Annotated in this window: 107 protein-coding genes and 2 pseudogenes (2 of these 109 cut by a window edge); 34 read left to right on the top strand and 75 right to left on the bottom strand. The window is 33.7% G+C overall.

Translation table 11 applies throughout. From position 1 onward, the window contains the following. From FN795_RS06020 to FN795_RS05995, 6 genes are all read right to left on the bottom strand, one after another. Positions 1-396, bottom strand: the 5' portion of a protein-coding gene (locus FN795_RS06020) for a glycoside hydrolase family 3 protein (protein ID WP_142449818.1). Its footprint begins 1,218 nt before the window's first position; only the first 396 of its 1,614 coding nucleotides appear in the window; the start codon lies at positions 394-396; its stop codon lies beyond the left edge, outside the window. Positions 397-398: 2 nt separating this feature from the next. Next, complete coding sequence (locus tag FN795_RS06015; RefSeq protein WP_142449817.1) at positions 399-848, bottom strand: GNAT family N-acetyltransferase; 450 nt, start codon at positions 846-848, stop codon at positions 399-401. A 23-nt stretch (positions 849-871) separates the two neighbouring features. Continuing rightward, a complete protein-coding gene (locus FN795_RS06010) occupies positions 872-1,213 on the bottom strand; it encodes a hypothetical protein (RefSeq protein WP_142449816.1) in 342 nt (113 codons plus the stop codon). A gap of 21 nt (positions 1,214-1,234) precedes the next feature. Next, on the bottom strand, positions 1,235-2,776 hold the full coding sequence (locus tag FN795_RS06005; RefSeq protein WP_142449815.1) for an MFS transporter: 1,542 nt from the start codon (positions 2,774-2,776) through the stop codon (positions 1,235-1,237). Next, on the bottom strand, positions 2,763-4,334 hold the full coding sequence (locus FN795_RS06000) for a glycoside hydrolase family 10 protein (RefSeq protein ID WP_142449814.1): 1,572 nt from the start codon (positions 4,332-4,334) through the stop codon (positions 2,763-2,765). Before FN795_RS06000 ends, FN795_RS06005 begins: the two co-directional genes overlap by 14 nt. A 165-nt stretch (positions 4,335-4,499) precedes the next feature. Next, complete coding sequence (locus FN795_RS05995) at positions 4,500-5,708, bottom strand: anhydro-N-acetylmuramic acid kinase (RefSeq protein ID WP_142449813.1); 1,209 nt, start codon at positions 5,706-5,708, stop codon at positions 4,500-4,502. Between the two features lie 267 nt (positions 5,709-5,975). Between FN795_RS05995 and FN795_RS05990 the strand changes: the two genes are divergently transcribed. From FN795_RS05990 to FN795_RS05975, 4 genes are all read left to right on the top strand, one after another. Continuing rightward, entirely contained in the window at positions 5,976-6,530 is a 555-nt protein-coding gene (locus FN795_RS05990; protein WP_142449812.1) for a LemA family protein, read from the top strand. Then, a complete protein-coding gene (locus FN795_RS05985; protein WP_142449811.1) occupies positions 6,530-7,486 on the top strand; it encodes a DUF3137 domain-containing protein in 957 nt (318 codons plus the stop codon). The genes FN795_RS05990 and FN795_RS05985 overlap by 1 nt, the downstream gene beginning before the upstream one ends. Positions 7,487-7,909: 423 nt before the next feature. Beyond that, positions 7,910-8,200, top strand: coding sequence for a hypothetical protein (locus FN795_RS05980; RefSeq protein ID WP_142449810.1), 291 nt, complete (start codon positions 7,910-7,912; stop codon positions 8,198-8,200). Between the two features lie 126 nt (positions 8,201-8,326). After that, positions 8,327-11,233, top strand: a complete 2,907-nt coding sequence (locus tag FN795_RS05975) for an FAD-binding and (Fe-S)-binding domain-containing protein (protein ID WP_142449809.1) — start codon at positions 8,327-8,329, stop codon at positions 11,231-11,233. Positions 11,234-11,390: 157 nt separating this feature from the next. On the opposite strand, the gene FN795_RS05970 is transcribed toward FN795_RS05975, so the two are convergent. Continuing rightward, positions 11,391-12,548: a Gfo/Idh/MocA family protein gene (locus FN795_RS05970; protein ID WP_142449808.1), complete on the bottom strand. Its 1,158-nt coding sequence runs from the start codon at positions 12,546-12,548 to the stop codon at positions 11,391-11,393. 337 nt (positions 12,549-12,885) lie between these two features. On the opposite strand from FN795_RS05970, the gene FN795_RS05965 reads away from it, so the two are divergent. Further along, positions 12,886-14,820, top strand: coding sequence for an amino acid permease (locus FN795_RS05965; RefSeq protein ID WP_142449807.1), 1,935 nt, complete (start codon positions 12,886-12,888; stop codon positions 14,818-14,820). A 189-nt stretch (positions 14,821-15,009) separates the two neighbouring features. Here FN795_RS05965 and FN795_RS05960 read toward each other — a convergent pair whose 3' ends face one another. Next, positions 15,010-16,242, bottom strand: coding sequence for an aminotransferase class I/II-fold pyridoxal phosphate-dependent enzyme (locus FN795_RS05960; protein ID WP_142449806.1), 1,233 nt, complete (start codon positions 16,240-16,242; stop codon positions 15,010-15,012). A gap of 337 nt (positions 16,243-16,579) precedes the next feature. Between FN795_RS05960 and FN795_RS05955 the strand changes: the two genes are divergently transcribed. Both FN795_RS05955 and lpdA read left to right on the top strand, forming a co-directional pair. After that, positions 16,580-17,038 (top strand): Lrp/AsnC family transcriptional regulator, encoded by a 459-nt coding sequence (locus FN795_RS05955; protein WP_035649236.1) that lies wholly within the window; start codon positions 16,580-16,582, stop codon positions 17,036-17,038. A gap of 380 nt (positions 17,039-17,418) precedes the next feature. Beyond that, a complete protein-coding gene (gene lpdA / locus FN795_RS05950) occupies positions 17,419-18,822 on the top strand; it encodes a dihydrolipoyl dehydrogenase (RefSeq protein WP_035649234.1) in 1,404 nt (467 codons plus the stop codon). A gap of 55 nt (positions 18,823-18,877) precedes the next feature. Here the strand turns inward: lpdA and FN795_RS05945 are convergent, their stop codons facing one another. Continuing rightward, positions 18,878-19,531: a hypothetical protein gene (locus tag FN795_RS05945; protein ID WP_142449805.1), complete on the bottom strand. Its 654-nt coding sequence runs from the start codon at positions 19,529-19,531 to the stop codon at positions 18,878-18,880. 185 nt (positions 19,532-19,716) lie between these two features. Here FN795_RS05945 and FN795_RS05940 point away from each other — a divergent pair, with 185 nt between their 5' ends. Then, positions 19,717-20,259, top strand: a complete 543-nt coding sequence (locus FN795_RS05940; RefSeq protein ID WP_142449804.1) for a lipocalin family protein — start codon at positions 19,717-19,719, stop codon at positions 20,257-20,259. Between the two features lie 54 nt (positions 20,260-20,313). On the opposite strand, the gene FN795_RS05935 is transcribed toward FN795_RS05940, so the two are convergent. After that, positions 20,314-20,691, bottom strand: coding sequence for a DoxX family membrane protein (locus FN795_RS05935; protein WP_026728810.1), 378 nt, complete (start codon positions 20,689-20,691; stop codon positions 20,314-20,316). Between the two features lie 209 nt (positions 20,692-20,900). Next, on the bottom strand, positions 20,901-21,794 hold the full coding sequence (locus FN795_RS05930; protein ID WP_142449803.1) for a DUF4349 domain-containing protein: 894 nt from the start codon (positions 21,792-21,794) through the stop codon (positions 20,901-20,903). Between the two features lie 210 nt (positions 21,795-22,004). Here FN795_RS05930 and FN795_RS05925 point away from each other — a divergent pair, with 210 nt between their 5' ends. The 3 genes from FN795_RS05925 to FN795_RS05915 all read left to right on the top strand — a co-directional run bounded on the left by FN795_RS05925 (position 22,005) and on the right by FN795_RS05915 (position 26,803). Next, the gene (locus FN795_RS05925) at positions 22,005-23,291 is read left to right on the top strand and encodes an anthranilate synthase component I family protein (RefSeq protein ID WP_142449802.1); all 1,287 of its coding nucleotides are present in this window, start codon (positions 22,005-22,007) and stop codon (positions 23,289-23,291) included. Between the two features lie 102 nt (positions 23,292-23,393). Continuing rightward, a complete protein-coding gene (tilS, locus tag FN795_RS05920; protein ID WP_142449801.1) occupies positions 23,394-24,704 on the top strand; it encodes a tRNA lysidine(34) synthetase TilS in 1,311 nt (436 codons plus the stop codon). Beyond that, complete coding sequence (locus FN795_RS05915; protein ID WP_142449800.1) at positions 24,704-26,803, top strand: protein-disulfide reductase DsbD family protein; 2,100 nt, start codon at positions 24,704-24,706, stop codon at positions 26,801-26,803. Before tilS ends, FN795_RS05915 begins: the two co-directional genes overlap by 1 nt. A 201-nt stretch (positions 26,804-27,004) precedes the next feature. On the opposite strand, the gene FN795_RS05910 is transcribed toward FN795_RS05915, so the two are convergent. From FN795_RS05910 to FN795_RS05900, 3 genes are all read right to left on the bottom strand, one after another. Continuing rightward, a complete protein-coding gene (locus FN795_RS05910) occupies positions 27,005-28,330 on the bottom strand; it encodes an ammonium transporter (protein WP_035649219.1) in 1,326 nt (441 codons plus the stop codon). Between the two features lie 339 nt (positions 28,331-28,669). Then, on the bottom strand, positions 28,670-29,977 hold the full coding sequence (locus FN795_RS05905; protein ID WP_142449799.1) for an amidohydrolase family protein: 1,308 nt from the start codon (positions 29,975-29,977) through the stop codon (positions 28,670-28,672). A gap of 37 nt (positions 29,978-30,014) precedes the next feature. Continuing rightward, the gene (locus tag FN795_RS05900; RefSeq protein WP_142449798.1) at positions 30,015-33,014 is read right to left on the bottom strand and encodes an amidohydrolase family protein; all 3,000 of its coding nucleotides are present in this window, start codon (positions 33,012-33,014) and stop codon (positions 30,015-30,017) included. Between the two features lie 131 nt (positions 33,015-33,145). Here FN795_RS05900 and FN795_RS05895 point away from each other — a divergent pair, with 131 nt between their 5' ends. The 3 genes from FN795_RS05895 (at position 33,146) to FN795_RS05885 (ending at position 36,195) form a co-directional block, all read left to right on the top strand. Further along, positions 33,146-34,123: a Gfo/Idh/MocA family protein gene (locus tag FN795_RS05895; RefSeq protein ID WP_142449797.1), complete on the top strand. Its 978-nt coding sequence runs from the start codon at positions 33,146-33,148 to the stop codon at positions 34,121-34,123. 75 nt (positions 34,124-34,198) lie between these two features. Continuing rightward, positions 34,199-34,561 (top strand): hypothetical protein, encoded by a 363-nt coding sequence (locus tag FN795_RS05890; RefSeq protein ID WP_142449796.1) that lies wholly within the window; start codon positions 34,199-34,201, stop codon positions 34,559-34,561. A gap of 98 nt (positions 34,562-34,659) precedes the next feature. Continuing rightward, the gene (locus FN795_RS05885; RefSeq protein WP_142449795.1) at positions 34,660-36,195 is read left to right on the top strand and encodes a YifB family Mg chelatase-like AAA ATPase; all 1,536 of its coding nucleotides are present in this window, start codon (positions 34,660-34,662) and stop codon (positions 36,193-36,195) included. A gap of 118 nt (positions 36,196-36,313) precedes the next feature. Here FN795_RS05885 and FN795_RS05880 read toward each other — a convergent pair whose 3' ends face one another. The 13 genes and pseudogenes from FN795_RS05880 to FN795_RS05820 form a co-directional block, all read right to left on the bottom strand. Continuing rightward, positions 36,314-36,685, bottom strand: a complete 372-nt coding sequence (locus FN795_RS05880; protein WP_142449794.1) for a hypothetical protein — start codon at positions 36,683-36,685, stop codon at positions 36,314-36,316. A 39-nt stretch (positions 36,686-36,724) separates the two neighbouring features. Further along, entirely contained in the window at positions 36,725-37,234 is a 510-nt protein-coding gene (locus FN795_RS05875) for a hypothetical protein (protein ID WP_142449793.1), read from the bottom strand. Between the two features lie 132 nt (positions 37,235-37,366). Next, positions 37,367-37,867: an SRPBCC family protein gene (locus FN795_RS05870; RefSeq protein ID WP_142449792.1), complete on the bottom strand. Its 501-nt coding sequence runs from the start codon at positions 37,865-37,867 to the stop codon at positions 37,367-37,369. Positions 37,868-37,913: 46 nt separating this feature from the next. Next, positions 37,914-38,414: an SRPBCC family protein gene (locus FN795_RS05865; protein ID WP_142449791.1), complete on the bottom strand. Its 501-nt coding sequence runs from the start codon at positions 38,412-38,414 to the stop codon at positions 37,914-37,916. Continuing rightward, positions 38,404-38,730 (bottom strand): ArsR/SmtB family transcription factor, encoded by a 327-nt coding sequence (locus tag FN795_RS05860; RefSeq protein WP_035649207.1) that lies wholly within the window; start codon positions 38,728-38,730, stop codon positions 38,404-38,406. The genes FN795_RS05865 and FN795_RS05860 overlap by 11 nt, the downstream gene beginning before the upstream one ends. Before the next feature lie 152 nt (positions 38,731-38,882). Then, positions 38,883-40,069: pseudogene (locus FN795_RS05855) on the bottom strand (hypothetical protein). A gap of 202 nt (positions 40,070-40,271) precedes the next feature. Then, complete coding sequence (locus FN795_RS05850) at positions 40,272-40,637, bottom strand: hypothetical protein (RefSeq protein WP_142449790.1); 366 nt, start codon at positions 40,635-40,637, stop codon at positions 40,272-40,274. A gap of 82 nt (positions 40,638-40,719) precedes the next feature. Then, positions 40,720-41,187 (bottom strand): DUF1572 domain-containing protein, encoded by a 468-nt coding sequence (locus FN795_RS05845; RefSeq protein WP_142449789.1) that lies wholly within the window; start codon positions 41,185-41,187, stop codon positions 40,720-40,722. Positions 41,188-41,310: 123 nt separating this feature from the next. Then, complete coding sequence (locus tag FN795_RS05840; protein WP_142449788.1) at positions 41,311-41,928, bottom strand: hypothetical protein; 618 nt, start codon at positions 41,926-41,928, stop codon at positions 41,311-41,313. Positions 41,929-41,997: 69 nt separating this feature from the next. Further along, entirely contained in the window at positions 41,998-42,363 is a 366-nt protein-coding gene (locus FN795_RS05835; RefSeq protein WP_142449787.1) for a hypothetical protein, read from the bottom strand. 98 nt (positions 42,364-42,461) lie between these two features. Beyond that, on the bottom strand, positions 42,462-42,911 hold the full coding sequence (locus FN795_RS05830) for a hypothetical protein (protein ID WP_142449786.1): 450 nt from the start codon (positions 42,909-42,911) through the stop codon (positions 42,462-42,464). Positions 42,912-42,988: 77 nt separating this feature from the next. After that, entirely contained in the window at positions 42,989-43,348 is a 360-nt protein-coding gene (locus tag FN795_RS05825) for a hypothetical protein (RefSeq protein ID WP_142449785.1), read from the bottom strand. A gap of 82 nt (positions 43,349-43,430) precedes the next feature. Continuing rightward, positions 43,431-44,249, bottom strand: a complete 819-nt coding sequence (locus FN795_RS05820) for an AraC family transcriptional regulator (protein WP_142449784.1) — start codon at positions 44,247-44,249, stop codon at positions 43,431-43,433. A gap of 100 nt (positions 44,250-44,349) precedes the next feature. On the opposite strand from FN795_RS05820, the gene FN795_RS05815 reads away from it, so the two are divergent. Further along, positions 44,350-45,558, top strand: coding sequence for an MFS transporter (locus FN795_RS05815; RefSeq protein ID WP_142449783.1), 1,209 nt, complete (start codon positions 44,350-44,352; stop codon positions 45,556-45,558). Positions 45,559-45,801: 243 nt separating this feature from the next. Here the strand turns inward: FN795_RS05815 and FN795_RS05810 are convergent, their stop codons facing one another. The 4 genes and pseudogenes from FN795_RS05810 to gltB all read right to left on the bottom strand — a co-directional run bounded on the left by FN795_RS05810 (position 45,802) and on the right by gltB (position 54,358). After that, positions 45,802-46,242, bottom strand: a complete 441-nt coding sequence (locus tag FN795_RS05810) for a c-type cytochrome (protein WP_142449782.1) — start codon at positions 46,240-46,242, stop codon at positions 45,802-45,804. A 288-nt stretch (positions 46,243-46,530) separates the two neighbouring features. Continuing rightward, positions 46,531-47,757: pseudogene (lysA, locus tag FN795_RS05805) on the bottom strand (diaminopimelate decarboxylase); the annotation flags it as partial. A 529-nt stretch (positions 47,758-48,286) separates the two neighbouring features. Further along, positions 48,287-49,741, bottom strand: a complete 1,455-nt coding sequence (locus tag FN795_RS05800; RefSeq protein ID WP_142449780.1) for a glutamate synthase subunit beta — start codon at positions 49,739-49,741, stop codon at positions 48,287-48,289. 99 nt (positions 49,742-49,840) lie between these two features. Continuing rightward, the gene (gene gltB / locus FN795_RS05795; protein ID WP_142449848.1) at positions 49,841-54,358 is read right to left on the bottom strand and encodes a glutamate synthase large subunit; all 4,518 of its coding nucleotides are present in this window, start codon (positions 54,356-54,358) and stop codon (positions 49,841-49,843) included. Between the two features lie 416 nt (positions 54,359-54,774). Here gltB and sucC point away from each other — a divergent pair, with 416 nt between their 5' ends. After that, positions 54,775-55,968, top strand: a complete 1,194-nt coding sequence (sucC, locus tag FN795_RS05790; protein ID WP_142449779.1) for an ADP-forming succinate--CoA ligase subunit beta — start codon at positions 54,775-54,777, stop codon at positions 55,966-55,968. 208 nt (positions 55,969-56,176) lie between these two features. On the opposite strand, the gene FN795_RS05785 is transcribed toward sucC, so the two are convergent. The 4 genes from FN795_RS05785 to FN795_RS05770 are packed head-to-tail and all read right to left on the bottom strand — an operon-like array spanning position 56,177 to position 59,556. Next, the gene (locus tag FN795_RS05785) at positions 56,177-56,641 is read right to left on the bottom strand and encodes a DUF1456 family protein (RefSeq protein ID WP_142449778.1); all 465 of its coding nucleotides are present in this window, start codon (positions 56,639-56,641) and stop codon (positions 56,177-56,179) included. 36 nt (positions 56,642-56,677) lie between these two features. Next, the gene (locus FN795_RS05780) at positions 56,678-57,712 is read right to left on the bottom strand and encodes an aminotransferase class I/II-fold pyridoxal phosphate-dependent enzyme (protein ID WP_142449777.1); all 1,035 of its coding nucleotides are present in this window, start codon (positions 57,710-57,712) and stop codon (positions 56,678-56,680) included. 1 nt (position 57,713) lies between these two features. Further along, a complete protein-coding gene (locus FN795_RS05775) occupies positions 57,714-58,724 on the bottom strand; it encodes a dipeptide epimerase (RefSeq protein WP_142449776.1) in 1,011 nt (336 codons plus the stop codon). A 28-nt stretch (positions 58,725-58,752) separates the two neighbouring features. After that, complete coding sequence (locus FN795_RS05770) at positions 58,753-59,556, bottom strand: alpha/beta hydrolase (RefSeq protein WP_142449775.1); 804 nt, start codon at positions 59,554-59,556, stop codon at positions 58,753-58,755. Between the two features lie 53 nt (positions 59,557-59,609). Here FN795_RS05770 and FN795_RS05765 point away from each other — a divergent pair, with 53 nt between their 5' ends. Continuing rightward, positions 59,610-60,011, top strand: a complete 402-nt coding sequence (locus FN795_RS05765; RefSeq protein ID WP_142449774.1) for a TerB family tellurite resistance protein — start codon at positions 59,610-59,612, stop codon at positions 60,009-60,011. Here the strand turns inward: FN795_RS05765 and uvrB are convergent. From uvrB to trmD, 16 genes are all read right to left on the bottom strand, one after another. After that, positions 60,008-61,999: an excinuclease ABC subunit UvrB gene (uvrB, locus tag FN795_RS05760; protein ID WP_142449773.1), complete on the bottom strand. Its 1,992-nt coding sequence runs from the start codon at positions 61,997-61,999 to the stop codon at positions 60,008-60,010. The genes FN795_RS05765 and uvrB overlap by 4 nt on opposite strands. Before the next feature lie 17 nt (positions 62,000-62,016). After that, the gene (locus tag FN795_RS05755) at positions 62,017-62,991 is read right to left on the bottom strand and encodes an alpha/beta fold hydrolase (protein ID WP_142449772.1); all 975 of its coding nucleotides are present in this window, start codon (positions 62,989-62,991) and stop codon (positions 62,017-62,019) included. Between the two features lie 77 nt (positions 62,992-63,068). Continuing rightward, a complete protein-coding gene (locus FN795_RS05750) occupies positions 63,069-63,305 on the bottom strand; it encodes a hypothetical protein (RefSeq protein ID WP_008462143.1) in 237 nt (78 codons plus the stop codon). 80 nt (positions 63,306-63,385) lie between these two features. Further along, positions 63,386-64,330 (bottom strand): 23S rRNA (adenine(1618)-N(6))-methyltransferase RlmF, encoded by a 945-nt coding sequence (rlmF, locus tag FN795_RS05745; protein WP_142449771.1) that lies wholly within the window; start codon positions 64,328-64,330, stop codon positions 63,386-63,388. Positions 64,331-64,444: 114 nt separating this feature from the next. Then, a complete protein-coding gene (locus tag FN795_RS05740; RefSeq protein WP_142449770.1) occupies positions 64,445-65,017 on the bottom strand; it encodes a hypothetical protein in 573 nt (190 codons plus the stop codon). Between the two features lie 197 nt (positions 65,018-65,214). Next, positions 65,215-65,688 (bottom strand): hypothetical protein, encoded by a 474-nt coding sequence (locus tag FN795_RS05735; RefSeq protein ID WP_142449769.1) that lies wholly within the window; start codon positions 65,686-65,688, stop codon positions 65,215-65,217. Positions 65,689-65,883: 195 nt separating this feature from the next. Beyond that, on the bottom strand, positions 65,884-66,627 hold the full coding sequence (locus tag FN795_RS05730; protein WP_142449768.1) for a potassium channel family protein: 744 nt from the start codon (positions 66,625-66,627) through the stop codon (positions 65,884-65,886). A gap of 139 nt (positions 66,628-66,766) precedes the next feature. Further along, on the bottom strand, positions 66,767-67,663 hold the full coding sequence (locus tag FN795_RS05725; RefSeq protein WP_142449767.1) for a restriction endonuclease: 897 nt from the start codon (positions 67,661-67,663) through the stop codon (positions 66,767-66,769). A gap of 195 nt (positions 67,664-67,858) precedes the next feature. Further along, a complete protein-coding gene (locus FN795_RS05720; RefSeq protein ID WP_142449766.1) occupies positions 67,859-68,521 on the bottom strand; it encodes a thiamine diphosphokinase in 663 nt (220 codons plus the stop codon). 54 nt (positions 68,522-68,575) lie between these two features. Continuing rightward, complete coding sequence (locus tag FN795_RS05715) at positions 68,576-69,022, bottom strand: DinB family protein (RefSeq protein WP_142449765.1); 447 nt, start codon at positions 69,020-69,022, stop codon at positions 68,576-68,578. A 28-nt stretch (positions 69,023-69,050) separates the two neighbouring features. Then, positions 69,051-69,533 (bottom strand): GyrI-like domain-containing protein, encoded by a 483-nt coding sequence (locus tag FN795_RS05710; RefSeq protein WP_142449764.1) that lies wholly within the window; start codon positions 69,531-69,533, stop codon positions 69,051-69,053. Next, positions 69,534-70,364 (bottom strand): DUF4249 domain-containing protein, encoded by an 831-nt coding sequence (locus tag FN795_RS05705; protein ID WP_142449763.1) that lies wholly within the window; start codon positions 70,362-70,364, stop codon positions 69,534-69,536. It abuts the gene before it with no gap. A gap of 27 nt (positions 70,365-70,391) precedes the next feature. Continuing rightward, positions 70,392-72,776, bottom strand: a complete 2,385-nt coding sequence (locus tag FN795_RS05700; RefSeq protein WP_142449762.1) for a TonB-dependent receptor — start codon at positions 72,774-72,776, stop codon at positions 70,392-70,394. A gap of 152 nt (positions 72,777-72,928) precedes the next feature. Next, entirely contained in the window at positions 72,929-75,151 is a 2,223-nt protein-coding gene (locus FN795_RS05695; RefSeq protein WP_142449761.1) for an NADP-dependent isocitrate dehydrogenase, read from the bottom strand. Positions 75,152-75,434: 283 nt separating this feature from the next. Further along, entirely contained in the window at positions 75,435-75,785 is a 351-nt protein-coding gene (rplS, locus tag FN795_RS05690) for a 50S ribosomal protein L19 (RefSeq protein WP_057124480.1), read from the bottom strand. A gap of 219 nt (positions 75,786-76,004) precedes the next feature. Beyond that, positions 76,005-76,685: a tRNA (guanosine(37)-N1)-methyltransferase TrmD gene (trmD, locus tag FN795_RS05685; RefSeq protein WP_035649164.1), complete on the bottom strand. Its 681-nt coding sequence runs from the start codon at positions 76,683-76,685 to the stop codon at positions 76,005-76,007. A gap of 273 nt (positions 76,686-76,958) precedes the next feature. Between trmD and FN795_RS05680 the strand changes: the two genes are divergently transcribed. The 8 genes from FN795_RS05680 (at position 76,959) to FN795_RS05645 (ending at position 82,826) form a co-directional block, all read left to right on the top strand. Then, positions 76,959-77,318: a hypothetical protein gene (locus FN795_RS05680; RefSeq protein ID WP_142449760.1), complete on the top strand. Its 360-nt coding sequence runs from the start codon at positions 76,959-76,961 to the stop codon at positions 77,316-77,318. A gap of 91 nt (positions 77,319-77,409) precedes the next feature. Beyond that, complete coding sequence (locus FN795_RS05675; protein ID WP_142449759.1) at positions 77,410-77,949, top strand: NADPH-dependent FMN reductase; 540 nt, start codon at positions 77,410-77,412, stop codon at positions 77,947-77,949. Between the two features lie 58 nt (positions 77,950-78,007). After that, complete coding sequence (locus FN795_RS05670) at positions 78,008-78,880, top strand: sugar phosphate isomerase/epimerase family protein (protein WP_142449758.1); 873 nt, start codon at positions 78,008-78,010, stop codon at positions 78,878-78,880. A gap of 14 nt (positions 78,881-78,894) precedes the next feature. Next, positions 78,895-79,803 (top strand): archaemetzincin family Zn-dependent metalloprotease, encoded by a 909-nt coding sequence (locus tag FN795_RS05665; RefSeq protein WP_142449757.1) that lies wholly within the window; start codon positions 78,895-78,897, stop codon positions 79,801-79,803. A gap of 10 nt (positions 79,804-79,813) precedes the next feature. Further along, positions 79,814-80,155, top strand: coding sequence for a cupin domain-containing protein (locus FN795_RS05660; RefSeq protein WP_142449756.1), 342 nt, complete (start codon positions 79,814-79,816; stop codon positions 80,153-80,155). 134 nt (positions 80,156-80,289) lie between these two features. Beyond that, complete coding sequence (locus FN795_RS05655; RefSeq protein WP_244289945.1) at positions 80,290-81,432, top strand: MFS transporter; 1,143 nt, start codon at positions 80,290-80,292, stop codon at positions 81,430-81,432. 48 nt (positions 81,433-81,480) lie between these two features. Beyond that, the gene (locus tag FN795_RS05650) at positions 81,481-82,413 is read left to right on the top strand and encodes a peptidylprolyl isomerase (RefSeq protein ID WP_142449754.1); all 933 of its coding nucleotides are present in this window, start codon (positions 81,481-81,483) and stop codon (positions 82,411-82,413) included. 101 nt (positions 82,414-82,514) lie between these two features. Then, entirely contained in the window at positions 82,515-82,826 is a 312-nt protein-coding gene (locus FN795_RS05645) for a cytochrome c (RefSeq protein WP_142449753.1), read from the top strand. A gap of 107 nt (positions 82,827-82,933) precedes the next feature. On the opposite strand, the gene FN795_RS05640 is transcribed toward FN795_RS05645, so the two are convergent. After that, positions 82,934-83,329: a GreA/GreB family elongation factor gene (locus tag FN795_RS05640; RefSeq protein WP_142449752.1), complete on the bottom strand. Its 396-nt coding sequence runs from the start codon at positions 83,327-83,329 to the stop codon at positions 82,934-82,936. 452 nt (positions 83,330-83,781) lie between these two features. Continuing rightward, positions 83,782-84,675, bottom strand: coding sequence for an alpha/beta fold hydrolase (locus FN795_RS05635; protein WP_142449751.1), 894 nt, complete (start codon positions 84,673-84,675; stop codon positions 83,782-83,784). A gap of 131 nt (positions 84,676-84,806) precedes the next feature. Between FN795_RS05635 and FN795_RS05630 the strand changes: the two genes are divergently transcribed. After that, positions 84,807-85,142 carry a tRNA-binding protein gene (locus FN795_RS05630; RefSeq protein WP_142449750.1) on the top strand — a complete coding sequence of 112 codons (336 nt, stop codon included), beginning with the start codon at positions 84,807-84,809 and terminating at the stop codon, positions 85,140-85,142. Positions 85,143-85,188: 46 nt separating this feature from the next. Here FN795_RS05630 and FN795_RS05625 read toward each other — a convergent pair whose 3' ends face one another. The 5 genes from FN795_RS05625 to FN795_RS05605 all read right to left on the bottom strand — a co-directional run bounded on the left by FN795_RS05625 (position 85,189) and on the right by FN795_RS05605 (position 89,587). Beyond that, positions 85,189-85,710, bottom strand: coding sequence for a hypothetical protein (locus FN795_RS05625; RefSeq protein WP_142449749.1), 522 nt, complete (start codon positions 85,708-85,710; stop codon positions 85,189-85,191). Between the two features lie 95 nt (positions 85,711-85,805). Continuing rightward, a complete protein-coding gene (locus FN795_RS05620; protein WP_142449748.1) occupies positions 85,806-86,354 on the bottom strand; it encodes an RBBP9/YdeN family alpha/beta hydrolase in 549 nt (182 codons plus the stop codon). 20 nt (positions 86,355-86,374) lie between these two features. Beyond that, a complete protein-coding gene (locus FN795_RS05615; RefSeq protein ID WP_142449747.1) occupies positions 86,375-87,205 on the bottom strand; it encodes an alpha/beta hydrolase in 831 nt (276 codons plus the stop codon). 165 nt (positions 87,206-87,370) lie between these two features. Next, the gene (locus FN795_RS05610; protein WP_026728980.1) at positions 87,371-87,739 is read right to left on the bottom strand and encodes a PUR family DNA/RNA-binding protein; all 369 of its coding nucleotides are present in this window, start codon (positions 87,737-87,739) and stop codon (positions 87,371-87,373) included. A gap of 69 nt (positions 87,740-87,808) precedes the next feature. Beyond that, a complete protein-coding gene (locus FN795_RS05605) occupies positions 87,809-89,587 on the bottom strand; it encodes an ABC transporter ATP-binding protein (RefSeq protein ID WP_142449746.1) in 1,779 nt (592 codons plus the stop codon). A gap of 203 nt (positions 89,588-89,790) precedes the next feature. On the opposite strand from FN795_RS05605, the gene FN795_RS05600 reads away from it, so the two are divergent. The 3 genes from FN795_RS05600 (at position 89,791) to yajC (ending at position 92,350) form a co-directional block, all read left to right on the top strand. Beyond that, a complete protein-coding gene (locus tag FN795_RS05600) occupies positions 89,791-90,897 on the top strand; it encodes a Glu/Leu/Phe/Val family dehydrogenase (RefSeq protein ID WP_142449745.1) in 1,107 nt (368 codons plus the stop codon). Positions 90,898-91,091: 194 nt separating this feature from the next. After that, a complete protein-coding gene (nusB, locus tag FN795_RS05595; protein ID WP_142449744.1) occupies positions 91,092-92,003 on the top strand; it encodes a transcription antitermination factor NusB in 912 nt (303 codons plus the stop codon). A gap of 71 nt (positions 92,004-92,074) precedes the next feature. Further along, the gene (yajC, locus tag FN795_RS05590; RefSeq protein ID WP_142449743.1) at positions 92,075-92,350 is read left to right on the top strand and encodes a preprotein translocase subunit YajC; all 276 of its coding nucleotides are present in this window, start codon (positions 92,075-92,077) and stop codon (positions 92,348-92,350) included. 172 nt (positions 92,351-92,522) lie between these two features. Here yajC and FN795_RS05585 read toward each other — a convergent pair whose 3' ends face one another. The 7 genes from FN795_RS05585 to FN795_RS05555 form a co-directional block, all read right to left on the bottom strand. Next, entirely contained in the window at positions 92,523-93,110 is a 588-nt protein-coding gene (locus FN795_RS05585; protein WP_244289944.1) for a YdeI/OmpD-associated family protein, read from the bottom strand. 5 nt (positions 93,111-93,115) lie between these two features. Next, the gene (gene pepT / locus FN795_RS05580; protein WP_142449742.1) at positions 93,116-94,387 is read right to left on the bottom strand and encodes a peptidase T; all 1,272 of its coding nucleotides are present in this window, start codon (positions 94,385-94,387) and stop codon (positions 93,116-93,118) included. A gap of 119 nt (positions 94,388-94,506) precedes the next feature. Continuing rightward, complete coding sequence (locus tag FN795_RS05575) at positions 94,507-95,646, bottom strand: formylglycine-generating enzyme family protein (RefSeq protein ID WP_142449741.1); 1,140 nt, start codon at positions 95,644-95,646, stop codon at positions 94,507-94,509. A 104-nt stretch (positions 95,647-95,750) separates the two neighbouring features. After that, a complete protein-coding gene (locus FN795_RS05570) occupies positions 95,751-96,734 on the bottom strand; it encodes a DUF6515 family protein (RefSeq protein WP_142449740.1) in 984 nt (327 codons plus the stop codon). Positions 96,735-96,820: 86 nt separating this feature from the next. Further along, entirely contained in the window at positions 96,821-98,053 is a 1,233-nt protein-coding gene (locus FN795_RS05565) for an OprO/OprP family phosphate-selective porin (RefSeq protein ID WP_142449739.1), read from the bottom strand. Between the two features lie 18 nt (positions 98,054-98,071). Continuing rightward, positions 98,072-98,668: a hypothetical protein gene (locus FN795_RS05560; RefSeq protein ID WP_142449738.1), complete on the bottom strand. Its 597-nt coding sequence runs from the start codon at positions 98,666-98,668 to the stop codon at positions 98,072-98,074. Positions 98,669-98,776: 108 nt separating this feature from the next. Next, entirely contained in the window at positions 98,777-101,149 is a 2,373-nt protein-coding gene (locus FN795_RS05555; RefSeq protein ID WP_142449737.1) for an arylsulfatase, read from the bottom strand. A 378-nt stretch (positions 101,150-101,527) separates the two neighbouring features. Here FN795_RS05555 and FN795_RS05550 point away from each other — a divergent pair, with 378 nt between their 5' ends. Beyond that, positions 101,528-102,562, top strand: coding sequence for a quinone-dependent dihydroorotate dehydrogenase (locus FN795_RS05550; protein WP_142449736.1), 1,035 nt, complete (start codon positions 101,528-101,530; stop codon positions 102,560-102,562). On the opposite strand, the gene FN795_RS05545 is transcribed toward FN795_RS05550, so the two are convergent. Further along, positions 102,548-103,264 (bottom strand): DUF3307 domain-containing protein, encoded by a 717-nt coding sequence (locus FN795_RS05545; RefSeq protein WP_142449735.1) that lies wholly within the window; start codon positions 103,262-103,264, stop codon positions 102,548-102,550. The genes FN795_RS05550 and FN795_RS05545 overlap by 15 nt on opposite strands. Beyond that, positions 103,261-103,872, bottom strand: coding sequence for a hypothetical protein (locus tag FN795_RS05540; protein WP_142449734.1), 612 nt, complete (start codon positions 103,870-103,872; stop codon positions 103,261-103,263). Before FN795_RS05540 ends, FN795_RS05545 begins: the two co-directional genes overlap by 4 nt. 308 nt (positions 103,873-104,180) lie before the next feature. Between FN795_RS05540 and FN795_RS05535 the strand changes: the two genes are divergently transcribed. The 4 genes from FN795_RS05535 (at position 104,181) to guaB (ending at position 108,745) form a co-directional block, all read left to right on the top strand. Continuing rightward, positions 104,181-105,047, top strand: coding sequence for a beta/alpha barrel domain-containing protein (locus FN795_RS05535; RefSeq protein WP_142449733.1), 867 nt, complete (start codon positions 104,181-104,183; stop codon positions 105,045-105,047). Positions 105,048-105,131: 84 nt separating this feature from the next. Continuing rightward, positions 105,132-105,689 carry a hypothetical protein gene (locus tag FN795_RS05530; RefSeq protein ID WP_142449732.1) on the top strand — a complete coding sequence of 186 codons (558 nt, stop codon included), beginning with the start codon at positions 105,132-105,134 and terminating at the stop codon, positions 105,687-105,689. After that, positions 105,686-107,086, top strand: a complete 1,401-nt coding sequence (locus FN795_RS05525) for a DUF5723 family protein (RefSeq protein WP_142449731.1) — start codon at positions 105,686-105,688, stop codon at positions 107,084-107,086. The genes FN795_RS05530 and FN795_RS05525 overlap by 4 nt, the downstream gene beginning before the upstream one ends. Positions 107,087-107,272: 186 nt before the next feature. Further along, entirely contained in the window at positions 107,273-108,745 is a 1,473-nt protein-coding gene (guaB, locus tag FN795_RS05520) for an IMP dehydrogenase (protein WP_035649109.1), read from the top strand. Between the two features lie 76 nt (positions 108,746-108,821). On the opposite strand, the gene FN795_RS05515 is transcribed toward guaB, so the two are convergent. The 8 genes from FN795_RS05515 to FN795_RS05480 all read right to left on the bottom strand — a co-directional run. Next, positions 108,822-109,967, bottom strand: coding sequence for an FAD-dependent oxidoreductase (locus tag FN795_RS05515; RefSeq protein ID WP_142449730.1), 1,146 nt, complete (start codon positions 109,965-109,967; stop codon positions 108,822-108,824). A gap of 43 nt (positions 109,968-110,010) precedes the next feature. Next, positions 110,011-110,601, bottom strand: coding sequence for a TetR/AcrR family transcriptional regulator (locus tag FN795_RS05510; RefSeq protein WP_142449729.1), 591 nt, complete (start codon positions 110,599-110,601; stop codon positions 110,011-110,013). Between the two features lie 187 nt (positions 110,602-110,788). After that, entirely contained in the window at positions 110,789-111,673 is an 885-nt protein-coding gene (locus FN795_RS05505) for a L,D-transpeptidase (RefSeq protein ID WP_142449728.1), read from the bottom strand. Between the two features lie 139 nt (positions 111,674-111,812). Continuing rightward, a complete protein-coding gene (locus FN795_RS05500; RefSeq protein WP_142449727.1) occupies positions 111,813-112,055 on the bottom strand; it encodes a hexameric tyrosine-coordinated heme protein in 243 nt (80 codons plus the stop codon). 213 nt (positions 112,056-112,268) lie between these two features. Then, positions 112,269-113,174 (bottom strand): amidohydrolase family protein, encoded by a 906-nt coding sequence (locus tag FN795_RS05495; RefSeq protein ID WP_142449726.1) that lies wholly within the window; start codon positions 113,172-113,174, stop codon positions 112,269-112,271. A 76-nt stretch (positions 113,175-113,250) separates the two neighbouring features. After that, a complete protein-coding gene (locus tag FN795_RS05490) occupies positions 113,251-113,832 on the bottom strand; it encodes an NUDIX domain-containing protein (RefSeq protein ID WP_142449725.1) in 582 nt (193 codons plus the stop codon). 56 nt (positions 113,833-113,888) lie between these two features. Continuing rightward, positions 113,889-115,160, bottom strand: a complete 1,272-nt coding sequence (locus tag FN795_RS05485) for an adenylosuccinate synthase (RefSeq protein ID WP_035649096.1) — start codon at positions 115,158-115,160, stop codon at positions 113,889-113,891. A gap of 98 nt (positions 115,161-115,258) precedes the next feature. After that, positions 115,259-115,343 carry the 3' portion of a Fur family transcriptional regulator gene (locus FN795_RS05480; protein WP_035649453.1) on the bottom strand. 371 nt of this gene lie beyond the right edge of the window, so only the last 85 of its 456 coding nucleotides appear in the window; its start codon lies beyond the right edge, outside the window; the stop codon is at positions 115,259-115,261.

The following is a 115,343-nucleotide window of genomic DNA, read 5'->3' as shown; positions in this document are numbered from 1 at the left end:
AATTTGTTTTCCAACTTCGTAAACTAAATCCGATTTGTTTTCTGGCAAAGCGCCAAGTGTGATCGCGTATGGATATTGCGGTGTTTTTTCGATTCGCATTGCCAAACCCCATTCCGCATCAATACTAATTAAAAGTGGAGTAGAAGCGGCTTTTTGATAACGAACAATTAAGGCTTTGATTTTTTCGTAGCTGTCATCGTTAAAAACAACTTTTTTCTTGCTTTCATAATTGGTTGCAGCGCTCGCACGACTGTGAAAAAAGGTCAATCCGCCAATGTTATGTTCTTTGATTAAACGTTCGGTTTCCTGAATATTTTCTTCGGTATCGTTTATAAAAACAGCAGGAAAAAAGAATTGTCCCACTTTTTGGCGTAATGCTTCGGCAGTAATTTTCATTATTATAAAGTCTTTTTCATACAGACACTATTATCCATTTTTTCATAAGGTGGATAATTTGGAATTATGGTATAATTTAATTTTTGATATAAGTTGATGGCTTCGGGCTGGTTTTTTCCGGTTTCCAGAATAGTATAAGTATAGCCCACTTCTTTGGCCCAGATTTCTAATTCGACTAAAATTTTTGAGGCAATTCCTTTATTTCGAAAATCAGGATGAACATACATTCTTTTGATTTCGGTTTTATCGCTTTCTTTTTCGCGAAAAGCGCCACAACCAACAGGAATGTCATTTTCGTAATAAACAATCGTATGTTTTATTTTATCAGTTTTGTTAAACTGATTATAAAACGCATGATCGTCTCCGTCTCTAATTGCCAGATCTTTATCTAATAAAGCAACGAGATTTATAAAATCGATATCATCTGAATTGGTTCGTTTTAAATTACTCATCTTATAGCAGTTTAAAAAGTATTTTATTTCAGTTTAGCCTTTTTCTGCTTAGCCAATTGTTTTTTAGTTTCAAGTGCTTTTTCCAATCGGTTTTTAAAGCGGAAAAGTTTTGGCAATCCTTCCAATCTATCTACGAGTGTAATTTCCTCGTAAACGATAATTGCTTTTTCTAAAATCCTGATTTCATTTTCAAGATCAAGCTGATTTTTGTAGATCGTAGCTAATCGATCGTAAGGATGGTTTCCTTTAAAGCTTTCTGCGACATTTTCCTCATACAATTCAATTGCTTTTTCAAGATTTCCGTTTTTTTCGAACTCAGCACCTTTAAGGTTTCGTTCGGCCTGCAAATTTTCATTGATTTCCATAGGTAAAAGTTTGATTTGGGGTTAAACTTCTTCTGATTTTTTCCCAAAATCTTTTGGGAAAGTTAAAAAACGTGATAAAATAAGACCTGGTATTGTAGCTAATAGAACCCAAATGAAGAAGTTGCCATAGCCTAAATATTCTTGAATATAACCGCTTACCATTCCCGGTAACATCATTCCCATTGCCATAAATCCGGTTGCTAATGCATAATGAGCTGTTTTTGATTCTCCTTCGGCAACATGAATTAAATACATCATAAATGCAGCAAATCCAAACCCGTAACCAAATTGCTCAATTATAACAACGGCATAAATATAGTAAATTGATGAAGGATGAAAATAAGCTAATAAGATAAAACCAATAATTGGCAGGTGCATCGTTAGAATCATTGGAAGCATCCATTTGGTTAATCCTTGTTTTGAAATTGCAATTCCTCCAAGAATTCCTCCTAATGTTAATGCAATCAGACCGCAGGTTCCGTAGATTATACCAATAGTTTTGGTAGTAAGTCCCATTCCACCAACTTGAATATCTTTTTGGACTCCTTTAGAAGCAATTAATTCGTTTACAAAATTAATTCGAGCTTTATTTGCTTTTTCGTATTCTATTTTGTCTTTATTTTCTACTTCTTCTAATAGTTTTCCTTCATCTCTCATTTGCACTAAAATCGGAAGCTTAGAATACAATAATTGTAATTCAGATTCAGATAATTTTTCTCCTTTTATAACTTTTGAATTGTATAATTCTAATGCTTTTGCCTGATTATCATCTGTTCCTTTTTCTACTAACTCATATCTTAAAGGATCTATTAAAAAAGGAGTCAACATTTTAATTAATTGAGATTCTCCTAATCGGAACAATAAAATAAAGGAAAGGATAAGAACAATTTGTTTTTTCTTGAAAAAGCTCACAAATACAGAACCGAAACTTTGATTATGAACCACTTTTTTATTTTCAACTGTATTGATTTCATTTTTTGGAGTAAAAATGAAATTATAAATGGTGATAAAAGTCATTAATAAACCAACGCCAATCATAGTATACGACCAAGCTTTAGTATTATCGCCGTATTTTTCTTCTAAATTTCCTGCGAAAAGCACCACTAATCCATTTCCTGCAAGCATAGAAAGTCTGTAAAAAGTGCTTCTAATCCCGATAAAAAAAGATTGTTTGTCTTCTGGTAATACCAATAAATAAAAGCCATCGCTTGCAATATCATTTGAAGCAGATGCAAAAGCGGCAACCCAGAATAAAGCTAATGTAGTATAAAGAAAACCGTTGGTAGGAATCGCAAATCCGACAATTAAAAAAAAGATTGAAATGGCTAACTGCATCGTGATGAACCAATCTCTTTTAGTTCCGATTAATTCAATAAGTGGACTCCAAAGTGGTTTTATAACCCATGGCAGATATAATAAACTTGTCCAAAGACCAATATCTTTATTTGAAACTCCCAGATCTTTATACATAATTACCGAAACGGAAATAATTATAGCATAAGGCAGTCCAGAAGCAAAATTAAGAAGCGGAATCCAGAACCAAGGTTTATTATCTGTTTTCATTAGGTTGATTTGGTGTATAGTTTTTAAATGGCTTTTTTAAATCTAATGCAGTTGGCGTGCTTTCGTTGGCAAAATAATCAATAAAAGTGAAAGCACAGGCTTTAAAAAGATTTAGTTTTCCTCCAGCAATCGAAAAAGTGATTTTTCCATCAACTTCTTTTACAGTAACTTTTTCAACGATTTTTGTAGCATCATTAATATCGATTTTTGAAACATGATCGCCACCATAAAGCACCATATAACGCACTTTTGTATTTAGCGCACTTTTGATTGTAAAAGTATATTTTATGCTGTCTTTTGTATATTCAAGAACTTGAGGCGTGTCAATAATAACACGTTTTAAATTTGGAACAGCTGCAGGAAGAGCAGGATATTTATATTGATTTTCCTCAAGATGACGAACTACATCAAAATTTTTATTCATGAACCATTTTGAGCTGAAGTAAGCACTTCCGGAAACATTTTTAAAGGTTCTCAAAAAGTCAATTTGAGTTGGAATTTCCTGCATAAAATTCCAGCTTTTGTCGCCATCGCCTCTAATTTTATAAGAAGCATGACCAATGTAAATTGCAGTATTATTGGAGTTTTCAGACCACCATTTTACTAATTTAGAATAAGAAGCTCTCGGATTATTCATGCTCCAATATAATTGTGGCAGAATATAATCAATCCATTTTTGATCCATCCATAATATTGGATCCGCATACAAATCATCATAATTTGAAGTCGATTGTGTTTCAGAACCTCTAGGATCCTGAGATTTATTTCGCCAAACTCCAAACGGACTAATTCCGAATTGAACCCACGGTTTGCTTGCTTTTATAGTTGTAGAAATGGTATGCACAAAATTGCTCACATTTGCACGGCGCCAGTCAGAAAGACTAAAGCCTGCTCCGTATTTTTTGTATGAAGCAGAATCATTAAAAACTTTTCCAGGAACGGCGTATGGATAAAAATAATCATCGAAATGAATCGCGTCAATGTCGTATTTGTCTACGACTTCTTTTACGACTTTCGTCAAATGTTCCTGAACTTGAGGTAGAGCAGGGTCATAGTAGTATTTTCCACCGTATTCGATCATCCATTCTGGATGTTTGAAAAGATCATGTCCTGGGCTTAAAAGGTTTTTATTCAAATCGAAAGTTGCTCGATATGGATTTAGCCAAGCGTGAAATTCAAATCCACGGTTGTGTGCCTGCTCGATCATCCATGCCAAAGCATCGTAATAAGGATTTGGAGCCAAACCTTCTTTTCCTGTCAAAAATCGCGACCAAGGCGCCAATTCAGAAGGATAAATTGCGTCGCCCACGCTTCGAACCTGAACAATAACGGCGTTATAATTTAGTTTTTTATACGTTTCTAGAATTTCAAGATAATCAGCTTTTTCCTTTTCAACGTTGTCATTGGCAGTTTTAGGCCAGTCAATATTAACAACCGTAGCAATCCATACACCTCTGAATTCGTTTTTAGGATGCAGTATTTTTTCCTGTGCAGCGGATTTCCATCCAAAGAAAAACAAAAATATGATAGAGTATAGTAAGTGCTGATTTTTATGCATTTCAATCTTTAATTTAACAAAAACCAAAAATAGGTTTAATTTTTTTTCCGCCACGAATTCACGAATTTTATTTTTAAAATCATAATGCAATTAACATAATTCGTTTAATTAATCACGTTTTTTTCGCATAGATTATAAACAAATTCGTGAATTTGTGGCTATCTTTTAATCAGGGAGCGAAATTTTTCCCATTGTTACCGATGGAATTCCTTTTTTTGAACCAAAATTATAATTTCCTCCAGCAACAGTTTCATTCGCCAAAACAGCAAACAAAACAGCTTCTTTTGCATCGCCTGAAATTCCGAGAACGTCGCTTTTTTCAAATTTACAAGATAATAATTCCTGTAACCAACTCACCAATAACGGATTTCGTGCGCCACCGCCCGACATATAAACTGTAAACTCTTCGATTGGTGTTTTAGTATTTTCTACTACAAACAAAACCGCTTCTGCAATCGTCTCGGCACTAAGGCGCGTTAAAGTAGCCAGCAAATCTGGTGCCGAAATGTTTTGTAAGCCTAATTTTACTAAAGCCGAGTTCACAAAATCATGGTTGAATAATTCCTGACCAATTGTTTTTGGGAAACTTTTTTGGAAGAATGCGTCGCTTTTTAATTCGTTTAAAAGTACTTTATTTACAATTCCGGTTTTAGCGATTTCAGCATCTTTATCGAAACTTTTTTCAGAGAAAAACTGTTTAGTGAAAATATCAATTAAAGTATTTGCCGTTCCGGTATCGGTTACAAAAACGTCGCCGGCGTTTTGTGAAGCTGGCAAATAAGTGAAATTTGCTATTCCGCCCATATTCAGCATAATTCGGTTTTCACCTTTTTTGCTAAATAACAAATAATCGCCATATACCGCCAAAGGTGCGCCTTCACCGCCTGCTGCAACGTGTTTTTGTCTAAAATCTGATAATGTTATAATTCCGGTTTTTACGGCAATATGATCGCCGTCGCCAATTTGCAAAGTTGCATTTGGAAATTTTTCCTGCTGATGCAAAAACTTTGGCGCATGCAAAACCGTTTGTCCGTGTGAAGCGATTAAATCAACTTCGCTAGCGGGAATATTCCATTTTGAAAGACAATCGTTGATCATTCCGGCGTGCAAATCGGCAATCCATTCGTTTAGCAAAACCAAATGCTGAAAATCGATTGTTTTTTTAGCAAAGACTTTTCTGATTTCGTTTTTAATGTCTTCGCTGTAATCGATGGTTTCAAATTGCTCGATTTTTACAACCGTGTTTTCGCCTTCGCCGGAAACTTCACAAAGCGCCAAGTCAAGTCCGTCAAGCGAAGTTCCTGACATTAAACCGATTATTTTTCGGGTTTCTTTTTGGGCGATTTCGTAAAGAGCTTTTATATTTTTATTCATTTCGAGTAATCTTAAAAATGCATTTAATTTGGAAACGCTAAAATGGGATTTTTTACATATAAATATAAGTAAACTTAGAGATTTATTTTAAAACGTTATTTGTAATTGTTTTTAAACACATAGCTATGCGTGAAATCTTGATTTATTTGATTCTTTTATTGAGTTCCGAAATTATGTTTCTATCTGTTTAAATAAAAACGCAATGGGTCAAATAAAACTTACATCGCTTTTTATATATTTGTTTCTAAACCAATTAAATTTTAAACCATGATTTATATCATTATCCCTTTTGTTTTTCTACTAATCGGAGTATTCGCTTACAATTCCCTAATCGAAAAAAGAAATAATGTTACGAATGCTTTTTCGGCAATTGATGTAATGCTGAAAAAGCGTTTTGATTTGATTCCGAATCTAGTTGAAGTAGTAAAACAATACACCAATTACGAACAAAGTACCTTAACTAAAATTGTAGAACTTCGTGCAAAAGCAACTTCAGGTTCTTTGACTGAAGCCGAAAAAGCGAGTTTAGATACCGAATTGAGTACAGCCGTAAAAGGTTTAATGGTTACAGTTGAAAATTATCCGGACTTAAAGGCTAATACAAATTTCCTAAACTTACAAAGTACCTGGACAGAAAGCGAAGAACAAATTGCTGCTGCCAGAAGAACTTATAATGCTTCAGTTACGAGTTATAATAACGCAATTATGATGTTCCCTGGAAATCTAATTTCTGGAATGCTGAATTTTACCAAAATTGATGTTTTGGAAACTGCAGAAGAAGAGCGTAAAAATATTAGTGCAAAAGAACTTTTCAATAATTAATGGATTCAGAAATTAACACCAATACAGCCTTGCAAGAGGTTTTGAATACATTAGAAATTGACCGAAAAAAGATTGCCGAAACTTACAAGACCTGTTATATTTTATTTGGACTTGCTTTTGTGCTTCTGATAGTTGGTTTTTTTATTCGAATTCCGATTATTGGTTTTCTGGGATTTGCAGCTTCTGGTATTACTGGTATTGTAATGTATTTTCAAATAGAAGATACTGCTGTAAAATACAAAGTTGCTTACAAAACTAATGTAGTGGCAAAGGCATTGAAAAACATCAATGAAAGTTTGATATTAACGCCACAAAGCGGACTTCCGGAATATGAGTTTATAAGTTCTGAGCTTTTTACAACAAAGCCGGATCGTTATAAAACACAGGATTTAATAAGCGGAACAAATGATAAAACTTCTTTTTGGTTTGCCGAAGTTCACGCTGAATATAAAACAGAAACCCGCGATAAAAACGGAACTAAAACGCATTGGCATACGATTTTTAAAGGAATTGTTTTTGTAGCCGATTTCAATAAAAACTTTGAAGTTTCGACGGTTGTACGTCCAAAAGGTTATGGAGAAGCTTTTAGTTCGTGGTTTTCTAAAAACGTTTTTAGTTTTGGAAACAGCGAAGTAGTGGAATTAGAAAACACGGAATTTGATAATAAATTTGCAACCTATTCCAGAAACCAAATTGAGGCGCGATATATTTTAACGCCAGCAATGATGGAAAGAATTTTGGATTTAAATAGTAAATGCGATGAAACAATTTCGGTCTCGTTTATAAGTTCGAAAATGTATATTGCTTTTCCGTTGTCTCACAATTATTTTGAAGCGCCTATTCATTCGACGCTTTTAGATCCTGATTTGCTTACCAATGATATTTCGATTGTAAAATTCATGCATGATATTGTTCATGAACTAGATTTGAATACTAGGATTTGGGGGAAGGCGTAGATTTTTTTTATATAAAATATTTTAGACCGTTTAATAGATTTTGATTTATTAAACGGTTTTTTATTTTTAAGATAATCCTTTGATGTTCACGAGTAAGATAATCACGAAGCAATAGAGGCTAAAGTCGGGAATGTTTTTATATAAATGGGTAATATAATTACAAAAATTACCCGATAGCGCGGATTTGCAATCCGTGCCCGCAATGGTTGAACGCAAGAAAAGCTAAAAAAAATACACTCTGCTGTCAGTTCAGGATATTTCAAAATTTTGTTATACTCGCTAATTTTTTTTAAATTTGAGTAAATGAATTACTCAAAATAGAAAGTCACACACTCATGTTGTCCGTTAGACTTATTCGGGAAATTATCCCTACAGGATTTTCAAACAGATGACAAAATGTTGCAATACATAAATCATTAAGACATGAGTTACGAAAAAATCAAAGAAGAATTTATTAAAAGTGCGGAAGCGTATATAAACGCAAAGCGCCAACCTTTTGAAAAGTTATCAGGTATGGAACTAATAGATGCAAAATCTCATTATCTGGATAATTTTCAAGATTACATTATGCACCTAAATTTTACATTGAATGCATTGATTGAAGAGCATTCGATAGCTTTTCAAACACTTGAAGAGGCAAATGCTTTTCAAACTTATATCAAGCCAACTTTTGGAATTCTTGCTGTAAAGTTTACAGAAGGACTTCTGGATTAAATTTCAAAAAGAAAAACCTAAATTCCAACTCCAAAAAACAATCACAAAAAAACCTTAGAACCTTAGCATCTTAGAACCTCAGAACCTAAAAAAATAAGTATTTTTGTGAAATCATATTCAGAAAAAATGTCAATACTTAAGGATTTAGAGCAATTAGCCGGCGAAATTGAAGGCACACTTTTATACGATGATCTTCATAAAACACTTTATTCGACAGATGCATCGGTGTACCGGATTCGGCCAAATGCGGTGGCTTTACCTAAATCTGTGGCAGATATCAGCAGATTAATTCGCTTTGCGGGCGAACATAATATTTCGGTTACGCCAAGAACGGCCGGAACTTCACTTGCGGGGCAAGCTGTTGGCGACGGACTTGTGATTGATGTTTCGAAGCATTTCACCAAAATATTAGGTTATGATGCCGAGAAAAAAACGGTTACGGTTCAGCCCGGCGTTATTCGCGATGAACTGAATTTGTTTTTAAAACCTCATGGCGTTTTCTTTGCGCCCATCACATCTACTTCAAACCGTGCCATGATTGGCGGAATGGTAGGAAATAATTCATCTGGAACAACTTCAATTCGTTATGGTGTTACGCGCGATAAAATTGTTGAGGTAAAAGCGATTTTGAGCGATGGATCGGAAGTGGCTTTTGGCGAATTGACTTCGGCGGAATTTATCGAGAAAACCAAAGGCGATTCTTTAGAAAATAAAATCTATAAAAGCGTTTACGACGAACTTTCGGTAAAAGAAAATCAGGAAGAAATTATAAAAGAGTTTCCGAAACCGGAAATTCATAGACGAAATACAGGTTATGCAGTTGATATTCTGTTAAGATCAGAATTATTTGGCGGAACAGAACCGACAATAAACCTAGGGAAATTACTTTGCGGAAGCGAAGGAACTTTGGCTTTTACAACCGAAATTACTTTAAAAGTCGACGATTTACCGCCAGCGCATAGTATTATGGTCGTTGGACATTATCATACGATTCAGGAATCTTTAGAATCTGTTGTCGTGGCGATGAAACATCATTTGTACACTTGCGAAATGATTGATGACACGATTTTGGATTGTACGAAAACGAATCGTGAACACATTAAAAACCGTTTCTTTTTGGTTGGAGAACCAAAAGCGATTATGCTTTTTGAAGTCGCATCGCATACTTTAGAAGATGCAGAAAATCAAGCCAACGCTTTAATTGCTGATTTAGAAAAACATAATTTCGGTTACGCGCTCGTAAAAATTTACGGTCCTGATATTGATAAAGCCAACGAACTGAGAAAAGCCGGACTCGGACTTTTAGGAAGTATTGTGGGCGACAACAAAGCAGCAGATTCTATTGAAGATACAGCTGTAGAATTAAGTGATTTACCGGCTTATATTGCAGAGTTTTCGGCGATGATGTTAAGTCACGGACAGGAAGCGATTTATTACGCACACGCCGGTGCGGGAGAATTGCATTTGCGTCCGGTTTTGAATTTAAAGAAAACGGAAGATCTAAAATTATTCAGAACCATTGCGACCGATGTGGCTCATTTGGTAAAAAAATACCGAGGTTCGTTAAGCGGTGAACACGGTGATGGAATCGTGCGCGGAGAATTTATTCCGTTTATGATTGGCGATAAGAATTACGAATTGCTGAAAAGAATCAAATTAGCTTTTGACCCGAATTCGGTTTTAAATATCGGGAAGATTGTCAACGCCTTGAAAATGGATGAAAATCATCGTGTAGTTTCGGGTAGAGTAGAACCGGATATTAAAACGTTTCAGGATTTTTCAGATAGTTTAGGAATTTTGCGAGCAGCCGAAAAATGTAACGGTTCTGGCGATTGCCGAAAAATGCCATCGGCAGGAGGAGCGATGTGTCCGAGTTATCGTGCGACGCGAAACGAGAAAGAAACCACGCGCGCTAGAGCAAATGCTTTACGCGAATATTTGACCTATTCTGAAAAAGAAAACAAATTTGACCAAAAGGAATTATACGAAGTTTTTGAGTTGTGTGTAAGCTGTAAAGCTTGCGCAAGCGAATGTCCAAGTAATGTTGACGTTGCGACTTTGAAAGCCGAATTTTTATACCAATACCAAAAAGCAAACGGATTTTCGACCAGAAACAAGATTTTTGCCAACAACGCAAAATTGAACAAAATGGGAAGCAAATTCCCGTCGATTACGAATTTTATTTCGAATCAGTCATTGGTGAAAAAAACAATGGGAATTGCGCCCGAAAGACAAGTGCCGCTTTTAGCGAAAAAGACTTTCAGAAAATGGTATGAAAATAACAAACCTAAAAATGTCGATTTTCCAAACGGACAATTGTATTTGTTTGTAGATGAATTTACCAATTATTATGACGTAAATATCGGGATTGACGCTTTCGAATTATTGACGAAATTAGGTTACGAAGTTGTAATCGTAAATCATGAAGAAAGTGGAAGAACTTATTTATCAAAAGGATTTTTGGAAGAAGCAAAAAAGATTACCGATATCAATATCAATATTTTTAAAGATTTGATTTCCGCGAAAGCGCCCTTAATCGGAATTGAACCTTCGACAATTTTGACTTTTAGAGATGAGTATTTACGATTGGCATCGGATAAAGAAAGCGCGGAAAGAATTTCGCAAAATGCTTTTACAATCGAAGAATTCTTCAAAAAAGAAATCATCGACGGAAAAATAACACCAGATTCTTTCTCTGAGGAAACTAAAGAAATCAAGATTCACGGACATTGTCATCAAAAATCGTTAAGTTCTGTTGAAGCGACTTTTGTGATGCTGAATCTTCCAAAAAATAATACGGTTACGATTTATAATTCAGGTTGCTGCGGAATGGCGGGATCTTTTGGTTATGAAAAAGAACATTATAAAGTGAGTATGCAAATGGGTGAGGATACGCTTTTCCCAAAAGTTAGAAATACTGCCGAAAATGTGAAAATTGCTGCTGCAGGAACAAGTTGCCGTCATCAAATTTATGATGGAACAAAACGTGAAGCACAGCATCCGGTTAGTATTTTGAGAAGTTGTTTAAAGTAAAGTTTAACCGCAAAGTTCACAAAGCTTTACGCAGAGAACGCAAAGATTTTTTCTCCCACAGATTTAGCAGATATAGCGGATTTTGCTTAAATCAATTAAAGATTTACGCAGATTTAAAAATAAAATCTGTACAATCGGCCAAATCTGCGGGAGAAATTTATAGTATCGCAATCTTCTTCCCAGTTTCAGCAGCTTTATAAATTGCGTTGATCACTTTAATATCTTTAAGACCTTCTTCGCCAGTAATATGATTAGGCAGTTTTTTGTTCTCTAATAATAGTTTAGCTATTTCATCCATTTGTGTTTGTTGTTGATTGATTACCGGGAATTTTAGCGGACTTTTAGATGTTTTTCCCTCAAACGGACCATAACTCAAAGCCGGACTTAATTCAAACGAACCTTCATCTGCGGAAGCATAAAATCGGTCAACATCATAAGCTACAGTTGTGTTGCAATTTGCAGTTGCACCGCTTGGAAATTCCATTTGCCAGGAAATACTTTCCTCAGTTTCAGAAAAAATTTGTTTGTTATATACTTTTCCAAATTGCGCTGTAACTGCAATTGGTTCTTCGCCTAAAACATAGCGACTTGCCTGAATGCAATAAACTCCTAAATCCATTAACGGACCACCTCCAGATAATTTTTTGTTAAGTCTCCATTCGTTTCGGTCACTAAAATTGACGGTACTTTTTGTATCAAGCGGATCATGAATTTTATAACCAAGAGAAGCTTCAATATAACGAACCTGCCCAAAAACTTTCTCTTGTCCTAAACGTTTTATTTCAAGATGAGTTGGTTCATAATGCAAACGATACCCAATTGCCAATTGTACATTATTGTCATTGCAGGCTTTTATCATTTCTTCACAATCTTTTACTGAAATTGCCATCGGTTTTTCGGTAATGACATGTTTTCCGGCTTTTGCAGCGCGAATTGTAAATTCTTTATGTAGACCGTTTGGTGTTATAACATATATTAAATCAATGTCTTTGTTTTTTGCAATTTCATCGAAGTTTTGATAATTGTAGATGTTTTTTTCTGGAATATTATATTGACTTTTCCATTTTGTAGCTTTTTCAGGCGTACCGGTTATTATTCCGGCCAGAGTGCAGTATTCAGAAGCGAGAATTCCTTGTGCCACTCTCGAGGCATAATTTCCTAAACCGCATAACGCGACATTTAATTTTTTGCCGGTATAAGAATGTTGGTTGTTTTCTGCTGCGGTTAAAAAAGACGGAAGTGAAGTCATGACAACCGAAGCACCAACTCCCATTCCAAATTTATTTACAAAAGAACGTCTTGAAATTTTTTCCATAAATTTACCTTTAGATTAAATTGTTTAAAATGATAAGTGTGCTATCTTCTTAAAATGTTACATTTTATGATGTTACAGATATATTTTTGTTGTTTAATTTTTGAAATAAATGTTAAAAATATGATGAGTTGTTCCTCGATGATTATCGGAAATTTACAAGATTAAAAATCCTAAAAAGAAATTAGAATAAATTTCTTTAATCTGCGAAATCTATCAGCAAAATATATTGAGAAAAAACAAAATGGTTTTATATATTTGAAATCAGGATAATTTTTGCATTATTTGCAAAATAAAACCACAAAGACCGATATAAATTAATTTAAAAGCAAAACCACATATGGCGTTATCAGGTTTATTCCGAAAAAAAACGGTACAAGATATTCTGAAGCAAGTTGCAAAGAATGAAGCAGATGGACATGAGGCATTGGGGAAACACCTTACAACCAAAGATTTAACTGCTTTTGGAATTGCAGCAATTGTGGGAGCTGGTATTTTTAGTACGATCGGAAAAGCAAGTGCAGATGGTGGACCAGCCGTTATTTTCTTGTTTTTGTTTACAGCTTTGGCTTGTAGTTTTGCCGCTTTTGCTTACGCCGAATTTGCTTCGATGGTTCCGGTTTCAGGAAGTGCTTATACGTATTCTTATGTTGCTTTTGGAGAAATAATTGCTTGGATTATCGGTTGGGCTTTAATCATGGAATATGCCGTCGGAAATATAACGGTAGCGATATCATGGAGCGATTATTTTACAGGACTGCTCCAGAGTGGCGGAATTCATTTGCCGCAATGGATTCAGATGGATTATCTAACCGCTTCAAACGGATTTAATGATGCAGAAGCTTTAATGCGAGGCGGAAAATCATTCGAAAATTTAAGTACAGCTTTACAACAGGCGCATACAGCATGGACAACAGCACCAACAATTGGTTCTTTTCATTTTGTGACTGATATTCCTGCTTTATTCATTATTATTTTGATTACCGCTTTGGTTTATAGAGGAATGAAAGAATCTCGTAACGCTAGTAACCTAATGGTTGTAATAAAACTTTGCGTAGTTCTTTTAGTAATTGGAGTTGGAGTATTTTATGTAGATACAGCAAACTGGGATCCATTTGCACCAAATGGAGTTGGAGGAGTTCTAAAAGGAGTGTCAGCAGTTTTCTTTGCTTATATTGGTTTTGACGCGATTTCGACAACTGCCGAAGAATGTAAAAATCCACAACGTGATTTGCCTCGCGGGATGATGTGGGCGATTATTATTTGTACTATTCTATATATTGCTATTGCCTTAGTTTTAACCGGAATGGTAAAATATCACGAATTAAATGTTGGAGATCCTTTGGCATTTGTTTTCGATAAATTAAACCTAAAATGGATGTCGGGAATTATTGCAGTTAGTGCAGTAGTGGCAATGGCGAGTGTTTTATTGGTTTTCCAAATGGGACAACCTCGTATCTGGATGAGTATGAGCCGTGATGGTTTATTGCCAAAGAAATTCTCTACTGTTCACCCAAGATTTAAAACACCTTCTTTTGCAACAATTGTAACAGGTTTTGTAGTAGCAGTTCCTGCATTATTTTTAAACCTGACAATGGTAACCGATTTATGCAGTATCGGAACTTTATTTGCCTTTGTATTAGTTTGTGCCGGAGTTTTAGTGTTACAAAACAAACCTGAAATTCCGAGAGGAAAATTCAAAACGCCTTATATCAATTCAAAATATATTCTGCCAGTTTTAATTATTGTAGGATTGTATTATGCTTTTGTGATCAATAACAAAGCGACAATGGAATTTGTAAATAATGAAGCGCAAATAAACGATGCAACAACAATTGTTACTTCATTAAATAAAGAAGAATCAGCAAAAGTTTTCAATTATTTAGAAAGTATTGAGGTTAATAATAAAACAGCCGAAACTTCAGATTTAGAGCATTTATTAAGCCAATATCAAGATGATGAGGTTAAGTATGCTGAAGTTGTAAAAGGACTTCCAATCAACGATTCATTAAAATATGAATCAGGTTTTCAATTGTTCAAACACAAAATTCCAATGTGGATTTTCCTTTTTGTTTTAGTTGGATTAGCCGTTTGGGCTTTTAGAAAAAACCTATCTTTAATTCCGCTTTTGGGATTAATCTGCTGTCTTTATATGATGGCTGAATTAAGCGTTTGGAACTGGATTTATTTTACAGTTTGGTTGTTAATCGGATTATTGATTTACTTTACTTACAGTAGAAAAAATAGTAAATTAAATACTCAAGTTGTGAGTTAGAAGTAAAAAGTTAAATGTGAAAAGCCGTTCTGATTATTTCAGAACGGCTTTTTTCATATAAAATTCACTCAAATTTTCTCGCGCAGATTGTGCAGATCTAGCAGATTTTTTTATAGATTCCTACAATAATCAGCATAATCAGCCAAATCTGCGAGAGAGAAATCTTAGCGAACCTCTGCGTAAACTTCTTTACGTCCCGATAGCTATCGGGATTGCCGAATTCAAAATCCCAAGCTCAACCATACAAGCTTTCATCATTTTGTAAGTACGATCAATATCATTATCCAAACCAATAGAAAAACGAATCAAACCATCTGTTAGTCCCATTTCTTTCTGTTCTTCTAACGGAATTTCACTAGAAGTTGAGGTTCCTGGCGCGCTAAATAAAGTTTTATAAAAGCCTAAACTTACAGCCAAATATCCTAGATTTCTTTCCTGCATTAATTCCATTAATTCATTGGCTTTTTCCAAAGTTCCAACGTCGATTGTCAACATTCCTCCAAAACCATATTCAGGATTAATCATCGTTTTGTACAATTCATGACTCGGGTGGCTTTTCAATCCCGGATAAACCGTTTTTAAACCATCTTTTTCGAATTGATCAGCCAGGTAATGTGCATTATGACTGTGCTGTTTAATTCGGATATGAAGCGTACGTAAATTTTTCATCACACTTGCCGAACGCAAACTATCCATTGTTGGTCCTAAAAGCATACTTGCTCCTGAATTTACATTTTTCAGTGAATTAATAAATTCTTTCGATGCACAAGTTACACCGCCAACTGTGTCGCTACTTCCGTTGATGTATTTGGTCAAACTATGAATCACAATATCAGCGCCCAATTTTGCTGGAGAAACCGATAAAGGTGAAAACGTATTATCAACAACCAATTTCAGATTATGCTTTTTTGCGATTTTAGCCAAACCACTAATATCAGCAACTTCCAATAATGGATTACTAACTGTTTCACAATACAAAACTTTCGTTTTTGGTGTAATTGCAGCTTCAACAACATCCAGTTTGGTAATGTCAACAAAGCTAGTTTCAATCCCGAATCTTGGAGTAAAGTTTTTTAGGAAAGCGTAAGTTCCACCATAAATAGTTCGGCTTGAAACGATGTGATCGCCAGCGCCACACAATTGTAATAGAGTAGGCGTAATCGCTCCCATTCCCGAAGCCGAAACGTTTGCTGTTTCTGTTCCTTCCATTGCAGCCAAAGCCTGATCCAAATACAAATTACTTGGCGACGAATGACGCGAATACAAATAACAGCCTTCCATATTTCCTTCAAAAGTGTCAAACATAGTTTTCGCCGAAAGAAAAGTATAAGTCGAAGAATCTGAAATCGACGGATTCACACCGCCAAATTCACCAAAGTATTGCAAATCCTGAATTTTATCTGCTGGGTTGAAGTTTTTCATATAGATAGTTTTTGTTTGTTTTGTTTAAAGTTTCAGGTTTCAAGTTGATTGAAACTAGTTTTAATTACTAGGAGCTAATCCTGATAGAAGTGGAAATCCTTTTGTGTCTCGTTAAAAAAACGAGACACAAAAGGATTTCCACTTCTATCAGGGCTAGGGCACTCATTTTCAAGAGAAATCTTGTTCAAAATAAGATCTAATTAGAAAATTAATCAACTATAAAGTGAGTAATTAGATTTTAAAACTATAAATATGTTTTTATAATGATTTTTAATCTAAATTTGAATTAATAAAACCCAATCAATAGATTTTCTTTCATCTCTTAAAACCAACGAAAATGATTTTAGACGCTACAGATAAAAAACTCTTGGTTTTACTTCAAACCGATAGTAAAAAAACAACCAAAGAATTATCCTTAAAACTTGATCTTTCGGTTACAGCTGTATACGAACGAATTAAAAAATTAGAAAGAGAAGGAATAATTAAAAATTACGTCGCCCTAGTCGATAAATCTAAAATCGAAAAAGGATTCGTTGTTTTCTGCCATTTAAAACTCATTCAGCACACTAAAGAATTCCTAACGAAATTTGAAAGTGAAGTCATTAAACTCAACGAAGTTTTAGAATGTCATCATGTAAGTGGTGATTATGATTATATTCTGAAAGTATTAGTAAAAGATATGGAAGCTTACAGGGAATTTTTAGTAACCAAACTGACTTCACTCCAACATATTGGAAGTACGCAAAGTATGTTTATGATTAGTGAAGTAAAGAACTCAACGGTGATTTCTTTTTAAAAAGGCACAAAGGTTCAGAGGAGCAAAGGGCCAAAGGTTTTTCTGTAGATACGCCCATCAATGCGCCTAACGCTCAGTATGTTATTTCGACTGAAAGGAGAAATCACACATGAAACTCCGCAAAGTATATCTCCAATCTTTGTCGACTCACTAGTGTGATTTCTCCTTTCAGTCGAAATGACAATATTTAGTATCAAAACTTTGCGACTCTGCGTCTTTGCGAGATTAAAAACAAAAAACTTAGCGACCTTCGCGTAATTCTTAGCGCTCTTTGCGGTAAAACCCCAACCCAAAATTTCACGCAAAAAACATTGAAAATTAAACTTCAAACAGAACTTTATTCCTTAATTTTGTAACCGCTAAAATAAAAACAAATTACTATGAGTTCATTTGACGTAGTCATTATAGGTTCAGGTCCTGGAGGATATGTATCAGCAATTCGTTGCGCACAATTAGGTTTCAAAACTGCAATTGTAGAAAAATATAATTCATTGGGCGGAACTTGCCTTAACGTAGGTTGTATTCCTTCAAAAGCATTATTATCTTCTTCTCATCATTATGCTGAAATTGCTCATTTTGCAGATCACGGAATTGAAGTTTCTGGAGATGTAAAAATCAATTTAGAGAAAATGATCGCGCGCAAACAAGCCGTTGTAGATCAAACTGTAGGTGGTATCAACTACTTAATGGATAAAAATAAAATCACTGTTTTCAATGGTTTAGGTTCTTTCGTAGATGCAACACACATTGCAGTTGCAAAAGCTGACGGAACTTCAGAAACTATCGAAGCAAAATATACTGTAATCGCTACAGGATCAAAACCATCTTCTTTACCATTCATCAAAATTGATAAAGAAAGAATCATTACTTCTACTGAAGCTTTAGCTTTAAAAGAAGTTCCAAAACACTTAGTAATCATTGGTGGTGGTGTTATCGGAATCGAGCTTGGACAAGTTTACCTTCGTTTAGGAGCTCAGGTTTCTGTAGTTGAATTCATGGACAGAATCATTCCTGGAATGGACGGTTCTCTTTCTAAAGAATTGACTAAAGTGTTGAAAAAACAAGGAATGAAATTCTATGTTTCTCACAAAGTAAAATCAGTTGAAAGAAACGGTGATGCTGTTACAGTTCAGGCTGAAAATGCAAAAGGAGAAACAATCACTCTTGAAGGAGATTATTCATTAGTTTCTGTTGGTCGTCGTCCTTACACAGACGGATTAAACGCTGACAAAGCTGGAGTTAAAATTTCAGACAGAGGACAAGTTGAAGTAAACGATCATTTACAAACTAACGTTCCAAATATCTATGCAATTGGTGACGTTGTTCGTGGAGCAATGTTAGCACACAAAGCAGAAGAAGAAGGAACTATGGTTGCTGAAATCTTAGCAGGTCAAAAACCACATATCGATTATAATTTAATTCCTGGTGTCGTTTACACTTGGCCAGAAGTTGCTGCAGTTGGACAAACTGAAGAGCAATTGAAAGCGGCAGGAGTTGCTTACAAATCTGGAAGTTTTCCTTTCAAAGCTTTAGGACGTGCAAGAGCAAGTGCTGACTTAGACGGATTCGTAAAAATCCTTGCTGACGAAAAAACAGATGAGGTTTTAGGAGTTCACATGATTGGAGCGCGTACAGCAGATTTAATTGCAGAAGCGGTTACAGCAATGGAATTCAAAGCTTCTGCTGAAGATATTTCAAGAATGAGCCATGCGCACCCAACTTTCGCGGAAGCGGTAAAAGAAGCGGCATTAGCAGCTACTGAAAATAGAGCAATACACGTATAATTTGTTATGTAAATCATATTTAAAAAAAACGTCAGAAACTTTTCTGACGTTTTTTTTATTGCTTTATTATCTTAAAAATATAATAAGTTTCTTTGTTTTTTAAATAGACACTATAAGTCTCATTTTCTTCATTAAATATCTTATAAAGATATTTTTCACCCTTCACACTTAGGTTCCCTCTCGAAACGTTATTACTTTCAATAAATTCTAATTCAAATTGACAATTGTTTTTTTTTCTAAAATACAATTTTGAATAAGTATTGTCTTCAAATTTTTCAACCCATAAATTATCACTTAAAGTTACTTCTACTTTTTTGCCACCTCCTTCAATATAATAGTATTTTGAAATTTTGTCAAAATGATTGCATTGTTCTTTAGATATATTAATTATTGGTTCTTTATTTTGTTCGGAATAATCATTTGAGAATGGTTGAGCAGGAAAAAGAGTTTTAAATTCATCACAATTTTTTAGTAATCTATAATAAATCTGAGTAAATAATTTTTTTTGAATTATTGTGTCATTAAATCTCAATAAGTATGGGTATATATGAGATTTTTCTATTGTATTCATTCTTATTTCATTGTCCAAATTCTTATTTTGAACTAATGATTTGCATATTTCAATATTTAAAGAATCAACTGCCTGGACAGATTGTGATCTGGAAAAAGAAGAACAAAACAGGAAAATTAGCAATAAATTTATTTTCATTTTTAAGGGCTAAATTGATTCTCCAAATTTAGCTTTTTGAACACATTATCCTAAAATACGTGTGATTTTTTTTCTTTTTATCCACATTATTTTTAATAGCTAAAAAATATAAAGTTTCAGAAAAATTTTGTAAATTAGATGTGTATTTCAGATGCTATCTTTATGATAATTAAAAAGATAACATTATGAAAAATAAATATATCGCTCCAATTCTTCTTGGAGCTGGAATTGCAGCTGTACTTTATTCCTGCGGTTCTACTATTCCTAAAAAAGCTGTTGCTGTCACCAACTTTGACAAGGCAAAATATTTAGGAAAATGGTACGAAATTGCAAGGTTAGATTATAAATGGGAAAAAGATTTAATAAATGTTACCGCCGAATATTCGCTGAATGATAATGGTACTATAAAGGTAGATAACAGGGGCTATGATGTCAAAAAAGACAAGTGGGAAGAAAGCATCGGGAAAGCCAAGTTTGTCAAAAAAGACAATATTGGTATGCTTAGGGTCTCATTTTTTGGTCCTTTTTATGCTGGGTACAATGTTATCGCAATCGATCAGGATTATAAATATGCTCTTGTTGTAGGCGAAAGTTTAAAATACATGTGGATACTTTCCAGAGAAACAACTATTCCTGAAAGCATAAAAGCTGATTTTCTGATTAAAGCCCAAGAGATTGGATATAAAATTTCAGATCTTATCTGGGTAAAACATGACAAAACAAATTAAAAGAAAACCCAGCACTTTAAAAGGTGCTGGGTTTTTATTTTAAAATGAAATAATTTAGGCTGTAAAAACACTTTTGTAGTTATCCCAATATCTGTAAATCAAAAATAAGTTGCCTAAAAATAACAGTCCGGCAATCGGAAGACCTTCTGGCGTCAGGAAATAATTGATGAACAAGATATTTACCGTAATTGGCAAGATCAAAATATTAGCTAATGTTACATAACGTCCTGTTACAAATGCAATTCCGCAAAGCAATTCAATTGATTTAGCCAAGGGCATTAAATAAGTAGAAGCCATTAAACCTGTGTTGAAGGCTTTAAAATCATTATTGGTTGCTGGTTCTGCAGGCATTAAGTGAAAGAAAAAACTAATAGAAGCAAAAAGAAGCAAAAGACCAATTAAAACACGGACAATAATAGTAGCAATTTTCATAATACTTAGGATTTTTAAATAAGTTAAAAAATATAAATAATGTGCTTGGAAATCGTCTAATATAAATTTCTCATAAACAGAATTGCTATTTTAATTCTGTTTTATTGAGGATTTTTCAATTGATCTGACCATGTTTTGGGATTAATTGAAAGCTATATCAAATATAACGATTTTTTCATTATTAAATTGCTGTTTTATTAACACTTTTCTTATTTCTTGAGATATTTTTTATAAAGAAAAAAGCCTCCAATACTTATTAAAATAATCGGCCAAAGATTGATAAAGAAAATCAAGATAGACTCTAAAATGTACCAACCGCTTTTTAAAGCATCAATTGTTTGGATTCCTAAATTTGGTTTGTAAGCAGCGTTGTCTTTTTCACTTGCCGTAATTTCCTGTTTTATTGTTTCATTTTGATAAAGTTGTAAAGTAATAGTACTGAAGTTAACTTGGTCCTGCAAAGACAAGTTTTCGATAATGCGATTGTCTTTTTCTTCTTTTTTATTTGCGAGTGTATTTTCTGCTTCTACAATATCATTGATTTTTTTTCCTTTTGAATCAATTGCATTTTCGACTCTTTTTTCAGTAACGCTATTTCTTTTTTGCGAAAGCTGATTGGCTAACATTTTTAACGATACATCATCAACTTTAATGACTCTGAAATCTAAAAAATCGATTTGTTTGGCAATCGATTTTATTACCGTATCCAGCTGTGTGTTAGGAATACGAATTGTGATATTATTTTCTACTGAATATTTTGTGGTTTCTAAAGTGCTGTCCAGACTAATCTTAGTTTTGATCTGATCATGAATATTGCTTTGAAGGTTGGTATAAGTTACAAATCCGCCAAATTTTTGAACAGCATTTTCAATTGCATAAGTAGATTTGACGACATTTTTAACCTTAAACTTGATATCAGCGGTTCGAATAAATTTCTGTTTGCTGTCCTTTTTTTCGACAGCCGCCGATGATGAAATTGCTGTACTGTCCATTGTTACAGTATCTGCCGAAGTTTCGGCTGTAGCATAATCTGCTTTTTTGCAGGAAAATAATACTAGAATAAGAATTAAGGTGGTCAAACCTAATTTTGCAGTTGTTTTCATAAAATTTTTAAAATTTGATTAATAAATAAAATATTTACACAATGTAAATACGATTTCTTGTTAAAATTTGAGAGTAGTTTTTAATCAAATGGCGAATTTTATGAATTAGTGTTAAAATCGATATACTAAAAAGTGTGCCAATATTTTTTAGGTTTATTTTATTGAAGGATTTTTTTTGTCGTAATTTTGAAGCTTAAAATTTATACTTCTTTGAGAGTTTCTATTCATAAACATATTTCCAATTCAGAACAATTCAAACAGCAACTTTTAACTTGGTCGCAACAGTTTCGTGAGATTGTTTTTCTGGACAGCAATTCATATCCTCAGGAATATTCAAGTTTTGACTGTCTGCTGGCTGTTGATGCTTTTACATCTGTAAAAACTGATTTCCAAAATGCTTTTGAAGATTTAAAACAATATCAGCAAACCACAAAAGATTGGCTTTTTGGATATCTTTCGTATGATTTAAAAAATGATATTGAAGATTTAAAATCGGATAATTCAGACGGACTTGGTTTTCCTGATTTATTTTTCTTTCAGCCAAAAAAGATATTTTTATTGAAAGAAAATCAACTCGAAATTCAGTATTTATTGCTTTGTGATGACGAGCTTGAAGATGATTTTAGTGAAATAGTCGAAAGTCAAAAGTCAAAAGTCGAAAGTCTGGAAAATATAACAATTCAGCAGCGAATCTCAAAAGATTTGTATGTTGAAAAAGTGACAAAAATGCTGAAACACATTCATAAAGGCGATATGTATGAAGCTAATTTTTGTATGGAATTTTTTGCTGAAAACGCGACTATAAATCCGTTAGAAAAATTTCAAAAATTGAATGCTATTTCACAAGCGCCATTTTCAGTTTTCTTTAAAAATAACAAACAATATTTGCTTTCGGCTTCACCTGAACGTTATTTGAAGAAAGTTGGAGAAACTATTATTTCTCAACCGATAAAAGGAACTTCAAAACGCTTTTTGGATTCTGCAGAAGATGAAAAATCAAAATATTTTTTAGAAAACGATGCAAAAGAACGCGCCGAAAATATCATGATAACCGATTTGGTTAGGAACGACCTTTCGCACACAGCGCAAAAAGGTTCAGTTGAGGTTACAGAACTTTGTAAAATCTATTCGTTTTTGCAGGTGCATCAAATGATTTCAACAATCACTTCAAAATTAGACAATCAATATTCGCCAGTTGATGTTTTAAAAACAACTTTCCCAATGGGAAGCATGACAGGTGCGCCAAAGATTTCGGTAATGAAAATCATTGAAAATTTGGAAGAAACTAAACGCGGTTTATACAGCGGCGCCGTCGGATATTTTACGCCCGAAGGTGATTTTGATTTTAATGTAGTGATCAGAAGTATTTTGTATAATCAGGAAAATAAATATGTTTCATTTTCTGTCGGAAGTGCCATAACATCGCTTTCTGTTCCTGAAAAAGAGTATGAAGAATGTTTGCTGAAAGCTAAGGCAATGCATGAAGTTTTACAATAAAATTTTATTTAGCTATAAATCCATAAATACTTGGCAAAAAATAATACTACGCTTAACATTTCATTTAAAAATAGATAAAGTTTAATTCTTTACATTTATCAAATGTTTTCAAACTTTCAAAATCATATTGTTTCCAGATTTCCATTTTTAGCAGAAAAAAAGCTTTTTCTGGCTGTTAGTGGCGGATTGGACAGTATGGTTTTACTGCATTTATTGAAAAAACTGCCTTATGAAATTGCTGTATTGCATTGTAATTTTCAGCTTCGCGGTTTAGAAAGTTTTGGCGATCAGGAATTTATTAAAAATTACTGCAAGCAAAATAACATTCCGTTTTTTACCACACAATTTGATACCAAAGCTTTTGCCGAAGATTATAAATTATCGACACAAGTTGCTGCGAGAGAACTTCGCTATAGTTGGTTTTATGAGCTTTTGGAAGAAGAAAATTTCGATTATATTTTAACGGCGCATCATGCCGATGATAATCTGGAAACCTTCATTATCAATTTAACACGCGGCACTGGATTAGAAGGTTTAACTGGAATTCCGGAACAAAATGACAAAATAATTCGTCCGCTTTTGCCTTTTTCAAGAGAAGAAATTTTGAAATACGCCGAAGAAAATAATATTGAATGGCGCGAGGACAGCAGTAATGCTTCGAATAAATATTTGCGAAATAAAATTCGCCACGATTTAGTTCCTATTCTAAAAGAAATCAATCCGAACTTTTTGAATGCTTTTCAAAAGACACAATCGTATTTGCAGGAATCGCAGGAAATGACTGAAGATGCATCAATTATGGTTTATCAGCAGGTTGCGAAAGAAGATGGAGAAGATATTCATTTCGATTTAAATCAGCTGAAAAAATTACCAAATTATAAATCGTATTTGTACCAATGGCTAAATGAATTTGGTTTCACGGCATGGAATGATATTTACGATTTGGTAAACGGACAATCTGGAAAACAAGTGCTTTCGGAAGAATTCAGATTGCTTAAAAACAGAGAAACCTTGATTTTGAGTCCAATTTCGTATGAGCCTAATGACGAAGAATTTGAAATTAATAAAGAAGACACAGAAGTTAATTTTCCCTTAAATTTGAAGCTTTGTCAAGTAGATGACATTACAATAGATTCAAATAAAGCTATCTTTGTGGACGCCGAAAAAATCCAGTTTCCTTTGATTTTACGTAGATGGAATGAAGGAGATGTTTTTCAGCCTTTTGGAATGCAGGGAAAATCAAAAAAAGTAAGCAAGCTTTTTAAAGATGAAAAATTATCTCTAATTGAAAAAGAAAAAACATGGATTTTGTGCTCAGATAACCAAATTGTATGGGTTGTTGGAATCAGGCAAGACGAACGTTTTAAAATTGAAAATACCACAAATAATATACTTAAAATAGAACTACAATAATGAACTTTAATCAATACCGCCAAGCGATAATGTCAAAAAACTACTGGAGCAAATCTCTTTTATTTTTACTGTTTTTTATTTTTTCTTTTGCAAAAAGTAATGCTCAGGTTTTAGAGCCAGTAAAATGGACTTCGAAAATTGAAAAAAAATCCGGAAACAATGCCGTGTTAATTTTTGACGGAACAATTGAAAAAGACTGGCATATGTACTCGCAATTTACACCAGAAGGCGGACCGCTTGCGCTGGAAATTGCATTCAAAAATCAAAAAGGAAATTACGAATTAGTTGGAAAAGCAAAGGAGGGAAAAAACAGAACAGCTTTTAATGATGTTTTTGGTGTAAATGAAACTTTCTTTGAAGGAAAAGCACATATCGAACAGGAAATCAAGATTGTCAACCCAAATTTAAAAACGGTTGATGTGGAATTTGATTTTCAGGTTTGTAAAGAAGTTTGTATCAATTCTAATAAAAAATTCTCAATTGCGATTCCGTCGACTTTCAATATGGACGCAGTTCCGGCAATAACAGAAGCGAAAAAGGACGAGACGAAAGTAACTGGAATTGCGGTGGATACAATCGCAAAAGCAGCAGATACTGCAAAAGTTCAGGTGGTAAAATCTAATGTGGAAGAACCAATTTCGAAAGAAGATATGCCTGCACCGGCACCGTCTAGAAGTTTGTGGTCTATCTTTTTCTTGGCTTTTTTAGGTGGTTTTGCAGCCTTATTTACGCCTTGTGTTTTCCCGATGATTCCTATGACGGTAAGTTTCTTTACTAAACAAAGTAAAAGCAGAGCAAAAGGAATTAGAAATGCTATAATTTACGGATTATCAATCATAGCAATTTATGTGATTTTAGGATTGATTGTAACTAAAATATTCGGTGCTGATGCTTTAAATGCTTTATCGACAGATGTTTGGTTCAATCTTATTTTCTTTGTGATTTTAGTCGTTTTTGCTGTTTCATTTTTAGGAGCATTCGAAATTATGCTTCCAAATTCATGGGCAAACAAAGCCGATCAACAAGCAGACAAAGGAGGTTTGGTTGGAATATTATTTATGGCTTTGGCATTGGCAATTGTATCATTTTCATGTACAGGACCAATTGTAGGAACTTTGTTGGTTGAGGCTGCTTCAAATGGAGGAATTGCTCCAATCGTTGGAATGTTAGGTTTCTCTTCAGCATTAGCACTTCCGTTTATGTTATTTGCGTTGTTCCCGGGCTGGTTGAATTCATTACCAAAATCTGGAGGATGGTTAAACACTGTAAAAGTTGTTTTAGGATTTTTAGAATTGGCTTTAGCATTCAAATTCTTATCAAATGCTGATTTGGTTTTACAATTGCATTTCTTAGAAAGAGAAGTTTTCTTAGCGATTTGGATTGCTATTTTTGGAACTCTTGCATTGTATTTATTCGGAAAAATCACTTTGCCACACGATAGCCCGACACATCATATTTCGGTTGGAAGGTTATCATTAGGATTACTTGTTTTAAGTTTTACAATTTATATGATTCCGGGACTTTGGGGAGCGCCTTTAAAATTAATTAGCGCTTTTCCGCCGCCACCACAATATAGCGAAAGTCCATTTGGCGTTGGAGGTTCAGGGAATTCAACAGGAAGCACAGAATCAATAAAAGGACTTCCTGAAGGCGCAGAATTAGGCCCACACGGAATAATGGTTTTTCATGATTATGAAGATGGTTTAGCATATGCGAAAGAAATCAACAAGCCAATAATGCTTGATTTTACAGGTTATGCGTGTGTAAACTGCAGAAAAATGGAAAACAATGTTTGGTCAGATCCTTCGGTTCTTCCAATTTTAAAAAATGATGTTGTTTTAATTTCGTTATACGTTGATGATAAACGAGAGCTTCCAAAAAATGAACAACATGTTACGAAAGCAGGAGATGAAATTATTACCGTAGGAGATAAATGGACTGATTTTATGATTTCAAAATATAAAACCAATACGCAGCCTTTGTATGTTATCACGGATTTAGAAGGCAATAACCTGCATAGTTCTAAACCAACAATTAGTTACGTAAGTACCGCAGAATATTTGCAATGGCTGAAAGAAGGAATTGCGAATTTCAAATAAGATTTTTTAGTTCTTAGTGTTATAACCCTTGTTTTTTTCTTTATAATTTTATGGAGTTAAATGGTTAAACTAAAGAAAGTGAATAATCACTAAGAGCTAATTACTAAGAACTAATAAAGTTGATATTAATTCAAACAAAAATCCCTCTAAGCTAAACTTAGAGGGATTTTTTATAAAGGCAAAAAGAGGAAATTCTTTTTATTATAAGTATTCTCCGTGTTGAGAGATGTCTAATCCTAATTCTTCTTTTTCTTCAGTAACTCTTAAAGGAGTAATTTTGTTTACAATGAAGAACAAAGCATAAGAAGCAGCAAAAGCAAAGATTGACACGATAACTAATGCTTTTAATTGTATTAAGAATAAAGTAGCATCACCGAAAATTAATCCTTGGTTTTTTCCAACTATAGAGTTTACGCTATTAGAAGCAAAAACACCAGTCAATAACATTCCTACCATACCACCAACACCGTGACAAGCAAATACGTCAAGTGCATCGTCGATTTTTCCTTTAGGGAATTTGCTAACTACAATATTACTGATTACCGCAGCGATAATACCAATTGCTAATGCATGAGGAATGCTTACAAAACCAGCAGCAGGAGTAATCGCAACTAAACCTACTACAGCACCAATACAAGCTCCCATTGCAGATAATTTGTGTCCTAATATTTTATCAAGGAAAACCCAAGCCATAGCAGCAGAAGCAGCAGCGATTGTAGTTGTTCCTAAAGCTTGAGCAGCAAGACTTCCAGCTCCAACTGCAGAACCTGCGTTGAAACCAAACCATCCGAACCATAATAAACCTGTACCTAATAATACATAAGTGATTCTTGCAGGGTTAACTTTTTGAACTTTACGTTTTCCTAAGAAGATTGCTCCAGCCAAAGCAGCCCATCCAGCACTCATGTGTACTACAGTACCACCAGCGAAGTCAAGAACTCCCCATCCAAAGAACAATCCATCAGGATGCCAAGTCATGTGACATAATGGAGCGTATACGAATAATATAAATAAAACCATGAATAATAAGTAAGCCCAGAAACGTACACGTTCTGCAAAAGCTCCTGTAATTAATGCTGGAGTAATGATTGCGAATTTTGCCTGGAATAAAGCAAAAAGAATCATAGGAATTGTTGGTGCTAATTCCCAAGCGGTGTTTGCGCTTACGCCCTGGAAAAATATATTTGAAGAAGGATCTCCAATGAAACCGCCTATAGATGGACCAAAACATAATCCGAATCCAATTACTACCCAAAGAACTGTAACAATTACCATTGCCATGAAACTTTGAAGCATTGTACTGATTACGTTTTTCTTGCCTACCATACCGCCATAGAAAAATCCTAATCCCGGAGTCATTAATAATACAAATGCCGTTGCAACAACCATCCATGCTGTATCACCCGTGTCTAGTTTTAATTCAACAACATGAGCGCCTAATGTTTTTGATTCAGTAACAAATGAGATAGAAAAAATAGATAGTAACAAAATCGTGATGAGGATCACACTTAAAATAATTTTTCGCATAGTTATTTAGTTTTAAATTTTTTATAAAAGTATAAAATCATTCGACACCCCTATAAAAAATAGAGTCTATTGTTTAATTTTTGTTAATTTTAAAATTTGACCCCCTAAATTTTGCGTGTATATCTTAAAAAAGACTTAAATTTTACAATTTATTAATCTTGAAATGGGTAAAAGTTGTCATTTGTGCAGTTTCTGATGAAAAAAAGATACTATTATTCTTAAAATAATGATTTTTTATATTCAAATTATTTAATGTACTGTTCAGATTGTTTTGTTTTAAATAAAAAAGGCATCAAATGAATATTTCAAATGATGCCTTTTTGTATTAGAAAAATCTAATTATTTCTGACCGAACTTTTCTTTGAATTTTCTGTTCAGTTTGTTTTGAAAAGTATCCAAATTGATGTTTCTGCCCTGAATAAAAGCAGTTGTCAATTTATTTGTTCTCATATCTAAAGCATCTCCTTCAGATATAAATAAAGTAGCATCTTTACCTGTTTCCAAAGTTCCGCAAGTTGCATCAACTCCTAATAATTTTGCTGTATTTAGCGTAATCAACTGCACGGCAACTTCTTTGTCTAAACCAAAAGCGGCACAAGTTCCAGCTAAGAAAGGTAAATTTCTCACACTCATACGCTCATGATCACCGCTGTTTTCTAAACCAACAACAATACCTTTATCAGTAAGTATTTTTGCCATTTTATAAGGCAGGTTTACATCTTGATCAGCGCTTGTTGGCATATCGTGAACACGTCTTAAAAGAACACCAACATTGTATTTTGATAATTGCGCCGTTGCTTTGTAAGCTTCAAATCCACCAACGATTACAACTTTTTTGATTTGATTGTCGGCAGCCAATTGAATTGCATCTACAATTTGCTTTTCTTCATCCGCATGAATGTAAAGAGTTTGAGTTCCGTCAAACAAGCCTTTTGTAGCTTCCAGAACAATGTTTCTTTCTTTTGGCGTTGTTTGATTATACGCTTTTGCATTGATTAAAAAAGCGTTGATTTCTTCCGCTTGTTTCGGATAATCTTTGTTTGGCTCAATAACACCAGGCTCAAACCAAGATCCAGATCTTTTAAAACTAGATGGAAAATTCAAATGAATTCCGTCATTTTCTTTTAAAATAGCATCTTTCCAACTCCATGCATCTAATTGTACAATTGATGAAGTTCCAGAAATCGTTCCGCCACGCGGCGTAACCTGAGCTACTAAAACACCATTTGGACGAACCGTTTCAACTACTTTCGATTCAGAGTTATAAGCAATAATACTTCTGACATTTGGGTTAAAAGTCCCAATTTCTTCTTGATCGTCAGATGATTTTACGGCATCAATTTCAACTAATCCTAAAGTTGTATTGGCAGCAATAAATCCTGGATACACATGTTTTCCCGAAGCATCAATAGTAGTTTCATAAGCATCAGCGGCAAGTCTGATTGTTGTTGCATCGGCAACTAAAGTAATTTTTCCGTCTTTAAAACCAATGGCACTGTTTTGAATCACTTTTCCGTTACCTAAGTGCGCAGTCGCATTTAAAATCAAAATCGATTTTGATTGCTTTGGTGCCGGAATTTGCTGAGCATTTATTTGTACAGAAGCACAAAATAATAACAGCAATTTATATATGTTTTTATTTATCATGTTGTCTCTTTTTATCATTATGAATTTTCTAAAGCTTTTATAACTGTTCTAAAGTATCACAGTGATATTCTCTTTTCTCTTTTCTTGTTGGAGCCTGAGTGCTGTTTCCTTTGTTTTTTTCCTGCAGCATTTGTCCAATCAATTCATTTCTTTCTTTAGTGATGGCCAATTGTTTTTGAGCATCTTTTTCGATATCAAAATAAACTACACCTTCAATAATTGTTTTTTCAGCTTTAGCATAAATAGACAATGGATTTTCGCTCCATAAAACAACATCGGCATCTTTGCCTACTTTTAAACTTCCTACTTTATCGTCGATATGTAATAATTTTGCAGGATTTAAAGTGACAAATTTCCAGGCATCTTCTTCAGATACATTTCCGTATTTTACAGCTTTTGCAGCTTCCTGGTTTAATCTTCGAGACATTTCAGCATCATCAGAATTGTAAGCAACAACTACACCTTCGTTGTGCATAATTGGTCCGTTGTACGGAATTGCGTCATTTACCTCAAATTTATAAGCCCACCAGTCAGAGAATGTTGAAGCACCAACGCCGTGCTCTTTCATTTTGTCAGCTACTTTATAACCTTCTAAAATATGAGTGAAAGTATTTACTCTGAAGTTGAATTTCTCAGCAACATTCATCAAATTTAAAATTTCAGACTCTACATAAGAGTGGCAAGTAATGAAACGCTCTTTGTTTAAAATTTCAGCAAGAGTCTGTAATTCTAAATCTACTCTTGGTGCTTTTCCTTTTTTATTTCCAGCGTTGAATTTTTTCCAGTTTTCGTCATATTCTTTAGCCAATTGGAAATAATCTGTAAAAACTTGTTCAACTCCCATTCTTGTTTGTGGGAAACGAGTTGGATTGTCAATTCCCCAGTTTGCTTGTTTTACGTTTTCACCTAAAGCAAATTTGATAAATTTAGGCTGATTTTTGTACAACATTTCATCTGCAGCAGAACCCCATTTCCATTTTACAATCGCAGAACGACCGCCAATTGGATTTGCAGATCCGTGCAATAATTGAGAAATTGTAACACCTCCGGCTAAATCTCTATAAATATTAATATCTTCAGAGTTTACAACATCCTGAATTGTTACTTCGGCAGTTGAGTTATGTCCGCTTTCGTTTACACCTTTAGAAATCGCGATATGCGAATGCTCATCAATAATACCGCTTGTAATGTGTTTTCCTTTGGCATCAATTACAGTTGCCGATGCGTCAGAAAGATTTTTGCCTACAGCAGCAATTTTTCCGTTTTTGATCAAAACGTCAGCTTCTGTCAAAATTCCTTCTTTTTCATTCGTCCAAACTGTAGCGTTTTTGAATAATAAAGTTTGAGCAGTTTGTTTTTTAGTATCACCAAAAGCAACGTTTGGATACGTTACAGGCATTACATGATTTGGTTTTTCTGGTTTTAAAGTATCTTTAACCGCAACAAACGGACTTGTTTTTACTGCATTCCAAACCAATTCATCTCCATTTGATAAAACTGCTTTTCCAGATAAAGCATCTGCTTTTTCAACAAATCCTGTTAAACGAGCAAAGTTTGATTTAATAGTATCAGCAGGTTTGATTACAAGAGAAACCCAATTTTTTGCGATAGAAAAAGTACTTTTTACTTTTTTAGCATCAACAGTTGTGATTTCCGATTTTTGAGCATCGGCAGTTCCATCAATTTTCCATTTGTAAGTATCCTTTCCAACAGTCAAGTCATAATTTCCGCGAATATCTTTCGCATTGATATCATTCACAACAAATTTGCTTCCTTGAACCCAGTTTTCATATAAAACCGTTTTCTCGTCAAAAACTTCTCCAGAAGTAATAATGAAGTTTGCATAACTTCCAGTTTTCAAACTTCCAACTTCGTCGCTTTTTCCTAAAATCGCTGCAGGAATAGTAGTTAACGCTTCTAAAGCTTTTGTTTTGTCAAAACCATATTTTATTGCTTTTAATAAATTAGGTTTGAAATCTTCGATCTTTTTTAATTTATCAGTCGTCAAGGCGAAAACAATTCCGTTATCCGAAAGCACTTTTAGGTTCGTTGGTGCCTGATTCCAGAAACGCATATCAGCTAATTCAATTTGGTTTGATAAATACGGATTCGAAACATCATAAGCATCAGGAAAACTTATCGGAATAATAAATTTTGCATTCGTATTTTTGATTTCTTCAATTCTTTCGAATTCATTTCCGCTTCCTTTCAAAACGTAATTTAAACCAAATTCTTTTGCAATTTTTGAAGCTCTTAAGCTATTTAATTTGTCTTCTGTTGCAAAAATCTGAACCAGTTTTTCATTGCTTGCCAAAGCTTCTAATGATAAATCTTTAGTTTCAGAATTGCCTTTTTTGTACCAATCTAAATCTAAATACATTTGACGAAGCAAAGCCATCATACCCATTAGAGAACTTGGATATTGCTGATTTGTCAAAGCGCTTTTTGTAAAAGCAAAGTGATTTGTTAATTTGTTTGAAATGATTTGTTTTGAGTTGTTTTCATTGTTTAAAGCAACAAGAGCTCCAGATCCCTGAGCAATTCCGTCAGGTACGTGAGTTCCAACAACACCAAAACCAGCTTTCAAAAACTCATCAGCTTTTGGCTGATCGTATTTAAAAGTTTCGTAACCGTTTACTTCAGGTCTTACACTTTCGTTCCAGTAAAAACCAGTTCTTTTTGTATCGTAAAGTGGATTACGGCTGCGTCCTGGAGTCATGTTTCCTTTTGGTTTTTCGATTCCAAAACTGGTATAAATATCAATAAATGATGGGTAAATTGTTTTTCCTGTCAGATCAATTGTGATGCTGTTTTTAGGAATTGCAATATTGGTTCCAACAGAAACTACTTTTCCGTCTTGGATAAGCAACGTTCCTTTTTCAATTTTTTGAGTTGGACTTACATAAATAGTGGCATTCGTAAAAACAGTGTAATTTTTACTTTTGTTGTGCACACTTTCATTAACAGGGAAGTAGTCTTGAGCATACGTTTTTGTTAAAAAAACGCTCAAAAAGAGTAGTAGTAGGGCTTTTTTCATATGGTATTTGCTAATTTGTTGCTAAAAATATGAAAATATGTTAGATAAGTTTTAATTTTCCAAAATGTTTTTTCTCTATTTTAGATGAAAATTTAGGTAAATCGTTGATGGATAGTGTATATAGGACATTTATGAAAAATTCACAAAAAATAAAATGGGGAATAATTGGTTTAGGAAATATAGCCAATCAATTTGCGACCGATTTAATGTTGTTGGAAGATGCTGAATTGACGGCGGTTGCTTCGAGAGATTTAGAAAAAGCAAAAGATTTTGCTCAAAAATACAATTGTTCTAAAGCTTACAATTCTTACGATGCGATTTTTGCCGATGAAGAAATCGAAATTATTTACATAGCCACACCACACGATTCGCACGCTGAATTATCGATTAAAGCTTTAGAAAACGGAAAACATGTTTTATGCGAAAAACCTTTGGCGCTTTCTTATTCTGATGCTGTTCGAATGATTGAAGCTTCAAAAAAGAATAATAAGTTTTTCATGGAAGCTTTTTGGACGCGATTTATTCCGTCAATAAAAGAAGTTTTGCAGAAAGTTGAAAACGGAGAAATTGGTGAAGTAAAATATATAAAAGCTGATTTTGCTTTCCGCGGAAGCGAAACTGAAAATCTTAGACTTTTTGATAAAGAACGGGGAGGAGGCGCATTATTTGACATTGGCGTTTATCCATTATTTCTTTCTTATATATTATTAGGTAAACCAAAGGAGATTATCGCCAAAGCAATAAAACATAAAAATGATATTGATTTGCAGACTTCCATGATTTTGCAATATGAATCGGCACAATCGATTTTGCACGCTTCAATTGTTTCTGATTCAGATATGAACGCAATTATCGCCGGAAGTAAAGGACGAATCGAACTGAATTCGCCTTGGTTTGTTGCCGATGGATATTCTTTATTTATAAACGATGAAAAAGAAGCTGTTATCAGTTTACCAGTTTTAGGAAAAGGTTATTCGCATGAAATTATGGAATGTCATGATTGTATTCGAAATGGCCAAATTGAAAGTAAATTTTGGTCACATCAGAATTGTTTGGATTTGAGTAGGATTGTGGAGGAAATTAAAACTCAGATTGGTCTGAAGTTTTAAAAATCTTAATGCAGTAAAAGATGCGATTTTGCCGTTCATTTAAATCAATTCCAAAAATTACTAAAACCTAATTGAATGAATAAAAACTTTAATAGAATTAAATTTGGTATTCTAATATTTATAGGCGGCATAATTTTGTTACTTATAAATGACTATTTTAAATCGAGAACTGTACATTTTAAGAAATACGATTTTGTAGTTACAAAAGTTGAAAACACACCTACTGGTGGTGTTACACCGTTTCATAATGACATTGAAATAGATATGTGGCAATATGATTTTTTCCCTTATAACTGTGTTAAAGTGGGTGATTCAATCCATAAAGGAGCAGAACAAAAATATTTATATATTTTCCGAAGAGATGAAACGCAAAAATTTATTTTGATTGATAGTATTCAGCCAACTGGAATTTATTCTTGGCCTTATAAGAATGAGTGAAACCAACTTATTCTTCTAGAATTTATAATTTGAAATAAAAAACTTACAAATTAATATTTTTTTCATTAGTTTTAAAAGCAATTAATGAAAGAATAATTATGTTAGTAAAAGTTTATGGAAGTGCCGTTTTTGGAGTAGAGGCAACCACAATTACGATGGAAGTTCATATGGACAAAGGAATTGGTTATCATTTAGTTGGGCTTCCAGATAATGCGATAAAAGAAAGCAGTTACCGAATTGCAGCCGCTTTAAAGAACAACGGATTGATGCTTCCGGGCAAAAAAATAACCATCAATATGGCGCCCGCCGACCTCAGAAAAGAAGGTTCAGCATACGATTTACCACTCGCAATGGGAATATTAATTGGTTCCGACCAAATAAAAGCTCCCGAAATCGAACAATATATTATTATGGGCGAACTTTCATTAGACGGAAGTTTGCAACCTATTCGTGGCGCTTTGCCAATTGCTATAAAAGCAAAAGAAGAAGGTTATAAAGGATTTTTTCTCCCAATTCAAAATGTAAAAGAAGCCGCAATTGTAGCTGGATTAGATGTTTACGGTGTTTCGAATTTGCAGGAAATAATAGATTTTTTTGCCGGAAAAGATACGCTTCAACCAACAGTGATTGATACTCGTGCGGAATTTTATAAAAGTCTGGATTTCCCTGAATTTGATTTTTCAGATGTACGCGGACAAGAAAGTATTAAACGTTGTATGGAAATTGCTGCCGCGGGCGGTCATAATATTATTTTGATTGGTCCGCCCGGTGCAGGAAAAACAATGTTGGCAAAACGTGTTCCGAGTATTTTGCCTCCAATGACTTTGCGCGAAGCACTTGAAACAACTAAAATTCACAGTGTTGCCGGAAAATTGAAAGAAGTCGGTTTGATGAATCAACGTCCGTTTCGAAGCCCGCATCACACGATTTCTAATGTCGCACTTGTTGGAGGAGGAAGTTATCCGCAACCGGGCGAAATTTCAATGGCGCATAATGGTGTTTTGTTTTTGGATGAATTGCCAGAATTTAAGCGCGATGTTTTAGAAGTGATGCGTCAGCCATTGGAAGATCGTGAAGTAACTATTTCTAGAGCCAAATTTACGGTCACTTATCCGTCGTCATTTATGTTGGTGGCGAGCATGAATCCGAGTCCGAGTGGATTTTTTAATGATCCGAGTATGCCTAATACGTCTTCGCCACATGAAATGCAGCGTTATATGAGCAAAATTTCCGGACCGCTTTTAGACCGAATTGATATTCATATAGAAGTAACTCCTGTTCCTTTCGAGAAATTAGCGGACGACCGAAAAGCCGAAAGCAGTGTCGAAATCAGAAAACGCGTTACCGCTGCCAGAGAAATTCAAACCAAAAGATTTCAGGAAATAGAAAACATACATTACAATGCTCAAATGAGCAGTAAATTAATTCGGGAGTTTTGCGCTTTAGACGCACAATCAAAAGAGTTGCTGAAAACTGCAATGGAGCGCTTGAATCTTTCCGCTCGAGCCTATGACAGGATTCTGAAAGTAGCCAGAACAATTGCTGATTTAGATAATGCTCCGTCTATAATTTCGCAACACATCGCCGAAGCAATTCAATACAGAAGTTTGGATCGTGAAGGTTGGTTGGGGTAATTAATTGTGAATTGTAAAAACTTTTGTCATCCTGAGAGAAGTCGAAGGGAGTTCCTATTGAAGCGAGGACTTCGACTTCGCTCAGCTTGACAATCTTGAGTGAAACCTGAACTAAAAATTAATTTTCTTTCATTTCTTTTACCTCTGGTACACGTTTTTGAAAACTACTTCTGTTTGTGGTAACAATCAAAACGCCGGCTTCTCCATAAGTTCCATAAATGCTGATTCCTTTTTGTTTGTCCATAGCGATAATTTTGGAAATTTCCATTTTAGACAAAACAAGTTTCTCTTTTTCTAAGTCCTGAAAACGATGTGGTATTCCGTCAACAACAACAATTGGTTGAACTGTAATTTTACCAGTTTTAGCTAAATTTGAAATAGAATCAGAAAGATAGAATTTGTCTTTTCCTTTATCAGAAAGTTCATATCTGCTTTGAGAGAATGCTGAAATAGTGGCAAACAAAAGAGCGGTGGTAATGAATTTTATCATAATGTTTTGGTTAGAATTTTGGTTTTTTAAAGGTAGTTTTTAATAGTTATCTAGTTTCTTTAAATAAAATCTCGCTTTATTTTTTGATCCTTGGCATCTGCGAATAATTTTGTCACTTACAAAATTATAGACAAGTAGCTTATTATGTTTTATCTTGAATTTAAGATGATATGGAATCCCATTTTCAGATTTTAAATCGTATCCATGTGAATCTCGATATTCAGATGTATCAATAGGAATCATTGATAATTCATTAATTGACACAGTGTCTTTTGATGAATCATGTTTTAGTTTATTAAATTTTAGATATAAAGTATTTTTCGAAATTTTATATTTTCCGTTTAGTTTTTCACCCAATACATCTCCCCATTTTTGAAATACAGCTGTACTGTCCTCATTCAGTTTAACTTCGGTTACAAAAAAGCCATATTGCGCAAAATTTGATCTGTAAATTCCAGAGATTTTTTTGCTTGAATTGCATGAACTGATTAATAACAGTAAAGTAAAAAGTAGGTACGTATTTTTAAGTTTTGTAAAAAGATGGATCATTTAAGTTTTTTTGACTCTAGTTTTCAGGTTGAAAATACAAATTAAACTCAAATTATAGCAATTAAAATATAAGTAAAAAAAATACCGCTTCTATAACAAAGCGGTATTTTTGAATTGCGAATATATTTTTTACTAGGATTGATTTGCAAAAATTACATCCAAACCTTCCATTGCAATAGTAAAGCCTTCTTTGAATCCCATCTGAATAATCATTTCCAAATCAGAAAGTTTTTCATGTTTAATCGCAATATCAACAAAAGTCGAACCATCTTGTTCAGAAAAATTGACATCCCAGTCAGAACGAGGGAATTCTTTGTTTAAATTTCCTTCGCTGTCACTGAAAGCATCTAAATATTTAAAATTTGTCTTCGGACTGATTGAAGTAAAATCGGCAATTGCCCAATGTTCTTCACCTTCAGGACCAACCATTGCATACAGTCGGCGTCCGCCTTCTTTAAATTCCATGCTTTTAGTTCGTGCCTTCCACGGAGCTGGCGCCCACCATTGATCCAGAATTTCAGCTTCTGTCCACGCTGACCAAACAGCTGACAATGATGCATTAAATTCACGTTTTACATTTACGGTACTCGTTTCTTTATCTACAGTAAAATTCATTAAAAGATTTGATTTCATAATATTGATTTTAAATGTATTAGTATTTGATTTTATTCAAAGCATTTTATTTGCCTGCTTCAAGAATTTTGTCCAAGATTTTAAGCGTGCTTGTAAATCCTTCTTTGAATCCCATTTCTACAACTTTTTCTAATTCGGCCAGACTATCGCGTTTTATTACAATATCAACAACAGTCAAATCGCCTTCTTCAGAAAATGTAACATCCCAATAAGAACTTCCCATATTTGGATCTGGATTTGCATCAGCATCGCAAAAAGTAGAAGAGTGTTTGAAATTTGTTTTTGGAGAAATAGAAGAATAATCAAAAAAACTCCAACGTTCCTGACCATCTGGCCCAACCATGGCGTACAATCTGCGCCCGCCTTCCTTGAATTCCATGCTTTTTGTTTTGGATTTGAAGGGAGCCGGCGCCCACCATTGATCTAATATCTCAACCTCTGTCCAGGCTGCCCAAACGTTTGACAATGACGCATTGAATTCGCGTTTTATAATTACGGCTATATTTTCCTTATCTATGGAAAAATTCATTGTAAGTTCAGATTTCATTTTCTTTAGATTTTAAATTTAATAATACTTGATCCAATTGGCTGAAACGGCTTTCCCAGATTTTCTTGAATTGTTCCATCCATTGATCTACTTCTTTCATTTTGTCAATTTTGAGCTGATAATAAATTTCTCTGCCCAGTTTTTTTTCTTCCAATAAATCACATTCGTTTAAAACTTTAATGTGTTTAGAAACTGCTTGTCTCGTTGTTTTAAATTGTTCTGCAATTGCATTTGGGGTTAATGCTGTTGAAGAAATTAAAACTAAAATTGCTCTTCGCGTCGGATCGGCGATTGCCTGAAAAATATCTCGTTTCATTTTTAAAATAGAATTACGCAACTAATCAGTTGCAAATATATGCAACTTTTTGGTTGCGCAATTCAAAAAAGCATTTTTTTTTTAAGAAAAGAACCTAAACAAAAAAAGACGCATTAAAAATGCGCCTTTTTCTTTATAATCGTGTTATATAATTACCGTCTAAATTTATTCTTTACAATGATGTCTTTTAGTTTGGCTTTCAAGTCTTCGCCCGTGTCATAAACCATTTGTTCGTTATTCGGAAACAAAACCGCACGTTTATTGAAGTTGCCAAGATAATTGTCATCGCATGCATTTTTATCGCCTTTATAAGTCGAATATATATTCTCAAAAACAAATTCACTGCTAATTGGAAATGTTTGAACCAGTTGATTCGATTTCAAATCTACGTAGTCAACTTTTGCAGTAACCTGGCACGATTTAAATTGTCTAAATTCGTAGACAGTTGCGCGAAGAATTTTAAAATTATCTACTTTAACTTCTTTCCCCAGACTGTCTTTTACAGGTTTTCCTCGGCTGTCCAAAAGTGTTTTTACGCCATCTTTTACCTGTCTTTCTTTAGTAAATTCCTTTTCTTTGATTTGCTCTGGCGAAATATAAATATCTCTAAAATTAATAATCAGACTGTAATCGTAGTTTATATTTTTTTGTCTTGCACTATGATAAACCGTCCATTTGTCGTTTAATCCATAAGTTTTAAAATCCAATAAATCATCCTGAAGCATTTTCGGAATCACCATATTGGTTTCATTTTTGGCATAAACATCCACAAAATCAGTTCCTTTAAACTGAGCATCATCCATTAGTTTTTTTGCATTTTTATAATTCGGATTTAAACTTTCCAAATAGGCAAAATCATCGTAAGCTTTTCTGAAATCCATTTTGTTATTTGATTTCAAAAGAGCAGAAGCGTTCTCATACAGATATTTTGAAAGTGCGTTTTTGCTGTTTACAATTTCATTCGAATAATTATCAAACGGAAAAAGTGCGTTTCTTCCCTGTTTTAATAATTTCAAAGGCAAAATAGGCCTAATTTTTTCCTGACGGTTGTTTAGCTGTACATAAGTATTGTAGATACGTTCAGTATTTGCAGGATTATTTTCTTTGTTGAGCATTTCAAGATTACGTAAGTCTCTATCTTTCGCTTTAGCAAAGCCTCTTCGAGCAGATATACATAATCCTGTTTTCCTTTTGAATCTTTATTCGTTCTTAAAGCTTCAACCGCACGGTCAATTGCGCCGTCATAATTCCCATCGCTTATTAACGCTTGAGTTGTTTTTACACCGCACGAAGAAAAGGCCAAAAATAATATAGAAAATAGAAAAGTAATTTTTTGCATGTTGTATTTTTTGAAGGTGTAAATATATCTTTTTTAACTTTCAACAACTATGCCTTTTTTTAGATTTTTTAAGGAGCAGAAACCTATGTTTTCATAAGAATGTTCAGTCCCGCTTTCGCCTTTATCTCTGCGAGGATATCGGCTCTATCGGGGCTAGATGAGAAGTTTTGTTTTTTTTGAGTAATAAAAAAACGATCGGGATTTAGTCACTTACTTTTTTATACTCAAAAGTGCCCACTTCAGGGTTTGAGATACTACGTTTTTCTCTGTCAAAAGAATTAATTTTAAATACAACTGGCAAAATAACAGAAACGATCGTCAACTGAGAATTGTCGCTTGATAATTTCCATTTTGCTTTATGAGATTCATCGCCAATTACACTTTCGAAATCGCCATTTTCTTTAAATACCTGAAAAACCTGATCTGTTTTAAAACGTTTCTGAATATCTTTTTCTTTACCGTTTTTGGTCCATTTTACTAATTGCCATTTTCCTATCAATTCTTTAGAAGTTTGAGCATTAGCAGATAAACCAATTAACAAAACAAATAATAAAAGTATTTTCTTCATTTTTAAATTTTTAGAATTGAAAATTAAATTTACGAATTTTACTATTTTGAAAAAAAAGTTAAGGTTAAGCTTTATTATTTTTTCAGTTTTGCAAGAGTTTTTTAATCAATACAATTTGGCCTAAATGATAATAACTGTGTTCAATCATACAGTCGATATTTCTTCTGTAAGTGCCATATTTTACATCAACAAAACCTTCATCTAGTTTTTCATCAGGCATTTGTTCCACCAAAGAAGCAAATTCTTCAGCTGCATTCCAAAATTTGTTTAGAAAAATTTCCCATTCTTGTTGCGACTGAATAGGAGGAAAGTCAAAACTGAATTTATCTTTTATATCCAATGTTCCGCCTTTAAAAACCTGATTTATTCCGTTAATGTAGTAATGAATATGTTGCGCGAGAATTGCAATTGTATTTAAGTTTTGAAGTGGAGCAACGGCAATTTTCCAATCCAGATTTTCGAGCTGATCTTTGTAATTGGTATTGGCAACCCAGGTTCCGTTTAAAATAATCTCTCTAAACCGATTTGCAATTTCTGAAGTATTTTTCATAGCCAAATAAAATTTTCATTAGAAATGTTTATAAGCTAATTTAAGAAATTACGTTTGTAAAATGCTGTTGTCGAGGTAGATTTATATTCTGAATTGTAGTATGTATTTTAAATGAGCAGATTTTTATCTGATTTCAATCCAATCCGTTTTTATATCGATTCTTTTTGGTTCTGAAGGTATTTCGAGTTCGGAGTATTCTCCAATTTGGTTATTTTCACTGGTCATAAATATAAATTGCAGATTGTTTTTTTCGTCTTGCATAAATTCCCAATCCATCATTATATCTTGATTAACTTTAATATCCGGATATTTTTGTCGTATTTCAGCAACAGTAGATTCTGGATGCAAACCATTGTTCATTTTTAGGTTTTTACTTAAAGCAGCGATTGCTAAAATTTCATCCGAATCTCTTTTCGGAATTAACGCTATAACAGGTTGGTTTTTTAAAGAATAAATATAGGCAAATCCGCCTCCGTCAAAACCAAAATCGTAAGCTTCAGCTTTTGTTTTAGTCAATTGGTTTAAGAATTTTTCAGCATCATTAATATGCATTCCTATTTTTATTTCTCCAATTTTCCCTTTTGAGATTATAAACTTTTGAAAATCAAAAACATTACTCTTTTTTGTTTGAATTTTGAATTCCTGAACTCGTTTATTCCATGTTTCAACTTGCTTTTCTTTTTTGTCTTTACATGAAAATTGAAACAGGGTTAGCAATATTAAGAGCGATTTTAGTTTCATTATTTACTTTTTTATTGGAAAGTGAATTTTAAAAAATATAAAAAGTGAAGCTAGAGCGAATTGAAAAAATTATTTTTTCATTCTAATTTTCACCTGATAAACAATCTCCCAAAAAATAACAGCAAAAACAGCATTAGCAAGTATAGCCGTTTTTACCTGATACGGATCGTATTCGAAAAGCAAATGCAAATTTGTAAACTTCAAAGCGAGAAATAACGCTAATGATGCAATCGCTATAGCGTAGATTACATTCAATAAAGGTTTCCATTTTAAAGCTATAAAAGCGTAAATAATATTGAAGACCGCATAACCGAATCCTAAAGTTAGAAAAGGATCCGTTTTTAGTTTTTCACCTATTTTTAAAATAATCGGTGTTGAAATTAGATATAAAAAGAAAAGTATTGAATAAGAAAGAATTCGTATTTGTGGTTTCATTTTTTATTATTTAAGATGAAGTGTTGCACTTGCAAAAGTAATTCGAAAAGATGAATTCTAAATGAAGTTAATTTACTCTTTAAATGTTCTTCGATGTTTTACGGCAACAGTTTTTCTATTTTTTCTTCGGATTTTTCCTTTAAAGCACTATCAGGACGGAAACTCCAAATGATTAGAAATTTTCCTTTTACAACATATTCTTCCGGATGTTCGTCTGTTGGCTGGCCGTCTTTTCCCCAAAGTAATCCTTGCAGAAATCTGTCACCTTTAAAAACATGTTCAAATTCAAAATACATAATAGAACCACGATCGCCTTTGCTTCTAAAATTCTGAATCGCTTTGCTTTTTACTGTTCCAACAATATTGCTGTAGGTTTCAATGTCGTTGTAAAAAGTACAGGCTTGAGGCGTAATGCAAATATTACCGTCGTTGAAGGTATAGGCTTTTGGAATTTCTTTTGATTTTAACTTTAAATCCGCGATAGTTTGACTGAACAAATTGGTTGATAGCAATAGAAATAAAGCTGACAGAGAAATCGTAATTTTCATAGTTTTGGGGTTTTGATTTGGTAAGCTAAAATAGTTTTTTAAAGAATTAAACTTTAATTTGATATGGATAAAAAATATTATTTTTTATCTTCAAACTCATAATCTGAAAATTCAATAATTCTTTTCCCAACAGTTGTAGTAATTTCAAATTTTCGCCGGATAAATTTTACTTCCAAATTATCTGGTGGAGTGATCACTATTTTATGAAATTCACCAAGATCATTTATATTACATATTTGTGGAATCCTGCCTAAAGGAATAATTATTTCTTCGACCTGATAGAAAATGACATTGTTGAACTTTAAATATCTTTCTTCAAACAAATTATTTGCAAAATCATAAGGAAACATTAAATTAAAAATGATTGTTTGTTTTTGCGAATTCTCTATGACTTCTTCAATTGTGCTAGCCATTAATCTGTTGCCTATTATGTCCATTTTTTAATTTGTTTTTATTCCTACTTTAAAGTTATATGAATGAGCGGTTATTTTTTAGCAAAGTTGTTTAAATATGTATGCTTTACGCCGATATTTTATCCGAATCATTTTCATCTTCTAAAATATAATTAGAAGGCGTTTTACCTAAATGTTTTTTGAACATAAAAATAAAAGCGCTGGCTGTTTCATAGCCTAAATCCAAAGCGATTTCTTTTATGGATTGTTTTTCGCCTAATCTTTTTATGGCTTCAAGCAATTTAAGACGCGTACGCCAATCGCTGAAATTCATTCCCAATTCTTTTATGAATAAACGCGATAAAGTTCTGCTGCTCATAAATGAAAGTTCTGCATAATGATCAATCGTGTGTTTGCTTGCAACATCGCTCATTAAAAGTTCAACGACTTTTTGCAATCTTTCATTATTTGTAGTTGGTAAAAATGTGGCGCTTGGGACAATTTGTGCTAGTTCATCAAGAAAAACAGCAATGATTCTTAGTTGCGAATCGGTTAGATTTCCGTTTGTTCCAAAAGAGATTATTTTGAAAACCAGTTGTTTTAAGAACATCGGAATATCAAAAGAAAAACTGTTCGTTGGCAATCCCTTAGTTGCAGAAGGATCGATAAAAACGCTATAATAATTAACGTCTTTCTGAAAAGTAACCTGATGTTCGACACCGCTCGGAAGCCACAATCCCTGCAACGGATTTACAACCCAAATATGATTACCAACCACAACATGCATTACACCGCGCGTAGCATAAATAAGTTGCGCTCTCGGATGCGAATGCGAGATGCACATTTCGTTATTTACCATTTCGGTATAACCAATTACAGGAATTGATGGATTGATTTGGTATCCATAATCCTGCGCCATTCTATATGTCCGAATCTGATTATTCATTGTCCAAATATAGCAATTTTGACATTGTAATTTATTTCAATTTTGTAAAAAAATAATGCAGCTGTTATTTTTAAAATGAAGATTAACCTAAAAACAACTCATGGAAACCGTTAAAGTACAACCAGAAGTAATTAAAAAAACAACGTATTCAATACTTTTTATAATCAGCTTTTCGCATTTAATTAATGACCTTTTACAAGCTGTAGTTCCGTCAATTTATCCGCTCATTAAAGAAAATTTCGGACTGAGTTTTACCCAAATCGGAATTATCACTTTTACCTATCAAATCGTCGCTTCGATCTTGCAGCCTTTTGTGGGAATGTATACTGATAAAAATTCAAAACCGTATTCGCTTATTATTGGAATGTGTTTTACAATGACCGGATTATTTTTGGTTTCTATTGCGTCTAGTTTTACTTTTCTATTGTTATCAGTAAGTTTAATCGGAATTGGATCTTCGATTTTTCATCCGGAATCTTCAAGAGTCGCGCATTTGGCTTCGGGCGGTAAAAAAGGATTGGCACAATCAATTTTTCAATTGGGAGGAAATGCAGGAAGCGCCATCGGACCTTTATTAGCGGCGTTTATTATCATTCCGCACGGACAAAGTTATGTGGCTTGGTTTTGTATTATCGCTTTAATAGGAATTTTTGCTTTGTATAAAATTGCGCTTTGGTACACGGAACATTTGTCTGAAAGAAATGCTAATAAAGCCGCGCTTAAAATCGAAACGCATCATTTATCAAAAAACAGAGTTATTGGTTCGCTGATTATTTTATTGGTTTTGATTTTCTCTAAATACTTTTACATGAGCAGTATTACGAGTTATTATACGTTCTTTTTAATTGATAAATTTCATATTTCAATTCAGCAATCTCAGGTTTATTTATTCTTGTTTTCTGGAGCTGTTGCAGCGGGAACTTTGATTGGAGGACCAATTGGCGACCGCATTGGAAGAAAATATGTAATCTGGGTTTCGATTCTTGGAGTTGCGCCATTTACGTTGATGTTGCCTTATGTGGATTTATTTTGGGTCGGAACTTTATCTGTAATTATAGGATTGATTCTTTCTTCGGCGTTTTCTGCAATTCTAGTTTACGCCACCGAATTATTACCAGGAAAAGTAGGTTTGGTAGCTGGTCTTTTCTTCGGTTTCGCCTTCGGAATGGGAGGTTTAGGCTCTGCAGTTCTAGGAAAAATCGCCGATGCAACAAGTATAGAATATGTTTTTAAGATTTGTGCGTTTTTGCCTTTGATTGGGATTATTACTGGTTTCTTACCGAATATTGAAGGGAGGAAGAAGGTTTAATTGCGTCCAGCTTTAGCTGGATGAAAAAATAATAAAGAAGCTTAAGGGCTTTAGCCAAATTATCTACAATTTGGCTAAAGCCTTTTCTAATTTGTGATATATTCCTTCAGTTAAAATTGGAAGTAACTTATAAAAGATTTTTGTTCTTTTTTTGTTTGTTAGTGCAAGTGTCTCGAGCCAGCGAAAGACTAAATGCAATTATTTTTTTCTCCGCTATGCAGACTTCAAATCATCTTTATTTATTTATTTTTCAACAGGAATTCCTTTTTTTGTCATTTCGTATCTTTTCTCAACAAAATAATAAATGGCATCCAGATCAGAGTCTGTAAGATTCGGAAATGAGGTCATTAAGCCCCAACTTTTTTTTGATCTGATTTCTTTTGCGATTTTATCGCCTTGCTCATACATTTGATATGAATTTCGGGTATATTTATACAGCCAGTCTTTTTTTCGCAATTTAGTAATACCGCCCAAAGGTGGAGCAGTTCCTAATAGATCCATTCCGATATAATGACAGGCTGCGCAATCCCTTTTGAAAATATTCCGTCCTTTTGTGTAAAGAGGATCGGTTTTATCAATTTTAATGTAGTTTTCTTGTAAATAGATTTTATTATCCGACAGTTTTTTTTCAGTATTAGAACTCAGAAAGAATGCAAGTGCAACAATAAAAAATAATTTATTCATGAGTTTTTAAGATATATTAGTTTTTCTTTCGTTTGATTTTTGTCAGTTTTATACTGTCTGCTGTATTTCTAAAACTATGAAGATAATCATTTTTGATTTTGTATTTTTTATTTCGAAGACAAATAATTGTTTTAGAGTTTTTCTTTCTTTTTAAATATGAATTTGATACTCTTTGTGAAATTTCTTGCGAAGATTTTTCCTTCGTCGAAATGATAAAATTGTGCAAAAAAAATCCCGTTTACCTTTCGGGAACGGGATTTCAATAATTGATATTCTCTTTTTTTTATTTTAAACTGTTGCAGCAATTTCTTGTGGCAACGGAATTTGATTTTTAAGTAAATCTTCAAATGTTTCAGCTTGACGAATTAAAATTCCTTGACCGTTCATCCATAAAACTTCGGCTGGTTTGTATCTTGAGTTGTAGTTCGAAGACATTGAGAAACAATATGCTCCAGCGTTTCTGAAAGATAAAATATCGCCTTCAGTAATTTCTTGAATTCTGCGGTTGTTTGCAAAAGTATCTGTTTCGCAAATGTATCCTACAACTGAGTAAAAACGCTCTTTTCCTTTTGGGTTAGAGATGTTTTCAATATGGTGTGAAGATCCGTACAACATTGGACGAATTAAATGGTTGAAACCACTGTCAACTCCAGCGAAAACTGTTGAGGTTGTTTGTTTTACTACGTTTACTTTTACTAAGAAATGACCTGCTTCACTCACCAAGAATTTTCCTGGTTCGAAAATTAAGGTTAAATCTCTGCCATATTCTGTACAGAAAGCGTTGAATCTTTTAGATAATTTTTTACCTAATTCTTCGATGTCTGTTTCGATATCGTCTTTTTTGTAAGGAACTTTGAATCCGCTTCCGAAATCTAAGAATTGTAAATCTTTGAAATGTTTAGCAGTATCAAATAAGATTTCAGCAGCATACAAGAATACCTCGATATCTAAAATATCAGATCCTGTGTGCATGTGAATTCCAACAATACTCATTTTTGTATTTTCAACAATTCGCAAGATATGTGGAATCTGGTGAACAGAAATTCCGAATTTACTATCGATATGTCCAACAGAAATATTAGCATTTCCACCCGCCATTACGTGTGGATTGATACGAATACACACCGGAATATGTGGATGTTTTGTTCCGAATTGCTCTAAAATAGATAAATTGTCGATATTGATTTGTACACCCATTGCGGCAACTTCTTCAATTTCTTCTAAAGAAACTCCGTTTGGTGTAAAGAAAATTTTCTCAGGATCATAGCCAGCATGAAGTCCTAACTGAACTTCCTGAATAGATACAGTATCTAAGCCAGACCCCATGTTCTTTAATAACTGAAGAATCGCAATGTTTGACAATGCCTTCATGGCATAATTAACTCTTAAGTTTTCTACCTTAGAGAAAGCTTTAGTTAATCTGTTGTACTGAGATTGGATTTTTTCGGCATCATAAACATATAATGGACTTCCAAATTGGTCTGCTAACTGCAGTAAATCTTTTGCTTGCATTTTTAAATCATTTTGGGCAAAGTTATTACACTTTTGAGTAACTGCAAATTAATTGTAGAAAAATAACAAATTGTAACAAATTGTTTGTTTTTAAACAAAAAGTTGCTGTTTTTGGAATTTTGTAACCTTTTTTAAGGGGCTATCCCGATAGCGATCGGGATTAAGATGCTAAGATACTAAGTTTTTTTGCCACGAATTAACGAATTTAACTTATTCTTAAACGCTGTTGAAATTGTTTTCGCTATGAATTACACTAATTAAATGCATTTCTTTTTATTCCAATTTTTAAAAGAAGCCAAATGTTTGAATTTAGTCCCGATTGAGGCGGTATCCTCGCAGTGCAACGGAGAGATATAGCCGAAAGCGGGAACTATGTTTATTAAAAAGCCAATTGTGATGCTTCAAAAAAACAAAACCCCTGAATTATTAATTCAAGGGTTTGTTAGTAGTTATGTTGTTTATCGGAAAAGATTAATAAAATGCTTAGAGAAAAACTTAGAACCTTAGCATCTCAGTATCTTAGTACCTAAAATTATAGACTAGGAAGATCTCCTTTTCCTTTAGTAGGCAAGTTCGTAGATCCCATTAAGAATAAATCTACCTCTCTTGCAGCTTCGCGACCTTCTGAAATAGCCCACACGATTAATGATTGTCCTCTTCTCATATCACCAGCAGTGAAAATGTGAGGTACGTTTGTCTGATAGTTATGCGCTTTATAGTTGCTTCTCATATCAGTTTCGATTCCTAATTGCTCGCTTAAAGTTTTCTCTGGACCTGTAAATCCAAGAGCCAATAAAGCTAAATCGCAAGGCCAGATTTTCTCAGAACCTTCTTTTTCGATTAATTCAGGACGCTGACCTGGAGTCATTTTCCATTGCACTTCAACCGTTTTTAATCCCGTTAATTCACCTTTATCGTTAGAAATGAATTCTTTAGTGTTGATCAACCAGTTTCTGTCACAACCTTCTTCGTGAGAAGAAGATGTTTTTAATTGCAACGGCCAGAAAGGCCAAGGAGTTGATTCGCTTCTTCCAACTGGAGGTTTTGGTAAAATCTCAAAGTTAGTAACCGATTTTGCTCCGTGTCTGTTTGAAGTTCCAATACAGTCAGAACCCGTGTCTCCACCACCAATAACGATTACATCTTTACCAGTTGCTTTAACTTGATCCGGAATTGATTCTCCAAATAAAACTTTAGTCTGTTGTGTCAAGAAATCCATTGCCTGAACAACGCCTTTGCTTTCGATTCCTTTAGTTGGCAAGCTTCTTCTTTCAGTTGCTCCTCCGCATAAAACGATAGAATCGAATGCGTTTAATTCTTCTACGCTGAAGTTAACTCCAACATTTACGTTAGTTTTGAAAGTGATTCCTTCTGCTTCAAGAACAACTACACGTCTGTCGATAATTCCCTTTTCTAATTTGAAATTCGGAATTCCGTAACGTAATAAACCTCCAATTGCGTTGTCTCTTTCAAAAACAGTAACCGTGTGACCCGCTCTGTTTAATTGTTGAGCAGCCGCTAATCCTGCAGGTCCAGAACCAATAACGGCAACTGTTTTTCCAGTTCTTGTTTTTGGTGGTTGAGGTTTGATCCATCCTTCAGCGAAACCTCTTTCGATAATGCTTTTTTCGATGTTTTCGATAGAAACCGGATCTTTGATGATTCCTAATACACATGATTTCTCACATGGAGCAGGGCATAAGCGTCCTGTAAATTCAGGGAAGTTATTAGTCGATTGTAAAATCTCCAATGCACTTTGCCATTCTTCCTGATGTACCATGTCGTTGAAGTCAGGAATTAAATTTCCTAACGGACAACCACTGTGGCAAAAAGGAATTCCACAGTCCATACATCTTGATCCTTGTTCTTTTAATTTATCTTTTGGTACCGGAATAGTAAATTCGTTGTAGTTAGAAACACGTTCTGCTACTGCTAAATTACTTTCATCGGCTCTGTTATATTCTTTAAATCCGCCTATTTTACCCATGACTTTTTAATTAGATTTAGTTGTGAGATGTGAGATGTAAGAAGTGAGTTGAAAACTCAAAACTTAGTACCTCAGAAACTTAGTACCTCAGAACCTTTTTTAATCAGCTATTAATTCTTCTATTTTTTTCTCTTCTGCAATTCTTTGTAATGCTTTTTTGTAATCAGTTGGCATTACTTTTACGAAGTGCTGTTGTTGGTTTTCCCAGTCTGCTAAAATTCTTTTTGCTAATGGACTGCTTGTGTACAATGAATGATTTTTGATCAGTTTTCTTAGTTTTGTAAGATCTTCTTCTTCCATTGGGTCGAATGCAACCATTTCCATGTTACAAACTGTAGAATCGAATTTCTTATTTGGATCGTAAACATAAGCTACACCACCGCTCATACCAGCTGCGAAGTTTCTTCCTGTTTTTCCTAAAACTACTACTGTACCACCGGTCATGTACTCGCAACCGTGATCTCCAATTCCTTCAACAACTGCTGTTGCTCCAGAATTTCTAACACAGAAACGCTCTCCGGCCATTCCATTAATATAAGCCTCTCCGGTAATAGCTCCGTAAAGGGCAACGTTTCCAATAATGATATTGTCTTCAGGTTTGAAAGTCGCAGTAGGAGGTACTTTTACAATTAATTTTCCTCCAGAAAGACCTTTTCCTAAATAATCATTACAGTTTCCGTGAATTTTAAATGACAATCCGTTTGTTGCAAAAGCACCAAAACTTTGTCCAGCAGAACCTTCAAAATCAACTAAAATAGTATCATCAGGTAATCCTTGTGCGCCGTAGATTTTTGAGATTTCGTTACTCAAAATAGCACCTACAGAACGGTCTGTATTTTTAATTTTAAAGGTTACTCTTGTTTTCTCTTTTCTATAGATAGACGGAATCGCTTCTTTGATGATATCAAAATCCAATACATTTTCAAGTTGGTGATCTTGAGTAGTTGTATTATGATTTGGCTCTGTTTTCGCTTTTTCCGGTTTGTATAGAATTGATGACAAGTCTAAACCATTTGCTTTATAATGTTTGATGGCTTTGTTCACATTTAATTTTTGTGATTGACCTACCATTTCTTTTAAAGTTCTGAAACCTAACTGCGCCATGATTTCTCTTAACTCTTCAGCAATGAAATACATGAAGTTGATTACGTGCTCTGGAGTTCCTTTGAAATTTTTTCTCAATTCAGGATCCTGAGTTGCAATACCAACTGGGCAAGTATTTAAGTGACAAGCTCTCATCATGATACATCCAGAAGCTACAAGCGGAGCAGTTGCAAAACCGAATTCTTCAGCTCCTAATAAAGCTGCAATTGCCACGTCACGACCTGTTTTTAACTGTCCGTCACATTCTAAAACTACACGGCTTCTTAAATCGTTTAGGATTAAAGTTTGCTGTGCTTCAGCTAAACCAAGTTCCCACGGAATACCAGTGTGTTGTAAAGATGTTAATGGTGCAGCTCCCGTTCCTCCGTCATAACCAGAAATTAAAATAACGTCAGCTTTTGCTTTGGCAACACCGGCAGCGATGGTTCCAACTCCAACTTCAGAAACTAATTTTACGTTGATACGAGCTTCACGGTTTGCATTTTTCAAATCGTAAATCAACTGAGATAAATCCTCAATTGAGTAAATGTCGTGGTGAGGAGGAGGCGAAATTAAACCTACATAAGGTGTAGAGTTTCTCGTTTCAGCAATCCAAGGCACTACTTTTTCTCCAGGTAACTGACCACCTTCACCAGGTTTTGCTCCCTGAGCCATTTTAATCTGGATTTCTTTAGCGTTTGTCAAATAGTTGATCGAAACACCAAAACGTCCTGATGCAACTTGTTTAATTGCACTGTTTCTAGAATCGCCGTTAATTTCTTTCTGGAAACGTTTTGGATCTTCTCCACCTTCTCCAGAGTTACTTTTTCCGCCAATTCTGTTCATGGCAATCGCTAAATTCTCGTGTGCTTCTCTAGAAATAGATCCGTAAGACATTGCGCCCGTTTTGAATTTCTTTACGATTTCTGTCCATGGTTCTACTTCGTCAATAGAAATTGGATCCAAATTATTGAATTCAAATAAACCTCTAATGGTCATTAAGTTTGAGCTTTGCTCGTTAACGGCATTTGAGTATTCTTTATAACTTTCTGGGCTGTTTAAACGAACCGCTTGCTGTAATTTAGAAATAGTGGTTGGGTTAAACATGTGCTTTTCTCCACCACGTCTCCATCTGTAAATACCTCCAATTTCAAGAGAAAGCAAGTTTGCAATTTTTGAATTTGGGAAAGCTTTTTGGAAACGTTTCTTCACTTCTTTTTCCACTTCCATTAGACCAATTCCTTCAATTCTTGATGGAGTATAAGGGAAGTATTTAGATGTGAATGTTTTGTTTAAACCTAAAATCTCGAAAATCTGAGCAGCTCTGTATGAATGTAAAGTAGAGATACCAATTTTGTTCATGATTTTCACGATTCCTTTTGCAATCGCTTTGTTGTAATTTACAACGGCATAATCAGCTTTTACTTTTGTAATGAAACCTTTTTCAACCTGATCGTGAATGATTTCGTTTACCATGTAAGGATTGATTGCACTTGCACCGTATCCGAACAATAAAGCAAAATGATGAGGTTCTCTTGGTTCAGCAGATTCAATGATGATTCCGAATTTAGAACGAACTTGTAAAATGTTCAATGAGTGGTGAATGTAAGAACAAGCCAATAGCATTGGAATTGGAGCTAATTCTTCGCTAACACCTCTATCAGATAAGATGATGATATTGCATCCCTCTTCAACTGCTTTAAAAGTAGCTTGAACACATTTTTCAAGCGCTCTTTCTAAACCGTTAACTCCTTTTTCTATTTTGTATAAAGTAGAAATAGTAGCCGATTTGAAATCTGCGTGATCGATATTTCTGATTTTATCCAAATCCTCGTTAGAAATAACCGGATTTTGGATTTTTAATTTTTTACATTGTTTAGATTCAATTTCGAAAATATTGAAATCTCCACCAATGGCTAAACTGATATCAGTAATGATTTCTTCACGAATACCATCCAACGGCGGGTTTGTAACCTGAGCAAATAATTGTTTGAAGTAATTGTACAACAACTGAGGCTGATCTGAAAGAACTGCCAAAGGCGTATCGTTACCCATAGAACTGATTGCTTCAGCTCCGTCGCTACCCATTGGGTTGATGATCGTTTTTAAATCTTCAATAGTATAACCAAACAAACGTTGTCTTGTCAAGAAATCTAATTTTTCAACAGGAGTAGGGTTGTTCGTGTAAGGAACTTTTGCAAGTGGCAATAAGTTTTCGTCAACCCATTGTTGGTAAGGACGTTTTGTAACTATTGCTTTCTTAACTTCTTCGTCTTCGATGATACGACCTTCGTTCATATCAACCAAGAACATTTTTCCTGGCTCAAGACGACCGTGCTGAATTACATCTTCCGGATCAATGTCTAATACACCAATTTCAGATGACATAATTACGAATCCACTTTTCGTTAATGTATAACGAGAAGGACGCAATCCGTTTCTGTCTAATAAAGCTCCAATTACGTTTCCATCTGTAAACGGAATAGAAGCAGGACCGTCCCAAGGTTCCATTATACAAGCATTGAACTCGTAGAAAGCTCTTTTCTCAGGAGACATTGTTTGGTGTTTTTCCCAAGCTTCAGGAACAACCATCATCATTGCTTCTGGAAGCGAACGACCTGTCATTAATAAAAGTTCAATCACCATATCCATAGAAGCAGAATCTGATTTTCCTTCTAAGATAATTGGGAATAATTTTTTAATGTCATTGCCAAAAACTTTGCTTTGCATAAGCTCTTCACGAGCACGCATACGGCTTACGTTTCCACGAAGTGTATTAATCTCACCATTATGACACATATATCTAAATGGTTGAGCTAAGTCCCAAGATGGGAATGTATTTGTAGAGAAACGTTGGTGTACAAGCGCTAAACGAGTCACCAAGTCTGGATCTTTTAAATCTATATAATAACGGCTGATGTCTTCCGGCATCAATAGACCTTTATATATTATAGTAGTTGTCGATAAACTAGTAAAATAAAACATGTGGCTTTCTGAGGTTTTAGATCCTCTTACGGCATGTTCTGCAATTTTTCTAGCTGCAAAAAGTTTTGCATTAAATTCTTGTTCAGTTAAATCCTGTCCGTTTTTAGAAACGAAAACTTGTTTAATTGTTGGTTCTTTTTCTGCGGCGATTTCACCTAAATTTTCAACGTCAACTGGTACATCTCTCCAACCTAAAACTTTTAAATTTTGGTCTTTAATAGTAGCCTCAAATGCATTAATACAAAAAGAAACCTGGTTTTTGCTTTTTGGTAAAAAAACCATTCCTACTGCATACTCACGCGTTTCAGGGATTTCAAAGTCACACACTTTCTTAAAGAATGCATGTGGGATATCAAATAAAATTCCAGCCCCGTCTCCAGTTCTTCCATCAGAACTAACGGCACCACGATGTTCCAATTTTATTAAGATGTCCAATGCTTTGTGAATAATATCATTTGACTTAATACCATTCAAATTACAAATAAATCCTGCACCACAATTGTCGTGTTCAAATTCAGGCAAATAGAGCCCTTGTTCTTTAACTTTCATTCTTGATATTTTTTCTACAAAAATAAAGATTTCGTTAAACATAATGTATTGAAATTGTTCTTTTGCTTTCATTTTTGTCGTAATATTAGAAAAACGGTTCTTAAATGATAATAATATTATTTAAGGCATTGCGAAATGATAAAATCATAATAACAATTAAATAATATTAGGAAAAATCGTCGTGAAGCCTAGAATTCAATAGGTTTTTTTGTTAAATCTCAAACGATATAGTGGTTTTGTGTTAACTTTTTCGATGCAATTCGTTAACGATTAATTTGCTTTGAAAAAGAATATGTAATTAATAACAAATTGACTCATTTTTTAATTGGAAAAAGATTTTACTATTAAGTTGAATTTTGCTACTTTTGTCGCACTTTTATTCTGAACTAAATTCAGAACCAGACAAATTCTATATTATGAACATACACGAATATCAAGGAAAAGAAATTTTAGCAAGTTACGGAGTACGCGTTCAACGCGGAATTGTGGCTAATAATGCGGTTGAAGCTGTAGCTGCTGCAAAACAATTAACTGCCGAGACTGGTACAGGATGGCATGTAATAAAAGCACAAATTCACGCAGGTGGTCGTGGAAAAGGTGGTGGAGTTAAGTTAGCAAAAAACTTACAGCAAGTTGAAGAGTTAGCAGAACAAATCATCGGAATGCAATTGATCACACCTCAGACTCCGCCTGAAGGTAAAAAAGTAAACAAAATTTTAGTTGCTGAAGATGTTTACTATCCTGGAGAAAGCGAAACTTCTGAGTTTTATGTTTCTGTTTTATTGAATAGAGGTACAGGACGCAACATGATCATGTATTCTACTGAAGGTGGAATGGATATCGAAGAAGTTGCAGAGCATACTCCACACTTAATCTTTACTGAAGAAGTTGATCCTAATGTTGGATTACAAGGTTTCCAGGCTAGAAGAATTGCTTTCAATTTAGGTCTTTCTGGAAATGCTTTCAAAGAAATGGTGAAATTCATCGACGCACTTTACAATGCTTACATTGGTTCTGATGCTTCTATGTTTGAAATCAACCCAGTTTTAAAAACATCTGATAACAAAATCTTAGCTGTTGATGCTAAAGTTAACATCGACGATAACGCTTTATACAGACAACCTAAATATGCTGAAATGAGAGATATCCGTGAGGAGAATCCAATCGAAGTTGAAGCTAAAGAAGTTGGTCTAAACTATGTTGACCTTGACGGTACTGTAGGATGTATGGTAAACGGAGCTGGTCTTGCAATGGCAACTATGGATTTAATTAAATATGCTGGTTTTGAGCCTGCTAACTTCCTTGACGTAGGAGGAACTGCTGATGCGAAACGTGTTGAAACTGCTTTCAGAATTATCTTGAAAGATCCAAACGTAAAAGCTATTTTGATTAACATCTTCGGAGGAATCGTTCGTTGTGACCGTGTTGCTCAAGGTGTTGTTGATGCTTACAAAAACATGGGTGACGCTATCAATGTGCCAATTATCGTTCGTTTGCAAGGAACAAATGCTGAAATTGCAAAAGAATTAATTGATAACTCTGGTATGCCAATCTTATCTGCAGTTCAATTCCAAGAAGCTGCTGACCAAGTTAAAGCTGCTCTTTCTTAATTAAATAAGAAATCAAATTATATTGAAAATCCCTTCGTATTCGGAGGGATTTTTTTTTGGAATTAATTTAACCGCAAAGAGCGCAAAGAATTTTTATTCATTAAGACTTTATATAAACGCAAGGTTCGCAAAGCTTTATAAATAAAAACTTTGCGAACCTTGCGTACCCCGATAGCTATCGAGGTTGCGCTCTTTGCGGTTAAATAAATTACTTTTTATTTTTCCCGTTTTTGAAAACCACTTTTTCTACAACAACTGGTTTTCCATTTCCTTTTGGGAATGCTTTCTTTTTAGGTTTTCCAGCTGATGAGCCTGACTTTGATGAACTTTGATCACCTCTATATTTTTCTGAATCTTTTGGAGCAGCTTTAAATTCAGGTCTTTCTTTTGAAGTTTCTTTCTTCGGAATTTCAGCTTTATGTTTTGCTAAAACATCATTAGGATTCTTTGGATTTTCTTTCGTTCCTCTTAAATGAATTACTAATCCGTTTAAGAAATTACGTAAAACCTGATCGCCGCATTCCATATAATTTGGATGGTCTTCAGCTCTGAAAAAAGCACCCAATTCTGATTTTGAAATTCTAAAATCTACTAATTCTAAAATTTCAACTATTTGATCATCACGGAGCATCAAAGCCACGCGAAGTTTTTTAAGTATATCGTTATTCGTCATTGTTTTATTTTTTACAAAGGTAGTTTTTTAAAATGATTAAAACTGAGAATTAAATTCATTTAAAACACCGACTAATTTATCCAAATCTTCTTTTAAATGATTTGCTGTAATTACAATTCGATTTAACGGTTCAGCTTCTTTGGTGTATTTAAAACTGGCGATAATGATTTTTTCTTGTTTTAATTTTTCTACCAATTCATTTGATAAAACATAAATTAAAGGATAGTTTTTGTCGAATTTAATGTTCTTATTTTGAATTAAAATGGAATCAATATATAGTAAATTATCTAGTAGTTTTCGATGCTGTGTTTTATAAATTTCAGAAGCATCAGAAAGTGTTTGTACAAAAGCAGGATTCATTCCGGCTGCACTGGTGAAAGTTTCTATTTCTGATATTTCCTTAATAAAAACTGAATTTGAAGCAATTACACCACCTGTCAACCCAAATGCTTTTCCTAAGGATGAAACCAAAATTTTTCTTTTAATTGGAAAGTTAATTGAAGAATAAATTCCAGCACCATTGTTTCCAATTATTCCAAGTGAATGCGATTCATCAATGACTAATGTAATTTCTTTTTGATTTGGAATTTGCTTTAAGAAAGATAAATCGACAGGGTTTGTCTGAAAAGAAGGAACACCATCTGTTAAAATCGCTATTTTCTCTGGTTTAGAATCTAGTAAACGATCATTTAATTTCTCATTAATAAAAAGAGGAAGGCTGCTTTCTGTTTTAATTGCCGAATGTATTTCATTCAAATGAAAAAAACAATCCGTTTCTTTTTTTAATTTTTCAATAACCAATTTCCCAGCAAGCATTCCAGAAGAAACTGTGACCGCAGCTTCTGAGCCGATATGTCGAGCCAAAGACTTTTCGCCGGCAATATAAGCGCTTAATTGAATATTGGCTGTTCTTGAGCTTCCATAAGTTGTTCCCCATTTTAGGATATTTTGAACAACCAAATTCTGAAATTCTTTGCTTGTTGGAAGTCCTAAATAAGCAGTTCCACCAAAATACAAATGCTGTTCTTGGTTAATTTCAATAATACGATCTGGAAATTTTTCGACTATCATTTTACAGAAGTGTAACTCCGGTTCCGTTTAGATCAGAATAACTTACAATGCCATTTTTAATGGTTACTCCGGTCGCAATATCTTCAGCAAGAAGTAATGCGCCGTCCATATCAACATAGTCAAGTTGTGGTAACAAATGTGCGATGGCAGAAATTCCCACAGTCGATTCTGTCATACAGCCAACCATCGTTCTTAAGCCTAATTTTTTAGCTTCTTCAATCATTCTTTTTCCAGGAGTCAAACCACCACATTTTACCAATTTCACATTTACGCCATGAAAATGATTGAAACATTTGGCAACATCTTCTTCAATAATACAGCTTTCATCGGCAATTACTGGAAGAACAGAATGTTTGAAAACTTCTTTATGACCTTCCCAATTATCAGCTTTCATAGGTTGCTCTAGAAATTCTACGCCAAGTTTTTTTAATTCTACAGCATTATTTATTGTTTCATCAACGCCCCAACCACAGTTGGCATCAATTCTGAAAATCGCATTTGTATGCTTACGAAGTTCTTTTACAATTGCGATATCTTCTTTAGTTCCTAATTTAATTTTATAAATAGGCCATGGAAGTTCCTGCATTTTCGAAACCATTTTTTCTATAGAAGCAATTCCGATTGTATAATCCGTCATTGGATTTTTCTCTGTGGTATAATTCCACAGTTCGTAGAGTTTTTTACCTTTTATTCGTGCATATAAATCGTTATAAGCCAAGTCCAGTGCGCATAAAGCAAACATATCGTCTTTTAAATACGGATGAATTTTTGCCCAAAAAACTTCAGGAGTTTCGATCTCAGAAGTTTCAATAATTGTTCTGATTTCCTCCAAATCCTGCATCATCATTGGAACTGTAGTTTTGTAATACGGATTTGAAGTTGCTTCCCCAAAGCCTGAAAAGCCATTACTTTGTAATTCGACAATCAAAGAAGGTTGAAAATCAATTGATTCTCTTGAAATCGTGAAAGTATGTTTTAGTTTTAAGTTATACTCTCTTAAAATTAGTTTCATAATTTATGCTGTTTTTTTATTTTTTTGCTCAATAACCAAGCCACAAAACGGCTTTTACAAAACCGTCTCGCCATAATTTTTCATTATGTTCTCCGCCTTTGACAATTTTCGTTTTGCTGAGATGGAGGCAATAACAGCGATTTTTGTCTAATAAACGTTCCATTTTTTCGAGATCTTTTACCATTTCGTCGCTTTCTTTATCTCCACATAAAAAATAAAATCGGGTTTTGATTTTTGGAGACTTTTCGGTAAAAGTATAAATGTCATTTGAAAACCAAAAGGAAGGCGAAAAAACACCCGCATTTCCAAAAACTTGTGGATATTTTACTGCGGCATAATAGGAAACCAAACCGCCAAGTGAACTTCCCATGATAGTGGTGTTTTTGGCTTTCGTTTTGGTTCTGTAATTTTTGTCAATATAGGGCTTTAAAGTGTTTACGATAAAATCAACATAATCATCTGCTTTTCCGCCACCGTATTTTTCATTTTTAAATGGAGTTAATTCATCGATTCGTTTTTCGTTTCCATGTTCAATTCCTACTACAATTACCGGAGCTTTCAAGCTGTCCAGTTTTTCATCGACATTCCATTCACCTACAAAAGAAGTTTTTGCATCAAATAAATTCTGAGCATCATGCATATAGATTACGCTGTATCTTTTTTTAGGCGATGCCGAATAATCTTCGGGAAGATAAAGCCAGATTTTTTTTGTGGTTTTGAGCTGAGGCGCTTCAATGGTAAAAGTGGAAACATTTTTTGAAGCAGTGCTTTCCTGTGCATTTCCAATATTCACGAGCAACGATAAAATAAAAAAGAAGAATCCTCGAATCATTGGTTGTTGTGTTTTAGATTTAATGTAATAATTTAGCTAAAAATAATAATTTGATGAACACCGAAGAAGAAAAAAGAAGTTTACTTTTAGAAATGATTGCGTTTGCTACCATTGACGGACATTTGCATAAACGTGAGGTAGATTTTCTGTGGATTGTTGCTGAGGAATTGAATATCAGTAAAGAAGAATTTAGAGATTTATTTCACCAGGAACATTCGGTAAAAGTAAACAGATCCGAGTTTCAGCGTATTCAGCAATTCTATAGACTAGCTTTGATTATGCACTGTGATGGTATATTGCATGAAAAAGAATCGAAAGCAATACATCAAATTGCGCTCGAAATGGGATTGAATCCTACTGCAGTAAAACGAGTTTTAGAGTTGATGAAAAATGCCCCAAATGCGATTATTGATCCAAATAAATTATTGAGAGTTTTTCAGGAACAGCATAATTAAGGCAATTGTTCCTGAAGCTTTTTGATATCATCACGAAGTTTGGCAGCTTGCATAAAGTCTAATTCTTTTGCTGCTTTTTCCATTGATTTTCGTTTCTCGCGAATCAATTTTTCTAGATCAGTTTTTGACATATATGCAGTTTCCGGTTCGGCGGCAACTGGTAAAGTATGGCCTAATTCGTATTCTACCAAAGGATTTTTAGTAAATGCACTGTCGATTTTCTTGTTTAAAGCCTGAGGCGTAATACCGTTTTCAGTATTAAAATTGATCTGTTTTGTTCTTCGGTAATTCGTTTCGTCAATTGTTCTTTGCATGCTGGCGGTGATTTTATCAGCATACATAATGGCTTTTCCATTTAAATTTCTCGCAGCACGTCCAATGGTTTGAGTCAAAGATCTGTGATTTCTTAAAAAACCTTCTTTATCCGCATCAAGAATCGCAACTAATGAAACTTCGGGTAAATCCAGACCTTCACGAAGCAAGTTTACTCCAATTAAAACATCAAAAATACCTTTTCTCAAATCCTGCATGATTTCGATACGTTCTAAAGTATCAACTTCAGAATGTATGTAACGACAGCGAATATTTACTTTTGTCAAATATTTGGCTAATTCTTCGGCCATTCTTTTAGTCAAAGTAGTTACCAAAACTCTTTCATCCAATTCGCATCGCACCTGAATTTCTTCAATCAAATCATCAATCTGATTTAAACTTGGGCGTACTTCAATAATAGGATCTAATAATCCGGTTGGACGAATAATTTGCTCAACATAAATTCCGTCTGATTTTTGTAATTCGTAATCGGCAGGAGTTGCAGAAACATAAATTACCTGATTTTGCAAAGCTTCGAATTCCTCAAATTTTAAAGGACGGTTATCCATTGCGGCAGGTAATCTAAAACCATATTCAACTAGGTTTTCTTTACGACTGCGATCGCCTCCGTACATGGCATGAACCTGCGAAACGGTAACGTGACTTTCATCAACAACCATTAAAAAATCGCTTGGAAAATAATCTAATAAACAGAAAGGTCGTGTTCCAGCTTCACGTCCGTCAAGATAACGGGAGTAATTTTCAATTCCGGAACAATAGCCTAATTCGCGAATCATTTCTAAATCGAAATTCGTTCTTTCTTCCAGTCGTTTGGCTTCTAAATGTTTTCCTATTTCTTTAAAATAATCAACCTGTTTCACTAAATCCTGTTGAATCTGCCAAATGGCGCCTTGTAAAACTTCCGGAGAAGTCACAAACATATTGGCTGGATAAATGGTCAGTCTTTTGAATTTTTCAATTACCTGCGAAGTTTTAGCATCAAATGATTCAATTTCTTCGATTTCATCTCCAAAAAAGTGAATTCGATACGCGTCATCAGCATAACTGGGATAGACTTCAACCGTGTCGCCTTTGATTCTGAAAGTTCCCGGATTAAAATCGGCTTCTGTTCTCGCGTACAAACTCTGAACTAAACTATGTAATAATTTTGTTCTCGAAATAACCTGATCTCGGGTAATTTCTATTACGTTTTTCTGAAATTCAACGGGATTTCCAATACCATAAAGGCAAGAAACTGAAGCAACCACCAAAACATCGCGACGCCCAGAAAGCAGGGAAGAAGTAGTGCTTAAACGCATTTTTTCTAATTCTTCATTGATAGATAAATCTTTCTCAATAAAAACGCCTGTAACCGGCATAAAAGCTTCAGGCTGATAATAGTCGTAATAAGAAACGAAGTATTCAACAGCGTTATTTGGAAAAAATTGTTTGAATTCTGAATACAATTGCGCTGCCAAAGTTTTATTGTGTGCCAAAACCAAAGTAGGGCGTTGTACTTCCTGAATAACATTTGCAACTGTAAATGTTTTTCCGGACCCTGTAACTCCTAATAAAGTTTGATATTTTTCGCCATCTTCAACACCTTGTGCTAATTTTTGAATGGCTTGTGGCTGATCTCCTTTCGGACTATATTCTGAAGTTACTTGAAAATTCATTTTCTACTGCTGAAAAATTAGTTTTGTAAAGATACAAAGTTTGAAGGCTTTTCGAGAAAATTAATCATAGCGTCGTTTACAAATTTTGACTGATCGATACTCAAAAAATGACCGGCATCTGTAATCATTATTGTTTTGGCGTTTGGCAGGTATTTTTTTGCTCGTTCCAAACTTTCCTCTGAATTTATAACGTCTTTATCACCAATTAAAACCAAAACGGGATTCTGAATCGACTTTAATTCGTCATCTGAAAAAGGCGTCATTTTGAGCATGCTGGAATTGGATTTAGCATATTTATTAGCCAAATAAAATTGTCTATTATAAACGGGACTAATTTTTTCCGGATGAGTAGAAAAGGTTTTTAATGTTTTGCTGAATTTCTTTTCACTCGGAAAAAGCTTTAAAAGTAAAGCGGATGATGTTTTTCTAGGTTTATCAATAAATTTAAAAGTCTGTGCCGGACTTAATAAAACAATTTTATCAATAGAATTCTTTTTTTGAATAGCCAATAATGTCGCAATCCAGCCTCCGCGTGAAGCGCCAATAATATCAATTTTTTTCAATTTATAATGATTGAAAATTTCGTTGTAACAAATCACAATTTCTTCAGATGAAAGCGGTTTTGCGGTTAAAGTTGATTTATTGGGTTCCATTAAAAAGTCAATGGCATAAACGCGATGATTTTTGGCTAAAGTTTTAATATTTGGATACCACATCGTAGAACTGGCGTCCATACCGTGAAGCAGAACCAGATCTTTTCCATTTTTTGAACCGGAAATAATAACGTGGGCGGTTCCAAAAGTGGTTTTTACATTTTCTTCTGTATAAGGAACATCCCAAAGTTCAAGCGCTTTATCATAAGCCGCTGTATAATTTTGTTTGTCACTTTTGGTTTTAAAAACGTAATCATCAAATTTAGTTTCTTTTGAAGATCCACAACCAATGAGTATTATAATAAGGAATAAACCAACGAACGTTTTTGAAGTACTCATAAAATTTAATTTACTTTAAAGGTACAACAATCTAATCTCGAGGCTATTTCAGAATTTTATCTGAAACTATCATAATTTTAAGATTTATCATTTTTTGATGTCAGATAATAAATCTGTACAAATGCTAAAATAGCATTCGGGATAATTACAGGCCAAAGCCATTGATTAAAATCTCTATAGTCGTTTAAAAAAATACCATAAATGACAAAGCAGATACAGCCAAACATATTAATGAACCGAATTGTTCTGAGGTTTTTTAGCAAAAAACCTCCAACAATAAAAACAGATGCGAGATAACCAACATATTCTGCCATAGTCTTGATATTTAATTGTTTACACTAAATGTAGTGAAATGAAATTATATTATCAAGAATTGGTATTGAAAATCAGTGTTTTAAAGTTCCCAAGCTTTTTGTTCCGCTTCACTTAAAAAACTCCAGGCAACAATACGGCTGTTTTTTTGGCCTTGCGCCATATCAATTGTTTTGACTGAAACGGCGTTTACTTTTTTCAGAATTTTGTAAATCGAAGAAAGATTTTCTTTTTTAGAAACTAAAGTAGTAAACCATAAACATTGTGAAGCGTATTTTGCACTTTCATAAATCATTTGCGTAACAAATCCGATTTCACCGCCGTTGCACCATAATTCTGCGTTATGACCGCCAAAATTCAGAACAGGATTTGTGTTTCTTTTTTCTTTTAAATTCGAAACTTTTCTTGAGGCACTTTTATTTGCTTCTTCTGCCGAAGCATGAAAAGGCGGATTACACATGGTGAAAGTGAATCGGTCTTCGGGAATAATAATGTTTTTGAAAATAAATCGGGACTCGGTTTGTTGTTGCAAACTGATTGCGTCAATTAATCTCGGATTGTTTTCAATAATTCTACTGCAGTTTTCAATTGCTTTTTTGTCGATATCCGTACCAACAAAACTCCAATCGTAAATACAATGTCCTAATATCGGATAAATCAAATTTGCACCCGTTCCAATATCTAGGCCTAAAACAGAATTTCCTTTTGGAACAATTCCATTGTTTGTTTCGGCTAATAAATCGGCGATATAATGAATATAATCTGCTCTTCCCGGAATTGGCGGGCATAAATAATTTTTAGGAATATCCCAATTTTGAATATCGTAATACGTTTGCAACAAAGCTTTATTAAGCGTTTTAACTGCAAGCGGATTACTGAAATCTATGGTTTCGATTCCGTGTTTATTGATGGAAACAAAAGCTTTTAACTCGGGACAATTTGAAATCAGTTTTTCAAAATCATAGCGATTGCGATGAAGATTTCTTGGATGTAAAATATTTTTTTCAGAATTGTCGTTTGCTTTCATTTTTGTTGATTTCGACTGCAAAGATAGTTAATCCTTTTTTAGAACTAATTTTGTAAAACTTTCCATTAAGCTAATTGCCCAAATCCGTTGTAGTAGCTGTTACCAGCTGTTATTTTATTTCATACTTGGTGGCTGTACAATTTTCGGTAAATAATTAGATTTTTTATGTTCAATCAGAACCCGCTTTTCTATTTCTTTAATTTTGAATTTTGGATTTTCAATTTCTGCATTTTCAGATTGTTTCAGTATAATATCTTCTAATTGGTTAAAAATTAAATTAAATGCCTTTGACATATATGGTTCTACAAAACACAATTCTTCGTTGTCGAAAGCAATAAAGTTATAACTCCCCGCATAATGTTTTCCAGCTTCCATTTTAGTTTTAACCAATTGTTTCTTTAAAGAATTTTTACCAATCATTAATGAATTAATTTGATTTATAAGTTCATTTGATAATTGGTATCGGTAAAATTTTAATCCATTGTTACCATTTAAATGCACAGTAACAATTCCGTATTCATTTATTTGCGCATAGTTTGTAACGTTAATTTTTAATGGATTTCCATTTGTTTCATAATATATTAGTTCAATTTTTTTAAAATTAAGTTTTAGATTGTGTTGGGCACTTAGAATATTAAATGATAAAATAGTTAAGAAAACGATGATTTTTAATTTTAATAATTTCATATAAATCAGTTGTTGTTTGGATTCAGATTTTTTCCACAATAGCTGGTAACGTCCCACTACTACAACGGGTTTTGGACTAAATTAAGCACATTATTCGGATTTGTCACCCGAGCGATAGCGAGTAGGCGAAGCAAATCATCCCAAATACAAAACTATCTTTCCATTAAGCCAAATGCCCAAACCCATTGTAGTGGCTGTTATACACAGTTGCCTTGTTCGAACCACTTTTTTAGATATTCGGTTAATTCTTCTTCGGAATAATGAGTTAAATGCTTATAAATTTTACTTTGAAAATTATTAAACTTAATTCTAATTTGTCCACCACAAAAATATTTTGACACTTCATCATTTCTACCAATGTAGAATTTATCATCATTTTCTTTGCCAAATATCCATATCATATTTTCATCAAAATATTTAGGCCTTTTAGTTAAAATTTCAGGCTGAAAACCTCCTCCTTGACTGTTACCAAAACCAATTCTTCCGTTTGAAGTTTTATGAAATTTGGCCTCTATGAAGAATATACGAGAAGGATTTGAATTTTTGCAGACTAATATGTCTGCAACATCTTTGTTTTGTAGTAATACAATCTCTGAATTATGGGTTGATATTTTTTCCTCAATAACTTTACGGATATGTATTTCGAATTCAGTTTCTGAATTAAACATCATTCTTATTATTATGTAGGTGGCAATTGTGCACAACGTCCCGTCGGCTTTATTAAGTGGCGGAATTTTATTACTGATGTTTACAAATATACCAAAAAGGTTGAAAGAAAAAGCCCACTTCGGAGAAGAAAAATATTCACGAACCATTCCCGAGAAATCCCCAAAGCCGCCATTTCATAAAACCGCTGCTGTATATAGTTACTCTTTTAAGAATGATGCATTAACGAATAAACCAATTAAAACAATTCCTAAAATTGCTTCTGTAGAAATCAATAACCTCGTTGTTGTCGATATAGGCACAATGTCACCGTATCCAACCGTTGTAATAGTTACAGAACTAAGATACAACAGTCTCAAAAAATTATCTAGTGACTTGTTTGGTTTTCCAAGTGTAGAATCACGAAAATCTTTTAATCTTTGCTCTAGAGTCTTTGAAATTGTAATATAACCAATATCTGTCATGCCATGGAACTCTTTTAAGCGAGATGGGAAAAATAATTTGAGCGTTTTACTTATATCATTATAATTGGTACATTGAACCCCATATTCATTCATTTCATCATTGATTTTTGTTTCCCAAGACAAACAAAATTTTAGATTTATTGGGTTAGGCGGTAAGTCGTTAGCATTACCTTTATAATTTGCTATTACATCAAAGTAAAAATAACCATTGTGATATTCTAAATTGAAGAAATCAATATCGCTTAATGAGTAAAAATATTCATCTGGAAGACTCTCAGTTTGATTAGCAATTTTATATGTATCAATCATGCTTTTTTTTAACTCCCTAAGAATTTCTTTTTTATCATTAATATGATTATTTTCATACTTAATAGTTGAATGATAAAATTCATCAGATTTCCAAAAGTATATTCCTGCAAAAATTGGTATTAACAAAAGATATAAGACTGCGAAAAATATTAGTTTTGTTTTTTTACTCATAATTTTTTTGTAATTACATACAACGTTCTGGTACTACAGCGGGTTTGGTACTAAATTAAGCCCATTCTTTGGAAAAGCTATCTTTCCATTAAGCCTGTTGCCCAAATCTTTTATAGTAGCTGTTATGTGCTGGTTTTTTTTAGATATTGTCATACCAATTCATATCAACATTAACTTTTTCAACAAGTTCAATCTGAATTCCAAGTCTTAATTCTTTTAATTTCTCTGCAAGAGAATCCCCATCAATTAAATCAATTGGTAAAGCTCCATCTCTTTGGGCTTCTTTTCGAGCTTCCCTTGTAAATCTTCCTGTTGTTATAATTAAGCCTTTATCCACATTCGCACTCATTGAACCTCTAAAATCCCTAATTACGCTCGGACTTACTGTTTCCTTATATCGTTTTGCTTGAAAAACCACGTGAAATGATAGAATTCCACCTAATTGTAAAATTCCTTTTCCATCTATTCCGCCGTCATTAGGTTTTCCGGTAACCTCCACATTTTGAAATCCTAATTCACGTAATATTCTTTGACAAAGTCTTTCGAAACTAACAGGTGAAATACCTTTAATTTTCTGAAGAAGTTCATCTTTCCAAGTAATTTCATTTTCTTCTTCAAAATCAGAGGATGCTTCTGTCGTTAACTCAGTTGGTTCTAATTCTAAATCAGATTCTGACTCTGTTTCAGGCTGTTTTTCTTTTCTCCTTTTTTTATTTACTTCACGTACTTTTCGGCTGACAACTTTTGGGTCAACTTCATCTGTTTTTAAGCCTTTAGGTGTCAATATCCAAACTCCTCTTTCTGAATTTTCGAGTAATCCGAAATTTTTTAAATAATTTCTGGCCCAACGTAATCTATAATTCAGTTTTGTAGTTGTTCCGCGATGAATTTCACTAATTTGTTCTTCAGATAATTTAAGTAATTCGATAACATAATTTTCTATTTCTACTACGGAAGCAGAACCTCCTAAATGATGTAATGCTTTTAGTGTTGGATTAAATAAGTCATCAAATTTATAATTGAATAATTCTGTCATCTTTATTTTTTTAGTGATGTTGATTAAAGTTGCATATAACTAGTATATATGTATGACAAAATCATACAAAGCCACTCAATTTTGGGTAGATATGTATGAAAAACGTAGTAATTATACAACTAAGGCTACTAAAGTAAGAAAAACGTTTCAATTTAAAAAGCAAGACCTTGAAAGTAGCATGCTCAAAAGGAAAATTTAATCAAAACATTCCATCATTAAAAGATCGCCTTCACGATGTGTGATAGTTATAAGTCCATCTTGTTCAACAGAATTGCTGCTTCCTGTTCTGTAGCCCATTGTAAGCGTATCGTTTTGCAATTCGTATTTTAAATTCGTGGAATATATGCCGTTTACAACACCAATTGGAATAAGAGAAATTGGAGTTTTTGCCGTGTACCATTTCTCGAATTTTGCAGGCAATAAAAATATTTTTGAGTGATCGTCGAGAATTACAATTTTAAGTAAATCGCGGTAATGAACAATGTTAGTAAGATTTGTAATAGTATGATCGGCACGTTTTCCCGTTGCCCAGACAACGTTTACGGCCGGAATTTTTCTTTCGATTAAATAATCAAAGGCTTTTTCCAAATCGGTTTTATTTTGATCAGGTGTATGAACAATTTCTATAGGATATTGTGATGTTTTATAGATTTCCGGATCAAAACCGCGGTCAAAATCGCCCAAAAGTACATCGACTTTTATGCCTAATTCAATAACGCGTTCAATTGCAGAATCAAGAACAACGACAAGTGGCGACCACTCTAGCAATTGACCTAATAATTCGGGATTGCAGGCAGCACCGTTAGCAATAATTAAAGCAGGTTCCTGATCGTCGCGAACTATATGATGTGATGACATAAGGGGATTTTTGATTGTGATGCAAAGGTACGGTTAGAATTTAGATTTTGAAGATTAAAAATCTAGTAATCTTCTGTGGTAATTTATCTGTCCTAAATGATAGGCTAAATGCGTTGAAAGATGAACTAAAAAGAATCCTGTTGTCATTTCTTTTTCGAAAACAATTTGAGGATAAATTGATTCTAAATCGGTTTCTGTTAAAGAATCTAAGGCATTATTTACAGCAATTAATGTTTCGTCGATTTTTTGAATTATTTCTGTTTTTGGAATATCTTTTAAAGAAAATTCCAACGGACGATTTCGAATATAACCAGTTTTTCCAATTTCTGCCCCAATGTAAGTGTTGATATTTCCAATAAGATGCAAACAAAGATTTCCAGCCGAGTTTGAAATATTTTTGTCAATTTCCCAAATTCTGTTTTCGTTTTGATAGGATTCGATTTCAACTTTTAGTCTTTTTAAATCTCGTTCAAATAACGATTTAAGAGTTTCGATTAGCATAGTATTTTGAATTTATAGGAATAATTAATCAAGGCCTGTTTTTTATCGGAATCCAGATTTCTTCTTCAGAATCAGGATCGTCTTTTTTGTATTTTTCGTCCATTACGGCGAAATGAGGTCTGTCGTCAACGGTATATTCAGAATTAGGAAGCCATTCTGCAAAAATAGTATGATAGGTTTTGTGACCTTCACTTGCCGGGCCTTTATGAATAAAAACAGCATAAATTCCTGTCGGAATTATTAATTTTTCCATTTCTAGCGGAATTGCAGAGTAATTTTTAACTTCGACTGCAGCCCATTTTTGGAAAGTTTTACTGGCGTCAAAATTGTCAAAATATCCATTTGGAAAAACTTCGAGTGAATATAAATTAGAATCAATATTATTTTTGATTTCCTTTCGTCTTGGCATAAAACCATTCCACAATTGAAAAGTATGATTCTCAATAAACGACATTACAATATGTTTGCCGACTAATTTTTTTTCGGTTAAAATTTTAATTTGGGCTTCCATTTAGTTGGTTTGTTTTATCGTGAATTTTTTTAAATCGGTTTCGCTCAGTGAAAAATAGCCAAGTGGATAATTTTCTTTATTGGTTGTGTTGATGATATTTCCTTTTACTGTTGCAGGAGGCGACTGAAAAGGTCCGCCAACATTTGTGCCAGCAATACTGACCAGGATACTCATATAGTTATAATATTGCTTTGAGATTCCGAAGTGAGTTATTTCAATTTCGTCTCCAGATTTTAATTCATCATCATCGGAAAGACTGAAAAATTCATTCCCTTGAAAAAATTTATCTTCATCAACATAATAATTCGATTTAATTTTACTTGAATACACGTATTTATACAAATAGAAATTATCGGCATCAGCAGGATCATTGTAATATGCTCTGATTTCGATGTCTTTTCCAGTAAAACCGCCTTCGTTATTTTGTTCGATATGTGTTATAGGCGCGACAGATTGCATTTTTTCAGTTGCCGTATAAGTTTGCCCGTTTGAAATTACCGTCAAAGTATATTCCTGATTTAAAACAGGTTTGAAATTGGTACAGATATAACGGCCGGTTTTCGGAACTTCATTAAAATTAAATTGCTCATTAGCGCTGTTTTTTATGTAAATTTTCGCACCAGAAACTGTCGGAATTACATTTTCAAAATAACCTGTTGTAGTGGTTAATTTTATGGTTTGCTGTCGTCCAGTAGTTCCTTTTTGCCAGTTTATTGCTGCTTCAATAACTAATTTTGGTGGAGCGGTATCTAATTCGACATCAACAACTTCTTCACAACTGGTGGCAAAGATGGAAACAAAAATTATGAGATATAAAACTGCTTTTTTCATGATATTTTTTTTAACAAAAAGTTATATTTAAAATCTGAAATTGTAACTTACTGCAGGAACAATTCCGAAAATAGATGTTTTTACGGCTTCATTGTCGCCCGTGTCCACATTTTGTCGGAAATTTATTGAAGCTGCATTTTTGCGATTATACAAATTATAAATGCTGAAAACCCATTCACCTTTCCAGTTTCGATCTTTGTTTTTTCTCGGAGTCAAAGTTGCTGAAACATCTAAATGATGATACGCTGGCAAACGATTTCCATTACGAAGGCCGTAGCTTGGAACCGTGATTCCTAAATATTCATATTGCCCGTTAGGATAAGTAACTGGCATTCCAGACTGTAAGGCAAAGTTAGCACCAAAAGACCATTTTTCGTTCAAATTATAAGTTGAAGTTATGGCTAAATTGTGTGTTTTGTCATAAGCCGAATTGTACCATTGGCCATTATTAATTCCAGTTTCTTCAGGAGTTCTTCCTGGAGTTTGCTGTTCTGATTTTGATAAAGTGTATGAAATCCATCCGTTAAATTTTCCTTCATTTTTCTTTACCATGATTTCTAAACCATAAGCGCGCATTTGCCCATTTAGGATCACTTGCTCAATAGCATTATTTGCAATTAAATCAGCTCCGTCTATATAATCAAGACGGTTTTGAATTTCTTTGTAATAGGTTTCAACTTCTAAGGAATAAGCACCGCTCTTGATATTTCTGAAATATCCGAGCGCCACTTGATCTGCAATTTGGGGTTTAATATAAGTGTCACTTGGCATCCAGACATCAAGCGGAGTAGGTGATGAGGTATTTGAAATCAACTGAAGATATTGTGCCATTCGGTTGTAACTCGCTTTTAATGCTTCATCATCATTTAATTGATAAGAAACAGAAAAACGAGGCTCTAGATTATTGTAATCTTTGATCGATTTGTTTTTGCCATAATATTCTGTGCCAATTGGAGTTGCTTTTTCATAAATCTGCATATCCGAATCAAAAAGAACCGGATTGTTGTTTTCATAAAGATTTACAGAAGAAGGACCTAAACGGTAAAATAAACTGTATCGCAATCCATATGCAATTGTAATTTTCTTTGAAAGCTGATTTTCGGCATCAATATAAACAGAAGGCTCAAAAGCATATTTTTTATCCAATTGATCAGGATTAATGCCAGAATCTGGTCCGCTTGGTTTTATAGTTCCGGGATTAAACTTGTAATAAATTCCGTTTAAGCCGTAACTCAATTTGAATTTATCTGAAATATAATGTTTGAAATCGTATTTAATATTATAGTTTTGAATGCCAGAATCCCATTTAAATCCGACAAAATCGAGATCTAATCCGTAATAATAATCACTGTAAATTAAAGATAGATTTGAAAATAATTTATCTGAATACAAATGATTCCAACGAAGATTCAGAGTAGAATTTCCATAAATATTCGTGAAACTTTTGTTTAAACTGAAAACATCGCGTCCAAAATATCCGGATAAATACAAACTATTATTGTCATTTAATTTATAGCTCAATTTGGTATTCAAATCATAAAAATAAGCCGAATTGTCTTTTTGATCTTCTGAAAGTTTTAGAAATAAATGAGCATAAGAAGCTCTTCCGCCAATTAAAAAAGAACCTTTATCTTTTACCAAAGGACCTTCCGCTAAAAGTCGGCTAGAGATTAACCCGATTCCTCCGTTTACATGAAACTCTTTACTGTTTCCATCTTTCTGATAAATATCCAAAACGGAAGAAGCTCTTCCTCCAAAACGCGCAGGAATTCCACCTTTATATAATTTCAAATCTTTAATAGCATCTGGATTAAAAACGGAGAAGAAACCAAAAACATGAGAAGAATTGAAAATCGTCGCTTCGTCCAATAAAATCAAATTTTGATCAGCGCCGCCGCCACGTACATTGAATCCCGATGCGCCTTCACCTGCATTTGTAACTCCTGGAAGCAATAAAATAGATTTTAAAACGTCAACTTCTCCCAAAACAACCGGCATTTTTTTGATGGTTGCAATGGAGAGTTTATTTGCACTCATTTCCGGGGATTTGATATTGACTTTGCCTTTGTTTTCTTTAATGACAACTTCCTGTAGTTCCTGGCCTTCGCCTTCGCTGAGGCTAAAATTCATTTTGGTATTTTGATTTAGAAGCACGGTTTGTTGAATGGTTTGGTATCCAACATAACTAATTTCAATTTGATGTTCTCCTTTTGGAATGGTCAAGGAATAGAAGCCATATTCGTTTGTAGTGGTTCCAATTTTCAAAGAAGGAATATAAATATTGACAGCAATTAAGGTTTCGTTGCTTTTATTGTCCTTTATAGTGCCGCTCAAGGTAAATTTTTCCTGAGCAAATGAAGTAAACGCCGTTAAAACGAAAATTATAAGAATGCCAATTTTTCTTGAAATCATCTTTTTGATTTTGGTTTACATAGTTAAGAATTCTTACTAATATATTATAATGGAACAGCTGTTAAATGTTGGTTAAGATAAAACAAAAAAGACAACCCATAAAGGTTGTCTTTTTTTATTTACTTCTAACAGTACATTATTATGTTCTGTTATTATTTGATTTTAGCAATAATAGCATTGAATGTTTCGCTAGGACGCATTGCTTTGCTTACTAATTCAGGAGTTGGTTGATAATATCCTCCAATGTTTTGCGCTTTTCCTTGAGCACCAATTAATTCCGCATCGATTTTAGCTTCGTTAGCTTCAAATTCAGCTGCGATTGGAGTGAAAATCGCTTTTAATTCAGCATCTTTATTTTGAGCTGCTAAAGCTTGAGCCCAATAGAATGCTAAATAGAAGTGAGAACCTCTGTTGTCAATTTGACCCACTTTACGAGCTGGAGATTTATCATTTGCTAAGAATTTATCATTAGCCTGATCTAAAGTTTCAGATAATACAATCGCTTTAGAATTGTCTAAAGTTTGTCCTAAATGCTCTAAAGAAGCGCCAAGAGCTAAAAATTCTCCTAAAGAATCCCAACGTAAATATCCTTCTTCTGTAAATTGCTCAACGTGTTTAGGAGCAGAACCTCCAGCACCAGTTTCGAACAATCCACCACCGTTCATTAAAGGAACAATAGATAACATTTTTGCAGAAGTTCCTAACTCTAAAATTGGGAATAAATCTGTTAAATAATCACGTAAAACGTTTCCAGTTACAGAGATAGTATCTAAACCTTTGATGATTCTGTCTAAAGTAAATTCAGTAGCAGCAACTGGGTTTAAAATACGGATATCTAAGTTTGTAGTATCGTAATCTTTAAGGTATTTTTGAACTTTTACGATTAATTCTCTATCGTGTGCTCTGTTTTCGTCTAACCAGAAAACAGCAGGAGTACTAGATAAACGAGCTCTGTTTACAGCCAATTTAACCCAGTCCTGAATAGGAGCATCTTTTGCCTGGCACATTCTGAAAATATCGTTTGTTTCAACGTTTTGTTCCATTAAAACATTTCCGTTTGCATCTACAACGCGAACAACACCATCAGCTTTCAATTGGAAAGTCTTATCGTGAGATCCGTATTCTTCAGCTTTTTGCGCCATTAATCCAACGTTTGGAACACTTCCCATTGTTTTTGGATCAAAAGCACCGTGTTTTTTACAGAAATCAATAGTTGCAGTATATATTCCAGCGTAAGAACGATCTGGAATAACAGCAAATGTATCTTGTGCTTTACCTTCTTTGTTCCACATTTGTCCAGAAGTACGGATCATTGCAGGCATAGAAGCATCAACAATTACATCTGAAGGAACGTGTAAGTTTGTAATTCCTTTATCAGAATTAACCATAGCTAAAGCTGGTCCGTTTGCGATTGCCTGATCAATAGCTGCTTCAACTTCTGCTTGCTCAGGTCTTCCAGCGATTTTTGCGTAGATATCACCTAAACCATTTCTAGTATCAATGTTTAATTCAGCGAATAAAGATTCGTATTTTTTGAAAACATCTGCAAAATATACTTCAACGATAGCGCCAAAGATAATTGGATCAGAAACTTTCATCATTGTAGCTTTTAAGTGTACAGAAAGTAAAACTCCTGCCGCTTTAGCTTCAGCAATTACATCAGCTGCAAATGCTTTTAATTTTTTTACACTTAAAACAGAGCTATCAATGATTTCGCCCGCTTTTAGTGGAGTACTTGCTTTAAGGACAGTTGTTGTGCCATCTTTAGCAATAAATTCGATTTTTACATCGTTTGCCTCAGCAACAGTAAGTGATTGCTCACTTCCGTAGAAATCACCGTTTGGCATTGAAGCTACTTTAGTTTTTGAATCAGCAGACCAAGCACCCATTGAGTGTGGATTTGCTTTTGCAAAGTTTTTAACAGCTCTTGGAGCTCTACGATCAGAGTTTCCTTCACGTAAAACTGGGTTTACGGCAGAACCTAAAACTTTTGCATATTTTGCTTTAATTTCTTTTTCAGCATCCGTTTGAGGATCTTCAGGGAAATTTGGAACATTATATCCGTGAGATTGTAATTCAGCAATAGCTGCTTTTAATTGAGGAACAGATGCAGAAACGTTTGGCAATTTGATGATGTTAGCTTCAGGTTTTGTAGCTAGTTGGCCAAGTTCAGATAAAGCATCTCCGGTTTTTTGAGCATCTGTTAATGATTCAGGAAAGTTAGATAAAATTCTTCCTGCTAAAGAGATGTCTCTGGTTTCAATAGCGATACCTGCTGTTGAAGTAAACGCCTGCACAATTGGTAACAAAGAATAAGTCGCTAATAATGGCGCCTCATCAGTTAAGGTGTAAAAAATTTTTGAATTCTGTGTCATTTTTTTTTTTTTTTTTATAATCGTGTCGTCACGAGATGACGATATGAAAAGTATAGTCGGCTCAAAACGAGCGGAGCAAATATAATAAAAACAGTCCGAAATCGGTGTAGTTTTGTTTAGAAATGGATGAATTATCAGATTGTTATTTCGTGCTTGTTAAATTGTCAAATCGATGATTTTGATATTAAAAAATTACAGTTTTGATATTGGTTCAAAAGAAGACATAAAAAAAACTCGTTTCAAGTAATATGAAACGAGTTTTTTATAACAGATTGATAAATGATTATCTTCTTTTATCTTTAATCTTAGCTTTTTTACCAGTAAGTTCTCTGAAGTAGAAAATTCTAGCTCTACGTACAGCACCTTTCTTGTTGATTTCAATTTTTTGTAAAGCTGGTAAGTTTACTGGGAAGATACGCTCAACTCCAATAGCTCCAGACATTTTACGGATTGTAAAAGTTTCTGTGTTACCAGAACCTCTTCTTTGAATTACAACTCCTTTGAAAAACTGAGTTCTAGTTTTTTCACCCTCTTTAATTTCGTAGAAAACTGTGATAGTATCTCCAGCTCCGAAATCAGGGAAATCTTTTTTAGCAACGAATTCGTTTTGAACGAATTTTAATAAATCTGCCATGATAATTTTATTATTATAGTTTTATATCGAGCAACATTCACGGATCTCGCCAGAGGTTGGTCAAATTCGGGTGCAAATGTAAAAAAAAATTATGAATTATAAATTGTAAATTGTAAATTATTTTAAGTTGCTGAAAAAAAGTTCTTTAAAGTGTTTTTATTTCAGGTTTTTGCTTTGTGAATTGGCCTGAAACCTGAAACTTGAAACCTGAAACAAAAATTAATGCCCTTCAAGTAAATCCGGCCTTCTGTTTTTAGTATGTTCAAAAGCCTTGTCTTCACGCCATTTGTCAATTTTGGCTGCGTGGCCGCTGGTCAATACTTCCGGAACTTTCCATCCTTTATAATCTGCGGGTCTTGTATATATTGGTCCTGAAAGCAAATTATCCTGAAAACTATCTGTTAAAGCAGAAGTTTCATCGCTTAAAACACCAGGAATTAATCTAATTAATGCGTCAGATAAAACGATAGCGCCTAATTCTCCGCCAGATAATACATAATCACCGATCGAAATTTCTTTGGTAATAAAATGATCTCTAACTCTTTGGTCAACACCTTTATAATGTCCGCATAAAATAATAATGTTTTCATACATAGACATTGTATTAGCCATTTTTTGATTCAGGGTTTCTCCGTCAGGCGACATATATATGATTTCGTCATATTCACGCTGACTTTTTAAATGTGTAATGCAATCGTCAATTGGTTGAATCGTCATTACCATTCCTGCGCCACCGCCAAAAGGATAATCATCAACACTTTTTTGTCTGTTGGTGCTATAATCACGAAGATTGTGAAAATGTACTTCGACTAAACCTTTGTCAATAGCACGTTTCATAATAGAAGCCTCAAAAGGGCTTCTTAATAATTCAGGTAAAAGTGTGATAATATCAATTCGCATTTCTCTTTTTCAAAAGTTTGGGTGCAAAGATACAAAGTAAATACTGAGAAATTTTAAAAATAGGAATTCAAAAAATGAACCGCTTTGTTTTAGTGAAATGTTGTGATTTTGAATATTGTATTTTTACGTTTAAACTATTGCTTGTCAAATGGATAAATAATAATTATATAACATTAAAATGTTTTTGTGTAAAACAATATTTCTTACTTTTAAGTATTATTACATAGTTTTTTACTTACAGAATTGTTGCCTTAAATCTAAAAACTTGATCTAATGAAAAATATAATTTTATGTTTTGCTGTAATGGCATTATGTGCATGCGCAAGTTCGAAAAATACTGGAGATAAATGGATTGGAATGACTAAACAAAGTCTTATAAAAAGCTGGGGAACTCCAATAAGGATATTTGATAATAGTGGAGATGGTGAAATATTGCTTTATGCAGATCAGGTGTATGAAAAAGGAGAAAATGAAGATTCCAGAATGGCTGGTCCGTTGCATTGGAATTATACTTATATGTATGTAGATAAAACAGGAAAAATAACTTCTTTTAGAAATGAAAAACAAAATTACGCTCCTCAATCTATTGATTCTGATAAATTAGCAGGAATGAGTTTGTTGACTGTGAAGTGATTTGAATGAATATTTTGGGATAAAAAATTTTATTTCGGTTGTAAATAAATACTATTTTTAAACAATCAAATTTTAAATTTTTCCAGAAATAATGCCTTCTCAAAAAATAAAAATCTTCGCCATAAACGGGAGTACACGAAAAAACTCCAGCAATTTTAAAATTCTAAAACATGTTTCTGAACATATAAAAGAAAAATTTGAAGTTGAAATTTTTAAAGAATTAGATCAATTACCACATTTTAATCCCGATTTGGATCAGGAAATTCCGCCAGAAAAAATTATTCAATTTAGAGATAAAATTGCTCAGGCTGATGGTGTTTTAATTTGCACGCCGGAGTATGTTTTCAGTTTGCCCGGAACTTTAAAAAATGCTTTAGAATGGTGTGTTTCGACTACTGTTTTTTCTGGAAAAAAGACAGGATTTATCACTGCGTCGGCTTCGGGTGAAATGGCTCATGAACAACTTTTACTAGTAATGAAAACACTTGAAGCGAAATTTGATGATGCTTCGCAACTTTTAATTCAAGGCATTCGCGGAAAAATAGATAACGAAGGAAAAATTACAAATCCTGATACCGAAAAGGCTCTTGAAAGCTTTATAACGAATTTTGAAAATCAATTTTTGGATTGAGCTGTACAGCGTTCAAATAAAAAGACTAGTTTTACTTTTAGACTTTTTCAAATAAAAAATGACAACAAGAAGGAACTTTATTATAAACACAAGCTTGGCTGCTGCTGCAGTTTTAGCTGCGCCATCATTAGCTTTTACTATGAATAAAAAAGAAATTGGATTACAGTTATATACGTTGCGTGATGAACTGCCTAAGGATGTAAAATCAACTTTAGAGAAAGTCGCAAAAGCGGGCTATACAATCGTTGAAACGTACGGTTTTTCTATAAAAGATCAGTTTTGGGGATTATCACCGAAGGAATTGAAGAAGATTTTGGACGATAATAATTTAAAAGCATTGAGCGGACATTATAATTTAGGAAGCTTTTTATATGATGGAAATACCGCTGAACTTATCGCGGCAATTGAAGCCGCAAAAGTCTTAAAAAATGAATTTTTGACTATTCCGTGGGTCGATGAGCATTTTAGAAAAAGCATTGAAAATTATAAAATAATAGCTGCACGTTTAAATGAAGCCGCCAAAATGTGTAAAAAAGCAGGTCTGAAATTAGCGTATCATAATCACGATTTTGAATTTCAGAAACATGACGGCGTTACAGGTTATGAAATCTTGCTTAAGGAAACCGATAAAGACTTAGTTTATTTTGAATTGGATTTATATTGGGTCGCACGATCTGGAAACGATTCTTTAAAGTTGTTTAAAGAAAATCCAGGCCGTTTTAAAATGTGGCATGTAAAAGATATGGATAAAGTAAATCAGGCATTGAATACTGAAATTGGTTCAGGATTAATTGATTTTAAACCTTTATTCAAAGAAGCAAAACAATCTGGAATGCTTCATTTTTTTGTTGAACAGGAAAATAATTATGTGCCAAATTCTTTTGAATCCATAAAAACAAGCTGTGATTTCATTTCAAAAAATCTAATTTAATTCATTGATAATTTATGAAGAAACTTCTTTTTCTGATAGTTGCAATTCTTTGTTCATGTCAATCAAATAAAAAAGAAAATTCACAGGTAAACCCGGAATTAAATTTGCCTCCAAATCCATATTTTGCAGAAATTAAAGTTAATGATGTAAAACTTCGTACACCAGTTTTTGGAGATTGGCTGTATTCTCATCCAGAAAAAGGACAGAGTTTTGAGCAATTTATGAATACAAAACATGTTGTGCCAACAAAGGAGGAAGATATAATTTATTTGCAGCCAATCGGGAAATTCGACGCATTGCAAGTAAAACAAATTGAATTGGTTCGTCAATATTTAGAAATATTTTTTCAATTGAAAACCAAAGTTTTGAAAGAGGTTTCAAATGATATTATTCCAAAAAATGTTAGAAGAAGTGGTGAGCTTGGTCAAGAACAATTTTTGGCCGGATATATTTTAGACAGCGTTTTAAAGAAAGAAAAACATGAAAAAGGAATCGCATTAATGGCGATAACGGAAAAGGATTTGTATCCAAAACCAGAATGGAATTATGTTTTTGGACTTGCATCTTATAGAGATAAAATTGCAGTAAGTTCAATTCATAGACTGTATGATAAAAAAATGGAAGGAGCAGATTTTAGTTTATGTTTAGAGCGATTGCTTAAAATCTGTTCTCATGAAATTGGACATATGTTTGGCCTGCATCATTGTATTGAGGCCGATTGCGTGATGAATGGTACCAATAGTTTGTCTGAGACAGATGAACATTCACTTAGATTGTGTTCGCTTTGCCAAAGAAAACTAAATTCGGGGTTTAAATATGATAATATAAAAAGGCTGAAAGAATTAGTAAAGTATTTTAAAGAAAATAACTTGGCAGAAGGATTAGAATTAATGAAAAAAGATATTGAAAAAATTAAAAAATAAATAAAATAAAATGACAACCAGCAAAGAATTTATAAAAGGAGACGAAATAGAATGGGAAGTAGTCGGAGAAGGAATTAAACGTAAAATTTTGGCTTTTGATGACCGAATTATGCTTGTAAATGTTCATTTTGAAAAAGGTGGAATTGGTGTTTTACACGATCATTATCATTCGCAGGTTACTTATATCGCAAGCGGAAAATTTGATGTAACAATCAGTGGCGTAACTCAGACTTTAAAAGAAGGCGATAGTTTTTATATTCCGCCTCACGCTGTTCACGGTGTTGTTTGCCTTGAAACCGGAATGCTTACGGATGTTTTTAGTCCGGTTCGTGAAGATTTTTTAAAAGCTTAAAATTCAATGAAATTGGTGCAAAAATATCCTGATCTTAACTTGAATTTGAAAAATTTATAAATTTTTTAAAGTTTTGCTAAAGATTAGATTGGTATTTTTGCATCATGAATTTATCGAAAACGAATGTACTGTTTATGGCAGTTTGCACTAGTCTTATAGTTGCAAATCTTTATTACTGCCAGCCTTTGATTGTTTTAATTGCCAACGAATTTAAAATTCCCGAAGCCAGCGCAGGAACAATAACGTATCTTACGCAGGCAGGTTACGCAATTGGTCTCTTTTTTATGGTGCCTCTTGGTGACAAATTAGAACGTAAAAAACAAATTTTAATAACCACTTTTGCCTCAGTAATCGCACTTTTGATTGCTGCAACAGCCAAAAGTTTTCTGATTTTACAAATCGCTTCTTTACTAATCGGAATCACATCGATTGTGCCACAACTTATTTTGCCTTTGGCAGCGTCATTAAGTACACCAGAACAGCGCGGAAAAGTTATTGGAACAATCATGAGTGGCTTATTGGTTGGAATTTTGCTTTCCAGAACTTTAAGCGGACTTATTGGCCAGGTTTTAGGCTGGAGATCGATGTTTTATATTGCAGCAGGAATTTGTCTTTTGATCTTTTTTGTGATTCAAAATAAATTCCCAGTTAATAAACCACAGTTTCAAGGAACTTATGGGCAATTGATCCAGTCCTTATTTACACTTATAAAAACACAGCCAGTTTTGCGTGAAGCCACAGCAATCAATGTTTTCAGTTTTGCTCAATTTGGTGCTTTTTGGACAACTATGGTTTTGCTGCTTTCGGGTGAGCCGTTTCATTTTAACAGTGCAACAATTGGTTTGTTCGGAATTGTTGGTGCTTCTGGAGCTTTGGCAGCACCTTTGGTTGGTAAAATTGGAGATAAAGGAAATTCGAGAATTGCAGTTGGTTATGGCTGTCTATTGATTTTAATAAGCTTTTTGATTTTTTATTTTTCGATAGAAAGCGTAATCGGAATTGCGATTGGAATTGTGTTTATTGACATTGGAATTCAGGGTGTTCATATTTCAAATCAAACCAGAGTCTATTCCTTATTGCCAGAAGCCAGAAACAGACTAAATACAGTTTTTATGTCGTTTAGCTTTTTAGGAACCGCCGCTGGATCTGCATATGGATTAATGCTTTGGAAGTTGGGCGGATGGCATGCAGTTGCTATTGGATGCATTGGCTTATCAGCATTGGCATTTACAGTTTACGGACTTACTTATAAATCTAAAAATAGAAAGACAAATTGATATGTAATTAATTTGTAAATTTGCATTCGAATAAAAAAAAATACAACAATGGAAAACGGAATATACGCTAAATTCAATACTAGCAAAGGTTCGATTTTAGTAAAATTGACACACGATTTGACACCAGGAACTGTAGGAAACTTTGTTGCTCTTGCAGAAGGAAATATGGAAAATAAAGTGAAACCTCAAGGACAAAAATTCTATGATGGATTGAACTTTCACAGAGTAATTGCTGATTTCATGATTCAGGGAGGATGTCCTAAAGGAACTGGAACTGGAGATCCTGGATATAAATTTGATGATGAATTCATTCCAAGTTTAAAACACGATCGTCCAGGAGTTTTGTCTATGGCAAACTCAGGCCCTGGAACTAACGGTTCTCAATTTTTCATTACACACGTTCCAACTCCTTGGTTAGACGGTAAACACACTGTTTTTGGACATGTGGTTGAAGGACAAGATGTTGTTGATGCTGTAGCTCAAGGTGATGCTCTTGAAACTTTAGAGATTATCAGAGTTGGTGAAGAAGCTGAAAAATGGAACGCGATTGAAGCTTTTATTTCTTTGAAAGGTGCTCGTATGAAAAGAGAAGCAGCTTTAAAAGCAGAATCTGAAGCAAAAATGGAACAATTAGCTGCTGGTTTTGATAGAACTGAAAGCGGTTTACGTTATAAAATGATTCAAAAAGGTGAAGGAAAAAGAGCTGAAGCAGGAAAAACAGTTTCTGTTCACTACGAAGGTTCTTTAGAAAACGGAAAAGTTTTTGATTCTTCTTACCCAAGAAAAAAACCAATCGAATTCAAATTAGGAATTGGGCAAGTTATCGAAGGATGGGACGAAGGTATCGCTTTATTGCAAGTTGGAGACAAAGCTCGTTTTGTAATTCCATCTGATTTAGCATACGGACCATCAGGTGCAGGAGGAGTAATTCCACCAAACGCAACTTTGGTTTTTGATGTTGAATTAATGGACGTTAAATAAGAATTTCAAAGCAATTTAGTATTGTTTTAAATAAGAATCCCATATGCCACGGTATATGGGATTTTTTTATATTTACTTAAAATAAAACAAAACCAAGAGCGATGAAATCAAAAATTTTAACTTTAGCCGCTATAGCATTATTTGCTGCTTCATGTGGTACAAAAAAAGCGCCTGCAACTCCTCCAGCTGCGCCAGCAGTTACAGAAACTGCAAAAGCAAAGGAATTGACTCCTGAACTTGCTGCAGGGAAAAGCTTATATGAAAACAGCTGTGCAAAATGCCACAAGTTGTATGAGCCAACGAAATTTACAAAAGAAGAATGGCAGCCAATTTTGGTTCGCATGCAGAAAAAAGCAAAATTAGATGATACTAATATGGCTTCGATAACAAATTATATTCACTCGCAATTGTAATAATTTGCGGTTAAACAAAAACAAAAAAACTATTCAGAATTGAATAGTTTTTTTGTTTTCAGACAGATATAAAAAAACACCTTCATAAAAATGAGGTGTTCAAAAAATTATGAAGTATGTACTTCTGAATTGTCAACGGCAATAATTTTTAAAGTTTTGATTCCGACAGGCAATTCCCAGTCAACCTGATCATTTTCTTTAAAACCAATAATAGCAACACTCAAAGGCGCAAGAATCGAAATTTTAGATTGTTTCAAATCGGCAGACGACGGTAAAACAATTTGTATTTTCATTTGTTTTTGAGCTTTAACATCTTCAATTGTTACAAAAGAATTGATTCTGATAACCGTTGGATCTAAATCACTTTCTTTACTAATGATAGCGCGATCTAATTCCTGCGATAGCTGATTTGCTTCTTTAGTATTTGTTGCGTTTTTGCTTTTTAAAATTAATTCTCTTAAAAAGTTATATTCTGATTTACTAAAAGTGGGTGTTGGTTTCATATCTGTTTGAATTTATTGTTTTATTTTTTTTGAATGATTTTTCTTCTTTTATAAATTAAAGATTGCGTTTTTTCATAACCTTGCTTGAGGTCAAATTTTTGAAATGCTTTAAATGTGGGAAAACAAAAAAATATCTGACCAAAATTGCTTTTGCCAAATAAAATAAATGTTTTAAAATGATGTAAATCCTCCGCCTGAAAGAAGAAATGAAATAGACGGAGGCCTAATTAATAAAGGCCTTACTATGTGAAATAAATACAGCAGAAAGCGGTTTTCTTGTAGAAGAAAACAGGGAAACCGAAACTGTAAATAATAGTATAGTGCTCACAATGAGTATTTATTGCTTGTTTTACAAAGATAAGAAACTTTTTTAAATGTTTGTTTTCATTTAATATTGTAGCAATAGTTTTTTTACCACTCCAGATAACTATCGGGAGTGGTAAAAATTATTTTTATGAATTCAGAAATTCAAGTAAGTCTTTATTCAATCTGTCTTTTTCAGTATAAAATAAGCCGTGTGGCGCTCCTTCATAGGTAATGAAAGTATTGTTTTCGATTGCTTTTGCTGTTTTTTCTGAACTGATTTCAATAGGAACATTTTTATCATCGGTTCCATGAATTATTAAAGTTGGAACTTTAATCGTGTGAAGTTCATCTCTAAAATCGGTTGTATTTAAAGATTCTCCACATTGCAAAGTTGCTCTTGGCGAAGCTACTGAACATAAATTTCTATAATATTCTAACAAAGGCGTGCTCAAAGGTTTATTGATGATGTTTACACCAAAAAAGATTTTGCTAAAATTATCCAGAAAACCAATTCTGTCTTCTTTTATTGAAGCTGCAGTTGCTTCGCTTTTTTCTTTCGGACGACCCTCAGGATTGTCTTCTGTTTTTGCTAAAAATGGAATAATAGACGAAATTAGAACCGCTTTAATAACACCTTTTCCCTGATATCGGCTAAAATAACGTACAACTTCTCCGCCTCCCATAGAAAAGCCTACCAGAGTTAAATCTTCTAACTGCAATTGTTCAATAATTTCGCTTAAATCATCAGTCAAAGTATCATAATCGTAACCCTCCCAAGGCTGAGATGATTTACCAAAACCACGACGATCATAAGCAATTACCCTATAATTATTCTGAACCAGAAATTCGATTTGATACTCCCACATTTCGTTTGAAAGCGGCCAACCATGAATCAAAATTACGGGTTTTCCTTTTCCGTAATCTTTTACATAAAGTTTTACATTTTTTGCAGTTTCAATATATTTATCGCTATTTGATTTATTAACCTCGTAATCAAAATCTTTAAGAGAAATCCCAGGTGCTATTACACTATTTTCCATTTTGTAAATTTTAAATATTAGTAAAAAAAATGAATAGTTAAAATTAAATGGATAGAAGAAAAACTAATTATAGAATTAGTGCAATTCATTACAAAATTATAGGTTTGTAAATAAACTAGATAAAAGATAAAATGGATTTAACCTGGAATGAATTTGAAAGAACCGATATGCGTGTTGGAACCATTGTTGAGGTAAATGATTTTCCTGAAGCAAGAAAGCCGGCTTTTCAATTAACAATAGATTTTGGTTCCGAAATTGGAATTCGAAAATCATCGGCACAAATTACAAAACGTTATAAAAAAGAAGATTTGGTAAATCGTCAAATTGTGGCAGTAGTAAATTTTCCTAAAAAACAAATTGGGAAATTTATGAGCGAATGTCTGGTTCTTGGGGCTGTAGGCGAGGAGGGAGATGTTATTTTATTAGCTCCTGATTTTAAAATACCAAATGGACTTAGGATTGGGTAATTTTTTCTAATTAAATACATGGAAAATACCTAATACAAAACACATGTTAGGTTTTTGTTTTTTTATCGTTCCACTCTTTTAAATGTTCTTCAATTTTAAGCTTGTCAACTGCTAGTTGCTGTGTGAAAATTTCTAGCATTACTAAATAATCCTGTTTTGAAAAATTGAATTCTTGAAGTTTGTCAAGCCATTCAACTTTAGAGCCAATTTTTTCGGCACCCGATTCTTTTGTTTTGTCAATACCAATTCGATTCCATTGTATTAAGTCTCCGCAGTTCTTGATTTCTGCGACAATTAGTGTGCAGGAAAAGTCATTGTCGTCAGGGCACATCAAAATTGGGCAAATTGTTGTTTCATTTTCGTTTGGTAATATTCGCTTCCAAACTACTTCTTTTTCTTCTTCATGTTCCATCCAATATACAAGTGTCGGAATAAGCCCTTTAAACATCTTGTTCGGATAAAGTTCGTCAAGCTTTTCGTCTAACCAATTGTTATCAATTCGATAATTTATGAAGTCCCAATAATCTTCATAATCGCTATTGTCTTGTATTCCTTCGATTTTATTCATTGAGCTTTTTTAAAATAAGTATGTGTGAAGAAACGAGTTTATTTTTTGTTTTCTTTTTTAAGTTTTAAATCTATGTTTTTATGTGTTGAAAGGAATTAGATATTAATTTTCTCAATTAACTTTTGCAAAATCACTTGCCCTTCTTCCCAATATCTTAAATCCGAATCAGAGTTAATGTGGCCTTGTTGTCCAACGTTTACAAAATCACTCCCCCATTTTTCCGCAAAATATTTTTTTCTTTCGAAAGAAGCATAAGGATCATTTTCACTGGCAACTACAATTGACGGAAATGGTAGTTTATAAATTGGCATTGGCGAAAAATTTCTAATAATATCTGGCGTATGTTCCGGTGAATCAACATCGGCAGGCGCTACCAATAAAGCACCGATTATATTTTTATTCGAATTATTTTCTGCCCAATGCAATACCAAAGAAACGGCAAGACTATGCGCAACTAAAATTGTTGGATTTTCTAGTTTTGAAGTTTCTTCATTCAAACGTGCAATCCAATCTTCGCGAACTGGTTCGTCCCAATTGTCTTGAACCAAACGAATTGAATTTTTGAATTTTTCGTGCCAAAATGTTTGCCAGTGTTTCTCTCCAGAATCTCCAAGTCCCGGTAAAATTAATAGTTGTGTCTCCATTGCCGTGGATTTTATTTTGTTTATTTTTTGGTTTGTTTCTCTTTTAAAATTCGGTTTACTTCATTAACAAGAAGCGGAAAACCAGGTTCCGTCATTCCGTGTCCGTAACCGTCTAACTCATAAAGTTTGGTTTGTTTATGGCCTTTTAGTTTCATCATGCGTGCCATATATGCGTTTTCTTCATATCGGCCTAACATTTCTAATTCACGGTCGCCTGTAATTAATAATAATGGCGGCGCATCAGCGCGAACATAAAAAAGTGGTGCATAAGCATCAATTGTAGGTGTTGTATCTGGAATTCCATTTTCTCTCCTAATTTCAAAATGCGTAATGCATTGCCCGCTAAACGGAATTAATCCTGCAATTTTATTGGCGTCAATTCCTTCTTTTTGAAGCCATTTTTTATCCAAACCGATCATCATTCCTAAGTAACCTCCAGCTGAATGCCCTGAGACAAAAATCTGAGAAGAATCGCCACCATAATTTGAAATATTATTAAAAGCCCATGCTACAGCAGCTGCAGCATCTTCAATAGCTTTTTCTGCTTTTACTTTCGGCGAAAGCCTGTAATTAACACCAATAATAGCAAAACCTTTATTTTTTAATGCTTCAGGAATTTCTTTATTTCCGCCGGTCAATCCGCCGCCGTGAAACCACACAATTGTTGCAAAATTCTTGCTGTTTTTTGGATAATAAATATCTAAAACACATCTTTCGTTAATGTAGCTATCCGATTTGTTTACTGTAGCATTGTAATATTGAATGTTTGATTTTGTTTCATATTCCAGTTTTTGTGCAAAAGCAGAAACACTAAAAATAATAAAGCTTAGAAGGAAAAGTAATTTTTTCATTTTTTGGTTAAAAAGTAAAATGTTAAAAGTAAAATGTAATTTATGAAAGGTATGTGAATCATGCATCTCACATTTAGCATTTCACATCTCACAAATAAATATATAAAAAAAGTCCAAAATGCTATACAAATTGGACTCGTACTTTTTTAAAAAGTTATCTGGAGACTAAATATCGTCAAAATCAATATCGGTAAAGCTAGATCTTTGTGTTTCAGCTTTATCAGAACTGTATTCTTTTTTAAAATCTTTTTGGTGTCTTTCAGAGATTACTTCTTCGCCTTTGTGGTTCAAGACGTATGAAGTCATTTCTTCTAGTATTTCAGCAAATGCACTAAAATCTTCTTTGTACAAGTAAATTTTGTGTTTTTTAAAATGAAAAGAACCATCTTCTTCAGTGAATTTTTTACTTTCGGTAATCGTGATGTAGTAATCGTCAGCTTTTGTAGCTCTCACATCAAAGAAATAAGTTCTTCTTCCTGCTCGTAATACTTTAGAAAAAATCTCTTCTTTTTCTAACATGTCATTTTCTCTCATAATACGTTCTATCATTTTTTGGAATTAATAGTACTCAAAAATCATAAAAAATTATCTATTACACAACAATTAAAGTAATTCTTTTTCCGAAAGTTGTTTTAAATATAACGATGAATAATAACCTTCCTGATTTATTAATTGATTATGAGAGCCTTGTTGAATAATTTTACCATCCTCTAAAATGATAATTTTATCGGCATTTTTGGCCGATGAAACTCGGTGACTTACAATAATTGTAGTTTTATTTTTACAAATTTCAAACAAATTATTTAAGATTGTTTCTTCGGTTTCTGTATCCACCGCAGATAGGCAATCGTCAAAAAGTAAAATTGCCGGATCTTTGATTATGGCACGTGCAATTGATACGCGTTGTTTTTGTCCGCCCGAAAGTGTTATGCCTCGTTCCCCTAAAATAGTGTCGTATTGTTTGTTAAATGCTGCAATATTATCATGAACTACGGCATTTTTTGCTGCCTCGATAACTTCTTCATCTGTAGCGTTTTGATTACCAAATTTGATGTTGTTTTTAATGGTATCCGAAAATAGAAAGGCGTCTTGAGGTACAATTCCGATATTGTTTCTCAAATCATTTAAATTCAAAGTACTGATTTCATTTCCATCAATTGTTATTCTTCCATTGGTAACATCGTACAAACGAGAAATTAAAGAAAGAATGGTCGATTTTCCCGAACCTGTTTTTCCTAAAATAGCTAATGTTTCTCCGTTTTTAACCGAAAAACTTACATTTTTTAAAGCCTCGATATTAGTATCTTCATAAGTGTAACTTACATTTTCGAAAGCAATAGAACCCTGAATTTCTGATGAATTCGGATTGTTGTTTTTGATTTCTGGCTCGATTTTCAAAAATTCATTCAAACGTTTTTGAGAAGCTTCGGCTTCCTGAACCATTGAAGAAACCCAGCCCAAAGAGGCAACTGGCCAGGTAAGCATGTTGACATATAAAATAAATTCGGCAATAGTACCAATATTTGGAATTGTTCCGTTGATGTACATAACGCCTCCAAAATAAATCACAACCAAATTACTGATCCCGATCAAAGCAATCATCAAAGGTCCAAAAAGTGATTGTACTTTGGCTAAATCCAAACTTTTTCGTTTACTTTCATCAGCAAGATCAATCATGTTATTTTGATGCTGATTTTCTAATGAATAGGCTTTTATAACTCGGATTCCCGAGAAAATTTCTTGCGTAAAACTAGAAACTTTAGATAAATATTGCTGAAATGTTGTGCTTCGTTTATTGATTTCTGAACTCAGTTTGAAAATACAATAGGACAAAATTGGCAATGGCAAAATTGTATATAAAGTCAACAAAGGCGATACATTATACATATATATGATAACGATCGCAAAACGGATGAACGTATTAATAGTATACATAACCGCCGGACCAACATACATACGCACTTTTGAAACATCTTCAGAAATTCGGTTCATTAAATCTCCGGTACGATTTTGTTTGTAGAAATTTTGAGAAAGCGTTTCATATTGTTTGAAAACCTCATTTTTCAAATCAAACTCAATATGACGTGACATTACAATCAATGTTTGACGCATTAAAAAGGTCAGGAATCCAGCTACAATCGCACTTCCAATGATTAACAGTACGTTATGAATCAAATCTTGTCTGTAAAAATCTCTTATTATTGAGGATTTTTGATCTGCTTCAGAGAGTTTTAGAAAGCGCTCAATCACATCAAAAGAGTGGCTGACCAGTTTCGGGGTGAATAAAAAGAATATTTGTGCGATTATTGTGATTAAAATTCCAAAAGAGAAACTGAATTTATACTTGATGAAATATTTGTTTAAATAGCTTAATTCTTTCATTTTTTTAAGAAATGTGATATTGAATTGATTTAATATTATGAATTATTATTAATTAAAATTATAATAAATTACGATTTAATCAAAACAATTATATTGTAAAATTGTTATTTTAAAGATAAAAAATTAGCACATGTGTATTTTTTAATTATGTTTGAGAAGTCTTTTTGACAAATTCATAATTTTAACTAATTAATACTAGCGCTATGGATGCAACTTTCACAACTGGAAAGGAACTTCAAAAAATGGATCCTGTTTTTGGTCAATTATCTTTTGATGATCACGAACAAATTGTATTTTGCAATGACAAAGATACAGGTTTAAAAGCAATTATTGGTATTCATAATTCGGTTATGGGACCAGCTTTAGGAGGCACCAGAATGTGGAATTACAACACAGAATGGGAAGCTTTAAATGATGTTTTACGTCTTTCAAGAGGAATGACTTATAAATCTGCAATTACCGGATTGAATATTGGTGGAGGTAAAGCGGTTATTATTGGAGATGCTAAAACACAGAAAACACCTGAGTTGATGCGCAAGTTTGGAGAATTTGTTCACTCTTTAAGCGGAAGATATATTACGGCTGAAGATGTTGGAATGGAAACTAAAGACATGGACACTGTAAGAGATGTTACACCTTATGTAACTGGAATTTCTGAAGAAAGAGGCGGATCAGGAAATCCTTCGCCTGTTACAGCTTACGGAGTTTACTTAGGAATGAAAGCAGCTGCAAAAAGCCAATTTGGTTCTGATGTTTTAGATGGCAAAAAAGTTCTGGTTCAGGGAATTGGACACGTTGGTGAAACTCTAGTTGAATATTTGACTAAAGAAGGAGCACAGGTCACAATTACTGATATCAACGAAGAAAAATTATATCAAGTAGCTTCAAAATACAACGCAACAATTTATACAGGAGAAGATTTGTATACTGCAGATGTTGATATCTATGCACCTTGTGCAATGGGAGCAACCATTAATGATAATACAGTAGATAAAATTAAAGCTAAAGTTATCGCTGGTGCTGCAAACAATCAATTAGCTGATGAAAATGTTCACGGAGCAAGATTACAGGAAAGAGGAATTTTATACGCTCCAGATTTCTTGATCAACGCTGGTGGAATTATCAATGTTTATGCTGAATTAGCAAACTACGGAAAAGCTGAGATTATGAGCAAAACAGAGAATATTTACAATACAACTCTGGAAATCATTGATTTTGCAGCTAAAAATAATATTACTACTCATAAAGCAGCGCTTACAATTGCTCAAAATCGTATTGATGCGAGAAAAATTGAAAACGCTAAAAAATAATAAAAATAAAGTTTATTGTTGAAGAGTCTCAGTCTCGGCCACAATTTTTAGATAAATCTTAAAATTGTGACTGAAAACTGAGACTTTTTTTGTCGATTTAATTTTATTATAAGAATTGAAATTCTTAATTTTGCAGACTAATTTTTAAAAGTTCTTACAAGGTGGTAAACAGAAGACACATACGCGTTAAAGTAATGCAATCCATTTATGCAATGCATCAAAGCGGTTCTGATAATATGGAAAAAGAAGAAAAATTTCTTTTTTACAGCATAGATAATATTCAGGACTTATATCTTATAATGCTTTCTTCATTAATTGAAATTTGCAAAAAAGAATCAGTATTCCTGCATTTATCAAGCAAAAAACACCTCGCAACTGCAGCAGAACGTAACCCAAATGAAAAGTTTGTTAAAAACAAAATTTTTCAACTTCTTGCCGAAAGCAACTCTCTTAGTATTGCTTTAGAAACTCGTAAAATCAACAATTGGTCTTTAAACGATGATTATATCATTTTGCTTTTAAATGATATCAAAGCAAGTGATATCTATAAAAAATACATGAGCAACAACGTTAATACGTTTGAAGAAGACAGACAATTTATTATTGATTTGTTCGAAAATGTAATTGTTCCGAATGAGAAATTATATGAGTATTTAGAGGATGATAAATTGACTTGGGTTGATGATATTCCAGTTGTAAATACGCATATCATCAAACAATTAAAAGCGATCAAAACGGAAGATCCAGATGCTTTTAGAGTTCCGAAATTGTACAAAGATGTTGAAGATAAGGATTTTGCAAAGGATTTATTCAGACGTACAGTTTTAAATGAAGCAGTTCTTGCGAAAGAATACGACGATAAAACACCAAACTGGGATAGTGAGCGTATTGCAGAAATTGATACTATTATCTTGAAAATGGCAATTTGTGAATTTTTGAAATTCCCATCAATTCCAGTGAAAGTAACTCTTAACGAATATTTAGAAATTGCAAAAGAGTATTCTACACCAAAAAGCAGTATTTTTATCAACGGAATTTTAGATAATCTTGTGAAAGAACTTGAAGCCAATAAAAAAATGGTGAAAGTAGGAAGAGGTTTGATGTAATTTTAGAAAAATTCCAATTTTAGAAAAGACGAATTACAATAAGAAAACATTAATATAAATCAAAAACAACTATGGGACAATTAAGTCAATTTGCACCTTTTCTTTTAATGTTCGTGGTAATCTATTTCTTCATGATTAGACCACAACAAAAAAGAGCTAAAAATGAAAAAGAATTTGAAAGCAACCTAAAAGTAGGTGATAAAATAATTACAAAAAGTGGTTTTCACGGTAAAGTTGTTGAGCTTGCAGAAACTACAGTTGTAATCGAAACAATGTCTGGAAAATTAAAATTAGAGCGTTCAGCTATTTCTTTAGAATTGAGTGCTACTTTGAATAAAAAAGCTTAATTTTTTTTTTAGAATTTTCAATTTAAAAATCCCAAATTTCTTAATGAAGTTTGGGATTTTTTGTTGAACAACAAAAAAGCGAAAACCTTTGTCAAAGTTTTAAACTTTGACAAAGGTTTAGTCTCGTATAGTTTTGAAATTTGGATTTTAAATATTCGAATTTTCAGATAATTTACCTGTATTTATCATTCAGCCCAACATTTGCTAAAATCATCGGAAGTACTTTTTCTATTCGCGAAATTTTAGTTTTTTCCTGTTTTGCGGTTTCAATATATTCTAAAAACTCATATTGTTTATAAGGAGAGAATTTTTCAAAAGCTTCCTTTAAAGCTGGATTCTGAGTCATTTCCTTATTTAAAAGCTCAGATACGATGGCTTCTTTTTTAGAAGGTTTAATGACTTTTCCTTGTTTCTCGTTTTCAATTGCTTCTTTAATGTATTCTAAAATCACTTTTTCGTTGATTTCATCTTTAGAAGCAAAACGCCATTGTCGCAATGACTTTGTGACTTCTTCTTGAGCGTTAATTAATTTCTTTTTCTCATCTTTTAAGAAAACGCCATTAAAAAACCATAAAGCAAAATAATCTTTAAATCCGCCAATTCCAACAACGTTTTTTTTGTCGTAAACATAAACAGTACCACCCCATTTTATGGTTTCTGTCAGTTCAGTTTTATCGATAATGGCTTTAAGTAGGAGTAATTCTTCTTCCCATTGACTGCCATATTTCCACATGCCTTTATTTTCAGATTTGGCTTCCAATTATTTTATTTTTTAGATTTTTCTGTTGCATCAAAAATTCCCGGAATAGCAGTCAACTCTGCAATTTTCACAATTACTTCTGTTGCTTTCTGAATGCTTTCTGCAGGAACATATTCGTATTTTCCATGGAAATTGTGCCCGCCAGCAAAGATATTCGGACAAGGTAATCCCATAAAGGATAATTGCGATCCGTCAGTTCCGCCACGAATTGGTTTGATGATTGGTTTGATGTTTAATTCGCGCATTGCTTTTTCGGCAATATCAACAATATGTTTTACAGGTAAAACCTTTTCTTTCATATTGTAATATTGATCTTTTACTTGAGCAACAACAATATCTTCACCGAATTTTTTAGCATATTTTTTATTGAAGCTTTTCGCGATCTTAAAAATAAGTTCTTTTCTTTTCTCGAATTTCTTTTTGTTGTGATCACGAATAATCAATTCTAAAACAGTTTCTTCAATGTTTCCTTTGATGTGATGCACATGGAAAAAACCTTCGTAACCTTTCGTTTCCTGAGGTGTTTCTCCTTTCGGAAGTTCATTGATGAAATCATTAGCCAAAAGCATAGAGTTGATCATTTTTCCTTTTGCATATCCTGGGTGAACGCTTTTTCCTTTGAAGGTAATTTTAGCTCCGGCAGCATTGAAATTTTCGTATTCTAATTCTCCAATTTGGCTTCCATCCATTGTGTAGGCCCATTGGGCACCAAATTTTTCAACATCAAAATAATGTGCACCACGACCAATTTCTTCATCAGGGGTAAATCCAATTCTTATTTTTCCGTGTTTGATTTCCGGATGTTGAATAAGATATTCCATTGCCGAAACGATTTCTGTAATTCCGGCTTTATCATCTGCGCCTAACAAAGTTGTTCCGTCAGTTGTAATGATAGTTTGGCCTTTGTATTGAAGTAAATCTTTGAAATAATTTGGAGATAAAATGATATTTTTTTCGGCATTCAAAACAATATCTTTTCCGTCGTAATTCTCAATAATTTGAGGTTTAACATTTGCTCCGCTAAAATCTGGCGAAGTATCAAAATGAGAAACAAAACCAATTGTTGGAACTTCATGTTCAACATTACTAGGTAAAGTAGCCATGATATAGGCTTTATCGTTAATTGTAACATCTTGTAAGCCAATTGCTTTTAACTCTTCCACTAATTTATTGGCAAGATTCCACTGTTTTTCTGTACTTGGTGTTGTATGAGAATTTGGATCTGATTCAGTATCAATTGTTACATAACTGATAAAACGATCTATGATATGTTGCATTTTTTTGTTTTTTTAGCAAATATAGAAATTTTTCAATGGTATGATTTTAAAATTTTATTCGCAATTAGCTATAAAAAAAGAGATTTATAAATTTATAAATCTCTTTTCGAATATTTTAATTATTTGCTTTTAACACATCTAAAACCAAGATGATTCGCTGCAGATCGAACTTCACCTTTTCCACGGGTTCCAACCATATATCTTGTGCAATATTGATCTGTACATAAGAAAGAGCCTCCACGGTGTACCTTTTTTATTTGAGTAGGATCATTTGGATCATTATAAGCACTAGGTCCCTGCGGATTTTTTGCCACTTCTCCGTTTTCTGCCAAAGTTTTATAATAGTCAACGCTGTACCAGTCGTTTACCCATTCCCAAACATTTCCAGCCATATCATATAAACCGTAAGTATTTGGCGCATATTGTCCGGTCGGGGCGATTCCTTTAAAGCCATCTTCGCCAGTATCACCATCTTTAATCGGAAAATGACCTTGATAAATATTAGCCTGAAATTTTCCATTTGGTTTTAATGAATTTCCCCATGCATAAAGATTTCCTGTTTTTCCGCCTCTGGCAGCAAATTCCCATTCGGCTTCAGTTGGAAGTCTTTTTCCCGCCCATTTTGCGTAAGCGGCTGCATCTTCATATGCAATGTGTACGACAGGGTATTTTTCTTTTCCTTTAATTGTGCTTTGCGGGCCGTCAGGATGTTTCCAATCTGTGCCTGGTTCATAACGCCACCATTGCAGGAAGTTGTTTAAATTAACGGCCGCAGGAGTAGGAGTAAAGATCACTGATCCTGTTACTAAATCTTCTTCATTGGCAGTCGGGAATTCTTCTTTAGTGGGTTTTTGTTCAGCAACTGTTACATATCCGGTTGCTTTTACAAATTTTTCATATTCTTCATTGGTCACTTCGGTTTGGTCCATGTAATATCCGTCAACATAAACACGATGAATTGGAGCGGCATCTTTTGTGACACCTTTTATGCTGCATAAACTTTCATCTTCAACATTTGATCCCATAGAAAATTCTCCACCCGGAATCCAGACCATTCCTTTTGGGGCTTTTCCAGCTGGTTTGTCTTTGTTTTCAATAGTTGGTTTAAAGGCAGATGCTTCTGTAGTGCTTGGAGTTTCTGCACAATCCATTGCTGTTGGTTTTTCTTCTTTTGGAACAGTTAATTTGGTGTATCCATAAGCAATTGAAATAATTGAAATGGTCAGCAGTGCAAATATCCAATAGGTTTTATTTTTCATTATAATAGTTTTAATATATAGTGGTTGTTAATTGGGTGATAAAATTATAAAAATAACATTATAATAGTCTATTTATTTTATAGAATTTATAGACTATTTTGTTTTTAACTTTCTTTTTCAACCGAAACAACTTCATATTTATCTTTGCCATCAACTTTTACGGGCTGATAATATGTTTCTCCAAATTTCACATATTTAGCATCACCAATAGTAACTTCTTCGCCACCTTCAGGTAAATTGTCTACAATTGTTCCGGCAGTTGGTGCAACTACTGTGTACTTGCCACCATCTTTTTCATAGTAAGTTCCTCCGTAATAGTAATTGTTTACAGTTCCTGTATTTACAGTTTCTGCTCCGCTAGGGATATTATTAACAGTGCCTCCGACTGGTGCAGGAACAGCAGTGTAGCCACCATTCGTAGAACTGTACCAAACTCCCTGGTCATAATGATATTTTTGGTTTTCAACCGAAACAATTATAGCTGTAGTTGCAAGTGTTGCCACAAAAAAGCCCCATGGATGCCAAACTGGTCCCCAATAAAAAGGATGATATGGACGTGGATAATAGGGATGATAGCAATTGTATCTGTAGCCTCCATAAACATAAGGCGGACGAACATATGGTCTCGGACCTGGTCTGACTACTGTGTTTCGGTTGTTTTGGACATGAATACTATTGTTGACGTTAATATTAACATTGTTTCTATTACGGTTTACGGTATTGCCACTTATGTTGGTGTTTCTGTTGCCAGAATTGTTTATTCTGTTTGTATTATTGGAATTTCTATTATGGCCATTATTGTTTCGGATATTTGAATTATTGGCAGTTCCTCCGTTAATTCTTGTTCCTCCGTTGTTTGCTCCTGGGCGCGTGGTATGAGTAGGTCTATTTGTCATAGCAGGTCTAGATTGTGCAGCGGGTCTTGCTTCTCTGGTAGGCCTAGCTTGTCTTGTCTGTCCACCGCCACCACCAGCTCCGTGAAAACCACCTCGGCCACGCTGTGCAAAACCATCCATTGAAATCATAAAAAGTGATCCCACGAAAAGTATACAAACCGTTTTTCTTATTGTTTTGGTTATATTTTTCATTTTCAGAGTTTTAGTTTCATAAAGTTATTAAAAAAATGATTCCTCTTTTAAAATTTAACTATAATTCAGTTAAGCAAGTTTGCCAGTTATAATGAAATATCCCATTGAATTCTAAACCTCCAGCCTTGTTCTAAAGGCAATGTTTTATCCTGAAAACTGAAATAACTAACTTCTGAAGTCAGTTTGTTTTTATGACCATTAAAAAACCAGTTAAATGCAATAGTTGTTTCTTCCTGTGAGTTTTGTTTGATTGAATCATCAGGACGATATCCAGCATGTCTGGCTGCCATTTCTAATTTTTTTGGCCACCATTCAAAAGCATTGCTAAAGAAATAGCCTGCCTGTACATAATAGCCTCTTAATGTGGTAGTCTTGTCAAAATTTAATTTATCTATGATGTCTTTTGTGTGTAGTTCGCTTTGCCAAGAAAAACCTCGATACATAAAAACACTTTCTAGATTCCATTGATTAACTCGGTATTGACCTGGCGCACCATTTTCAAAACCTTCTAAAGAGCCTCCGCCTGATTGTGAAAATCGGGTATATGGGCTTCGGTTTGTTAAACCTGAGATTGCAATAATTGGAGTTGGCTTTTCGTGAAATTCTAAATCACTGCCTTCAAAATCAAGAAATCTTCCTAAGAAATTCCATTGTGCACGACCAAAATACATCAAATTTCCATCGTCATTTGCTGTATTTCCTCGTCCAGTTCCTGTAAGTGCGGCTGCCCAATAATTAAAATCGGCAATTCCGGCACCTTTAAGATGCCCATAAATTTCGACTCCCATTTGCCTGTCAGCAGTAAAAGGGCGGTTTATTAAAGATCGGTCAACTGTTTGTTGTTCACCGCTGCTTATAAAACGTTCTCTTGTATATTCTACTTTCCATTGGCCGGCTTTAAAACTAAGCCATTCCCATTTTTCAACCATCAGTCTAAAATCTAATAAATTAGACTGGCTGAGTTCGTATTCCCAATAATATTTCAGCCAAGGATGAAAAGCGTGTCCTCCGACTTTTAATCGGGCTCTGTTGATTTTAAAAGTTGTTTTTGCTTCCTGACTGTAATCATCATAAGTTAGAGGATCTGTATCATTGGGAGTAGAAAATCGGAATTGGAGCCTACTTTGTAATTGGAAAAGAAATTTATTGTCTCGGGTTCTTAATTCAATTCCTTTACTTCCGTAGCTTACATTAATCAGTTTAGTAGTGTCTTTTTCTTTTTCGAGCTGCGCCATTCCGTTTAAACCAATTAAAAGCAATAAGGATGTCAAAATAATTTTTGAAATCGAAACAGTTTTATTTGTTTTATATATGTGCATAATTGGTTTTTAAAATATTTATTTTCCTCCAAAGTTTTTTGCAATTCCTAAGCCAATTCCCCAGCTGTCATAGGCATTCCATTTAAAATCATAACTGACAGTTCCAAAAAATTCCCAGTCTTTTGGAAGTTCATAACCATATTCAGCTCCGACTCTGGTCAAGAAATAATCTTCTTCTTTGGCAAATTCGCCTCCAAAACCTAAAAGAAAACTCCAGTGTTCATTAGGTTTATAAATTCCCATTAAAGCGGGTGCAATTGGGTAACTTCTTTCAACGGTTTCTTTTTCGTCTCCGCTTTCGAGATTTTTTTCGACTTTAAATTTTTCGATAATAAAATCGGTATAAAGGCCAATTGCCCATTTTTCGTGAAATTGAAAAGTATAATCTAATCCCCACGCCGGAAGACTTAAGACTTTCCGATTTCCTTCGTCATCTCTACCTTCAAAAACATGAGCATGATTTATTGAAACACCTATTTGATGATGCGGGCTGAAAGCTTTTTCTTCATTTTCCTGAGCTATAATTTTGTTTGAAAAAATGCTTATTAAAGCAACTAAAAATGCTGAAAAAAAGATTTTTCTAAAATAAATTTTGTGTAAAACATTCTGATTCATTATTAATGAAATATTTATTTTAAGATAAAACTTGTACGGAATTATAAAGATAAAGAGGTATTTTGGTCAGTTTTACTGTCATTAAATACCTCTTTTCTGTTTTGTCAATTAATCTCTTCCTAGAGCTCTTTTTGCTTCGTTATTTAAATCAGAATATTCAACTTTTCCAACACTGATTCCCACCCCGATAATTTCTCCACCTTTAAAAGTGCCAGGTGTCTTGTATTCTTTACTAACAGAGTCACCACTGTCAAATCCAACGCAAAGTCCATCTCCAGCAAGCGTAAATTTACCAGACTGCGTGCGCATTGGTCCAGAAGCCACTTCTTTTCCGTCGATATAAAGTTTCATCTTTCCTAGAGATTCTCCATTTGGACCAGCTTTTTCACGAGTAAATTCCATACCAAGAACATGTTTTCCAGGCGTAATAGCAACGTTTGAAGTGAATTTTTGTTCAGGAGCAATTCCTAAGAAATTGTAGACATAATTTAACTTTTTGTCTTTGATGAATAATGTATGGCCTCCAAAACGGGAACCATGTGCAAAAAGAACTCCTGAAGCATTGGCATCTTTTATGTCAACATCGGCTAAAATTTTATAGGAACGTCCACGAACGTTAACTGCAACTCCTTCTGGCACTGCAGAAGTTCCAGGATAATATTTGTAAAGATCGCGAGGAGCTTCAGAAGATGGTCTTTCAATGCCTAGTTGTTCAACGGCAGTGCGGTCATCTAATGGTAATACAAGATTTTTAGCGGCTTCATCATTCCAATCTTTAATTAATTCTTTTAATTTATCTGGATTTTTTTTAGCTAAATTATTTACTTCTGCGCGGTCAACGTCAGTATTATATAGTTCCCATTCATCTTTATCAAAGTTTCCTTTTCCGGTTAAAGGAGCATGTAAAGCAACCGCTTTCCAACCGTCTTTCCACAAGGCACGACTTCCTAACATGGCAAAATATTGGATGTGTTTTTGTGTTTTTGTATTAGGTGCAGCGTCAAATGTATAGCGCATTGAAACTCCTGATAAAGGATATTGAGGGACACCACGATATACTTTTGGCATTTCAAGGCCACAAATATCAAGTATTGTAGGAACTATATCTGTTGAATGATGAAATTGATCTCGAACTTCACCTTTAGCTTTTATTCCTTTTGGCCAAGAAATTACTAACGGATCGCAAGTTCCTCCTGCATATTCACTGTATCTTTTAAACATTTTAAAAGGTGTTGAAAATGCTGCAGCCCAGCCGGTAGGATAATGTTCGTAGGTGTCAGGGCTTCCTAATTTATCGATATATTTTAAATTTTCTTTTAACTCATCTGGATAGCCATTGAAGAATTTATTCTCATTTACAGAACCTGAAGGTGAACCTTCTCCTGAAGCTCCGTTATCAGCAGCGTAAATAACAACGGTATTTTCTAATTGGCCTGTTTGTTGTAAATAATCGATTATACGGCCAACTTGAGCATCAGTGTATTCAGAGAAACCTGCATAAACTTCAGCTAGTCTAGAGAATAATTTCTTTTCGTCCGGACTTAATTTATTCCAATCTAATACTTCATCGCCAGGATTTGAAACGCCTGGAGGAAGTGGGTTGAAATTTGTATATTCTGTACCTTTAGGAATTATACCTTTAGCAATCATACGTGGCAATACCCATTTGCGGTAAGCGTCATAACCTCCATCAAATTTTCCTTTATATTTTGCAATATATTCTTCTGGTGCCTGATGAGGTGCATGATTAGCGCCTGGACAATACCACATGTACCACGGTTTAGATGGGTTAGTTGCTTTTTGATCTTTTAGAAATTCCAGTGCATGGTCTGCTAAATCTTTAGATAAATGATAGCCTTCTTCAGGTGTTGCAGGCGGTTCAACAAAATGGTTGTCTTCTGTTAAATCAGGATACCACTGATTGGTTTCACCACCAAGAAATCCATAGTAACGGTCAAAGCCCATTTGAAGTGGCCAAGTGCTTCGATCGCCTCCTGCGGCTACATCTTGCTCTGGAACATTATGGTCTTTTCCTATCCAGAAAGTACTCCATCCATTATCTTGTAGTACTTGACCAATGGTTGCAGCTTGTTTTGGCAGTCTACCGCTTCCGCCAGGAAAACCTGCCGCAGCTTCAGTAATTGCGGCCATACCATTGAGGTGGTGATTTCTTCCTGTCAATAAAGTTGATCTTGTTGGGGAACATAAAGCTGTTGTGTGCCATTGTGAATACGTGATTCCGTTATCGGCTAATCTTTGCATAGTAGGCATATTTATGGCTCCACCGTAAGGCGACCAGGCGGCAAGTCCGGTATCATCATATAAAATAAATAAGATATTTGGAGATCCTTCAGGTGCTTTTTTGGGAGAATAAGGTGCCCAATCTTCTTTTGAATCACGCACATCTAAAGCTATTTTTCCATGAAAAGTTTCCTTAGTAACCTGCTGAGGATCTGCTTGTGCAGCTAATTTCGAAATCATACTTGTGAACAAGCATAGGATAAGTAAGAAAAAGCTTTTTTTAAGTATTGTAATTTTGCTGGTTTTCATAATTTTAAAATGTTAGTTACAAAATACTTTGAGATAATTACTTTTTGAAATTTTATTAAGATCTATTATGTGTGAAATTTTCTTAAATAGCTCAAAATTAGGTAATAAAATTCCGAAGCGGTTTTAGTAAAAGCCTTCAAGTTGTTTCATTTTATAATTTGCAACGTTAAAACGGGGATTTTGAAACGGCTTTTTTCATTTCATTGAAGTGTTTCTCTAATACTCACATAATTTGTTTTTCTATAAAAAAGCACCTTTTTAAACTATAATATTTAAATTTGCACCCGAAAACAACACAACAAAATTCTTATGTATAAATTGATAATTCGTCCGATACTTTTTTGGTTTGATCCTGAAGAAGTGCATTACTTTACTTTTTCATTTGTAAAATTTATTTCAAAAATCCCAGGAGTTTCGTCAATTATAAGAGCCATTTATGAAGTAAAAGATTCTCGATTAGAAAGAGAAGTTTTCGGAATTAAATTCAAAAATCCAGTTGGACTTGCGGCAGGTTTTGATAAAGATGCCAAGCTGTATAAAGAACTTGGAGACTTTGGTTTTGGTTTTATTGAAATTGGAACAGTGACTCCGGTTGGTCAGGAAGGAAATCCTAAAAAACGTTTATTCCGCTTAAAAGAAGATCAGGCAATCATTAACAGAATGGGATTTAATAACGGCGGTGTTATTGAAGCTGTAGAACGTTTGAAAAAGAATTCAGGGGTTTTGATTGGAGGAAATATTGGAAAAAACAAAGTAACTCCAAACGAAAATGCTGTCGATGATTACATCATTTGTTTTGACGCATTGTTTGATCATGTTGATTATTTTGTGGTGAATGTAAGTTCTCCAAATACGCCAAATTTAAGAGCGCTTCAAGATAAAGAGCCTTTGACGGCTTTATTACAAACACTGCAGGACAGAAATGTTGAAAAGCAAAAAACAAGCACTCAAAAAGTAAAACCAATTCTTTTAAAAATTGCTCCAGATCTTACAGATGAGCAATTACTAGATATTATTGATATTGTAAAAACGACTCAAATTGCGGGTGTAATTGCAACAAATACTACGATTTCAAGAGATGGATTACAATCTGCAAATCAATCTGAAATGGGAGGTTTATCTGGAAAACCATTAACAAAACGTTCTACTGAAGTAATTCGTTTTCTTTCAGAAAAAAGCAATAAAGCATTCCCTATTATTGGAGTAGGAGGAATTCATTCTGCAGATGATGCCATCGAAAAACTAAATGCAGGAGCAAGTTTAGTGCAATTGTACACTGGTTTTATTTATGAAGGTCCAGCGCTGATAAAAGCAATCAACAAAAAAGTTTTAGGGCAATTGTAAAAGAAGCGCCTGAATAACAAGCCCAGAAATAATTGCAATTCCGAAACTGATTAAAGTTCCAATCATTACATATTCAGTAAGTTTTCTGTCTTTGGCTTCTTTTAGATCTCCAAATCTAAAAATAGATTTCGCAGCCAATAAAAATCCAATTGCTTCAAAGTGATTGGTTAAGATAAAACAAACAATTAGGAGACGTTCCAATATGCCAATGTAATTTCCTGCATTGGCAAGCGAATTATCCTGATGGCTGTTTTGGCTTTCAGGACTCCAGATTGAAATAATGTTTTTAATGAAAATTGAAACAGGTTTAGTTACCAATAAAAAGCCAGTCAGTAAAATCCAAAATTCATTATTCTGCCAAAAATAAATGATATTTCTATTTTCATAAAGAAGTACAACAGCAATTAAAACCAAAAGATGTGCAATTTGATCGATAACAAACCAAGTGCGTTTGGTTTTGTTTTTCTGAAAATTCAATTTGATCAAATCGATAATTCCGTGTGTTACGGCAATCAAAATGGCATACGGTATAAAACTGATTTCTCCGGCTAAAATTGCGGCTAAAATTCCATGCAGAAGTATATGAACATACAAGTAAATGCTTTTATGTTTTTTAATCTCTTTGTCGGCGACCCATGAATTAGGTTGCCAGATAAAATCGCCTAATAAATGTGCCAAAAGCAGTTTTATGAATAAAATCATGGGGCAAGTTGTTTTATTTGAGTTCTGAAATATCGATCTAAATTCATGACTAAATCAAATTGGGCGCGTTTTTGCCTTCGGCTCACGGCGGCTTGATTGATGCCCAATTTTTGTCCAAGTTCTTCCTGAGATAAATTCGGATTTTCAATTGCCAAAGCAACAAATTCAGCAGATTGCACCAACCAGCTATCCATAAAAGTAAGGGCAAGCTGTAACATCAAATTCATTTTTTCATCCAAATCTGAATCACCACTTCGCATAGCTAAAGTGACTTTTTGTTTTTTTAAAGTTTCAAAAAGCTCTCCAGAGTGAATAAAGGCAGTTCCGTTACTTTCGGAAATTTTTACCGCATTGTGCGTTTTATCGCCAAAACCAATACTCATACGAGCATCAGATTTTATAGCTCTTAAACGGGCTTTTATCAAAATTGCGGTCAACAAGGCTTCTTCAGGATTATTGACTTCAATTTGAAATTCATCGCCTCTGTAAACTTCCCATTGACTTGGTGTAGCACCAAATGGACTCAGGATTTTTTTTAAATCATCAACCCAATGATTTGATTTTTGTTGTCTAGATCCTATAATATCGCCTGTAATTACACTAGTCATATCCAAATATAATTAAAAATCATAAACTTTCTATTACAAATATAAGTAATATTATTTATTATTACGTTTTTTTGTAATATTTTTAATTATTACGTTTTTTGGTTATATTTTTAATTATTACGTTTTTTTGGTAATTTTTTAAGCTATTACCATTTTAAGTAATGCGTTTTATATTAGAGTTACGATTTATTAAGTTCTTATTTAAATGAGCTTATATAACTAATATGATTAAAAAATCAATCCAGAAAAGACTATAATTTTTATTTCTTTAAAAAAGAAACTAACTTAGCATTACAAAAGAAAAAGTTTTGAATAAAGAAATCAAGATTATCGAATGTCCACGAGATGCAATGCAAGGCATCAAGGACTTTATTCCAACAAAAAACAAGGTTACTTATATTCAGGCATTGCTTCGAGTAGGTTTTGATACTATTGATTTTGGAAGTTTTGTATCACCAAAAGCAATTCCGCAAATGCAGGATACAGCCGAAGTTTTGGCACAACTCGATCTTTCGGAAACTTCAAGCAAATTACTTTCTATAATTGCCAATACGCAAGGTGCAGCTTTGGCTTCAGAATTTGAATCTATTCAGTATTTAGGATTTCCTTTTTCGATATCTGAAAATTTTCAGATGCGTAATACACATAAAACCATTGCCGAATCTTTAATTACGTTAGAAGAAATTCTAAACATTGCCGATAGAAAAAATAAAGAAGTTGTAACTTATCTTTCAATGGGTTTTGGAAATCCTTACGGTGATCCCTGGAATGTGGAAATAGTAGGCGAGTGGACAGAAAAATTGGCAGGAATGGGCGTTAAAATTCTTTCGCTTTCAGATACTGTAGGAAGTTCAACATCAGATGTTATAACTTATCTTTTTTCGAATTTAATTCCGAAATATCCTCAAATTGAGTTTGGAGCACATCTTCATACAACACCAGAAAGCTGGTTCGAAAAAATTGATGCCGCAGCAAAAGCAGGTTGTATACGTTTTGATGGCGCGATTCAGGGTTTCGGAGGCTGCCCGATGGCTACAGATAAGTTGACAGGAAATATGCCTACGGAAAAATTGGTTTCTTACTTCACAGCAAATAAAAAAATTACAGGCTTAAATTCATTAAGTTTTGAAAGTGCTTATAATGAAGCTTCTAAATTGTTTGGTAAGTTTCATTAAAAAAAAAAAATTCTTATATTTACTTATCAAAGCAATAAAAGCAACAGTCCCCAGTTGTTACTATTATCTTAAATTCTTTCAACCATGAAATTGAATTGTATAAATAGTATTCTGAAGATTTTTGTAGTAGCGATTTTGTTTTTATCGTGCTCAAGTGACTTAGATTTTGATCAGGTAAATGATTTGAAATTAGAACCCATTTTTATTGCAAATCTTGCCTATTTTGATATTCCAGCAAATGAATTAGTAGCAGACGGAGGAACTCAGATTGTATATGACTCCAGAAATTTTGATATTTTTAAAAAGCAGTTTCTTAGAGATTATCTAAAAAAAGTTGAATTTGATGTTGAAATTGAAAACACTATTGAACGCGGTTTTGTGATCAACATGCTGCTTCTTAATTCTAAAAATGAAATTCTAACGACTATTTCTTTTGTTGTGCCCGCTTATAAAGGAAGTCCAAATGTTATTAAATACCCTACCGAAGTTTTTGAAAATCAAAGATTGGAACTTTTAAAACAAACTCAAAATATTGGTTTTGTTGCCTTAATGACTTCAGGAGTTCCACTCGATGAAAACAGTTTAGGTAATCTGAAGTTAAGATCAAGTACAACAACTTATTTTGAAATAGAAGCGAAATGAGGGCAAAATACTTAATTTTAGGACTGCTTTTTCAGATTTCTTGTTTTTCTCAAAATAAGGAAGTCCTTTACAATTTTACTTCCATTCCTCAATCTTTATTAGTAAATCCAGGTGCGGATGTTTCATACAAATATTATTTTGGTGTTCCTGTTTTGTCTGGAGTTTCAGTAAATTTAGGATCAAGCAGTTTTTCGGTCTATGATTTATTTGCAGACAATGGTATTGATTTTAATGATAAAGTCAGAAATATTGTCAACAAATCTTCCCGAAATGATAAAGTTGTTACCAATCAACAATTGGAAGTATTTTCAGGAGGTTTTAGGGTAGGAGGCAGAGAAAGTCGTTCGTATGTTTCTTTTGGCGTTTATCAGGAATTTGATTTTTTTATGTACATGCCAAAAGATATGGCTTTGCTGGCTTTAGATGGAAATAAAAATTACATAGGAAAAGTTTTTCACCTTGACGATCTGAATGTTAAAGCCGAAGTGCTTTCCGTTTTTCATGTTGGCTTTCACAAAAAAATGAATGATAAATTGGTACTTGGAGGTCGCGCTAAACTTTATTCCAGTGGCGCAAATGCAGTTTCTACTCATAATTCCGGTTATATATTTACTGGGCAGCAGCCAGGAACGGTCAATCTTTATAACCAAATTATTTCATCTAATTTAGAACTTAAAACATCGGGGATTTCACGTTTTACAAAAGATGAATATGAAGGAAATATTGCCAGAGACATTGCTCATAATACTTTTTTTAATGGAAGCTTAGGTTTGGGTGTAGATGCCGGCGTAACGTATTATCCGAAAGAAAATTTTCAGGTCACTGCCAGTATTATTGATCTTGGATTTATAAATCAGTCAAAAGATATCGAAACGCTTACTTACAAAGGAACGTATCAATATCAAGGTGCAAATCCTGATTTTTCGGGTACTAATGATCCGGAGAATGTTTTTGCCGAATTCAAAAAAGCAATTCCGAGAGATACCTTATATAATAAATACACGACTTGGCGTCCAACAAAAATATATGCATCACTCCAATATTCATTTGGATACTTTCGCTCCGATAATGATTGTAATTGCAAGGAGAAAATTAAAGAACGCTATCGGAATGCAGCAGGAATTCAGTTTTTTGGTATGACAGCTCCGCGAGAACCTCTCGTTGCTGTAACGGCTTTTTATAAAAGAAATATTTTTGAAAAATTAGATTTAAAAGCTACTTATACTATTGATGAGTTTTCAAGCACTAATATTGGTCTCGGACTTTCAGGAACAATCTGGAAACTGAATATGTATGCTTTAGTCAATAATGTTTTGGAATATAAAGATATTTCAAAAGCTAGTAGTGCAGCATTTCAGCTTGGTATAAATTTCGTTTTTCAGGATTCAGAAGATTAATTTTTTAATTCTGAATAAATTAAGATTTTAGCTGTATTTAGTAGTAAAATTAGAAATTAGAATCTCAAAAATTAGATTTTATTTTTTGAAAGGTTTTTCCTGTAAATGCAATTTTATGAATTAGTTAGTATTCAAGTTAGCAATTTATTCACTATATTTGCACGCAATTCAACTAGAAATTGCACCATGATAGCACACAACTCCAAGATTATCGGCGAAGGTTTAACTTACGACGATGTATTATTAGTACCTAACTACTCGAATGTGCTTCCTCGCGAAGTGAGCATTAAATCAAAATTCTCAAGAAACATCACATTAAACGTTCCAATTGTATCTGCTGCTATGGATACGGTAACAGAAAGTGCAATGGCAATCGCTATGGCACAAGAAGGCGGAATTGGTGTTTTACATAAAAATATGACTATCGAACAACAAGCAGGAAAAGTTCGAAAAGTAAAACGTGCCGAAGCAGGAATGATTATCGATCCGGTAACATTACCATTAACTTCTACTATTGCTGACGCAAAAAATGCCATGAAAGAATTCGGAATCGGTGGTATTCCAATCGTTGACGAAAACAGAATCTTAAAAGGAATTGTTACCAATCGTGACTTACGTTTCGAGAAAAATGGTGCAAGACCAATTGTTGAGGTTATGACAAGCAAAAACTTAGTAACTGTTGCAGAAGGAACTTCATTAGAACAGGCAGAAGTTGTTTTACAAGGTCATAAAATCGAAAAATTACCAGTTGTAAATGCTCAAAACGAATTAGTTGGTTTAATTACTTTTAGAGATATTACAAAATTAACTCAAAAGCCAATCGCTAATAAAGATTCTTTTGGTCGTTTGAGAGTTGCTGCTGCAATTGGAGTTACTGGAGATGCAGTTCAAAGAGCTGAAGCTTTAGTTGCTGCCGGTGTAGATGCAATTATTATCGACACTGCTCACGGACACACAGAAGGTGTGGTAAATACATTAAAAGAAGTAAAAGCAAAATTCCCTCAAATAGATGTAATTGTTGGAAACATCGCAACGCCAGAAGCTGCTAAATATTTAGTAGAAAATGGAGCAGATGGAGTAAAAGTTGGAATCGGACCTGGTTCTATCTGTACAACTCGTATCGTTGCAGGTGTTGGTTTTCCTCAATTTTCAGCAGTTCTTGAAGTTGCTGCAGCCATCAAAGGAACTGGAGTTCCTGTAATTGCTGACGGCGGAATTCGTTATACAGGAGATATTCCTAAAGCAATCGCTGCAGGTGCTGACTGTGTAATGTTAGGTTCATTATTAGCAGGAACAAAAGAATCTCCGGGAGAAACTATTATTTTCGAAGGAAGAAAATTCAAATCATACCGTGGAATGGGTTCTGTTGAAGCGATGCAAACAGGTTCTAAAGATCGTTATTTCCAGGATGTTGAGGACGACGTTAAAAAATTAGTTCCGGAAGGAATTGTTGGACGTGTTCCTTACAAAGGTGAATTAAACGAAAGTATGCTTCAGTTTATTGGAGGTCTTCGTGCCGGAATGGGATATTGTGGATCAAAAGATATTCCAACTTTACAAGAAACTGGACGTTTTGTTAGAATCACATCAAGCGGAATTACTGAAAGTCACCCACATAACGTAACTATTACAAAAGAAGCTCCAAATTATTCTAGATAATTTTTAGTTTTTCATTATAAAACAAAAGGCGTAAGATTTAGTTCTTACGCCTTTTTTTATTTTTTATTTTAGAAAATTAATCTTCAACGCGGCTGTTCAAAATATCGTCAGCAGTTATGTCTGAATGCAATAAATCTTCCATTTTTTTAGTCATGCGTTGCGCTTCCAAAGCGTAGCCAAACATCTTTTTCTCATAATCTGCAACGGCATCATCAATTGTTTGAAATTTTCCGTTGGTCAGGTTTTCGGTTAAATGAAAAGCATCAAATAATCCCATATTTACACCTTCGCCGGCAAACGGAGGCATCAAATGTGCTGCATCACCAACAAGCGTAATATTTGAATGTTCTTTCCAGGGTTCTTCTAAAGAAAATAATCTCAAAGGCAAACCAGAGAATTCAGTTGAAGCTTTGAAGAAATTTTTAAAATCGTTGTCCCAGTTTTTAAATTTATCGCTTAAAAAAGAAATTACAGCTTTATCATCTTCAAAGTTAATTCCGTTGTTCAAAATCCAATTTTCATCAGCTTTGAAAGAAACGCCAAAATGTATTGAACCATCGCCCATGGTATGAGTATAAAACATTTTTTGTTCACCCATTGCCATAACATTTCCATTTCCGTATTTAGGTTTAAATTCCGGATAATCCTGATCTGGATTTGCTATTTCTCCCTGAATAATATAAGTTCCGGAAAGTTGAGGTTCCTGATCGCTCACAAATTTTCGGGCGTTAGATCTTCCGCCGTTTGCTACAATTACAAAATCAGCCGTTGCAGTTTTACCATTTTTAAAATCTAAAATGTACTCATCGCCAGATTTTTCAATATTTGTTAACTGACTATCCCAGACAACAGTATTTTCATGAAGATTTTCTACCATAATTTTTCGTAAATCATTACGATCAATTTCCGGACGAGAAAAAGCATTGGTTTCATCCGGCATTTCATCAGCTGTAATGCTACCATTCATGTCCGCCATTTTTTCTCCGGTTGGTCTGGCATATTTGTAAAACTCTTCCATTAAGCCGGCTTTTTGTATTGCAAATTGCCCGGAATCAGAATGGATATCAAGTGTTCCACCAGATGTTCTGGCCTTTGAATTAATGTCTCTTTCGTAAACTTTCACATCTGCGCCATTGATTTGCAGAATTCTTGCTGTTGTCAATCCAACTGGCCCGCCGCCAATAATGGCAATTTTTTTATTTTCTATAATTGATGTTTTCATTGTATTATATTTTGATATTGTAATTGAATTTAGAATTAAAAAATTAAGGAGTAAGCGCTTTTAAAACCAAATTGAAAGCTTCTTCCTTGATTTCTGTAGTAAAAGCAAAAGGTTTTCCAGACATTGATTTTCCTTCTCTGTGCAGTTCCAAAAGAGAATAAAGTGAGCCATAAGCAATGCTCCAAAAAACTTCAAATGTCATAGGGACAAGCTCTTTTTTTTCAATCGCTTTGGTAATGAATTTGGTCATTTCGTCTTTAAAATCAGATGAGATTTCAGATAAAATAGCGTCGCCGTAAGTCGAATGTTTTAAGAGCTCAAAACAAGTTGCTTGCAAAGAAAAGATAATTTCAAACTTAGAGCGGTTTTCCCATTGTTTGCGTAAACCGTCAACAAAGGACATTTCGGATGAAAATCCAACCAACATTTCATCAAAGAAATTTTTGCCAATTTCAGCGCCAATTTTCCGAATCATATCTTCTTTGTCCGAATAATAGATATAAAGTGTTGCTACAGAAATTCCGCATTCTTTTGCGAGACGATTCATTCCAAAACCTTCTACGCCTTGTGCAACAAGCATTTCAATAGCTTTTTGCTTTACGATTTCTTCTTTATTAGTATCTCTTGTTCTCATAATTTTCTGAATTATGGTACAAAGATATTAATAATAAGTGAATGTTCGCTTATTTATGTAATATTTTTATTTTCAAAATTTAAGAGGAACAAAGAAGCAAAGGTTTTTGAAATTGTGAGAATAAAAAAAAGCTAGACAATCTGATTTATAGATTGTTCTAGCTTTTTAATTTTTATGAATAACTTTTTTAAAGCTCAGTTGTCTGATTTGCTTCTCTTAGATTTTGGTTTTCTAATATCTTTTGAATAAATGGTTTTACCTGACTTTCAATTTCACTTTCTGAAATATTTAAAGCTTTTGGATCTGATTTTAATTGTAACCAAGGTTTTGGGCCGTCAAAATTATAACTTCCAAAAACGACAACCGGTGTACCTTTTACTTTTACATTTTCTTTGTCTTTCAGAATCCATTCATCAGCAAACTTGTAAAGGTATTTTGCATCTTTTTCCTCAAGTCTGAGACACGAGTGCGAAGCCGGATAACCAGGCAACTCATATTCATGAAAACCAACGCCAAGTTTATTTTCAATATTGAAATTCCATTTTAAATCCCATTCGTCATTGAAAGTACTGGTAGTTTTTTCTGCTTTCCAGTTCGTAAAAAACAAGCCTGTTGGAGTAGGATCTTTTTTTCTTCCCATATTTGTTGGTCCTGTACGGACTAATTCGCCATTTTCGTAAGCGCCAAAAGTTTGAGTAGGATAGGAGAAAATAATAATTTTTGATACTTCTTCTAAAGCAGAAACATGAAGTGGAAATGGCATATAATAAACCAAATCGCCAGTAAAATCTGCTGGAATCACTACCGAATCTAATTTTTTAAAATTTGCTTTATCTGTTCTATTTAAGGCATAAACAATATTCATTTTGCTACTATCGGCCTCATTAATTTTCAGCCATTCTTTAGTATTTTGAATTTGATAAGAAATTGCGGAATTGGGTTTCTTATATTCAATTACTTTTTTTGCTTTTGTGTTTTCAGATAAATGTACGGTTTCATTTTTTTTGCATGAACCTAGTAAAACTAACATAAGAATTAGTAATACATTTGCTGTATAATATAACTTTTTCATAGGTAGTATTTTTATGAAAGTAAAGTTATAAATACGATAGTCGAAAAGGGTTACATAATTTTTTAAGTAGTTTACGGGATTTTCATTTATACGATAGAATTCATTTGAAATATGCTGTCTAAAACCTTAAATCAATTCTTTATTTCCTCCAATAATTATTAGCAGCTGCAATAGTTGCAAATTCAGTAGCTACAGTTTGTCCTACAGCAATAAGCATTGCAGCATCTTCTGCATAAATAGGGCGCAATTTTTCTCTAACTGCAGGATCTGGTTGTGTAATTTTTATGATTAGCCGAGCCATTTTTACGGCTAACTGACGACCTTCTTCTGGGGTATTAGTAATGAGCGAATCATTTGGAACTAATTGTACTTGATCAGACATAATATTTATTTTTTTTGATTATTATTTTTCAAATAAAATTAATTAAAATCTGACTTATTAAAAAGGTAATTTATCTGATAATCAGTGCTTTTTCGAAATAAATAATAATTCTAAATTAGTCTTTTTAACATGATTCAATAATAGTTTTAATAGTTGATTTTTGATGATTTTTGATGATTTTTTAAAAACCAGGAAGTTTTTATTATTTGTAGGTTATTGAATATTAAAGAATTTAGAAGCATTTTTATAAAATATTTTATCCTTTTGAGCGTCATTTAAAAAAGGAGCTTCTTCTACAGTTTTTATACTTAAAGAAATTCCATCTTCCCAGATCATTTGGTCAGATCCGTACATAATTCTGTCTTCGAATCCTGCGGTAATTAAAGCTTTTAAGTAGCTGTAGAATTCTTCTTTTGGAACTAACCAATCAACAGCAGATACATCAACGTAAACTTGCGGAAAAATAACCATTAATGCTTTGGTCTCTTCTAAGAAAGGGTATCCCATGTGCATTAATTGAACTTTTAATTTTGGATGTTTTAGCAACACAGGTTCTAAAAGCAATGGTTTTCCGGCTTCAATTTTAAAATTTGGACAGCATGTATACGGCGTATTGGGTGCTGCGATGCCAGTATGTACTGCAACCGGAATTCCAAATTTTTCACAAATGGATAAATAAGGTTCATATTTTTTATCACTCAAAACTTCTCCTTCATATTGTAACCCAAGTTCTCCAAAAGCAGAAATTTTATGCTCTTCGCATAATTTTTTAAATGCTAAAGTATCGGGTAAAGAATTATTTTGATGATCCGGATATTCTAAAGAACTTATGAACCTTGAAGGATCTTTCGAAATAAAATCCGCATTTCTTTTTAGCGTTCCGGAGCAAATTGCTTTTACAACATTATATTCTTTAAGCAATGCAATATTGCTATTTAATATCATATCATTTGTTTCTGCTTTTGGAGCTTTTCCTGTTATTGGATTTGGCGGAGGAATTTTTCCGTAATCTCCGGCAGAACGGGTATGAAAATGTACATCTATTATTTTTCTGTTTTGCGATGTTATGTTTTGAGAAAAGAAAATAGGGATTAAAAAGAAAAGTACAGTTTTATTCATTTTCGTCTATTTTAGTTCTGGTTAAACACAACATTCTAAAAAATAATAATTTTAATAAATCTAAGGTACTAAATAATTATATAAGTCCTTTTATTTTAGCATGTTGCAATAATAAAATGGTTTTAGCATCAGAAATCTCGCCCGATTCTATCATCGCATAAGCTTCATCAAAAGTATATTCCAAAACTTCGATATTTTCCTGTTCCGAATCTAGTCCACCGCCTTCACTAACCTTCATGCTTTCGTTGTATTCGCCAACAAAAAGATATAAAATTTCAGTTACAGCGCCTGGTGACATATAAGTTTCAAAAACTTTTTGAACTTTAGAAATACGATAACCGGTCTCTTCCTCAGTTTCACGAATGATTGCAGTTTCAGGATTGTCTTTGTCTAAAAGTCCAGCACAAACTTCAATCATCATTCCGGTTTTATTCCCGTTTAGAAAACTCGGTAAACGAAATTGACGTGTTAAAATAACTGTTTTTTTCGTTGAATTATAAAGTAAAATTCCGGCTCCATTTCCTCGATCATACACTTCACGTGTATGTGTTTGAGGAGCTTCATTTTCTTTTTGATAACTAAAAGTCACTTTATTTAAAATATACCAATTATCGGATAGCAAAGAAGTTTCTGTGATTTTGATTTCCGGATTTTTCATAAGGCGAATAGATTTATATAAAAAAACGCTCTGATTATCAGAGCGTTTAAAATGTATTATTTTGTTATTGTTTGTTTTCTATCTGGTCCAACCGATACAATTTTGATTGGCACTTCGATTTCTTTTTCAATAAACTCGATATATTCTTTTAGCTCAATTGGTAATTGATCGTAAGTTGTCAATCCAGTTAAGTCTTGTTTCCATCCTTTGAATTCTTTGTAAACCGGAGTAACGTTTTCTGGTTCAATGTTGTATGGAAAGTGAGAAATGTTTTGTCCTTTATAATTGTATTCTGTACAAACTTTTAAAGTTTCGAATCCAGAAAGAACATCGCCTTTCATCATCATTAACTGAGTAACTCCGTTAACTTGAACAGCATATTTTAAAGCAACAAGATCTAACCATCCGCAACGTCTTTGTCTTCCTGTTACAGAACCAAATTCGTTTCCAACTCTTGCCATAGTAGCACCAACTTCGTCAAAAAGTTCAGTTGGAAAAGGTCCGCTACCTACACGCGTAACATAAGCTTTGAAAATTCCGTAAACTTCTTTGATTTTGTTCGGAGCAATTCCTAAACCTGTACAAGCACCTGCAGCAGTAGTATTTGATGAAGTTACGAAAGGGTAGGTTCCGAAATCAACATCTAATAAAGATCCTTGAGCACCTTCACAAAGAATAGATTTTCCAGCTTTTTGAGCTTGGTGCATGTATTCTTCACTGTCAATGAAATCTAATTTCTTTAATTCTTCAATAGCTTCGAAGAATTCTTTTTCAAGTTCAGCTAAATTGTATTGAATGTTAACATCGTAAAAAGCAATCATAGCTTCGTGTTTGTCTGCCAATGCTCTGTAACGCTCTTTAAAATCTTCTAATTCGATATCTCCAACACGTAAACCATTTCTACCTGTTTTGTCCATGTAAGTTGGTCCAATACCTTTTAGAGTAGAACCAATTTTTGCTTTTCCTTTTGATGCTTCAGAAGCTGCGTCAAGCAAACGGTGTGTTGGTAAAATTAAGTGTGCTTTTCTTGAAATGATTAGTTTGCTTTTGATATCAAGGTTGAATTTCTCTAAACCTTCGATTTCTTTTTGAAAAACTACAGGATCAATTACAACTCCATTTCCGATGATATTTACTGAATTTTTATGAAAAATTCCAGAAGGAATAGTTCTAAGTACGTGTTTAATTCCGTCAAATTCTAATGTATGTCCTGCATTTGGTCCTCCTTGAAAACGTGCAATAATATCATAATTTGAGGTAAGTACGTCAACAATTTTTCCTTTACCTTCATCTCCCCATTGTAATCCTAGTAATAAATCTACCGTCATTCTGTTTTAATTTGCGTTGGGACAAACCGAATTGTCCTACTGATTAATGTAGTTAATTTTCTTTTTTTTTATTTTTTGAATAATGCCTTTTCGGATTATTATTTTTGCTTTTTGTTTCCGTAGAAATAAAGTGAATGATTCGTAATTTCGATATCAAATATTTCTTCGATTGTTTTTTTGATG

Source organism: Flavobacterium resistens, assembly GCF_900182645.1.
Taxonomy (GTDB): Bacteria; Bacteroidota; Bacteroidia; order Flavobacteriales; family Flavobacteriaceae; genus Flavobacterium; species Flavobacterium resistens.
The sequence above is the reverse complement of the archived record's forward strand: the minus strand, read 5'-3'. Positions and strand labels throughout refer to the sequence as shown.

Excerpts from the sequence above, each read along its gene's own strand:
- FN795_RS06015 (WP_142449817.1), bottom strand. The coding sequence starts at position 848 with ATGAGTAATTTAAAACGAACCAATTCAGATGATATCGATTTTATAAAT.
- FN795_RS06010 (WP_142449816.1), bottom strand. The coding sequence starts at position 1,213 with ATGGAAATCAATGAAAATTTGCAGGCCGAACGAAACCTTAAAGGTGCT.
- FN795_RS06005 (WP_142449815.1), bottom strand. The coding sequence starts at position 2,776 with ATGAAAACAGATAATAAACCTTGGTTCTGGATTCCGCTTCTTAATTTT.
- FN795_RS06000 (WP_142449814.1), bottom strand. The coding sequence starts at position 4,334 with ATGCATAAAAATCAGCACTTACTATACTCTATCATATTTTTGTTTTTC.
- FN795_RS05995 (WP_142449813.1), bottom strand. The coding sequence starts at position 5,708 with ATGAATAAAAATATAAAAGCTCTTTACGAAATCGCCCAAAAAGAAACC.
- FN795_RS05990 (WP_142449812.1), top strand. The coding sequence starts at position 5,976 with ATGATTTATATCATTATCCCTTTTGTTTTTCTACTAATCGGAGTATTC.
- FN795_RS05985 (WP_142449811.1), top strand. The coding sequence starts at position 6,530 with ATGGATTCAGAAATTAACACCAATACAGCCTTGCAAGAGGTTTTGAAT.
- FN795_RS05980 (WP_142449810.1), top strand. The coding sequence starts at position 7,910 with ATGAGTTACGAAAAAATCAAAGAAGAATTTATTAAAAGTGCGGAAGCG.
- FN795_RS05975 (WP_142449809.1), top strand. The coding sequence starts at position 8,327 with ATGTCAATACTTAAGGATTTAGAGCAATTAGCCGGCGAAATTGAAGGC.
- FN795_RS05970 (WP_142449808.1), bottom strand. The coding sequence starts at position 12,548 with ATGGAAAAAATTTCAAGACGTTCTTTTGTAAATAAATTTGGAATGGGA.
- FN795_RS05965 (WP_142449807.1), top strand. The coding sequence starts at position 12,886 with ATGGCGTTATCAGGTTTATTCCGAAAAAAAACGGTACAAGATATTCTG.
- FN795_RS05960 (WP_142449806.1), bottom strand. The coding sequence starts at position 16,242 with ATGAAAAACTTCAACCCAGCAGATAAAATTCAGGATTTGCAATACTTT.
- FN795_RS05955 (WP_035649236.1), top strand. The coding sequence starts at position 16,580 with ATGATTTTAGACGCTACAGATAAAAAACTCTTGGTTTTACTTCAAACC.
- lpdA (WP_035649234.1), top strand. The coding sequence starts at position 17,419 with ATGAGTTCATTTGACGTAGTCATTATAGGTTCAGGTCCTGGAGGATAT.
- FN795_RS05945 (WP_142449805.1), bottom strand. The coding sequence starts at position 19,531 with ATGAAAATAAATTTATTGCTAATTTTCCTGTTTTGTTCTTCTTTTTCC.
- FN795_RS05940 (WP_142449804.1), top strand. The coding sequence starts at position 19,717 with ATGAAAAATAAATATATCGCTCCAATTCTTCTTGGAGCTGGAATTGCA.
- FN795_RS05935 (WP_026728810.1), bottom strand. The coding sequence starts at position 20,691 with ATGAAAATTGCTACTATTATTGTCCGTGTTTTAATTGGTCTTTTGCTT.
- FN795_RS05930 (WP_142449803.1), bottom strand. The coding sequence starts at position 21,794 with ATGAAAACAACTGCAAAATTAGGTTTGACCACCTTAATTCTTATTCTA.
- tilS (WP_142449801.1), top strand. The coding sequence starts at position 23,394 with ATGTTTTCAAACTTTCAAAATCATATTGTTTCCAGATTTCCATTTTTA.
- FN795_RS05915 (WP_142449800.1), top strand. The coding sequence starts at position 24,704 with ATGAACTTTAATCAATACCGCCAAGCGATAATGTCAAAAAACTACTGG.
- FN795_RS05910 (WP_035649219.1), bottom strand. The coding sequence starts at position 28,330 with ATGCGAAAAATTATTTTAAGTGTGATCCTCATCACGATTTTGTTACTA.
- FN795_RS05905 (WP_142449799.1), bottom strand. The coding sequence starts at position 29,977 with ATGATAAATAAAAACATATATAAATTGCTGTTATTATTTTGTGCTTCT.
- FN795_RS05900 (WP_142449798.1), bottom strand. The coding sequence starts at position 33,014 with ATGAAAAAAGCCCTACTACTACTCTTTTTGAGCGTTTTTTTAACAAAA.
- FN795_RS05895 (WP_142449797.1), top strand. The coding sequence starts at position 33,146 with ATGAAAAATTCACAAAAAATAAAATGGGGAATAATTGGTTTAGGAAAT.
- FN795_RS05890 (WP_142449796.1), top strand. The coding sequence starts at position 34,199 with ATGAATAAAAACTTTAATAGAATTAAATTTGGTATTCTAATATTTATA.
- FN795_RS05885 (WP_142449795.1), top strand. The coding sequence starts at position 34,660 with ATGTTAGTAAAAGTTTATGGAAGTGCCGTTTTTGGAGTAGAGGCAACC.
- FN795_RS05880 (WP_142449794.1), bottom strand. The coding sequence starts at position 36,685 with ATGATAAAATTCATTACCACCGCTCTTTTGTTTGCCACTATTTCAGCA.
- FN795_RS05875 (WP_142449793.1), bottom strand. The coding sequence starts at position 37,234 with ATGATCCATCTTTTTACAAAACTTAAAAATACGTACCTACTTTTTACT.
- FN795_RS05870 (WP_142449792.1), bottom strand. The coding sequence starts at position 37,867 with ATGAAATCAAATCTTTTAATGAATTTTACTGTAGATAAAGAAACGAGT.
- FN795_RS05865 (WP_142449791.1), bottom strand. The coding sequence starts at position 38,414 with ATGAAATCTGAACTTACAATGAATTTTTCCATAGATAAGGAAAATATA.
- FN795_RS05860 (WP_035649207.1), bottom strand. The coding sequence starts at position 38,730 with ATGAAACGAGATATTTTTCAGGCAATCGCCGATCCGACGCGAAGAGCA.
- FN795_RS05850 (WP_142449790.1), bottom strand. The coding sequence starts at position 40,637 with ATGAAGAAAATACTTTTATTATTTGTTTTGTTAATTGGTTTATCTGCT.
- FN795_RS05845 (WP_142449789.1), bottom strand. The coding sequence starts at position 41,187 with ATGAAAAATACTTCAGAAATTGCAAATCGGTTTAGAGAGATTATTTTA.
- FN795_RS05840 (WP_142449788.1), bottom strand. The coding sequence starts at position 41,928 with ATGAAACTAAAATCGCTCTTAATATTGCTAACCCTGTTTCAATTTTCA.
- FN795_RS05835 (WP_142449787.1), bottom strand. The coding sequence starts at position 42,363 with ATGAAACCACAAATACGAATTCTTTCTTATTCAATACTTTTCTTTTTA.
- FN795_RS05830 (WP_142449786.1), bottom strand. The coding sequence starts at position 42,911 with ATGAAAATTACGATTTCTCTGTCAGCTTTATTTCTATTGCTATCAACC.
- FN795_RS05825 (WP_142449785.1), bottom strand. The coding sequence starts at position 43,348 with ATGGACATAATAGGCAACAGATTAATGGCTAGCACAATTGAAGAAGTC.
- FN795_RS05820 (WP_142449784.1), bottom strand. The coding sequence starts at position 44,249 with ATGAATAATCAGATTCGGACATATAGAATGGCGCAGGATTATGGATAC.
- FN795_RS05815 (WP_142449783.1), top strand. The coding sequence starts at position 44,350 with ATGGAAACCGTTAAAGTACAACCAGAAGTAATTAAAAAAACAACGTAT.
- FN795_RS05810 (WP_142449782.1), bottom strand. The coding sequence starts at position 46,242 with ATGAATAAATTATTTTTTATTGTTGCACTTGCATTCTTTCTGAGTTCT.
- FN795_RS05800 (WP_142449780.1), bottom strand. The coding sequence starts at position 49,741 with ATGGGTAAAATAGGCGGATTTAAAGAATATAACAGAGCCGATGAAAGT.
- gltB (WP_142449848.1), bottom strand. The coding sequence starts at position 54,358 with ATGAAAGTTAAAGAACAAGGGCTCTATTTGCCTGAATTTGAACACGAC.
- sucC (WP_142449779.1), top strand. The coding sequence starts at position 54,775 with ATGAACATACACGAATATCAAGGAAAAGAAATTTTAGCAAGTTACGGA.
- FN795_RS05785 (WP_142449778.1), bottom strand. The coding sequence starts at position 56,641 with ATGACGAATAACGATATACTTAAAAAACTTCGCGTGGCTTTGATGCTC.
- FN795_RS05780 (WP_142449777.1), bottom strand. The coding sequence starts at position 57,712 with ATGATAGTCGAAAAATTTCCAGATCGTATTATTGAAATTAACCAAGAA.
- FN795_RS05775 (WP_142449776.1), bottom strand. The coding sequence starts at position 58,724 with ATGAAACTAATTTTAAGAGAGTATAACTTAAAACTAAAACATACTTTC.
- FN795_RS05770 (WP_142449775.1), bottom strand. The coding sequence starts at position 59,556 with ATGATTCGAGGATTCTTCTTTTTTATTTTATCGTTGCTCGTGAATATT.
- FN795_RS05765 (WP_142449774.1), top strand. The coding sequence starts at position 59,610 with ATGAACACCGAAGAAGAAAAAAGAAGTTTACTTTTAGAAATGATTGCG.
- uvrB (WP_142449773.1), bottom strand. The coding sequence starts at position 61,999 with ATGAATTTTCAAGTAACTTCAGAATATAGTCCGAAAGGAGATCAGCCA.
- FN795_RS05755 (WP_142449772.1), bottom strand. The coding sequence starts at position 62,991 with ATGAGTACTTCAAAAACGTTCGTTGGTTTATTCCTTATTATAATACTC.
- FN795_RS05750 (WP_008462143.1), bottom strand. The coding sequence starts at position 63,305 with ATGGCAGAATATGTTGGTTATCTCGCATCTGTTTTTATTGTTGGAGGT.
- rlmF (WP_142449771.1), bottom strand. The coding sequence starts at position 64,330 with ATGAAAGCAAACGACAATTCTGAAAAAAATATTTTACATCCAAGAAAT.
- FN795_RS05740 (WP_142449770.1), bottom strand. The coding sequence starts at position 65,017 with ATGAAATTATTAAAATTAAAAATCATCGTTTTCTTAACTATTTTATCA.
- FN795_RS05735 (WP_142449769.1), bottom strand. The coding sequence starts at position 65,688 with ATGATGTTTAATTCAGAAACTGAATTCGAAATACATATCCGTAAAGTT.
- FN795_RS05730 (WP_142449768.1), bottom strand. The coding sequence starts at position 66,627 with ATGAGTAAAAAAACAAAACTAATATTTTTCGCAGTCTTATATCTTTTG.
- FN795_RS05725 (WP_142449767.1), bottom strand. The coding sequence starts at position 67,663 with ATGACAGAATTATTCAATTATAAATTTGATGACTTATTTAATCCAACA.
- FN795_RS05720 (WP_142449766.1), bottom strand. The coding sequence starts at position 68,521 with ATGTCATCACATCATATAGTTCGCGACGATCAGGAACCTGCTTTAATT.
- FN795_RS05715 (WP_142449765.1), bottom strand. The coding sequence starts at position 69,022 with ATGCTAATCGAAACTCTTAAATCGTTATTTGAACGAGATTTAAAAAGA.
- FN795_RS05710 (WP_142449764.1), bottom strand. The coding sequence starts at position 69,533 with ATGGAAGCCCAAATTAAAATTTTAACCGAAAAAAAATTAGTCGGCAAA.
- FN795_RS05705 (WP_142449763.1), bottom strand. The coding sequence starts at position 70,364 with ATGAAAAAAGCAGTTTTATATCTCATAATTTTTGTTTCCATCTTTGCC.
- FN795_RS05700 (WP_142449762.1), bottom strand. The coding sequence starts at position 72,776 with ATGATTTCAAGAAAAATTGGCATTCTTATAATTTTCGTTTTAACGGCG.
- FN795_RS05695 (WP_142449761.1), bottom strand. The coding sequence starts at position 75,151 with ATGACACAGAATTCAAAAATTTTTTACACCTTAACTGATGAGGCGCCA.
- rplS (WP_057124480.1), bottom strand. The coding sequence starts at position 75,785 with ATGGCAGATTTATTAAAATTCGTTCAAAACGAATTCGTTGCTAAAAAA.
- trmD (WP_035649164.1), bottom strand. The coding sequence starts at position 76,685 with ATGCGAATTGATATTATCACACTTTTACCTGAATTATTAAGAAGCCCT.
- FN795_RS05680 (WP_142449760.1), top strand. The coding sequence starts at position 76,959 with ATGAAAAATATAATTTTATGTTTTGCTGTAATGGCATTATGTGCATGC.
- FN795_RS05675 (WP_142449759.1), top strand. The coding sequence starts at position 77,410 with ATGCCTTCTCAAAAAATAAAAATCTTCGCCATAAACGGGAGTACACGA.
- FN795_RS05670 (WP_142449758.1), top strand. The coding sequence starts at position 78,008 with ATGACAACAAGAAGGAACTTTATTATAAACACAAGCTTGGCTGCTGCT.
- FN795_RS05665 (WP_142449757.1), top strand. The coding sequence starts at position 78,895 with ATGAAGAAACTTCTTTTTCTGATAGTTGCAATTCTTTGTTCATGTCAA.
- FN795_RS05660 (WP_142449756.1), top strand. The coding sequence starts at position 79,814 with ATGACAACCAGCAAAGAATTTATAAAAGGAGACGAAATAGAATGGGAA.
- FN795_RS05655 (WP_244289945.1), top strand. The coding sequence starts at position 80,290 with ATGGCAGTTTGCACTAGTCTTATAGTTGCAAATCTTTATTACTGCCAG.
- FN795_RS05650 (WP_142449754.1), top strand. The coding sequence starts at position 81,481 with ATGGAAAACGGAATATACGCTAAATTCAATACTAGCAAAGGTTCGATT.
- FN795_RS05645 (WP_142449753.1), top strand. The coding sequence starts at position 82,515 with ATGAAATCAAAAATTTTAACTTTAGCCGCTATAGCATTATTTGCTGCT.
- FN795_RS05640 (WP_142449752.1), bottom strand. The coding sequence starts at position 83,329 with ATGAAACCAACACCCACTTTTAGTAAATCAGAATATAACTTTTTAAGA.
- FN795_RS05635 (WP_142449751.1), bottom strand. The coding sequence starts at position 84,675 with ATGGAAAATAGTGTAATAGCACCTGGGATTTCTCTTAAAGATTTTGAT.
- FN795_RS05630 (WP_142449750.1), top strand. The coding sequence starts at position 84,807 with ATGGATTTAACCTGGAATGAATTTGAAAGAACCGATATGCGTGTTGGA.
- FN795_RS05625 (WP_142449749.1), bottom strand. The coding sequence starts at position 85,710 with ATGAATAAAATCGAAGGAATACAAGACAATAGCGATTATGAAGATTAT.
- FN795_RS05620 (WP_142449748.1), bottom strand. The coding sequence starts at position 86,354 with ATGGAGACACAACTATTAATTTTACCGGGACTTGGAGATTCTGGAGAG.
- FN795_RS05615 (WP_142449747.1), bottom strand. The coding sequence starts at position 87,205 with ATGAAAAAATTACTTTTCCTTCTAAGCTTTATTATTTTTAGTGTTTCT.
- FN795_RS05610 (WP_026728980.1), bottom strand. The coding sequence starts at position 87,739 with ATGAGAGAAAATGACATGTTAGAAAAAGAAGAGATTTTTTCTAAAGTA.
- FN795_RS05605 (WP_142449746.1), bottom strand. The coding sequence starts at position 89,587 with ATGAAAGAATTAAGCTATTTAAACAAATATTTCATCAAGTATAAATTC.
- FN795_RS05600 (WP_142449745.1), top strand. The coding sequence starts at position 89,791 with ATGGATGCAACTTTCACAACTGGAAAGGAACTTCAAAAAATGGATCCT.
- nusB (WP_142449744.1), top strand. The coding sequence starts at position 91,092 with ATGCAATCCATTTATGCAATGCATCAAAGCGGTTCTGATAATATGGAA.
- yajC (WP_142449743.1), top strand. The coding sequence starts at position 92,075 with ATGGGACAATTAAGTCAATTTGCACCTTTTCTTTTAATGTTCGTGGTA.
- pepT (WP_142449742.1), bottom strand. The coding sequence starts at position 94,387 with ATGCAACATATCATAGATCGTTTTATCAGTTATGTAACAATTGATACT.
- FN795_RS05575 (WP_142449741.1), bottom strand. The coding sequence starts at position 95,646 with ATGAAAAATAAAACCTATTGGATATTTGCACTGCTGACCATTTCAATT.
- FN795_RS05570 (WP_142449740.1), bottom strand. The coding sequence starts at position 96,734 with ATGAAAAATATAACCAAAACAATAAGAAAAACGGTTTGTATACTTTTC.
- FN795_RS05565 (WP_142449739.1), bottom strand. The coding sequence starts at position 98,053 with ATGCACATATATAAAACAAATAAAACTGTTTCGATTTCAAAAATTATT.
- FN795_RS05560 (WP_142449738.1), bottom strand. The coding sequence starts at position 98,668 with ATGAATCAGAATGTTTTACACAAAATTTATTTTAGAAAAATCTTTTTT.
- FN795_RS05555 (WP_142449737.1), bottom strand. The coding sequence starts at position 101,149 with ATGATTTCGAAATTAGCTGCACAAGCAGATCCTCAGCAGGTTACTAAG.
- FN795_RS05550 (WP_142449736.1), top strand. The coding sequence starts at position 101,528 with ATGTATAAATTGATAATTCGTCCGATACTTTTTTGGTTTGATCCTGAA.
- FN795_RS05545 (WP_142449735.1), bottom strand. The coding sequence starts at position 103,264 with ATGATTTTATTCATAAAACTGCTTTTGGCACATTTATTAGGCGATTTT.
- FN795_RS05540 (WP_142449734.1), bottom strand. The coding sequence starts at position 103,872 with ATGACTAGTGTAATTACAGGCGATATTATAGGATCTAGACAACAAAAA.
- FN795_RS05530 (WP_142449732.1), top strand. The coding sequence starts at position 105,132 with ATGAAATTGAATTGTATAAATAGTATTCTGAAGATTTTTGTAGTAGCG.
- FN795_RS05525 (WP_142449731.1), top strand. The coding sequence starts at position 105,686 with ATGAGGGCAAAATACTTAATTTTAGGACTGCTTTTTCAGATTTCTTGT.
- guaB (WP_035649109.1), top strand. The coding sequence starts at position 107,273 with ATGATAGCACACAACTCCAAGATTATCGGCGAAGGTTTAACTTACGAC.
- FN795_RS05515 (WP_142449730.1), bottom strand. The coding sequence starts at position 109,967 with ATGAAAACATCAATTATAGAAAATAAAAAAATTGCCATTATTGGCGGC.
- FN795_RS05510 (WP_142449729.1), bottom strand. The coding sequence starts at position 110,601 with ATGAGAACAAGAGATACTAATAAAGAAGAAATCGTAAAGCAAAAAGCT.
- FN795_RS05505 (WP_142449728.1), bottom strand. The coding sequence starts at position 111,673 with ATGAAAAAGTTATATTATACAGCAAATGTATTACTAATTCTTATGTTA.
- FN795_RS05500 (WP_142449727.1), bottom strand. The coding sequence starts at position 112,055 with ATGTCTGATCAAGTACAATTAGTTCCAAATGATTCGCTCATTACTAAT.
- FN795_RS05495 (WP_142449726.1), bottom strand. The coding sequence starts at position 113,174 with ATGAATAAAACTGTACTTTTCTTTTTAATCCCTATTTTCTTTTCTCAA.
- FN795_RS05490 (WP_142449725.1), bottom strand. The coding sequence starts at position 113,832 with ATGAAAAATCCGGAAATCAAAATCACAGAAACTTCTTTGCTATCCGAT.
- FN795_RS05485 (WP_035649096.1), bottom strand. The coding sequence starts at position 115,160 with ATGACGGTAGATTTATTACTAGGATTACAATGGGGAGATGAAGGTAAA.